General features: G+C 67.9%; 90 protein-coding genes, 5 tRNA genes and 1 other RNA gene (1 of these 96 only partly in view). 55 read left to right on the top strand and 41 right to left on the bottom strand.

Translation table 11 applies throughout. From position 1 onward, the window contains the following. Positions 1–235: 235 nt before the first annotated feature. The 4 genes from ABZV91_RS02930 (at position 236) to ABZV91_RS02915 (ending at position 7271) form a co-directional block, all read left to right on the top strand. Complete coding sequence (locus ABZV91_RS02930) at positions 236–1378, top strand: RNA-guided endonuclease TnpB family protein (protein WP_355234405.1); 1143 nt, start codon at positions 236–238, stop codon at positions 1376–1378. A 19-nt stretch (positions 1379–1397) separates the two neighbouring features. Beyond that, on the top strand, positions 1398–3479 hold the full coding sequence (locus ABZV91_RS02925; RefSeq protein ID WP_355234402.1) for a galactan 5-O-arabinofuranosyltransferase: 2082 nt from the start codon (positions 1398–1400) through the stop codon (positions 3477–3479). Between the two features lie 187 nt (positions 3480–3666). After that, on the top strand, positions 3667–6987 hold the full coding sequence (locus ABZV91_RS02920) for an arabinosyltransferase domain-containing protein (RefSeq protein ID WP_355234399.1): 3321 nt from the start codon (positions 3667–3669) through the stop codon (positions 6985–6987). Positions 6988–7109: 122 nt separating this feature from the next. Continuing rightward, positions 7110–7271, top strand: a complete 162-nt coding sequence (locus tag ABZV91_RS02915) for a hypothetical protein (protein ID WP_169333235.1) — start codon at positions 7110–7112, stop codon at positions 7269–7271. Positions 7272–7436: 165 nt separating this feature from the next. Here ABZV91_RS02915 and ABZV91_RS02910 read toward each other — a convergent pair whose 3' ends face one another. Then, the gene (locus ABZV91_RS02910; protein ID WP_355234396.1) at positions 7437–8216 is read right to left on the bottom strand and encodes a decaprenylphospho-beta-D-erythro-pentofuranosid-2-ulose 2-reductase; all 780 of its coding nucleotides are present in this window, start codon (positions 8214–8216) and stop codon (positions 7437–7439) included. Next, positions 8213–9694 carry an FAD-binding oxidoreductase gene (locus ABZV91_RS02905; protein ID WP_355234394.1) on the bottom strand — a complete coding sequence of 494 codons (1482 nt, stop codon included), beginning with the start codon at positions 9692–9694 and terminating at the stop codon, positions 8213–8215. The genes ABZV91_RS02910 and ABZV91_RS02905 overlap by 4 nt, the downstream gene beginning before the upstream one ends. Before the next feature lie 579 nt (positions 9695–10273). Between ABZV91_RS02905 and ABZV91_RS02900 the strand changes: the two genes are divergently transcribed. Continuing rightward, a complete protein-coding gene (locus ABZV91_RS02900; protein WP_355234459.1) occupies positions 10274–10702 on the top strand; it encodes a GtrA family protein in 429 nt (142 codons plus the stop codon). A 111-nt stretch (positions 10703–10813) separates the two neighbouring features. On the opposite strand, the gene ABZV91_RS02895 is transcribed toward ABZV91_RS02900, so the two are convergent. After that, on the bottom strand, positions 10814–11311 hold the full coding sequence (locus ABZV91_RS02895; RefSeq protein WP_355234456.1) for a hypothetical protein: 498 nt from the start codon (positions 11309–11311) through the stop codon (positions 10814–10816). Between the two features lie 285 nt (positions 11312–11596). Between ABZV91_RS02895 and ABZV91_RS02890 the strand changes: the two genes are divergently transcribed. Further along, positions 11597–12154, top strand: coding sequence for a DUF4282 domain-containing protein (locus ABZV91_RS02890; RefSeq protein WP_355234391.1), 558 nt, complete (start codon positions 11597–11599; stop codon positions 12152–12154). Between the two features lie 125 nt (positions 12155–12279). Here the strand turns inward: ABZV91_RS02890 and rfbC are convergent, their stop codons facing one another. Further along, positions 12280–12834, bottom strand: a complete 555-nt coding sequence (gene rfbC, locus ABZV91_RS02885) for a dTDP-4-dehydrorhamnose 3,5-epimerase (RefSeq protein ID WP_355234389.1) — start codon at positions 12832–12834, stop codon at positions 12280–12282. 8 nt (positions 12835–12842) lie between these two features. Then, the gene (gene rfbA / locus ABZV91_RS02880; protein WP_355234386.1) at positions 12843–13715 is read right to left on the bottom strand and encodes a glucose-1-phosphate thymidylyltransferase RfbA; all 873 of its coding nucleotides are present in this window, start codon (positions 13713–13715) and stop codon (positions 12843–12845) included. 553 nt (positions 13716–14268) lie between these two features. Here rfbA and ABZV91_RS02875 point away from each other — a divergent pair. Further along, on the top strand, positions 14269–15309 hold the full coding sequence (locus ABZV91_RS02875) for a carboxylate--amine ligase (protein ID WP_355234453.1): 1041 nt from the start codon (positions 14269–14271) through the stop codon (positions 15307–15309). A 69-nt stretch (positions 15310–15378) separates the two neighbouring features. Beyond that, positions 15379–17331 carry a hypothetical protein gene (locus ABZV91_RS02870; RefSeq protein ID WP_355234450.1) on the top strand — a complete coding sequence of 651 codons (1953 nt, stop codon included), beginning with the start codon at positions 15379–15381 and terminating at the stop codon, positions 17329–17331. A 4-nt stretch (positions 17332–17335) separates the two neighbouring features. Here ABZV91_RS02870 and ABZV91_RS02865 read toward each other — a convergent pair whose 3' ends face one another. Both ABZV91_RS02865 and ABZV91_RS02860 read right to left on the bottom strand, forming a co-directional pair. Further along, on the bottom strand, positions 17336–18157 hold the full coding sequence (locus tag ABZV91_RS02865) for an LLM class F420-dependent oxidoreductase (RefSeq protein WP_355234383.1): 822 nt from the start codon (positions 18155–18157) through the stop codon (positions 17336–17338). Between the two features lie 72 nt (positions 18158–18229). Then, positions 18230–18949: a hypothetical protein gene (locus ABZV91_RS02860; RefSeq protein WP_355234381.1), complete on the bottom strand. Its 720-nt coding sequence runs from the start codon at positions 18947–18949 to the stop codon at positions 18230–18232. Positions 18950–19253: 304 nt separating this feature from the next. Here ABZV91_RS02860 and rfbB point away from each other — a divergent pair, with 304 nt between their 5' ends. Then, positions 19254–20264 carry a dTDP-glucose 4,6-dehydratase gene (gene rfbB / locus ABZV91_RS02855; protein WP_355234378.1) on the top strand — a complete coding sequence of 337 codons (1011 nt, stop codon included), beginning with the start codon at positions 19254–19256 and terminating at the stop codon, positions 20262–20264. 58 nt (positions 20265–20322) lie between these two features. On the opposite strand, the gene ABZV91_RS02850 is transcribed toward rfbB, so the two are convergent. Then, positions 20323–21843 (bottom strand): DUF2142 domain-containing protein, encoded by a 1521-nt coding sequence (locus tag ABZV91_RS02850; RefSeq protein WP_355234376.1) that lies wholly within the window; start codon positions 21841–21843, stop codon positions 20323–20325. Beyond that, positions 21840–22829, bottom strand: coding sequence for a glycosyltransferase (locus ABZV91_RS02845; RefSeq protein WP_355234374.1), 990 nt, complete (start codon positions 22827–22829; stop codon positions 21840–21842). Before ABZV91_RS02845 ends, ABZV91_RS02850 begins: the two co-directional genes overlap by 4 nt. A gap of 322 nt (positions 22830–23151) precedes the next feature. Here ABZV91_RS02845 and ABZV91_RS02840 point away from each other — a divergent pair, with 322 nt between their 5' ends. Continuing rightward, the gene (locus ABZV91_RS02840) at positions 23152–23694 is read left to right on the top strand and encodes a GtrA family protein (RefSeq protein ID WP_355234371.1); all 543 of its coding nucleotides are present in this window, start codon (positions 23152–23154) and stop codon (positions 23692–23694) included. 147 nt (positions 23695–23841) lie between these two features. Then, on the top strand, positions 23842–25746 hold the full coding sequence (locus ABZV91_RS02835; protein ID WP_355234447.1) for a glycosyltransferase: 1905 nt from the start codon (positions 23842–23844) through the stop codon (positions 25744–25746). A gap of 50 nt (positions 25747–25796) precedes the next feature. On the opposite strand, the gene ABZV91_RS02830 is transcribed toward ABZV91_RS02835, so the two are convergent. Then, positions 25797–26648, bottom strand: coding sequence for an NAD(P)-dependent oxidoreductase (locus tag ABZV91_RS02830; RefSeq protein WP_355234368.1), 852 nt, complete (start codon positions 26646–26648; stop codon positions 25797–25799). Between the two features lie 460 nt (positions 26649–27108). Here ABZV91_RS02830 and ABZV91_RS02825 point away from each other — a divergent pair, with 460 nt between their 5' ends. Next, on the top strand, positions 27109–27651 hold the full coding sequence (locus tag ABZV91_RS02825; protein WP_355234366.1) for a nitroreductase/quinone reductase family protein: 543 nt from the start codon (positions 27109–27111) through the stop codon (positions 27649–27651). Then, entirely contained in the window at positions 27648–28055 is a 408-nt protein-coding gene (locus tag ABZV91_RS02820; RefSeq protein WP_355234363.1) for a MerR family transcriptional regulator, read from the top strand. The genes ABZV91_RS02825 and ABZV91_RS02820 overlap by 4 nt, the downstream gene beginning before the upstream one ends. 153 nt (positions 28056–28208) lie before the next feature. Here ABZV91_RS02820 and ABZV91_RS02815 read toward each other — a convergent pair whose 3' ends face one another. The 6 genes from ABZV91_RS02815 to ABZV91_RS02790 all read right to left on the bottom strand — a co-directional run bounded on the left by ABZV91_RS02815 (position 28209) and on the right by ABZV91_RS02790 (position 33457). Continuing rightward, the gene (locus ABZV91_RS02815) at positions 28209–28670 is read right to left on the bottom strand and encodes a hypothetical protein (RefSeq protein WP_355234360.1); all 462 of its coding nucleotides are present in this window, start codon (positions 28668–28670) and stop codon (positions 28209–28211) included. A gap of 93 nt (positions 28671–28763) precedes the next feature. Beyond that, on the bottom strand, positions 28764–29459 hold the full coding sequence (locus ABZV91_RS02810) for a hypothetical protein (protein ID WP_355234357.1): 696 nt from the start codon (positions 29457–29459) through the stop codon (positions 28764–28766). A 125-nt stretch (positions 29460–29584) separates the two neighbouring features. After that, positions 29585–30496, bottom strand: coding sequence for a glycosyltransferase family 2 protein (locus ABZV91_RS02805; RefSeq protein WP_355234444.1), 912 nt, complete (start codon positions 30494–30496; stop codon positions 29585–29587). 413 nt (positions 30497–30909) lie between these two features. Further along, positions 30910–31779 (bottom strand): ABC transporter ATP-binding protein, encoded by an 870-nt coding sequence (locus ABZV91_RS02800; RefSeq protein ID WP_355234355.1) that lies wholly within the window; start codon positions 31777–31779, stop codon positions 30910–30912. 13 nt (positions 31780–31792) lie between these two features. Then, entirely contained in the window at positions 31793–32647 is an 855-nt protein-coding gene (locus ABZV91_RS02795) for an ABC transporter permease (protein WP_355234442.1), read from the bottom strand. Positions 32648–32866: 219 nt separating this feature from the next. Continuing rightward, on the bottom strand, positions 32867–33457 hold the full coding sequence (locus ABZV91_RS02790) for a bacterial proteasome activator family protein (protein ID WP_355234353.1): 591 nt from the start codon (positions 33455–33457) through the stop codon (positions 32867–32869). Between the two features lie 254 nt (positions 33458–33711). On the opposite strand from ABZV91_RS02790, the gene ABZV91_RS02785 reads away from it, so the two are divergent. Further along, positions 33712–34914 carry a cysteine desulfurase-like protein gene (locus ABZV91_RS02785; protein WP_355234350.1) on the top strand — a complete coding sequence of 401 codons (1203 nt, stop codon included), beginning with the start codon at positions 33712–33714 and terminating at the stop codon, positions 34912–34914. 54 nt (positions 34915–34968) lie between these two features. On the opposite strand, the gene ABZV91_RS02780 is transcribed toward ABZV91_RS02785, so the two are convergent. Continuing rightward, positions 34969–35988: an NAD(P)H-quinone oxidoreductase gene (locus ABZV91_RS02780; RefSeq protein WP_355234348.1), complete on the bottom strand. Its 1020-nt coding sequence runs from the start codon at positions 35986–35988 to the stop codon at positions 34969–34971. Between the two features lie 69 nt (positions 35989–36057). Between ABZV91_RS02780 and ABZV91_RS02775 the strand changes: the two genes are divergently transcribed. The 6 genes from ABZV91_RS02775 (at position 36058) to ABZV91_RS02750 (ending at position 39729) form a co-directional block, all read left to right on the top strand. Further along, positions 36058–37233, top strand: coding sequence for an alpha-hydroxy-acid oxidizing protein (locus ABZV91_RS02775; RefSeq protein ID WP_355234345.1), 1176 nt, complete (start codon positions 36058–36060; stop codon positions 37231–37233). Positions 37234–37310: 77 nt separating this feature from the next. Next, a tRNA-Ser gene (locus ABZV91_RS02770) sits at positions 37311–37398 on the top strand. A 178-nt stretch (positions 37399–37576) separates the two neighbouring features. Next, positions 37577–37903, top strand: a complete 327-nt coding sequence (locus ABZV91_RS02765; protein ID WP_355234342.1) for a type VII secretion target — start codon at positions 37577–37579, stop codon at positions 37901–37903. Between the two features lie 50 nt (positions 37904–37953). Beyond that, a complete protein-coding gene (locus tag ABZV91_RS02760; protein ID WP_355234339.1) occupies positions 37954–38628 on the top strand; it encodes a hypothetical protein in 675 nt (224 codons plus the stop codon). A 1-nt stretch (position 38629) separates the two neighbouring features. Beyond that, the gene (locus ABZV91_RS02755; protein WP_355234336.1) at positions 38630–39136 is read left to right on the top strand and encodes a hypothetical protein; all 507 of its coding nucleotides are present in this window, start codon (positions 38630–38632) and stop codon (positions 39134–39136) included. 293 nt (positions 39137–39429) lie between these two features. Continuing rightward, positions 39430–39729 (top strand): hypothetical protein, encoded by a 300-nt coding sequence (locus ABZV91_RS02750; RefSeq protein ID WP_355234333.1) that lies wholly within the window; start codon positions 39430–39432, stop codon positions 39727–39729. Positions 39730–39921: 192 nt separating this feature from the next. Here the strand turns inward: ABZV91_RS02750 and ABZV91_RS02745 are convergent, their stop codons facing one another. Beyond that, positions 39922–40560, bottom strand: a complete 639-nt coding sequence (locus tag ABZV91_RS02745) for a zeta toxin family protein (protein ID WP_355234330.1) — start codon at positions 40558–40560, stop codon at positions 39922–39924. A 192-nt stretch (positions 40561–40752) separates the two neighbouring features. Here ABZV91_RS02745 and ABZV91_RS02740 point away from each other — a divergent pair, with 192 nt between their 5' ends. After that, positions 40753–41367, top strand: coding sequence for a putative glycolipid-binding domain-containing protein (locus ABZV91_RS02740; protein WP_355234328.1), 615 nt, complete (start codon positions 40753–40755; stop codon positions 41365–41367). A 33-nt stretch (positions 41368–41400) separates the two neighbouring features. Here ABZV91_RS02740 and ABZV91_RS02735 read toward each other — a convergent pair whose 3' ends face one another. Continuing rightward, positions 41401–42372 (bottom strand): prephenate dehydrogenase, encoded by a 972-nt coding sequence (locus ABZV91_RS02735; protein ID WP_355234326.1) that lies wholly within the window; start codon positions 42370–42372, stop codon positions 41401–41403. A 58-nt stretch (positions 42373–42430) separates the two neighbouring features. On the opposite strand from ABZV91_RS02735, the gene ABZV91_RS02730 reads away from it, so the two are divergent. From ABZV91_RS02730 to ABZV91_RS02720, 3 genes are all read left to right on the top strand, one after another. After that, a complete protein-coding gene (locus ABZV91_RS02730) occupies positions 42431–42970 on the top strand; it encodes a tRNA adenosine deaminase-associated protein (protein WP_355234323.1) in 540 nt (179 codons plus the stop codon). A gap of 28 nt (positions 42971–42998) precedes the next feature. Beyond that, complete coding sequence (locus ABZV91_RS02725; protein WP_355234439.1) at positions 42999–43433, top strand: nucleoside deaminase; 435 nt, start codon at positions 42999–43001, stop codon at positions 43431–43433. A gap of 138 nt (positions 43434–43571) precedes the next feature. Further along, positions 43572–43659: transfer RNA gene (locus ABZV91_RS02720), tRNA-Ser, on the top strand. Positions 43660–43699: 40 nt separating this feature from the next. On the opposite strand, the gene ABZV91_RS02715 is transcribed toward ABZV91_RS02720, so the two are convergent. After that, the gene (locus ABZV91_RS02715) at positions 43700–44851 is read right to left on the bottom strand and encodes a site-specific integrase (protein ID WP_355234320.1); all 1152 of its coding nucleotides are present in this window, start codon (positions 44849–44851) and stop codon (positions 43700–43702) included. Continuing rightward, the gene (locus ABZV91_RS02710; RefSeq protein WP_355234317.1) at positions 44838–45497 is read right to left on the bottom strand and encodes a helix-turn-helix transcriptional regulator; all 660 of its coding nucleotides are present in this window, start codon (positions 45495–45497) and stop codon (positions 44838–44840) included. The genes ABZV91_RS02715 and ABZV91_RS02710 overlap by 14 nt, the downstream gene beginning before the upstream one ends. A gap of 66 nt (positions 45498–45563) precedes the next feature. On the opposite strand from ABZV91_RS02710, the gene ABZV91_RS02705 reads away from it, so the two are divergent. The 9 genes from ABZV91_RS02705 to ABZV91_RS02665 all read left to right on the top strand — a co-directional run bounded on the left by ABZV91_RS02705 (position 45564) and on the right by ABZV91_RS02665 (position 50873). After that, positions 45564–45815, top strand: coding sequence for a helix-turn-helix domain-containing protein (locus ABZV91_RS02705; RefSeq protein WP_355234314.1), 252 nt, complete (start codon positions 45564–45566; stop codon positions 45813–45815). 83 nt (positions 45816–45898) lie between these two features. Next, the gene (locus ABZV91_RS02700; RefSeq protein WP_355234311.1) at positions 45899–46327 is read left to right on the top strand and encodes a hypothetical protein; all 429 of its coding nucleotides are present in this window, start codon (positions 45899–45901) and stop codon (positions 46325–46327) included. A 374-nt stretch (positions 46328–46701) separates the two neighbouring features. Next, positions 46702–48243 (top strand): AAA family ATPase, encoded by a 1542-nt coding sequence (locus ABZV91_RS02695; RefSeq protein ID WP_355234308.1) that lies wholly within the window; start codon positions 46702–46704, stop codon positions 48241–48243. Further along, positions 48230–48571: a hypothetical protein gene (locus ABZV91_RS02690; protein WP_355234305.1), complete on the top strand. Its 342-nt coding sequence runs from the start codon at positions 48230–48232 to the stop codon at positions 48569–48571. Before ABZV91_RS02695 ends, ABZV91_RS02690 begins: the two co-directional genes overlap by 14 nt. Positions 48572–48575: 4 nt before the next feature. Next, on the top strand, positions 48576–48770 hold the full coding sequence (locus ABZV91_RS02685) for a hypothetical protein (protein ID WP_355234302.1): 195 nt from the start codon (positions 48576–48578) through the stop codon (positions 48768–48770). Continuing rightward, positions 48767–49537: a hypothetical protein gene (locus tag ABZV91_RS02680; RefSeq protein WP_355234299.1), complete on the top strand. Its 771-nt coding sequence runs from the start codon at positions 48767–48769 to the stop codon at positions 49535–49537. Before ABZV91_RS02685 ends, ABZV91_RS02680 begins: the two co-directional genes overlap by 4 nt. Positions 49538–49560: 23 nt before the next feature. Next, positions 49561–50226 carry a hypothetical protein gene (locus tag ABZV91_RS02675; protein WP_355234296.1) on the top strand — a complete coding sequence of 222 codons (666 nt, stop codon included), beginning with the start codon at positions 49561–49563 and terminating at the stop codon, positions 50224–50226. Between the two features lie 84 nt (positions 50227–50310). Beyond that, positions 50311–50667, top strand: coding sequence for a terminase (locus ABZV91_RS02670; RefSeq protein WP_355234293.1), 357 nt, complete (start codon positions 50311–50313; stop codon positions 50665–50667). Between the two features lie 35 nt (positions 50668–50702). Beyond that, positions 50703–50873, top strand: coding sequence for a hypothetical protein (locus tag ABZV91_RS02665; protein WP_355234290.1), 171 nt, complete (start codon positions 50703–50705; stop codon positions 50871–50873). A gap of 237 nt (positions 50874–51110) precedes the next feature. On the opposite strand, the gene ABZV91_RS02660 is transcribed toward ABZV91_RS02665, so the two are convergent. After that, positions 51111–52271: a helix-turn-helix transcriptional regulator gene (locus ABZV91_RS02660; RefSeq protein WP_355234287.1), complete on the bottom strand. Its 1161-nt coding sequence runs from the start codon at positions 52269–52271 to the stop codon at positions 51111–51113. Between the two features lie 163 nt (positions 52272–52434). On the opposite strand from ABZV91_RS02660, the gene ABZV91_RS02655 reads away from it, so the two are divergent. Then, entirely contained in the window at positions 52435–52761 is a 327-nt protein-coding gene (locus tag ABZV91_RS02655) for a hypothetical protein (protein WP_355234284.1), read from the top strand. Between the two features lie 550 nt (positions 52762–53311). Here ABZV91_RS02655 and ABZV91_RS02650 read toward each other — a convergent pair. Continuing rightward, entirely contained in the window at positions 53312–54118 is an 807-nt protein-coding gene (locus tag ABZV91_RS02650; protein ID WP_355234281.1) for a ferredoxin reductase, read from the bottom strand. A gap of 174 nt (positions 54119–54292) precedes the next feature. On the opposite strand from ABZV91_RS02650, the gene ABZV91_RS02645 reads away from it, so the two are divergent. The 3 genes from ABZV91_RS02645 to ABZV91_RS02635 all read left to right on the top strand — a co-directional run bounded on the left by ABZV91_RS02645 (position 54293) and on the right by ABZV91_RS02635 (position 56490). After that, the gene (locus ABZV91_RS02645; RefSeq protein ID WP_355234278.1) at positions 54293–54904 is read left to right on the top strand and encodes a TetR family transcriptional regulator; all 612 of its coding nucleotides are present in this window, start codon (positions 54293–54295) and stop codon (positions 54902–54904) included. Between the two features lie 63 nt (positions 54905–54967). Then, positions 54968–55489 carry a bleomycin resistance protein gene (locus ABZV91_RS02640; RefSeq protein ID WP_355234275.1) on the top strand — a complete coding sequence of 174 codons (522 nt, stop codon included), beginning with the start codon at positions 54968–54970 and terminating at the stop codon, positions 55487–55489. 128 nt (positions 55490–55617) lie between these two features. Then, entirely contained in the window at positions 55618–56490 is an 873-nt protein-coding gene (locus tag ABZV91_RS02635; protein WP_355234272.1) for a hypothetical protein, read from the top strand. 54 nt (positions 56491–56544) lie between these two features. On the opposite strand, the gene ABZV91_RS02630 is transcribed toward ABZV91_RS02635, so the two are convergent. After that, positions 56545–57810, bottom strand: a complete 1266-nt coding sequence (locus tag ABZV91_RS02630) for an APC family permease (protein WP_355234269.1) — start codon at positions 57808–57810, stop codon at positions 56545–56547. Between the two features lie 100 nt (positions 57811–57910). Continuing rightward, a complete protein-coding gene (locus ABZV91_RS02625) occupies positions 57911–58213 on the bottom strand; it encodes a hypothetical protein (RefSeq protein ID WP_355234266.1) in 303 nt (100 codons plus the stop codon). 169 nt (positions 58214–58382) lie between these two features. On the opposite strand from ABZV91_RS02625, the gene ABZV91_RS02620 reads away from it, so the two are divergent. Continuing rightward, positions 58383–58562 (top strand): hypothetical protein, encoded by a 180-nt coding sequence (locus ABZV91_RS02620; RefSeq protein WP_355234263.1) that lies wholly within the window; start codon positions 58383–58385, stop codon positions 58560–58562. 201 nt (positions 58563–58763) lie between these two features. On the opposite strand, the gene ABZV91_RS02615 is transcribed toward ABZV91_RS02620, so the two are convergent. The 3 genes from ABZV91_RS02615 to ABZV91_RS02605 all read right to left on the bottom strand — a co-directional run bounded on the left by ABZV91_RS02615 (position 58764) and on the right by ABZV91_RS02605 (position 59792). Further along, positions 58764–58836 (bottom strand) — tRNA-Arg (locus tag ABZV91_RS02615). A gap of 36 nt (positions 58837–58872) precedes the next feature. After that, positions 58873–58962, bottom strand: a tRNA-Ser gene (locus ABZV91_RS02610). Between the two features lie 92 nt (positions 58963–59054). Then, on the bottom strand, positions 59055–59792 hold the full coding sequence (locus ABZV91_RS02605; protein WP_355234260.1) for a dienelactone hydrolase family protein: 738 nt from the start codon (positions 59790–59792) through the stop codon (positions 59055–59057). A gap of 94 nt (positions 59793–59886) precedes the next feature. Between ABZV91_RS02605 and hisC the strand changes: the two genes are divergently transcribed. Further along, positions 59887–60966: a histidinol-phosphate transaminase gene (gene hisC / locus ABZV91_RS02600; protein WP_355234257.1), complete on the top strand. Its 1080-nt coding sequence runs from the start codon at positions 59887–59889 to the stop codon at positions 60964–60966. 8 nt (positions 60967–60974) lie between these two features. Here hisC and ABZV91_RS02595 read toward each other — a convergent pair whose 3' ends face one another. Then, positions 60975–62039 carry an alpha/beta hydrolase family protein gene (locus ABZV91_RS02595; protein ID WP_355234254.1) on the bottom strand — a complete coding sequence of 355 codons (1065 nt, stop codon included), beginning with the start codon at positions 62037–62039 and terminating at the stop codon, positions 60975–60977. Positions 62040–62344: 305 nt separating this feature from the next. Between ABZV91_RS02595 and dcm the strand changes: the two genes are divergently transcribed. The 3 genes from dcm to ABZV91_RS02580 are packed head-to-tail and all read left to right on the top strand — an operon-like array spanning position 62345 to position 64681. After that, positions 62345–63478 (top strand): DNA (cytosine-5-)-methyltransferase, encoded by a 1134-nt coding sequence (gene dcm / locus ABZV91_RS02590; RefSeq protein ID WP_355234436.1) that lies wholly within the window; start codon positions 62345–62347, stop codon positions 63476–63478. Beyond that, a complete protein-coding gene (locus ABZV91_RS02585; protein ID WP_355234251.1) occupies positions 63475–63933 on the top strand; it encodes a very short patch repair endonuclease in 459 nt (152 codons plus the stop codon). The genes dcm and ABZV91_RS02585 overlap by 4 nt, the downstream gene beginning before the upstream one ends. Before the next feature lie 28 nt (positions 63934–63961). After that, a complete protein-coding gene (locus tag ABZV91_RS02580; RefSeq protein WP_355234248.1) occupies positions 63962–64681 on the top strand; it encodes a maleylpyruvate isomerase family mycothiol-dependent enzyme in 720 nt (239 codons plus the stop codon). A 241-nt stretch (positions 64682–64922) separates the two neighbouring features. Here ABZV91_RS02580 and ABZV91_RS02575 read toward each other — a convergent pair whose 3' ends face one another. Next, positions 64923–67310, bottom strand: a complete 2388-nt coding sequence (locus ABZV91_RS02575; RefSeq protein ID WP_355234245.1) for an MMPL family transporter — start codon at positions 67308–67310, stop codon at positions 64923–64925. A gap of 256 nt (positions 67311–67566) precedes the next feature. Between ABZV91_RS02575 and ABZV91_RS02570 the strand changes: the two genes are divergently transcribed. The 5 genes from ABZV91_RS02570 to tgt all read left to right on the top strand — a co-directional run bounded on the left by ABZV91_RS02570 (position 67567) and on the right by tgt (position 73789). Beyond that, a complete protein-coding gene (locus tag ABZV91_RS02570; protein ID WP_355234242.1) occupies positions 67567–68157 on the top strand; it encodes a helix-turn-helix domain-containing protein in 591 nt (196 codons plus the stop codon). A gap of 47 nt (positions 68158–68204) precedes the next feature. Then, positions 68205–68738 carry an Rrf2 family transcriptional regulator gene (locus tag ABZV91_RS02565; RefSeq protein WP_355234239.1) on the top strand — a complete coding sequence of 178 codons (534 nt, stop codon included), beginning with the start codon at positions 68205–68207 and terminating at the stop codon, positions 68736–68738. Beyond that, on the top strand, positions 68732–70465 hold the full coding sequence (locus ABZV91_RS02560) for an ABC transporter ATP-binding protein (RefSeq protein ID WP_355234236.1): 1734 nt from the start codon (positions 68732–68734) through the stop codon (positions 70463–70465). Before ABZV91_RS02565 ends, ABZV91_RS02560 begins: the two co-directional genes overlap by 7 nt. Positions 70466–70473: 8 nt before the next feature. After that, positions 70474–72372 (top strand): ABC transporter ATP-binding protein, encoded by a 1899-nt coding sequence (locus tag ABZV91_RS02555; protein WP_355234233.1) that lies wholly within the window; start codon positions 70474–70476, stop codon positions 72370–72372. A 163-nt stretch (positions 72373–72535) separates the two neighbouring features. Then, entirely contained in the window at positions 72536–73789 is a 1254-nt protein-coding gene (tgt, locus tag ABZV91_RS02550; protein ID WP_355234230.1) for a tRNA guanosine(34) transglycosylase Tgt, read from the top strand. Between the two features lie 665 nt (positions 73790–74454). Here the strand turns inward: tgt and ABZV91_RS02545 are convergent. Beyond that, positions 74455–75228 (bottom strand): queuosine precursor transporter, encoded by a 774-nt coding sequence (locus ABZV91_RS02545; protein WP_355234227.1) that lies wholly within the window; start codon positions 75226–75228, stop codon positions 74455–74457. Positions 75229–75265: 37 nt separating this feature from the next. On the opposite strand from ABZV91_RS02545, the gene ABZV91_RS02540 reads away from it, so the two are divergent. Further along, complete coding sequence (locus tag ABZV91_RS02540) at positions 75266–75790, top strand: DUF4190 domain-containing protein (protein ID WP_355234224.1); 525 nt, start codon at positions 75266–75268, stop codon at positions 75788–75790. 12 nt (positions 75791–75802) lie between these two features. On the opposite strand, the gene ABZV91_RS02535 is transcribed toward ABZV91_RS02540, so the two are convergent. From ABZV91_RS02535 to ABZV91_RS02525, 3 genes are read right to left on the bottom strand one after another with little or no spacing between them, the layout of a single operon-like run. Continuing rightward, a complete protein-coding gene (locus tag ABZV91_RS02535) occupies positions 75803–76534 on the bottom strand; it encodes an RDD family protein (protein WP_355234221.1) in 732 nt (243 codons plus the stop codon). 46 nt (positions 76535–76580) lie between these two features. Continuing rightward, a complete protein-coding gene (gluQRS, locus tag ABZV91_RS02530) occupies positions 76581–77510 on the bottom strand; it encodes a tRNA glutamyl-Q(34) synthetase GluQRS (RefSeq protein WP_355234433.1) in 930 nt (309 codons plus the stop codon). A gap of 5 nt (positions 77511–77515) precedes the next feature. Then, positions 77516–78067: a DUF309 domain-containing protein gene (locus tag ABZV91_RS02525; protein ID WP_355234218.1), complete on the bottom strand. Its 552-nt coding sequence runs from the start codon at positions 78065–78067 to the stop codon at positions 77516–77518. Between the two features lie 395 nt (positions 78068–78462). Here ABZV91_RS02525 and ABZV91_RS02520 point away from each other — a divergent pair, with 395 nt between their 5' ends. Then, positions 78463–78720 (top strand): DUF397 domain-containing protein, encoded by a 258-nt coding sequence (locus ABZV91_RS02520; protein WP_355234215.1) that lies wholly within the window; start codon positions 78463–78465, stop codon positions 78718–78720. Between the two features lie 112 nt (positions 78721–78832). Further along, positions 78833–80176 (top strand): wax ester/triacylglycerol synthase domain-containing protein, encoded by a 1344-nt coding sequence (locus tag ABZV91_RS02515; RefSeq protein WP_355234212.1) that lies wholly within the window; start codon positions 78833–78835, stop codon positions 80174–80176. 24 nt (positions 80177–80200) lie between these two features. Here the strand turns inward: ABZV91_RS02515 and ABZV91_RS02510 are convergent, their stop codons facing one another. Continuing rightward, positions 80201–80938: a hypothetical protein gene (locus tag ABZV91_RS02510; protein ID WP_355234209.1), complete on the bottom strand. Its 738-nt coding sequence runs from the start codon at positions 80936–80938 to the stop codon at positions 80201–80203. Positions 80939–81082: 144 nt separating this feature from the next. Between ABZV91_RS02510 and ABZV91_RS02505 the strand changes: the two genes are divergently transcribed. Further along, positions 81083–81171, top strand: a tRNA-Ser gene (locus ABZV91_RS02505). A 42-nt stretch (positions 81172–81213) separates the two neighbouring features. Here the strand turns inward: ABZV91_RS02505 and ABZV91_RS02500 are convergent. Then, entirely contained in the window at positions 81214–82308 is a 1095-nt protein-coding gene (locus ABZV91_RS02500) for a hypothetical protein (protein WP_355234206.1), read from the bottom strand. Between the two features lie 144 nt (positions 82309–82452). Here ABZV91_RS02500 and ffs point away from each other — a divergent pair. Beyond that, positions 82453–82547: signal recognition particle sRNA small type (ffs, locus tag ABZV91_RS02495), an RNA gene on the top strand. 415 nt (positions 82548–82962) lie between these two features. After that, complete coding sequence (locus tag ABZV91_RS02490) at positions 82963–84249, top strand: aminotransferase class I/II-fold pyridoxal phosphate-dependent enzyme (protein WP_355234203.1); 1287 nt, start codon at positions 82963–82965, stop codon at positions 84247–84249. Positions 84250–84267: 18 nt separating this feature from the next. On the opposite strand, the gene ABZV91_RS02485 is transcribed toward ABZV91_RS02490, so the two are convergent. After that, complete coding sequence (locus ABZV91_RS02485) at positions 84268–85074, bottom strand: methyltransferase domain-containing protein (protein WP_355234430.1); 807 nt, start codon at positions 85072–85074, stop codon at positions 84268–84270. A gap of 124 nt (positions 85075–85198) precedes the next feature. Here ABZV91_RS02485 and ABZV91_RS02480 point away from each other — a divergent pair, with 124 nt between their 5' ends. Continuing rightward, positions 85199–85771: an HhH-GPD-type base excision DNA repair protein gene (locus tag ABZV91_RS02480; protein WP_355234200.1), complete on the top strand. Its 573-nt coding sequence runs from the start codon at positions 85199–85201 to the stop codon at positions 85769–85771. A 27-nt stretch (positions 85772–85798) separates the two neighbouring features. On the opposite strand, the gene ABZV91_RS02475 is transcribed toward ABZV91_RS02480, so the two are convergent. The 3 genes from ABZV91_RS02475 to ABZV91_RS02465 form a co-directional block, all read right to left on the bottom strand. Then, the gene (locus ABZV91_RS02475; RefSeq protein ID WP_355234197.1) at positions 85799–86503 is read right to left on the bottom strand and encodes an ESX secretion-associated protein EspG; all 705 of its coding nucleotides are present in this window, start codon (positions 86501–86503) and stop codon (positions 85799–85801) included. Continuing rightward, positions 86503–88290, bottom strand: coding sequence for a hypothetical protein (locus tag ABZV91_RS02470; protein WP_355234194.1), 1788 nt, complete (start codon positions 88288–88290; stop codon positions 86503–86505). Before ABZV91_RS02470 ends, ABZV91_RS02475 begins: the two co-directional genes overlap by 1 nt. A 98-nt stretch (positions 88291–88388) precedes the next feature. Further along, a complete protein-coding gene (locus tag ABZV91_RS02465; protein WP_355234191.1) occupies positions 88389–88655 on the bottom strand; it encodes a hypothetical protein in 267 nt (88 codons plus the stop codon). A gap of 764 nt (positions 88656–89419) precedes the next feature. On the opposite strand from ABZV91_RS02465, the gene ABZV91_RS02460 reads away from it, so the two are divergent. Beyond that, complete coding sequence (locus ABZV91_RS02460) at positions 89420–90697, top strand: ROK family protein (RefSeq protein ID WP_355234188.1); 1278 nt, start codon at positions 89420–89422, stop codon at positions 90695–90697. Between the two features lie 52 nt (positions 90698–90749). Here the strand turns inward: ABZV91_RS02460 and ABZV91_RS02455 are convergent, their stop codons facing one another. After that, on the bottom strand, positions 90750–91914 hold the 3' portion of the coding sequence (locus ABZV91_RS02455) for a DUF2207 domain-containing protein (protein WP_355234186.1). It continues 443 nt past the right edge of the window; only the last 1165 of its 1608 coding nucleotides appear in the window; the start codon falls outside the window, past its right edge — the gene reads right to left on this strand; its stop codon occupies positions 90750–90752.

The raw sequence follows: 91914 nt of genomic DNA, 5'->3' as shown, positions 1-91914 counted from the left end.
TGCCGCGATCTGGCACAACCACACGATCGGCGCACCGGTCACCCGGTCACTGATCGCCTACGACCATTGACCAGGGTTTGGACTTACTCGTCTAGGCTGACCGACGCCCAGTAGGTGGATCGGGAGCCGGAGGTAAGTACGCCGATGACCGGGAAACGTAGCGTCCAAGCCCGGTCCCTCAGTGCCGGGTCAGCGCGTCAAGTTGATGGCAAACTAATGCACTACCATGTCATCCATGGGAGGGCGGGTGATCAAGCGGGCATACAAGTACCGCTTCTATCCGACTCCCGAGCAAGCCGACCAGCTCGCACGCACCTTCGGTTGTGTCCGCTACGTCTACAATCGGGCGTTGGCGGAACGTTCCCGGGCGTGGACGCAGGAGCAGCGCCGCATTTCGTATGCCGAGTCGGACAAGATGCTCACCGGCTGGAAACGCGACCCCGAAACCGAATGGCTCACCGAGCCGTCGAAGGGTCCGTTGCAGGCGGCGCTGCGGAATCTACAAGCCGCCTACGACAAGTTCTGGCGCAAACGCAGCGGGTATCCGCGATTCAAGAAGAAAGGCCGGTCGACAGATTCGGCTACCTACTTCTCGAACTGTTTCACCTACCGCAATGGTGCGATCACGCTTGCCAAACAGGTCGAACCGCTGGATATCCGCTGGTCTCGGCCGTTGTCGGAGGGCGCGCGACCGTCGCAGGTGACGGTGTCGAGGGATCGCGCGGGCCGTTATCACATCTCGATCCTGGTCGAGGACATGATCGCCGAACACACGCCGACCGATGCGACGCTGGGCGTGGATGCGGGAATAACGTCGCTGTACACGCTCTCGACCGGGGAGAAGGTCTCCAATCCCCGGCACGAGCGCAAAGACCGCGCCCGGCTGGCGAAAGCGCAGCGGGTGCTGTCGCGGAAACAGAAGGGTTCGGCGAACCGGGCCAAGGCCCGGTGGAAACTCGCCCGGGTTCATGCGCGGATTGGCGATCGTCGCCGCGATCATCTGCACAAGCTCTCGACTCGATTGGTGCGCGAAAACCAAGTGATCGCCATCGAGGATCTGAGTGTGCGGAACATGGTTCGCAATCGTTGTCTGGCGCGGGCGATCTCGGATGCGTCGTGGTCGCAGTTCCGGTCGATGCTGGAGTACAAGGCGGACTGGTATGGGCGCACCGTGGTTGCGGTCGACCGGTTCTACCCGTCGTCCAAAACGTGTTCGGTGTGCGGGCGGATCAACGATTCCATGCCGTTGCACGTCCGCGAGTGGCAGTGCCCGTGCGGGGCTTTTCACGATCGCGACGTGAACGCCGCGAAGAACATATGTGCCGCCGGGCTGGCGGTGCTCGCCTGCGGAGATGGTGTGAGACCGTCCCGCAGTTGATGCGGGAAGGCGACTGTCGATGAAACAGGAACACTCTGTCGCGAGGCAGGGAATCCCCGTCCTTCGGGGCGGGGAGGAAGTCAAGACGAGTCGCGGCGCGCGGTTGGTGCGTCAGGTCGGGGCCGGAGTCGGCGAAGCGGTGCTCGCGACGGTGGTCGCGGTGGTGGTGGTCGCCGTCGGGCTGGTCGCGTTCTCCCTGGTGCAGTGGCCCGCGTTCAATTCCTCCAATGTCGTGCGGGCACTGACCACTGTCGGTCAGGTGGGAGCCGCGGCGCTGATCGCGGGTTCCATCGCCCTGCTGCGACTGCGGCGTTCGCGGTGGCTCGCGAAACTGCTGTCCTGGACGGGCATCTCGGCGTTCGTCACGGTCACTCTCGGGATGCCGCTGGCGGCCACCAAGCTGTACCTGTTCGGGATCTCGGTGGACCAGGAATTCCGGACCGAATACCTGACCCGGCTCACCGACAGCGCCGCGTTGCGCGATATGACCTACGCCGATCTGCCGCCGTTCTATCCGGCCGGGTGGTTCTGGATCGGCGGCCGGGTGGCGAATGTGCTGGGTATGGATGGCTGGGAGGTGTTCAAGCCGTACGCGATCGGTTCGATCGCGGTGGCCGCGGTCGTGTCGCTGGTGCTGTGGACCCAGCTGATCCGCGCGGATTGGGCGGTGGGGGTCACCAGCGCGGTGACGGCGGTGGCCGTCACCTATGCCGCGCCGGAGGCCTACGGCGCGGTGATCGCGATTCTGCTACCGCCGGTGCTGGTGATGGCCTGGGGCGCCCTGTACCGGCCCGCCGAGCTCACCGGCGCCGGGGCGAAGACCGGGGACGGAGGCGAGCCGGAAAGCGGCGGTCGCACCGCGGGCGGCTGGGGCGCGGTCCTGGGTACCGGGTTGTTCCTGGGGCTCGCCGCCGCCTGCTACACGCTGTATTTCGCATTCGCCGTGTTCACTGTCGTACTCATGGCGGTTGTCGCCGCGGGGCTCGGGGTGCGGGCGCGTTACGTCGCGCGGACACCGCGCCGGATCGCGGCGCATACCGGGGAGTCGCATGCACCGGTCGGTAGCGCCGGGCGGGCGATCGGCGCCCCGCTGCTGCGGCTGATCGTGATGGGCCTGATCGCCGCGCTGATCGCGCTACCGGTGTTCCTGCCGTTCCTGGCCCGGATGCTGGATCGGCCGAAACTACAGTCCGGTGGCGCGTTCCACTACCTGCCCGAGGCCGGGTCCGAACTGCCGTTTCCCATGGCGCATTTCTCGCTGCTCGGGGCGCTGTGCCTGATCGGAACCATCTGGCTGGTGATGCGCGCGAGTTCCTCCCGGCGCGCCCAGTCGCTGGGCCTCGGCGTGGTCGCGGTGTACCTGTGGTCGTTGTTGTCGATGCTGGCCACCGCGGCCGGGTCGACACTGCTGTCGTTCCGGCTGGAACCGGTGCTGCTGGTCCTGCTGGCGGCCGCTGGCGGCTTCGGGTTCGTCGAGGGCGCACGGGCGATGTACCAGGCGCTCAACGAACCGGCGCGGTTCCGCTGGGTGGCCATCGTGCTGGCCACGGTGGGCGCGCTCGCCTACGCCCAGGACATCCCCCATGTCCTGGCCCCGGAGATCACCACCGCCTACACCGATACCGACGGGGACGGCCGGCGGGCCGACCAGCGCGACCCCTCCGCGGTCCGGCACTACCACAACATCGACGACGCCCTGCGGGCCCAGACCGGCCGCGAACCCTCGGACACGGTGGTGCTCACCGGCGACACCACCTTCCTCGCCTACTATCCGTACTTCGGTTTCCAGGGCATGACCTCACATTACGCCAATCCACTGGCCGATTACGCGGATAGATCCGCGGCGATCGAGCAGTGGAGTGAAAAGGACACACCGGACGAACTTCTCGCCGCGCTGGCCGCGGCACCGTGGCGGGCGCCCGACGCGTTCCTGTTCCGCCGCAGTGGCGACGAGTACACCCTGCGGCTGGCCGCCGACGTGTACCCGAACGATCCCAATGTCCGTCGCTACACCGTCGCGTTCCCCGCGGCATTGTTCGACGACCCGCGGTTCACCGTGACCGATATCGGCCCGTTCACCCTGGTCGTCGTCGAGCGCTGAGCACAGTCGCCGCTCGGCCGCCACCGCGGCGGCCGGGCGCGCCGACGCTCCCGCGAGACGGTGACCCGTTGCTTAGGCCGCTCGGACACGCCACCGCCCGCGCCGGCCGCGCGGTCTGCGGGTGAGGTCCGCCCCGCGGCGCCTATTAGAGTCGAGCCCCGTGCGACCGGACCGATCTCCTCGAGCGTTGAACCGTATCCGTCTGCTGGCCCTGGTATCCGGGCTACTCGGATTCGTGCTGGCCGTCGCGGCGCCGCTGCTGCCGGTGCGCCAGGACAGTACCGCCCTGGACTGGCCGCAGGCCGGTGCGGCCAGTGTCGAGGCGCCGCTGGTGAGTTATCAGCCGTTGCGGCTGGACCTCAGCGTGCCGTGCCCGGTGCTGAACACCGCCGAGGGCACGGTGGTGGAGACGGTGCCCGACGGTTCGGGCCAGTCGTCGGCGCGCGGGCTGCGGGTCACGGTGACCGGCGACACAGTGTCGGTGGTGCTGCGCGATGTGCCGCTGCTGTCCGCCGAGCGCGCCGAACTGGGCGGCTGCCAGGCCCTCACCGCCACCTCGTCGGCCACTGTGACCACCGCGGAACTGACCGGAACCACCCGGGCCGACGGCACACCGTTCCGCGCGGAGGTCGGCCGGGACATCCGCCCGCAAGTGGTCGGAGTATTCACCGACCTGTCGCAGGGGCAGCTCGACGGACTCCGGTTGCACGCCGATATCGACTCGCGTTTCACCTCGTCCCCGACTCCGCTCAAGCTGGCCGCGATCGTCGGCGCGGCGGTGTTCACGGTGCTCGCCCTGATCGCGCTGCATCTGCTCGACACCACCGACGGCCGCCGCGCCCGCCGTTTCCTGCCCGCGCACTGGTGGCGCTTCCGGCTCGCCGACGGCGCGGTGCTCGGCGTCCTCGTCGCCTGGCACATCATCGGTGCCAACACCTCCGACGACGGTTACATCCTGAACATGGCCCGGGCCTCGGACCGAGCCGGCTATCTGGCGAACTACTACCGCTGGTTCGGGGTGCCGGAAGCGCCGTTCGGCTGGTCCTATGAGGTACTCGCCTGGATGACGCGGATCTCGGAGTCGAGTCCGTGGATGCGGCTGCCCACCCTGCTGGCCGGGATCGTGTGCTGGCTGGTGATCAGCCGGGAGGTGCTGCCCCGGCTGGGCGCGCGGGTCCGGGGCAACCAGATCGCCCTGTGGACGGCGGGCCTGGTCTTCCTGGCGTTCTGGCTGCCCTACGACAACGGTCTGCGTCCGGAACCGCTGATCGCGGCCGGTGCGCTGCTCACCTGGTGTTCGATCGAACGGGGGATCGCCACCGCGCGGCTGCTGCCCGCCGCGATCGCGGTACTGATCGCGGCCTTCTCACTGGCCGCCGGGCCCACCGGGCTCATCTGCATCGCCGCGCTGATCGCCGGTTCCCGGCCGGTACTCCAGATCATCATCGCGCGCGCCCGAGGCGGCGCTTCCCGGGCGCGGTCGCTGTGGCGCTACGCGAGCCTGATCCTGCCGGGCCTGGCCGCCGGAACCCTGGTGCTGGTGGTGATCTTCGCCGATCAGACCCTGGCCACGGTGATGGAGGCCACCCGCGTCCGTACCGCGGTCGGACCGAATGTGGCCTGGTTCGACGAGCGCACCCGCTGGGATTCGCTGCTCATGCTCTCCCCGGACGGTTCGCTGGCGCGGCGGTTCGGAGTCCTGCTCATGCTGCTCTGCCTGCTGGTGTGCGTTCTGCAGGTGCTGCGCAAGGGCCGGATCCCCGGGACCTCGCGCGGCCCATCGGTGCGGATCCTGGGCATCGTGTTCGCCTCGCTGCTGCTGATGATGTTCACGCCTACCAAATGGACCCATCACTTCGGCGTCTACGCGGGTCTGGCGGGTTCGCTGGCCGCGCTGGCCGCGGTCGCGGTGGGCACCAACGGTATCCGGGCCCCGCGCAATCGCGCGCTGTTCGCCGCCGCCGTGCTGTTCCTGCTGGCGATCACGTTCACCGGCTCCAACGGCTGGTGGTACGTGTCCAGTTACGGTGTCCCGTGGTGGGACAAGGCGCCGCTGGTCGCCGGTAAAGGCTTGTCCACCCTGTTCCTCGGACTCAGCGTGCTCGCCCTGCTCACCGCGTTGTGGTTGCACTACCGGATGCCGTACCTCCGTGGTGCGGGGCCCGTCTCGGTTCTGGAGCGACGGAGCGAGGGAGCGCAGCGACCGAGCGGAGGAGTGAAGAACCGAGACCGAGGGGGCCCCGCACCCGCGGCGCCGAAGGCGGCGCAGTATTACACCGCGCCGCTCACCGTGGCGGCGGCGTTGCTGGTGCTCTTCGAGATCGCGTCGCTGACCAAGGCCGCCGTCGGCCAATACCCGGCCTACTCCGTCGCGAAGTCGAATATCCGTGCGCTGGCCGGTGATCCGTGCGGGCTCGCCGACGATGTGCTGGTGGAGACGAATACCGCCGATTCGCTGCTGCTGCCCTACCAGGGCGACCCGGCCGACGGCCTGATCTCCACCGACCCCGAGGCGCGGACCGTCGGATTCACCCCGGACGGGGTGGCCGAGGATCTGACCGCCGACGCCGAGGAAACCACCTCCGGCGGTGCGAACTCCGTCGAATCCGATACCGAGAACAAGACCACCGACACCACCGGCGCCGGGACCGGTGGCGGTAAGTCCGTGCAGGCCGGTATCAACGGTTCCACGGTGACGCTGCCGTTCGGTCTCGATCCGGCCCGGACCCCGGTGCTGGGCAGCTACACGACCGGTGACCAGCGGCAGGCGAAGCTCACCACCGGCTGGTACCGCCTGGATCTCACCGACGAGATGCGTGCCGATCCCGCCTACCGGGTGCTCGCCCTCACCGCGGCGGGCCGGATCAGATCGGTGGACGCCGACGGAGTGCTCACCTACGGCCAGGACCTCACGGTGGAGTACGGCACCCGCGCCGCCGACGGCACCATGACCGTGCTCGGTGCGGTGACACCGCTGGATATCGGCCCCAATCCGTCCTGGCGCAATCTGCGGGTACCCCTGGATCAGTTGCCCCGCGAGGTGAACGCGGTCCGGCTGGTGGCCGTCGACAACGACATCACGGCCCGGCAGTGGCTGGCCGTCACGCCGCCGCGGCTGCCGCGCCTGGCCACGCTGGATTCCGTTGTGGGGCATACCGACCCGGTCCTGCTGGACTGGCACGTCGGGCTGGCCTTCGGCTGCCAGCGGCCGTTCGACCACAGCCACGGCATCGCGGAGGTACCGCGCTGGCGGATCCTGCCCGACCGCGTCGGTTCCGATGCCTCCAACGCGTGGCAGGACCATATCGGCGGCGGCCCGCTGGGCTGGACCGAGCTACTGCTGGAAGCCGATTCGGTGGCGACCTATCTGTCCGACGACTGGGCCCGGGACTGGGGTTCACTGGAACGATTCGCGCCGTACCGGCCCGACGCCGTACCCGCCGAAACGACCGTCACCGAGGAGGTCCGAGGCGGTATGAGCACCGACGATCCGATCAAGGTGAGTTGAACGAGGTTGCGCTACATCGAGACTCGTCTATCAAGTGGCATGGCTCACATATCGGTTTATTTCCATGTGAGGGAATTGCCGAACGGATGACGAACGTCGGCACGGCCCGTAGGCTTGTTCGCATGACTTCGGCCTTCGACGATATGGAACTGCGCGATCTCGTCGGCTTGCTCACCGATGAGGAGCAAAAGGAACTACGACCGTCGGTACTGCGCGTCCTCGGGCGCCTGCCGTCCCAGGAGGTGCTGCGCCGCGAGCTGGGCCAGCGTATGACCCGCGTGTGACAGCGGTGGCGGCCACCGCACTCGGGTGGCCCGCCGGAAGTACCGAATACGACGAGGGCCGTCGCACACCGGATCGAATCCGGCAGCGACGGCCCTCGAACAATTGTGCCGATACGAGTCGGCTCACCGTCCTGCCCGCTGATACGGCAGGACGGCTCGGGCGGACTAGACGGGGAGCCTGCGGAAGATCGGCCGCGGGATATGGCGCAGGATCATCATCACGTACCGGAACGCGCCCGGCGCCCAGATGAGCTCCTTGCCCTTCTCCGAGGCCTCCACCGCCAGCGCGGCGACCTCTTCCTTGTCGACCGTGAACGGCGCTTCCTTGGCGCCGGTGGCCTTCCAGTGCTCGATCGTGGTGGTGGTGCGCACCTGACCCGGCCGGACCACCAGGACCCGGGGGCCGTGCGGGCGCAGCGCCTCGCCGAGGCCCAGATAGAAACCGTCCAGCCCGGCCTTGGTCGAACCGTAGACGAAGTTGGAGCGGCGCACCCGCTCGCCGGCCGCCGAGGACATGGCGATGATCCGGCCGAAGCCCTGCGCCTTCATCTTGTCGCCGGTCAGCACGCCGACCGAGACCGCGGCGGTGTAGTTGATCTGCGCGATCTGCACCGCTTTGCGCTGGTCCTGCCACAATTCCTCGGCATTGCCGAGCAGTCCGAACGCGACGATGGCGACATCGACGTCCCCGTCCGCGAAGGCCTGGTCGACGACCTTCGGGTGGCTGTCGGTGTCGAGGGCGTCGAAATCGATCACATCGACCTGGCTCGCGCCTGCGGCCTTGGTCTGCGCCACCGCGGTATCCCGTAGCGGATCGCCCGGCAGGGCGGCCAGGATCACCCGGGCCGGCCCCTTCTTCAGGTACTCCGCGACGATCGCGAGGCCGATTTCCGAGGTCCCGCCGAACAGCAGAATGGACTGCGGATTGCCTACCGCGTTGATCACTGAAGCTCCAGCCTTCTCGCCATATCGGACATGAAAACGCCTGTCGGGTCGACGCTGCGGCGGATCTTGATCCACTCGTCGATCCGGGGATACATCTGATGGAAGTTCTCGGCGGTCGTGCGCGAGTCCTTACCGGTGTAGAGCCGGCCACCGAATTCCAGTACCCGCCGGTCCAGTTCGGTGACGAAGTCGTTGAGACCGGGCGCGATCGGGAAGTCCAGGCACACGTTCCAGCCCGGCATGGGGAAGCTCAGCGGCGCCTGGTTGCCCTCGCCGAAATACTTGAACACATTCAGGAACGAGTAGTGCCCGCTCGCCTGGATATCGATGAGGATCTGCTTGAACTCCTCGACCGCCTCCGGCGGTACCACGAACTGGTACTGCAGGAAGCCCCGCGACCCGTAGGCCCGGTTCCATTCGCCGAGCATGTCGAGGGGGTGGTAGAAGGCCGTCAGGTTCTGCGGCTTCTGCCGGTAGGTGGCGCCCTTGCGGTACCAGATCTCGGTGGCGAGGGTGAACGTCTTGTTGTTGAGCAGACCGTTGGGGAACACATCGGGGAACGTCAGGAACGTCTTCCCGGTGAAGCCCAGCGGGTTCTTGCGCAGTTTCTTCGGCAGCTGATCCAGCTTGGCCAGCGAACCCCGCGAGATCACCGCCCGGCCCAGCTTGGGCATCGGGCTGAGCGCGTCGAACCAGGCCGAGCTGTACTCGTAGTTGTCCTCGGAACCGTCGCTGTGGAATGCGATGGTCTCGTCGAGACCGGAGGTCACATCGCCGTCGGCGATGAAGTACGCGGTCTCGGTCGGTGTCATCTCGATGGTCGCACGCAGGATGATGCCGGTGAGACCGCAGCCGCCGATGGTGGCCCAGAACAGTTTGGCGTTCTTCTTCGGGCCGATGGTCTGCACCTCACCGTCGGCGGTGAGCAGCTGGATGGACCGCACATGGTTGCCGAAGCTGCCCGCGCTGTGATGGTTCTTACCGTGGATATCGGAGCCGATGGCGCCGCCGACGGTGACCTGCCGGGTGCCCGGCAGGACCGGGACCCACAGGCCGAACGGGAGCGCGGCCTTCATCAGCTGGTCGAGCGTGACACCGCCGTCGACATCCACCAGCCGGGTGTCCTGATCGATGCGGTGGATCTTGTTCAGGGCGGTCATATCGATGACCAGCCCGCCCGCGTTCTGCGCGTTGTCGCCGTAGGAGCGGCCGAGCCCGCGGGCGATCACACCACGCCGCAGATGCTCTGGTTTGCCGTCGTTCTCCTCGGCGACCAGGGCGACCGCGCGGGCGATGAGTTCGGGGTCGCTCGTCGAGAGCACTTCGGCGGTGGTCGCCGCCGTACGGGCCCACCCGGTGAGCGTCCGGGTTCGCGTGGGTAGCGTGAACCCCGTACCGGCGTTATCTGGATCGCCGGTCGGCGGGGTCTCGGTACCGGACGCCTGAGTCGAGGTCGGAGCTTTCGTGGACATCGGCATAGAGGCTACAGGCTGTATCCATTTGCGGCGCCTTCGGCGCCGCGGGGTCGGGGCCCTGTGACCCCGGTTCTTCACTCCTCCGTTCGGTCGCTGCGCTCCCTCACTCCGTCGCTCCAGAACCGGGGGCGGGCCCCGACCAGGAAGGGGACCATCCGGAGTAGAGGAGAGGTGTGCGGGGACTCGCGCTGGGTCGGCCTGGGTGAGGTTCACGGCTCTGTAAGTGCTCGATGGCCACAGTTCTATGGATGGCCGACCGCTTGTGGTCGGCCGGCTGCGTGGGCTCCGGTGCCGGGTGCGCCTCGATCACGGATGTGGGCTCTCCGCAGAAGATGGAAGGTGTGCGGGGACTCGCGCCTGGGTCGGCCTGGGTGGGTTCGCGGCTCTGTAAGTGCTCAACGGCCACAGTTCTATGGATGGCCGACCGCACACCGCACACCGCACCCGCGGGCCCGCAGGTGCCTCCGGACAAGTACATTTCCGTCGGTGGGCCCTGAAAGCAATGCAGTGAGCCGGAGCCCCCGGGTGACGCCCGGCGGCACCGGAGATGTTTCCGTCCCGGCCGAGGAGCCGGCCGTCACCGTGCGGGAACCGGACGATGCCGTACCCGAGAGCGCGCAGATCGGCCTGGTGACCCAGCTGGTGCGGTTCGCCGTCACCGGGGCGCTGTCGGCCGTGGTCGACTTCGGGCTCTACGTGCTGCTGCTCGAGGTGGTGGGTCTGCCGGTGAACCCGGCCAAGGCGATCGGTTTCATCGCCGGCACCACGACCGCGTATCTGATCAACCGCCGGTGGACCTTCAACGCGGCCCCGAGCCGGGCCCGTTTCATCGCGGTGGTGGTCCTGTACGCCCTCACCTTCTGTGTCCAGGTGGGTATCAACTGGGTCTTCTACCACGCCTTCGACGAGGGTCTGTGGTGGCGCGTCCCGCTGGCCTATGTGATCGCGCAGGGCACGGCCACGGTCATCAATTTCGTGGTGCAGCGACTGATCATCTTCCGGATCCGCTGATTCGACCGAGCACACCAGTGATCCCCGGAAGTCGGTGACTTCCGGGGATCACTGCTTTCGTTTCCTGTTGTCGTCGGGTCCGGTCGATGCCGCTGTGTCGCGGCCGGCGCCTCAGGCGCAGGCGACGCTGGCCAGCCGCTGCGGCCGACGGGCGCGTACGGAACGCACCGCGGCGCCGATCGCGACCACCGGCGGGATCCAGCGAGCCTCTTCCGGGCTCACGCCCCAGCTGGCCGAACCGGCCGAGAGGTGGGTGGGCGGCAGCGGGATGCCGTCACCGTCGGTGTGCACGACCGCACCGGCGGCCCGCAGCGCTTCGACGGCACGTCCGGCCTTGCGCATCCCGGTGACCAGATGGATCTCGCGGCGCTCGGCGCCCGGGATCTCGATCACCGGACCGGTCAGGTTGTTCGAGCGCAGATAGCGGCGGACCGACGCGGCCAACTCCCCGGTGACCTCGATGGCGGAAAGGTCTGCGTCGGTGATCAGGCACAGGCCGTTGGTCGTTTCGGCGACCGTCCAGCCACGCTGGGCGTAATCCCGCGCGGCAGCGGACTTGGCGGCCGCCGAGACGGAAGTCGGAAACGTCGTACGCACTGTCATCTCCATTCCCCGGTATAGATAAGCTCCGGCTTTCATGGGTCGTATCGGTGCCGGGTGCCCGGGGCGTTACGCCGTTCCAGGGATTTTTTTCGACTGTCGGCTTCCTCTCATTTGTGGCAGCAGTCGACATCCACTGGTACAGGACGATCGTCGGGATCCTGGTTGGCTTCGCGTACGCAATCCGGGAAGGATTCCGTTATGGCCAGCGAGGCAGCGGACGAATCCCCGAGAACCGGTCCGGCGGCGGCCGGAGCACCTGAGCCGGCGGTTCCTCCCGCAGCCGGCGCGGGAGTGAGACCGCCGGAGGAGGACGATACTGCGGATTCGCCTGGTCGGCGAATCCGGCGGAAGCTCAGTTGGCGCGCCGACGCCGCGCAACGGTTCGCCGACGCGGCCGCCGCCGAGGCGGACGACACCCACCGCGGAGGCGGTGATCGGGCGGGAACGGCCCGGCGCTGGGGCGCCGACGCGGCCCGCGGACTCCTGGATGTGCAGTTCCGCCGGCCCGCCACCAGAACGCTGTTGCCGCTGGTCTACCTGCTCGGACTGGCTTTCGCGGTGGCCGTTCCGGTGGTACTCACCGTGCTGGCCTGGCGGATCTCGGCGTTGCTCGGGGTCCTGGCGGCCCTGCTGGCACTGCCGTTCGCGCTGACGATCGCCGCCGCGGTGCGGCTCTTCCTGGAGTTCCTGGTGAACGCCTCCCGGCTGGCGACCCGGGTCGAGCACATCAGCGACCTCGCCGACGATCTTTTCCAGGTGCTCTCCGAGGTGGCCGAGCCGGTCAATCAGCTCTCCGAGGATGTGCGGGCGGTGCAGTTCTGGCGTTTCCGCCGTGGGTCGCGAAAATAACGCCGCTACTCGCGTGATAGCGCCGAATTAATGCAGTAGGGCAAATCACTGCTGCCGAATGGCCGAATAACTCGCCGTCTTCCGAAATGGATCGACCGGGACGCCCGGTCGCGCGTTCGGGTATTTCAGCGGTCGCGCAGCCGGGGTGCCGCAGCGTCCTTCGGGGAGCGTAGATAGGTGAGCCGCCGACCGTCGCGCCCGGTCTCCGGCCAGTCGATGGCCAGGTCCGGATCGAACGCGTCCAGATCGTGGTCGTGCTCGGGGCTGTACTCGAGTGAGCACAGATAGGTGAGGACCGAATCGTCCTGCAGGGACAGCACAGCGTGCCCGAGCCCCTCGGACAGGAATACCGACCGGCGGTCGAGATCGTCGAGCACCACACTGTCCCAGCGGCCGAAGCTCGGGGAGCCGGGCCGCAGATCGACGACGACGTCGAGGAACGCGCCGCGTCCGCAGGTCACGTATTTGGCCTGACCCGGTGGATCGTCGGTGTAATGGATGCCACGCAGGACGCCGGCGGCCGAGATCGAGGTGTTGACCTGGAGCAGATCGAGGGACCGGCCGGTGGCCTTCTCGAACTCCGAGGCCCGGAAGGTCTCGGCGAAGGCGCCCCGGTCGTCGCCGTGGATTCTCGGTGTGAAAACCCAGGCGCCGGGGACCGACATCTCACTGATCCGCATCTACCCACTCACCAACTTCGTCCGTGCCCGAGTAGATCGAGCAGGTACTTACCGTAACCGGAGCGGGTGAGCGGGTCGGCGAGCAGGCACAGCTGCTCGTCGTCGATGAAGCCCATCCGCCACGCGACCTCTTCGGGCACTCCGATCTTGAGGCCCTGCCGCTCCTCGATGGTGCGGACGTAGTTGGCCGCGTCCAACAGCGAGTCGAAGGTGCCGGTGTCCAGCCAGGCGGTACCGCGGGCCAGTACATCGACGCTGAGCCTGCCCGCTTCCAGATAGGCCCGGTTGATATCGCTGATCTCGTATTCGCCGCGGCCGGAGGGACGCAGTCCGCGCGCGATCTCCACCACGTCGTTGTCGTAGAAATACAGCCCCGGCACCGCGTAGTTGGACCGCGGCAGCTCGGGTTTCTCCTCGATGGAGATCGCCTTGCCGTCGGCGAACTCGACCACGCCGTAGGCGGTCGGGTCGGATACCCGGTAGGCGAAGATGGCGCCGCCGTCGATCTCGGCGAACCGGCTGAGGCTGGTGCCGAGGCCGGGGCCGTGGAAGATGTTGTCGCCCAGCACCAGTGCGGCCGGCTCGCCGCCGATATGGTCGGCGCCCAGCACGAACGCCCGGGCCAGACCGTCGGGCACCGGCTGCACGACGTAGTCGATCGCGATGCCGAACTGGGTGCCGTCACCCAGTAGGCGCCTGAAGGATTCGGCGTCCTCGGGTGTGGTGATCACCAGGATGTCCCGGATCCCGGCCAGCATGAGAGTCGACAGCGGGTAGTAGACCATCGGTTTGTCGTAGACCGGGACCAGCTGTTTGCTCACCCCGCGCGTGATCGGATGCAAACGCGACCCGGTGCCGCCCGCCAGAATGATTCCGCGCATGGTCGGTGAGTGTGCCAGCCCGCGGGTCCGCGGCTGCGTGCGGCGGTACTTCCCCGCGTCGTCGAGCAGTACGGTGCGGTGCCGGATCCCGGGGTGGGCGCGGGGATCCCGCGCGCGGAAGGACCTGTCCGGTACGCCGAGGCGTCGTTTGACGGCCGGCCTTACTGGGTATCCACCGACAATGAGGGCGATACAGGGATCCGAGCCGGATCCGTCTCGATATTTTTGTTGAGAATTCGGTCGAGTATCAGCCCGAGTTCTGTGCCGGTGCGGTTCGCGTGCACGGCTGTGATATTGCGCCCTCGAGATCTGATAGGTGCGAAATGGGATTGAGAGGGGAGAGGCATTGTCGGTTTCGGCTGTGAACTCTGGAAATCGAAACCCGGACAAGGGGTATGTAGCGCTGCTGGGGTGGAGTCTCGGTGCGGTCGAGGCCATCGACCGATTCGATCGAAGGTACGTGGTGGTTGCCCCGGAATGGGCGGAACAATACTGTGCCGAGCACGAGATACCATATATTCTCTGGAATTTCGAGAGGTTGAACGACCGCTCGGTGGAGATCGCCGAGACATTGCGGGATATGGGTGTGGACGTCGCCATACCGATTTTCGAGGAAACTGTCGAGTGGGCGGGGGCGATCAATTCTGTCCTGATGGACAACCCGCGTCTTTTCGGCCAGGCCATGCTGCTGCGTGACAAGGCCCTCATGAAGCGGCGCGCACAGCTCGGCGGTATCAGGGTGGGCATTTTCGAGGAGGCGCACGAGCGCGACGACGTGTTCCGTTTCCTGAAACGGGTCAATCAGACACTGATGAAACTCGACGGCGATCCGAACGATCCCATTCACATCAAGGCGTTCGACAAGGCCGGATGTCTCGGGCACCGGGTGATCCGGACGCCGGACGAGATCGAGACCATCCCGGACGACGAGTTCCCGGTGCTCATGGAATCGCATCTCGATGGGTGGGAATTCGCGGTGGAGGCGTGGATCCACGACGGGAAGATCCGGTTCCTGAACATTTCGGAATATGTGACACTAGGATATTCTGTTTTTGTTCCGGCGACGCCGGAACTGGAGCGGTATCGGCCGGAGATAACCCGCCAGGTGGAACGACTGATAAAAACTTTCGATATCGAATTCGGTTTCGTTCATCCCGAATACTTCGTCACGAGCGACGGTGAGATGTACTTCGGCGAGGTCGCCTATCGTCCGCCCGGATTCAAAGTTTTCGAGCTGCTGGAGCGGGCGTACGGATTCAATGCCTATCATGCGCTGGTACTCGCATTCGACCCCAAGACGACGGAAGAGGAGATAACGGCGTTCTTTCCGGAGGAGGTGGTCGACGCCAAGGGGCACGCGGGCACCTTCGGTGTCTATCCGCGCCGCCGGGTGGTCAGCAGATTGTCGGTGCCGGAGGAGACCGAAGATCACGAATATTTCGATTCCCACGAGCTCACCGCGCCATTGATGGAAAAAGTGATGAAACGTACGGCTTTCGGGAACCATTGGGGCCTTCTGTACTTCTTCGGAGAGGACCCGTACACTCTCCGGGACCTGTTGAAAAAGCAGGAAGAGCTCGATTTCTATATCTGATCCGTTGTCGGCAACGGGTTTGTCGGAAGGGTTCGGCGATTGAGTCCACCTAGCAGTGATGGGGTGTCCATGGAAAGGCATCTGGCCAAATTGGACGACGCCATCGGGGCACTTGCGGATGCCGGTGACTTCGGCAAGCAGGTCAAGTTGTCGCGAGTATTCGGCGCGCTCCGCCGGGTATTGCTGCTGCCCGGCGGCTGCATCGCGGTGCGATCGCGTGCGGAGCGGTTGGAGACCGCCGGACTCTTCCTCGGTACCGACTGGGCGCGACCGCAGATCCTCATCCCGTCGCTGAGCGGCGGCTCGCTGCGCAGTACCAACCCCGACACCGTCGTCCTGGAGACGGTGAGTGATCTGCGGCTTCTGGAGGTGGCCAAGGGCGCCTATGCGCACCCGCTGATCTCCGCGGAGCAGGCCCACCACCATCTGTCACAGGTGCTCGCCGCGAACCTTTCCCTCCTGTTCACGCCCCCGTCCGAGATCGAGCGGACGCAGCAGGGGCGGATGGCACAGGTATCGCGGGAGTTGTTGCGCCACCTGGTGGAGGAGGTGGGATACGAGAAGGTGCTCGAGAATCTGGTCGACGAGATCTGGCGGATCCTGCGGCAGCGCCCGATCCAGGTCGACTCGGTCAAACGCATGATCACCCAGATCGCGGTCGCGCGCAGTAGTCCGGATATAGACCTGGGCGCGGGCGCGCTGGGGGCGGACCGATTGATCAGCAGCCTGTACGGAACCACCGAAGCCTGCCGGGAGGACCCCGGCGTCGAGGTGTACCGGACCCGGCTGGAGACGATGGACGACAGCGCGCTGCAATACGAGGCGGCGGGTTTCGCCCGCTCGATGCACGATACGGGCCTGGTCTCGCCGTACCACGCCGTACTGCTGCGCTTCCTGCTCGGCAAGGGCGAATACCTGTTGGGGGAGGCGCTGGGGCTGTCGAGTACCGGCCGCGAATGTCTGCTCTGTTACCACGAATTGGTGCGGCAGCTGATCGAGGAGGCCGTGCACGTCGAGACGGCGCAGTGTATCTACGGGCTGGCGCTGATGCTGGAACGCGGCATTCTGTACCAGCCCCCGGTCGCGCCCGCCCTGTGGCGGCAGCTGACCCTGCAGCTGTCGGCGTATTCGCAACAGCGGCTGACCCAGGTCTTCGGTCCGGCTCCCGCGCCCCGGGCCCGGCTGCTGTCGGGCATGTTGTCGGTGCTGGGGCTGCCGCTCGGTATCGGTCAGGGCGACAATCCGACCTGCCAGTCCGCGCGGGCGCTGTCCATGTGGGCCTACAACGACCCGGACTATCTGCTGCAGACCCTGGCCTGGGCCGCGCGCGACGACGAGGTCGTGATGCATTTCGAGGGTGAGACGATCTCTTCGCGCGACAGTGTCGCCGGGGTCGCCACCGCCCTACCGATGGACCTGGATCCGGTATCGCTACTGGTCGTGCCCCATCTGGATCGGATCTACGCGGAAATGGGACGGCGCTGCGTGGACCGGGAGGGCGATCCGCACCGCTGGGTCAACCCGGAATTCCACGGATGGTGGTCCGGGCGCGGTTTCCGGATCAATGTGGACGTGGCGACGGGCAATCTGACCGATCTGGACGAGTTCCTGCGGCATTTCTACGCGAGCTACCACCCGTTCCACAACGGTAATCAGCCGCTGATCCACCCGCAGCCGGCCGGTGTCGCGGTGACCGACAGCGCCGCCCGGTTCGTGGGATGGCACGCGATCACGGTGCTGCGGGTGGCGCTGGACCCCCAGGAACGGATGCGCGTCTATTTCTACAACCCGAACAACGACAGCGGGCAGGACTGGGGAGACGGCGTGGTGGTCGGCACCGCCGGGCACGGCGAACGGTTCGGGGAAGCATCGCTGCCGTTCGAACAGTTCGCCTCGCGCCTCTACATCTTCCATTTCGATCCGCTGGAGGCCGGTGAGCCGGCCTCGGTGGACCGGGAGGAGTTGGACCGGGTGGTGGGCTATATCCACCGCAGCTGGGGCGCCGACCGGTTGCCCGCCTGACCGCTCAGCCCCGGTAGCGCTCCACCAGTCTCGCCAGTTCGTCCAGATCGCGCAGGGAATCCGCTTCCGGCTGCGTGTCCAGCTTCAGGGTCACCCGTTCCACTCCGGCTTCGGCGTAGGCGTCCAGTACGGCCGCGTCCGCGGGGGCCGGCGTGACGGTGACCGGCAGTCCGCTCGCGCGGAACTCCGCCAGCTGGGCCGGGACGTCGGCGGGATCGGCGACACCGTTGGGGATCCAGCCCACACCGTGCCGGATCGCGCGCCGCGCCGCGGCCTCGCCACCGCCGATGAAGATGGGCGGATGGGGCTGCCGGTGCGGTTTGGGCCACGCGTAGATCGGGTCGAAATCGACGAATTCACCGTGGTATTCGGCGAGGTCCTGGGTCCAGATCGCGACGATCGCCGCGAGTTGTTCGTCCAGCAGGGCGCCGCGGGTGCGCGGGTCGGTGCCGTGGTCGGCCATCTCCTCGCGGTTCCAGCCGACGCCCACGCCGAACACCGCTCGACCTCCGGAGATGTGATCGAGGGTGGCGACCTCCTTCGCGGTGTGGATGACGTCGCGCTGGATCAGCAGCGTGACCCCGGTCCCCAGGACGAGCCGGTCGGTGACCGCGGCGATCGCGCCGAGCGCGACGAACGGGTCCAACGTACGGAAATAGACGCGGGGGAGTTCGCCACCGCCGGGGTACGGGGACTGCCGATTCGCCGGGATATGTGAATGCTCGGCGAGGAAGAGTGATTCGAAACCGCGTTCCTCGAGCGCCGGACCGAGTGCGGTCCCGCTGATTCCCTCGTCGGTCAGGAAGGTGTTGACGCCGATTCTCATGACAGGCCGAACGTCGTGCCCACCCGCGAATATTTCGTGGGTGGGCACGACGCCCGGGGATCTCCCGGTGGTCTACCGGGCCGGGCCCGAGCCGTTGGGCGGGAACGGTTCGTTGATGGTGGTGACGTACTGGATGACCGCGCCGATGATCACCGGGGCGGTGATGAAGAGCTGGCCGGCCACCGTGCCCAGGGCGCCGATCGCGATGATGCCGCCGAGGCAGCCGACCACGGCGGCCGGCACGAACGGACCGAAGAGCCCCACGATGGTCGCCGCGGCCACGGTCGCGCCGGCGATGCCGCCGAGCACACAGCCGACTGCGGCGCCGCCCAGACCGCCGACCGCGGTACCGACCGCCGCGCCGGTGGCGATGGTGTCCTTGAGCCGTGTGAAGGCGGCGACCTCACGGTCGTAGGGGGTCTTCCAGGGCGCTGATTCCTGATGGGGCAGCGCGGCCGGTCGGTACACCGCCCGGTCCGGGTTCAGTTGCGGAGTGAGCGTCGCGGTGTGGCCGGAGACCTCGGCGGCGATGGGGAACTCGAAATCATCGAGCCGGAATTTCAGCGGGGTGCCGGCCACCACCGTGCCATCGGAGGCTTTGATCTTGAAAGTACCGTCCTCGACCACCATGGACCCCGAGTCGGTGGTGATGACGGACCGGCCGTCCACGACCTCCGCGGTGAAGCCGACCGGCTCCGTCCGGTCGGTGGGCGCGGCGTGGGCACTGCCGGATGCGATACCGAGCGCGGCGATGAGCAGCGCCGACATCGTGGTCAAACTCCTGACGAGCATGTGTGTATTCACCTCATATGGGAGTGCGGGCACAGATTCGTGTCGATCGAACGGAAGCGGCTGCCCGGTGGGGCCCGGCCGAATCCAGACAAAAAGGTTATCGGCCGGGCAGCGCCCTCCTGTCGAGGGGGTCGCGGGAAATGCTCGTCCGCTCGGCCTTTCGTAAAATCTCGTGTTCCGGATCGGGCCTGCGTCGCCGGTCGCCGCACCTCCGGCACGGAAACCGGATCCGGGCGCGCCGCCCTGCCCTCGATCGGACCACCGGGCGCTGCCCGGCCCGGTGACCAGGACGTAGAGTGAACGGGTGCGCCTACTCGTGACCGGTGGAGCCGGGTTCATCGGAGCCAACTTCGTCCAGCACACGGTCGCCGAACGGCCGGATACGACGGTGACCGTGCTGGACGCGCTCACCTACGCGGGCAACCGCGCCTCGCTCGACCCGGTGGCCGATCGAATCGACTTCGTACACGGTGATATCGCCGATCTGGACCTGGTCGACGAGCTGGTGAGCGGGGTGGACGCGGTGGTCCACTTCGCCGCCGAATCACACAACGACAACTCGCTGGCCGAACCCTGGCCGTTCGTGCAGACCAATATCGTCGGCACCTATTCACTGCTCCAGGCGGTGCGCCGCCACGATGTGCGGTACCACCACGTCTCCACCGACGAGGTGTACGGCGATCTGGGTCCCGAGGACCCCCCGTTCTCCGAGCGGACCGCCTACAACCCGTCGAGCCCGTACTCGGCGACCAAGGCCGCCAGCGATATGTTGGTGCGCGCCTGGGTGCGTTCCTTCGGCCTGCGCGCCACGCTGTCGAACTGCTCCAACAACTACGGGCCCTACCAGCACGTGGAGAAGTTCATCCCGCGCCAGATCACCAATCTGATCGACGGGGTGCGCCCCCGGCTCTACGGCGCCGGACATCAGATCCGCGACTGGATCCACGTGGAAGACCACAATCGCGCGGTATGGGACATCCTCGACCGGGGCCGGATCGGCCGCACCTACCTGATCGGGGCCGACGGTGAACTGGACAACCGGACCGTGGTGGAGCTGCTCCTCGCCGAATTCGGCCGCGACCCCGGCGATTTCGACCATGTCACCGACCGTGCCGGACACGATCAGCGCTACGCGATAGACGCGACCCCACTCCGGACCGAACTCGGCTGGCGGCCGCGCTACGCGGACTTCCGGGCGGGGCTTTCGGCCACTGTCGCCTGGTATCGGGACAACGAATCCTGGTGGCGTCCGGTCAAAGCCGCTACCGAGCGGGCGTACGCCGACGCGGGCGAGCGAACGATCGGCGTGCCGTGACAACGCCCGGCCCGGCGGTGGCGCGGACCGGGCGTACTCCGGTGGAATCCGGTACTCGTCAAGCCCAGACGTAGATGTGGTACTTCGCCACCGAGGCGATCAGGGCGATCGTTGTCGCGACGACGACGGTCACCGCGGCGTAGCGGCCGGGGGCGCGGTCGCCGGGTCCACGCAGCCGGAAAGGCATCCAGCGCAGCAGTACCGCGAACGACACGATCGCCAGCGGGACGAAATAGCGACCCTGGACACCGTCGATGATGTAGTAGCCGACAGGGGTGAAGGACATGTACAGGGTCACGTAGATCATCGCGACACTGGCCGCCATGGTCAGCGCGACCACCAGCGTGCGCCGGAAATCCGGGTGGTCGAAGCGTTCCGCCATCCCCACGCTCACCGCGAAGGCCAGCAGGCAGGCCACGATCGCGGTGGCCGGCACGTTGATATAGGCGAAACCGAGTTCTCCGAAGAATTCGGGGAACCACTCCTGGTCACGCCGCAGAATGCTCTCCCAGAAGGTCCGCAGGAAGCCGAACGGGTCGGTGATGATGCCCATCAACTGCTCGCCGGTGTCCACCGTGTACCACTGGTGCGGGGGCCGCATCAGGCTGGTGCCCTCGCCGGTGGGCGCGGCGATCTTCATCCACACCGCGAACCCGATCGCGCCGATCGCCGCGCACGCCCAGGTGAGCCACCGGCGCCAACCGGTCAAGCCCATCCGCTCGGCCGGGAGCAGCACCACCAGCATGGCCAGCAGCACATAGGTGGGTTTGCACAGCGGCAAGAGGATCGCGGTGCCCAGCACCGCGGCGGTCTCCACCCGGCCCAGCCGGTCCCCCAGGAACAGGCCCTTCACCAGCAGCGCCGACATCAGGACGGCCAGGGCGTTGGTGAGGGTGTCGGCGGTGACCGTCCCGGCCTGGAACACCGCGATGGGCAGTACGGCCACGGTGAAAGCCAGCCACTGGATGCGGTGCCCCCGCAATGCCCACAGAGCGAAGCCGACCACGAGCAGGTAGGCGGCCAGCCCGGACAACCGGGTGAGGCGCAGCATGGTTCCGGCATCGGCGTCGATCAATTCGGCCAATCCGATACCGATCGCATTGGGTACGTAGGGAACCGCGGAGTAGGCGGCGGTATTGGTGAACCAGATGATCTTGCGCTCGTCGGTGACCGGAGCGTCGCCCAGCCGCTGGTAGGCGGCGGGATCGGCCACATCGGGATACGGTTCGCCCGGGTTGTGGGTGTAGTCGTCGATGGCGTAACCCATCAGCGCTTCGATCGCCGCGGGTACCTCACCGCCGTAGGCGACGCCGCGGTCGTCGTCGATCCGGGTGGGGTTCAGGCCGCCGTGGGCCACCTGGTAGGCGCGCCCGAACTGGGTGATCTCGTCGTGACCCCAGAACGGCGGGCTCATCACCGCGAACACCAGCCCGAATATCCCGGCCAGCAGGGTGAACGCGATAGTCGCGGGGCCCAGCCGGCGCAGCAGGATCTCCCCGGTGCGCCGGGCCCCGGACAGTGCGGAACGACCCGCGGCCTGCTCGCTTCCGGCAGGGCGGGTCTCGGTCTCGGCGGTCAACGGATGTCCCCGGCCACCTGGCCGCTTTCACCGGGTGTGAGCGCGCGGCCCGCGCCGGGGGCCTCGTAGCGGAGATAGATCAGCCGTGCCGCCTCGTGCCGGGAACGGCGGATACCGTCCAGGATCAGTCCGGCGGTCCAGGCCAGGAAACCGACCAGGAGCAGGGTGCAGGCCAGGAACAGGGTCGGGAAGCGGGGCACGGTGTGGGTGTCGTAGTACTCGATGATGATCGGGACCGTCAGCACCACCGAGATGAGCCAGCTGACGGTGCCGAGCAGGCCGTAGAACGCGACCGGGCGCTCGTGCCTGGCCAGTCCGACGATGAGGGCGAGAATCTTGAAACCGTCGTGGTAGGTGCGCAGCTTGCTCTCGCTGCCGGCCGGCCGGTCCCGGAACCCCACCGGTACCGCGGTCTGCGGTACCCGCAGGTGCAGTGAGTGCACGGTGAGCTCGGTCTCGATCTCGAATTCGCGGGAGACCGCGGGGAAGCTCTTCACGAAGCGCCGGGAGAAGACCCGGAAGCCGCTGAGCATATCCTCGACGTTCTCGCCGAAAACCTTGCCCACCACACCGTTGAGGACTCTGTTCCCGGTTTCGTGGCCCGCCCGGTAGGCCGATCCGCTCTCGTCCTGCTTCCGGACGCCGAGGACATGGTCGTACGGGCCCGACAGCAGCGTTTCGATCATCGCCGGCGCCGCGGACGCCTCGTAGGTGTCGTCGCCGTCGATCATGAGATAGATATCGGCCTCGATATCGGCGAAAGCGCGGCGCACCACATTGCCCTTGCCCTTGGCCCGCTCCGCGCGCACGATCGCGCCGGCGGCCCGGGCCTTCTCGGCGGTGGCATCGGTGCTCAGATTGTCGTACACGTAGACGACAATTCCGGGCACCGCGGCCTTGAGGTCGGCGACGACCTTGGCGACCGACGCCTCTTCGTTGTGACACGGGACAACGGCGGCAATGCGCAGTTCGTCGGTGGATTCCACCTGGTCAAATCCTCGAAATCGATGGATATGGGAACACGGGGAGAGTACCGGGTCTGTGACATCGGGCATGATCGAGGGCCCTGCGTGGTTACGCTGCGCTACCGCCTCCGGGCCTGACCCGCTCATGCTGCTTTCATCGGGCATGAGCGGGGGCCCTGCGTGGTTACGCTGCGCTACCGCCTCCGGGCCTGACCCGCTCATGCTGGTTTCATCGGGCATGAGCGGGGGCCCTGCGTGGTTACGCTGCGCTACCGCCTCCGGGCCCGACCCGCTCATGCCGTGCCCCAGAGGATGGCTCAGGTCACTGCGGTAACGTCGGCGCGTGTCATCTGGTGAGTCAACGGCCGCTGTCGCCCCCGACGCGCCGGCCCCCCGTTCGCTCGCCGAGCGCCTGCGGACCGGGCTGCGGCAGAGTGCGGCGTTCCTGGTCGTCGGCGTGGTCGGCTTCCTGGTCGATGCGGGGACCTACAACCTGCTGGTGTTCGATCTGGGCGCCGGGGATGGCGAGGGCCTCCTGCACGACGTCCCGTTGCCCGCGAAGATCATCGCTATCGCGGTGGCCACGGTGGTCACCTACTTCGGCAACAAGTGGTGGACCTTCTCGCACAAGCAGTCCGGCAGCCCGATCCGGGAGTACCTGTCGTACGCGGTGATCAATGTGGTCGCGATCGGCCTGCAATTGGGTTGCCTGGGTTTCTCCAGGTACATCCTGGATCTGTCCACGCCGCTGGCGGACAATATCTCTGGAACATTGATCGGTCAGATCGTCGCCGTGGTGTTCCGGTATTGGGCTTATGACAAGTTCGTGTTTACCGGGGAACCCGATCGGGAAACGACCAACCGGGCGACCGGCGTGGCTGATTGATATCCTCGGGCCCGCCGCGAACCGTATTCAGGGACATGTTTGTCCAGTCGGCACAGCATGAGTTGGTCAGGCCCGGAGGCGGTAGTGGAGCGTAACCACGCAGGGCCCTCGCTCATGCGCGAAAATATTGAGGATTTCGAGGACTTCATGGACCAGTCGGCTATGCAGGCCGTTACCGAGACGAACGATCACGCTGCGGTCGCGCCGGAGTCGCTGCGCGCCGAACACCACCGGGCTCCGCGCAGACTGGTGCTCGCCCGGGGCATCTTCACCGGGCCCTCGGCGAAGATCAGCGACGAGCTGTACGCGGTGGTCAAGGGCCGTGCCACCCGCGACCGGATGAGTCTGCGCCTGGACAAGGGCTCGACCGCGCACACCAACACCTACTTCGGCCGTTTCGCCGCCAGCTACTGGCAGCGCTGGACCGTGGTCACCGAAGTGCAGGCCACCATGATCCTGCAGGTCGGCAAGCACGCCAGAGTGCGGATCGTGGCCTCCGATATCGCCGGGCACCGCCGGATCGTCGGCACCGCCGAGGTCACCGCCAGCGGCCCGCTGACCCTGACCGCGCCGCTGGACCAGTTCGTCGACGGCGGGGCCCTGTGGCTGGAGTTCGAGGCGGTCGGCGCCGACCTGGAGATCTCCGAGCTCACCTGGACTGCGACCGCCCCCGAGACCGTACGCCCGGTCGCCATCGCCATCTGCACTTTCAACCGGGCCCAGGACTGCGCCGAGACCATCGCCGCGCTGGCCTCCGACCAGACCGTCCTGGGCTCACTCGACGCGGTGTACGTGGTGGACCAGGGCACCGATCTGGTCGAGAACCGGCCGCTGTACCAGGCCACACGGTCGATGTTCGGGGACAAGCTGCGCTACATCCGCCAGCCCAACCTGGGCGGAGCGGGCGGCTTCACCCGCGGCCTGTACGAGGTGTCCGCGGCCAACGAACACGCCGACGTCATCCTCATGGACGACGATATCCTCTGCGAACCCGAGACCGTGCTGCGGTTGCAGGCCTTCGCCAACCTCACCGTGGAACCGACGCTGGTCGGCGCGCAGATGCTGTTCCTGCTCAACCCCGACTACCTGAACGTCGGCGCCGAGGACGTGCACCTGCACCGGCTCATGCACGGCCAGAAGGTGCCCAAGGCGCTGCGCAACACCAGCATGCTCAAGAAGAACCAGGAACGCCGGGTCGACGCCGGATACAACGCCTGGTGGACCTGTCTCATCCCGGCCGAGGTGGTGAAGAAGATCGGGTTGCCGCTGCCGATCTTCTTCCAGTGGGACGATGTCGAGTACGGGGTCCGCGCCCGCGAACACGGGTTCGTCACGGTCACGCTGCCCAACGCGGCGGTCTGGCACGCGGACTTCTACTGGAAGGATTTCGACGACTGGGCGCGGTACTTCAGCACCCGTAACTCGCTGATCGTCAGCGCGATGCACGCGGACCTGGACCCGGGCACGGTCACCCGGCAGCTCTTCCGGAACATCTCCGAGTACCTGGTCGCGATGCAGTACGGGCTGGCGCACACCACCCTGCAGGGCATCGAGGACTTCCTGGCGGGGCCGTCGATCCTGCGGGACGGCGGTGTCGAGCCGCTGAAACGGGCCCGGACCAGTCGTGCCGACTACACGGAGACCGTGAAACACCCCGCGGCGACGCCGCCGGTGGACTCCTCCGAGATCCGCGTGCGCCGCGCCGGCGGGGAACCCAGCCGGCTGCTGGCGGTGCTGATCAAACGCGCGATCCAGCAGTGGACCGGCAAGGTCCAGTACGGGCTGGTCGGGGTCACCCGCGAGGACGCGCACTGGTGGCATGTCTCGCTGTTCGACCACGTCGTGGTCACCGATGCCTCACAGTCCGGGGTCCGGGTCCGCAAGCGCGACAAGGCGACCGCGCGCGCCCTACTGCTGCGTACGGTGCGGGTACTGCGCCGGCTGTACAAGGAATTGCCGGACCTGCAACAGCGCTACCGCGCCGCGCACGCCGAACTCACCAGCCGGGAGAACTGGGAGCGGCTGTACGGGATCGACTCCGACCGGAACTGACCGGACTCATCCGAACGGGCCACGCCGCGCTGCGGCGTGGCCCGTGGTCGTCAGAGGAACAGGTCGGTGGTCAGGGGTTCGTCGCCCGGGGTCACCCGGTACCTGTCCAGATCGGTGATGCCGTGGGCGGCGAGCACCTCGTCGTCGAGGAAGAAATTGCCGGTCGTCTCGGTGGCCGGTGCGGTGAATACCAGGTAGGCGGCATCGGCGTAGATATCCGGGGTCCGCGAGGTACGGACCATTTCCTCGCCACCGAGCAGATTGCGCACGGCCGCGGTCGCGATCGTGGTACGCGGCCAGAGCGAATTGACGGCGACACCGTCGGATTTCAGTTCCTCGGCCAGCCCCAGCGTGGTCAGCGACATCCCGTACTTGGCGATGGTGTAGCCCAATGAGGACCCGGCCCATCTGGGGTCCAGGTTCAGCGGCGGCGACAGCGTGAGGATATGCGGATTGCGGCCGGCGGCGGCGGACTCGCGCAGCGCGGGTATGCACAGCTTGGACAGCAGGAAAGTGCCGCGGCAGTTGATGTCCTGCATGAGGTCGTACTTCTTCATCGCCAGCGAATCCGTGGGGGACAGATCGATGGCGGAGGCATTGTTGACCACGATATCGATACCGCCGAAGCGTTCGGTGGTGAGCCGGACCGCCTCGGCGACCGATTCGTCGATCCGCACATCGCCGACGAACGGCAGTACGGTCGCCCCCGCCGCCTCGAGTTCCGCGGCCGCGGTGTGGATCGTGCCCGGCAATTTGGGGTGGGGCTGATCGGTTTTGGCGATCAGCGTGATGTTCGCGCCGTCGGCGGCCGCCCGTTTGGCGATCTCCAGCCCGATACCGCGGCTGCCACCGGACATTATCATCGTCCGGCCGCTCAGCGGCTTGTCTCCGGTTGCTGTCATTGCCTGCCCTCCTGTTGGTCGCGGGCGCCGACCGCCGTGCGGTCGGCGCTGCGCTTCGAGCGTAGGCAACAGGTCCGGGCTTGCCCAGGGACCGCGCGATCCGGTCCGCGGGTGTCGGACGGACGGTCGGCGAGTAGTCGGGCCTGGCGTTCGGCAGGCCCACCGGTGCCCTGACCGGTGGACATGGGGTGTGACCCGAATACGCCAGAAAGGGGCAATGGCGTCCTGTAGTCGCTGGTCACAGGCATCGGTCGCGGTGGTCGGCTTGGGCGTGTCGGCGGTTACGCCTCGGCCACGACGATGTAGAACGTGACAGCGGCGAGGAAGGGGCCGCTGGTGAATGGGAACGCGCAGGTCAGCTTTTTGCCCGGTGGCCAACTGGCATCCGTAGTCACAGCGGTGTGTGGTTGCGCAGTGAGCTTGACCTTGACGCTTATGTCAAGGGCATAGCTTGCTTACCATGGTTGCCGATATCAACACCTGGAACGACCGGATCATCACCGAGTTCCGAGCGAACGCCGGCTATGTGGCATGGAGTAGCGACGACGATCTCGCCGCCGGGCGCCCCGTCCCGCCCCGGCTTCCCTCCTTCGGCGAGGGCCAGGGTGTGCCGATCATCTTGGTGCACCACTTCGGGACCGAGACCGGGCGTGAGCGAATCAGCCCGTTGATGTACCAGGCGGTTGGCGATGGCTTCGCTGTCTTCGCCACCTACGGTGGCAGTCCGCGCCACCCGGCGTGGTACCGCAACGTGATGGCGAATCCGCGGATCACGGCCGAGGTAGGCACGGAAAGAATCTCGGTCTCGGCCCGGCTCGCGCACAGCACGGAACGTGAGCGGATCTGGGCGACGCAGGTCGCGCTCATGCCGGCGTTCGCCGAGTTCGAAGCGAGGGCCGGTAGGCGTATCCCGGTCATCGTGCTGGAGCGCACTGATGTCGGCAACCCGGCCCGCACCGCGGCGAGGCCGAGCTCGGCGGGCCGCAGCAGACTGGACTCATGATTGCCGACGACAACGAGCAAGGCGGGATCCGGATCGGCGAACTCGCCCAGCGCACGGGGGTCAGTGCGCGCTCACTGCGGTACTACGAACAGCGTGGCCTGCTGACCTCCAACCGTGACCGGAATGGCTACCGCCGCTACAGTAGCGACGCGGTCCCCCTCGTGGCCAACCTGCGCCGGTTGTTCGGCGCCGGTCTGTCCGTGGCCGACATTCAACATTTCGGTTCCTGCCTCACGAGTCCGGATCTGGGCTCGTCCCCCTGCGGGGCCGCCCTCCACGTGTACGAGCAGCGACTCCGCGCCCTCGATGACAGGATCGCCGTTCTCACCCACCTGCGTAGCAATCTTGCTGCGCAAGTCGAGCACCTGCGCACCCGGATTCACCCGGACGACCATCAATCCTGATCGGGTAAGAGCAAACGGCAGTGATGAGGTGTCTATCTGGGGTAGACCCCAACACCACACTCTCGACGAGGGACGAACAACGTCAGATCGGGGTCCGAATTCGGAGCTTCTTGACACCTACTCCTGCGCACACCGGATAACCGCGCGAATTGATCAGGCAGCCACGGCGTTCAGTCGGTCCCGGGAGATCCGAGATGCCTTGCGGTCGGCGGCCGGAGCGCTCTCACCGACTGTTTCGGCGGCGGCCGGCAGCGCCTGGTGAACGTCCGCGGGTGCGGTGACGTGCAGGCTGTAGCCTTGGCCACGTCGAACTTCCCGGCCTTGCCGCAGGGCCTGACTCTCGAGGTCACCGAGGTCGGCGATGTGGCCGATCAGGTGGCGAGCAACCTTGCCGGGCATCTCGACCCGGACCGGGGGCGCTTTCTCGTCGCCGGTGCGGCCGGGTTGTTCGGGCCGACCGGGCAATAGGTCGGCCAGCGCGGTGCGGATCGCGACCCGGCTCACCCGGTGTCGTCGGGCCAGCGCGGCGATGCTCGCACCGTCGCGGTATTCCTGGCGGACCTGGTCTTCGATGAGGTGGCCGGGTCGGTGAACATCCGTACTATCTGTCGTCAAACCCTGTCGTCAATCGGGAACGGATCGCATTGGATCAGTGAACTGCCCGCGCGCGGCCGGGCGTAGCCGACCCCGCCGCGCGCGGACCGCTGCTCACATCGTGGCGATCACCAGGATGTTCAGCAGGAAGATCAGGGCGACGAACGCCCAGATCACGTACATGACCACCATGCCGGGGGTCTTCTGCGGTACCGGGCCGATCGCCCCGTTGAGGAAAATGAGCGCCGGTGTGCGGTAGTAGTACCGGACCGCCTGTCCCGGCTGCACGGGTACCGCGACATCGGCGGGGCCCATGTCGAACAGCCAGGGCGTGGTGACCCGGACGTGGTACTGGCCCGGGCCGACCGGAATGTGATTGGCGCCCCACCGGGTATTAGGCACGCGCTGCCCGTTCACCGTGATCTTGGGCTTGGTGATCGCGAGCAGGAACGCCATCGGGGTGTAGGAGCAGTCCACCGTGATACCCGGCGGGTCGTTGGGCGCCGCCTGGGGCGGCTGGCCGTAGGGCCCGGGCTGCCCGCCCGGACCGAACTGGGCCGGGGGCTGCCCGGTCGGCTGCGCGTACGGTCCGCTGGCGTACGGCTGCGGCTGCGCGGGCGGCTGACCGTAGCCCTGCGGCGGCTGCCCGGGCGGCGGGGCGCCCCATGGCTGCGGACCGCCCTGTGGCCCCCCTTGATACTGTGGCTGCCCACCCTGGTTCGGTGCCGGCGGCGCGAACTGCTGTTGCGGCGGCGGGAACTGGCCGGGTGCGGGCTGGCCCTGTGGCGGCTGACCGCCGGGGTAACTCATCGATCTCCTCCCGAATCATGCAGATTGCCAGCCGAACTTACCTGGCGGGGATGAATGTCTCGCATCGGCCGTCAACCCTGGTTGTCCGGTGGCTGAACGATCGGGAGCAGACGGGTGCTCGCGGGCTAGTCCGGTTTCTGGAACTGCTCGTTGCGGCCGAGGCTGCGCAGATGGAACCACTCACGCAATCCGGCCGGGTCGCGACGGGTCACCAGGAAGAACCACGAGAACCGAATCCATTCCTGGGGCAGTAGCTTTCGCATACCCGGCTGGGACATGAGGTAGCCCCGGTTGCGATAGGTGAAATACCGCTTCACCGGATCGTCCGGGTACTGGGTGTGCATCCGGCCACCGAGGATCGGCTTGAACTCGGCCGCGCCGTTGGGGTGCAGATACGCGGTTTGCAGGCAGGTCCCGAAGGGTAATCCGGAGCGGACCAGCCGGCGGTGCACCTCGACCTCGTCGCCGCGTACGAACAGTCGCAGATCCGGTACGCCGATCACATCCACCGCCTGCGCGGAGATCAGGGCGCCGTTGAAGAGCGACGCGATACCGGGCAGGAAGTCCTCGCGGCCCAGTTCGGACCGCAACCGCCGCCACACCACGCCGCGGCGCAGCGGGAACGCCAGCCGATCCGGTTCGTCGATATCGCAGACGACCGGCGAGACCTCCACCAGTTCGTGGCGTCGCGCGCAGTCGAACAAGGTGGCCAGGACCTCGGGGCCCTCGGGCCGCCCGTCGTCGTCGGCCAGCCAGACCCAGTCGGCACCCAGGCTCAACGCGTGCAGCATGCCCAGTGCGAAACCGCCCGCCCCGCCCAGGTTGTGCGCCGAACCCAGATAGGTCGTCTCGATGGGCTGATCCGCCACCAGCTCGGCCACTTCGGCCTCGTTGCCGTTGTCGATCACGATCAGGTGGTCGACGGCCCGCGATTGCGTGGCGACGGCCTTCAGTGATTCCGCGAGCAGCTCGCGACGCTTGTGGGTGACCACGACGGCGACGATCTTGGCGTCCGGTCCGTACTCGACTTCCGGCAGCACCGCGGCGGCGGCGTCGAGCTCCGGAGCCGGACGCCGGGCGCCGGCGGCGCCGCGCCCACCGGCGAGCGGCGGGGCCTCCGCGTCGTCGGCCTCCTCCTGCGCTTCCGATGCCGGTTCGCCGGTTTGCTCGGCTACCCGCGTGGACTCCGCCTCGTGGCGATCGTCTTTCACCTCCGGAGCCGACTCGCTGCCGCTGTGTCCGCCGGGCACGGGGGAGGGCGCTACCGGGTCACGCTCTGCTTCCGCCGGGGAGGAACCGGGCTCGCTCGCGCTGTCGTCGGGCACTGTCGAGGGCTCGGCGTGGTCACGCGCCGCTTCCGCCCCGGAGCCGGACTCACTCGTGCTGTCGTCGGGCACTGTCGAGGGCTCTACAGGGTCACGCGTCGCTTCCGCCTCCGGGCGGGACTCGCTCATGCTGTGTTGTTCTCCAGTTCTCTTTCACCGTCCGCCGACCGCGGTGCTGGTTCGTCGGCCTGATCGGACTTCTCGGCCTCGATCTCCCGCAGGACCGCCGCCACATGATTACCCGCGTCCGGACCCTCGTAGGCCCGGACGACTTCTTCGATTCCGCCCTGCAACCGCACCTGGCCGTGGTCTATCCACATGGCGGTATCGCAGAGCTGGGCGAGGAACTCGTTGGAATGACTGGCGAACACCAGGATCCCCGAGCGTGCGACCAGTTCCTGCAACCGGATCCGCGCCTTCTTCATGAACTCCGCGTCGACCGCGCCGATCCCCTCGTCGAGCAGCAGGATCTCCGGGTCGATGGAGGTCACCACCCCCATCGCCAGCCGTACCCGCATACCGGTCGAATAGGTGCGCAGTGGCATGGACAGGTACTCGCCGAGTTCGGTGAAATCGGCGATCTCGTCGATCTTGGCCAGCATCTGCTTGCGCGTCTGCCCCAGGAACAGGCCGCGGATGATGATGTTCTCGTAGCCGGAGATCTCCGGGTCCATGCCGACACCCAGATCGAACACCGGCGCGACCCGTCCGCGGATCCGGGCGCTACCGCGTGAGGGCTCGTAGATCCCGGAAAGCAGCCGCAGCAGCGTGGACTTGCCCGCGCCGTTGTGGCCCACCAGCCCCACCCGGTCGCCCTCCTTCAGCGACAGGTTGATATCGCGCAGTGCCTCGACCACCACGACATCGGACTGGTTGCGGCCGATCGAACCGCCCGCCTTCCCGAGGAACGCCTTCTTCAGCGACCGGGATTTCGCGTCGAAGATCGGGAACTCCACCCACGCGTTGCGGGTTTCGATACTCACGTGATCACTCATGATCGCCTGACTCCTAAACCCAGTAGGGCACGCGCGAACGGTACCGGCGCATTGCCAGAGCAGCGGCGATCCAGCCCACCACGGTGATGGTGCCGACGATCGCCCAGTGGTACAGCTTCTGATCGTCGCCGAGCAGCGGCGCGCGCACGATCTCCAGATAGTGGTAGGTGGGCACGACTTCCGCCAGCCGGGCCCGTTCGGCGACCTGACCGCCCTGTTCGTGCAGGCTCTTGGTGTTCCACATCACCGGGGTCAGCACGAACAGCATCAGCGTCATACTGCCCAGGATCGGCGCGATATCGCGGTAACGGGTGCTGAAGATACCGAACAGCACCGAGACCCACATGGCGTTGAGGAACAGCAGCACCAGGGCGGGTATCGCGAACACCACGGTCCAGTGCAGATCGCGCCAGACACCGAACAGGGCCAGCACCACGAAATAGATCAGCAGGTTGTGGGCGAAGAACAGGATCTGCCGCCACACCAACCGGTAGACGTGCACGCTCAGCGCCGACGGCAGCTGTTTGATCAACCCCTCGTTGGCGACGAACACCTCCGCGCCCTCGAGGATCGAGGCGTTGATGACGTTCCACACGATCAGGCCGACCGCGACGTAGGGCAGGTATTCGGTCAGCGGCTGACCGAGCAGCGCGGCGTACAGGATGCCGATGGCGGTGGCCTGCACGCCGGTGGCGATGGTGATCCAGAACGGACCGAGCACCGACCGCCGGTAGCGCTGTTTGATGTCCTGCCAGCCCAGCGAGAGCCATAGTTCGCGCTGCCCGAACCCGTCGCGGATATCGCGCCAGGCCCGGGACCAGGACTGCGAATCCGATTCGATGGGATCCGCGGCGGTCACCTCGGTGATATCGGAGACGGCGGTATCGGCGCCGGCGACCGGGGTCTGCTCGGAACTCACGGGCTTCTCATCTGCGGCGGGGTCGTGGTCGGGGCGCACCGGGCTCTCGTCGGTGCTCTCCGGATCATCAGGGTTTACCAGGTCGGAGCGAGCGGAAGCTGCAGGCACGGTGCACGACACTACCTCGGTCGGCGAGTCCCGGTACCGGCCACCTATACACCACCGCGTTCAGAGGTATTGTCCGGTGCCTCCGATGGACTGGCCCGGCTGCGCGCCGCGGCCCTCCCCGGCGTGGATCCCCGGAGGCAGGGCGCCCTGGCGCATCTGCTCGAGCTGTGCCCGCGCGGCCATCTGCTGGGCGAACAGCGCCGTCTGGATACCGTGGAACAGGCCTTCCAGCCAGCCCACCAGCTGCGCTTGGGCGATACGCAGTTCCGCGTCGGAGGGGACGGCGTCCTGGCTGAAGGGCAGGGCCAGCCGTTCCAGTTCCTCACGCAGCTCCGGCGCCAGACCCTGCTCCAACTCGCGGATGGAGGATTTGTGGATCTCGGCCAGCCGGGTCCGGCTGGCGTCGTCGAGCGGAGCCGCTCGCACCTCCTCGAGCAACTGTTTGATCATGGTGCCGATCCGCATGACCTTGGCCGGCTGCTCGACCATATCGGCCAGCGATTCGGAGGTGTCGCGTTCGGGACCCTCCTGCTCGGGCGTCTCCTCGCCGGGGTAGGACGCGCTCGCCGCAGCGCCCGCGGGCAGCACCAGCGGACGGCCCTCGGGGCCGATCACGACAACGGGATCCGATGCGTCATCCGATTGCGTCATGGTCCCCATCATGTCGTGTTCGCGCCGAACGCGCTAAAGCCGGTGGTGGTGAGACGAGTTTTCGACCGTACGGATCCTGGGTGAGCCGGGTCCGGACCGGTGGCAACGCGTCACCGCACGGGCACCGGCCGATGACCGAGGAACAGGCCGGGCGGGCCGGGGCCCGGAGGCGGGCGCGGGGCCCGCACTCGTGCCGGGCGGAATCGGCTGGACCAGGGTTACCGAGATATGGGCCCTGCCTTAAAGTGACCTGCATGACTTACGACGTCGCGCGGGTCCGGGGACTGATCCCCTCCCTGGCCGACGGCTGGATCAACCTGGCTCCGCAGGCGGGCATGCTTGTTCCGGATTCTGTCTCGCGCGCGGTGTCCATCGGTTTCCGCTCGTCGTCGTTCTCCCACCTCGGCCGCCACGGTGCCGCCAAACGCAGCGCCGATATGTTGCACGACGCCCGGGTGGCCGTCGCGGATCTGGTCGGCGCGGACCCGAGCGGGGTCGTGCTGGGGCCGGACCGCGCCGTCCTGCTGGCCTGGCTCGCCGAATCGCTGAGTTCCCGGCTGGGTCTGGGCACCGGGATCGTGCTGTCCCGGCTGGACGACGAGGCGAACGTGGCGCCGTGGCTGCGGATCGCCAACCGCTACGGCGCCCATGTGCGCTGGGCCGAGGTGGAGATCGAGACCTGCGAGATGCCGGCCTGGCAGTTCGAGGAGCTCATCGGGCCCACCGCCCGGCTGGTGGCACTCACCGCCGCCTCACCGATCGTGGGCTCGGCACCCTCGGTGCGGGTCGCGGCCGAACGAGTACATGCGGTCGGCGGCCTGCTGGTCGCCGACGCGGTCGGCGCCGCACCGTACGCGCTGATCGATATCGAGGACCTGAACGCCGACGTGGTGGCGTTGAGCGCGCCGAGCTGGGGTGGTCCCCAGGTCGGCGCGCTCGTCTTCCGGGACCCGGCGTTCCTGGACCGGATCCCGTCCATGGCGTTGAACCCCTACGCCAAAGGTCCTGAACGGCTCGAGGTCGGCGGGCACCAGTACGCGCTGCTGGCCGGGCTCACCACCTCGATCGACTATCTGGCGGGGCTCGACGAACGGGCCCGCGGCACCCGCCGGGAACGGCTGGAACTGTCGATCACCTCGTTGCAGGATTATCACGACCAACTGTTCGACCATCTGATGGGCACCCTGGAGAAGATCGGCGGGCTCACCGTGATCGGCCGGGCCTCCACCCGGATCCCGACGGTCAGCTTCACCATCGACGGTATGCAGGCCGAGAAGATCGCCGCCGAGCTGGCCGACAAGCGCATCAATGTGCTGGCGGGCTCACACGGCGGCAGCCGGTTACTGGACGCACTGGGTGTGAACGACGAAGGCGGCGCGGTGACCATAGGTCTCGCGCCGTACACGACTCGCCGGGAGATCGATCAGTTCGGCCGGGCCCTGGCCGCGCTCGGCTGAGGCCGCCCGCGTCCGGTCCCGTCGACGGGCGCCGCGCCGGGCGGTGGCGCCGGCCTACCGGCCCGATGCGCTCGGGTCGTCGCCGATCCGCAGGATCACCTTGCCGAACGTGTCGTGTTCGTCGAGCAGTTCGTGTGCCCTGGCCGCCTCGGACACCGGGACCTCGGCGTGGATCACCGGGACGACCGCGCCCGTCTCCAGTAGCGGCCAGACATGGGCCCGTACCTCGGCGATGATGTCGGCCTTGCTACCGCGGCCGGTGGCCGGGCGGTCGCGCAATTTGATCGCGCGCACCGTCCCGCGTTTGGCCATGAGGTCGGCCAGGTTCAGTTCGGCGTTCACCCCGCCCTGCATACCGATCACCAGCACCTGGCCGTCCAGGGCCAGCGCCGCTACATTGCGTCCCAGGTAGGCGGCGCCCATGTTGTCGAGGATGATGTCCGCGCCCGGCCCGCCCAGGCCCTGCTCGGCCCGGACCAGATCGACGAAATCGTGTTCCCGGTAGTTGATCAGCACGCTCGCGCCGAGTTCCGCGCACCGCGCCAGTTTCGCCGCCGAGCCGGCCGTCACCGCCACCCGGGCGCCCAGCTGCGTCGCCACCTGGATGGCGTGGGTGCCGATACCGCTGCCACCGCCGTGGATCAGCAGCAGTTGCCCGGAGTGCAGGCCGGCGGTCAGCACCAGATTGGACCAGACCGTCGCCGCGACCTCGGGCAGCCCCGCGGCCGCCGCCAGATCCACGCCGTCCGGTACCGGGAGCACCTGGCCGGCCGGGACCGCCACCTTCTCGGCGTATCCGCCGCCGGACAGCAGCGCGCATACCCGGTCGCCGACCGACCAGTCCCGGACGCCCTCGCCGAGCGCAGAGATCACTCCCGAGCATTCGAGTCCGGGCACTGCGGTGGTGCCCGGCGGGGGCGCGTACAGGCCGCGCCGCTGCAGCAGATCGGCCCGGTTCACCCCGGCCGCCGCCACGTCGATCAGTATCTCGCCGTGCCCGGGTACCGGGTCCGGGGCGTCGGACCACTCCATCACCTCGGGGCCGCCGAATCCGTTCAAGTTGATCGCACGCACGGGACCCATACTGCATCAGAATGCCGAGAGGGTGTCCGCGCCGGGCCGGACGGGGCTAGCGTGAGCCCCGTGAGCAGCTTCATCGACTTCCAGAACGAGATCTATCTCCAGGGAATGGGCGGGACGGTCCCCGAACTGCCGATGACCGCGGACGGTTTCGCGGACCGGGCCCGGGAGTTGCTCGACGCGCGCGCCTACGCCTATGTGGCCGGAAGTGCCTCCACCGAACGTACGGCCGTGGCCAACACCTCCGCGTTCGACCGGTACCGGATCGTGCCGCGCATGCTCTGCGGCACCAGTGGGCCGGGTGCGCGCGACACCGCGGTCGAAGTGCTCGGCACCAGACTGGCCGCCCCGGTGCTGACCTCACCGGTCGGTGTGCTGGAACTGCTGCACGAGAAAGGCGAGGTGGTGGTGGCGCAGGCCGCGAAGGAACTCGGGGTCGGCACCGTGCTGTCGACCGCCTCCTCCGCGACCATCGAGGAGGTGGGCGCGGTCGCCGGCGACTGGTGGTATCAGCTGTACTGGCCCGCCGACGACGAGCTGGCCCGCTCGTTCGTGGAGCGCGCGCAGCGGGCCGGGGCGAAGGCGATCGTGGTCACCGTGGACACCCCATCGCTGGGCTGGCGGCCGCGGGATCTCGAATTGGGGCACCTGCCCTTCCTGCTGGGCAAGGGCATCGCCAACTATCTCTCCGACCCGGTCTTCCGGGCGAAGCTGGCCGCGCCGCCGGAGGAGAGCGAGGACGCGCTGCGGATGGCGATCCTCACCTGGGTCGGCCTGTTCGGCAACCACACGCTACGTCCCGCCGACCTGGCCAAGCTGCGGGAATGGACGGATCTGCCGATCGCGGTCAAGGGCGTGCTCCATCCCGACGATGCCCGGCGGCTGGTCGACGCCGGCGCGGACGCGGTGTGGGTGAGCAACCACGGCGGCCGGCAGATCGATAACTCGATCGCCGCGCTGGACGCGCTCGGCGCGGTGGTCGGCGCGGTCGGTGACCGGGCCGATGTGCTGTTCGACTCCGGTGTCCGTTCCGGCTCGGACGTGCTGGTCGCACTCGCTCTCGGCGCCAAAGCGGTGGGCTACGGCCGGCCCTGGGCCTACGGCCTCGGTATCGCCGGCGGCGCGGGGGTGCGCCACGCGCTGCGCCTGCTGCTCGCCGATTTCGATTCCGCCATGGGGCTTTCCGGCTGCGCCGACCTGTCCGGCATCACCCGTGACCTGCTCGCCGTGCCCCGGTGAGTGTGCGGTCGGCCAACCCGGTGACCGGTGGTCGGCTTTGGGTCGCTCCCGGTCACATCGGTTACCATCGAGGCCCTGGAGACGTGGCAGAGCGGCCGAATGCACTCGCCTTGAAAGCGAGAGTCGTGAGAGCGACCGGGGGTTCAAATCCCTCCGTCTCCGCCAGCTCGGCAGATTGATCGGTGTCCGGCTTCGGTCCGCCGTCGCAAAGAATCTGCTTCGCAGGGGCAATCCGGTAGGTCGAGGTGAAGCCGCGGACGAGCGGTTGCCCCGCCGGTCCGGCTGTGCGATGGTTTGCCGATGCAGAGCGCGGTGTGGGAGCGCCGCGGGAGGGAGGGGGCGAATGCCGGAAGAACTCGATGTCGATCCGGACGAAGTCGACAAATTCTCAGCGAGCCTGCGGAAGCTGGCGGACGAGAATGCGAGCGCCACGGCCTACATCGACAAATGGCTGGTGGTCGACAACACGGTATGGGGCGACGGTGGACTGATCCGGCTCGGACTGAGTGCCATCAGCGAGGCCCATGCGAAGTTGAAGCCGAATTACGAAACGCTGGGCCGGCTGTCCGCAGCCGCCGCGACCGAACTGGCCGCGGTGGCGCAGATGTACCGGACCACGGACCGCGCGAATGCCGCGGCATTGGACCGCACGTACGAGGCCGGTAAGTGATGGCGGGCGCGCCTGTCGAAAAATTGGCCGAGCCCGCGCTCGAAGATCCCATGAACGACAAGTTCGAGTTCCTCGTGACCTCCAACGAGATCTCACCGACGTACTGGGCGTGTACCTGGCTCAAAAACGTTGTCGGCGTGGACCCGGTGGAATGGTTCTCGCAGAAGATCGCCGGAGATTGGGAGGCGCTGCAGCAAGCGGGTGTGGCCGTCGCGAATCTCGCGGCCTACAACACCGGCTTCGCCGCCGAGATCGAGAACGCGGCGAAGGCCGTCGACCCGACCTGGGACGGCAACGCGGCCGCCGACGCGCAAACGTACTTCGCGGAATTGGCGACCGCGGTCGCGGTCCAGGTCGATGCCCTGAACTCCGTCGCCGACGAGATCGAGAATTACGCGAACGCCGCGTATTACGGCGCGAAGACGATCGGCGATTCGGTACAGACGCTGCTGGATATCGGCGCGATCGCGATCATCGAATGGGCTGCGGTCAAGGTTTCCGCGGCCACCGGCGTCGGGGTCGTCGCCACCGCTGCGCTGGTGGCGGCCGCTACCTTGACCACGCTGCGGGCAATCGCGGAATTCAACATGATGGTCTCGAAGCTGTCCGCCCTCTATATCGGTTTGGAAGGGACAGCCGGGCTCATCTACGCGGGCCTGGGTGCGATCCGATCCGGAGACCTACCCACACTGCCGGAGAACTCCTACGACCATCCGGGGGCATGAAGTGAGTTCACCGGAGCCGGTACACGACCTCGCGCGCGGCGACCTCGGGGTCTCGCGCCAGCTCTCGAAGGCGCTGCAGGTCATCATGGCAGGCACAACCGACCCGCGGCTGAAAGATCAGATCCGGGCCATTCTCGACGGCAGGGCCAGCGCTCGGGAATTGATGCACAGCGACGCTTTCGACGCGGTTCTCGATCAGACCATGCCCGCGGCGATGCAGCAGTTCGCGGAGATGCCCGAGGAAGAACGGCAGCGGCACGCGGAACAGGGACAAAGACAGCTCGACCAGCTCCGCGAGCGGCCGTCGACATGGTCGGCCCCGGCGCAGTCGGCCGAGCCGTCGCCGCCGCAACAGTCACTGGTAGCGCCGCAACCATCCGTCTCTCCGGCGGGGAGCACATCGCCGGGCCGTCGCAAGTCCCATCGCGACCAGGTGGTCACCCCTGACGAACCCGATGAAGACGACCTCTACTTCCGTGATCGCTGGAAGAACGGCTGGCTGCAGTGACGGGGCGGCAGAAGGTGCTGTTCGAGACCCGAGTGGATCCGGACCGTGCCCCGCTTCTCACGACAGCGCCGCTGAACCTGAAACTTACCGAGTTCATGCCCGATGTGTGCAGCGAACACGGCCTACCTGCGGTGGAGAATCGTTCTTTCACAGTGAATTCCATGGGGCAGCCGGGGTCGGAGATGCCCACCATGCGGGTTTTCCTCGGATCGATCAGGCCGCCCTGGAAGCCTCGGGAGAACTACGGAGTACAGGCCTGCCTCCGGTTCGAGTGTCCGGCCTGCGAATACTGCATGCACGAGGTCCGTCGGTTTCGGCGGATCGCGCTGCTGATGCTGCTGATCGTCGTGGTGACGATCGGGGCGTTGGTGGCGGCGGTTCTCTTCCGAGCCGAGCAGCTCTACGTGCCGCTGGGCTTCGCCGCCGTGCCCGGGTGCTTCCCCATCGCTATGGCTGTCGGCCTGGTCTCCTGGATGCGGTCCGACTACTTCGCGGATGTCTGGCTGACCGATTCGACCGAGCAGTTGATCGTGTCGGCGCACCCGGAGTTCGTCACGGCCGTGGACCGGCTTCGGGCGGAGGTACGCGACTGAGAACCGGTGGCGGGGCCGACGTTCGTGGGGGAGCGCGGCTCCCGCTCGGACGACGCGCAAGCGCTGGATGCGAGCACCGATCGAGGGCTCCCGATCGTGGCGGAGTGGCCGGAACAGTCGCTGCCGAAGCGATAGCGACCGGGGATTCGAATCCTCGATCCCCGGGCCGGTATCCGATGCCGGTGTCCGGGCTCAGATCCGCACCGTCTCCTCCAATATGTTCATCTCGTTCCACAGCCGGTGCCAGTCCGCGGCCTGTCCGGGGTGATCGGCGTATGCCTGTGTGAGCGCCTCCCGGAAGTTCCGGCTTCGCGCGGTGTAGGCGTATTCCTCGTCCGGCGTGCGTGGGCGGGTCCGCTCCTCCGCCAGGACCGGTCCGCCCTCCGGCGGAGCGGACCATTCGCCCCTCGCCGGCCGGTGGTTCTCGTACAGCAGGACGGAGCGGGAACGGACCCGGAGCTCGTCGACGGCCACCGGTGGGTGGGGTGATTCGAGCAGGCGCAGCAGCTCGGCCGAGCCGTCGAAACAGATGTCCTGCGCGCGGATGGGCACATACCGTCCGCTGCCGTCACGCAGTCGCTCGTCGAGGAAGCGGCCGAGCACCGATGCCCCGCTCTGCACGCGCGAGACCGCCACGGCTTCGACAGCCGAGTGATAGGTGTTCATCTGGAATCGGTCGATGACCCCCGCTGCCCGGCTCGGGTTGCCCGCGCCCTCCTCGAGGACTGCGTTGCGGCGGCCCGCGATCACATGATCGATGGCCATATCCAGCCATCGTTCCGCAGTCGGATAGAGGTGGTCACCGGCCGTGAAATCGGGTGGGCAGCCCACAGCGTTACTCGGCCGCGGCCCGGGACCTGCCGGAGTGGCCACGTACCGCGGCGGGGAGCGCAGGCGGGTTCGCGTCCTGGGGCCCGGTTCGGTCCGTGTCGGCCGATGAAGTGGGTCGGAGCCGCCGTCGCCGCGAGGCCGAACACGGCCCGTCTGAGCGCTGAAGGCGCGGGTCTTGCGTACGGTGGACACGTGACGCAATCGAGCGACGTAACCCCCGGACCGGCGGCGACGCCGGCCGCCGGGCGGTGGCCCGCAGTCCTCACCTGGCGTGCGCACGACGGCTCGCGAATGGAATCGGTCCGCGTAACGCTCAACGGCAACCGGATCCGCGCCAGCGGCCGGATCATCGGCGGCGGCTGCGGCGAGCACACCGCGTTCAGCGCCTCCTACGACCTGGTCACCGACGAGAACGGGGCGACCAAGCGGTTGTCGATGAGCAGCACCACCGCCGCCGGGGAACGGCACGCGTCCCTGGCCCGCGACGAGGAGAACTACTGGCTCGTCGACGCCACCGGCACCCATATCCGGTCCATGTTCGGCGGTGCCCTGGACGCGGACGTGGTGCTGAGCCCGTTCTTCAACACCCTGCCCATCCGCCGGTTCGGCCTGCACCATGCCATGGAGGATGTGCAGGTCCCGGTGGTCTATGTCCGGTTGCCGGAGCTGACGGTGCAGGAGGCCGATCTCGTCTACAGCAGCGCCGGGGACGGGATCAGTGTTCTTTCGCCGGTGTCCAGCGCGACCCTCACCGTCGATCCCGACGGTTTCGTGCTGGACTACCCGGGCCTGGCCGAGCGGGTCTGAGCCCGGCCGTACCCGCGTCGCACCCGCGTGTGGTCAGACCTCGGCGGCCGGCTGGATCGCGAGGCGGGTGATGACCCCGCCTGCCCGGCCCGCTTCCTGTAGCTTCTCCAGCCACCCCGCCGCGCCGGGGGAGATCTCGGTGATCTCCCAGCGTTCGGCCGTTTCGTAGCGCTGCCGGGCGGCATGACCGGCCGTGGTGAGGTCGGCGAGGGAGGTCCGCGCGCTCAGGGACTCCCTGGCCTCACCCAGCGCGGTCAGCGTCTCGTCCAGCACTGCCAGCAGCGCCTCGGAGTTGGGTTCGCAGATCGCCCGAACCAGATCGGGGGCGGTGCCCGCGACCCGCGTGCCGTCCCGGAACGACCCCGCCGCCAGACCGAGCGCGAGGTCTCCGCCGCGGGCCCCGGCCACTGCCAGGGCCTCGGCGAGCACATGCGGTAGATGGGAGATCCGGGCCACGGCGCGGTCGTGTTCGGAGGCGGTCACCGGGACGGCCACCGCGCCGCAGTCCAGAGCCAGCCGCGTGACGCGCGTCCAGGCGCCGGCGTCGGTGCCCGGGTCCACCCCGACCGCCCACGCCGCCCCGCGGAAAAGTTCCGGATCGGTTGCCTGCCATCCCGATTCGGTGGTGCCCGCCATCGGGTGCCCGCCGACGTAGCGGGCTTCGAGCCCGTAGCGGCGCACCGCGGCCGCGACAGGGGCCTTCACACTCACCACATCGGTCAGCGCGCACTCCGGCGCGTGTTCGGCGATCGCGTCGAGCAACGCGGGTATCGCCGGCATCGGCACCGCGACCACGATGAGCGCATCGGCCGCGGCGGCCCGGCGCAATACCGCCGCGAGGTCGTCGCCGACATCGAAACCCGAGGCCCGGGCCGCCGCCACGCCCGGCGCCGAGCGGTTGTATCCCCAGCAGGTCCGGCCGGCCGCGGCCGCCGCACGCAGCAGCGACCCGCCGATCAAACCGGTTCCGAGAACACAGAGCGCCGTATGGTCGTCAGCAGTCACCGGAACAGATTCGCATACGACTTCATCTAACGGCCTCGGGCCGACTACCGTTGCGCCCATGGCAGCACAGCGCTCGGGGACGAACAAGGCGACGTCGGACGATTACGACGACGTGGAAGGGTTCGCGGTGGCTGTTGTCCGGGAAGACGGTACCTGGCGGTGCACTCCGTTGACCTCGGCCGCGCTCACCACCCTGTCGGCCGCGGAGAACGAGCTGAAAGCCCTGCGCTCCTCCGGCGCGGTCTTCGGACTCCTCGATGTCGACGACGAGTTCTTCATCGTGGTCCGGCCCGCGCCCAGCGGTACCCGGCTGCTGGTGTCGGACGCGACCGCGGCGATCGACTACGACATCGCCGCCGATGTCCTCGAGGAACTCCACATCGACATCCCCGATATCGATCCCGACGAACTCGACGATGTCGAACCCTGGGAAGAGGGAGACCTGGGCATCCTGGCCGATCTGGGCCTGCCCGAACCGGTGTTCAGTGTGATCCTCGCCGAGACCGATCTCTATCCCGACGAGCAACTCGCGATGATCGCCCAGCGGCTGGGGTTCGCGTCGGAGTTCTCCGCGGTGCTCGACAAACTGCCCCGCTGAGGTGAGCGTCCCGCTCGCCGATATCGAGATGGTGCGTACGGCTCTCGCCGTCGCCGCCACCGCCGACCCGCGGGATGTACCCGTGGGCGCGGTGGTCTTCGACAGCCGGGGCCGGGAGCTGGCCCGCGCCACCAATGCCCGCGAGGCCTCCGGCGACCCGACCGCGCATGCCGAAGTGCTGGCCCTGCGCCGCGCGGCCGCGGTCCACGGCGACGGCTGGCGGCTCACCGGCACCACCCTCGCGGTGACCCTGGAGCCGTGCACCATGTGCGCCGGCGCGCTGGTGGCGGCCCGGGTGGATCGGTTGCTGTTCGGGGCCTGGGAGCCGAAGACGGGAGCGGTCGGTTCGCTGTGGGATGTGGTCCGCGACCGGCGGCTCAACCATCGTCCCCAGGTGCGCGGCGGGATCCTGGAAATCGAATGCGCGGCGATACTGGACGATTTCTTCCGGTCCCAGCGCTGAGCGCCTCCCGTCGAGCTCGTCCGGCGTCTCGCCCGAGCAGGCTCCGGAGGCCGAGTGCCGCGCGGGATGCCGTTCCGGAGATTCGCAGGTCGGGCCCCCGATTTAGGGATATCGGGCTGTTCCGGTATCGTTGCGGGCGGTGGCGTGTCCGAGCGGCCTAAGGAGCACGCCTCGAAAGCGTGTGAGGGGTAACCCCCCTCCGAGGGTTCAAATCCCTCCGCCACCGCTTCAGCCCTTCGCCTGTTTTCGCAGGTGGAGGGCTTTTTTCATGCCGACCCGGCGGCTGCACCGACCGTTTTGGGCACAGTTTGGGCACACTTGGAATTCAGGGCCTCCGCCACCGCGTCCAAATCCGAATCGAACAAGTCGGCATACACCCTCAGCGTGACGGATGGATCACCGTGTCCGAGCATCCGTGCCAGGGCAAGGACGTTCACCCCGGCGCTGATCGCCAGCGACGCGCACGAGTGCCGTAGATCGTGCGGGGTGATCTTCTGCACCCCGGCCCGCTTCACTGCGCCTGCGAACCATCCGCCGCTGGACTTTGGGCGCGGTAGGTAGTCGGTGCCGTTGCCGAACACCAGCGCGTCACGGCCGCGGCCCTCGCACTGCACGGCCAGTTCGTCTAGGACGAATTGGGGTACCGGGACAGACCGGTCCTTGCGGCTCTTGGTGAGCCCTTCCGCATGGTCGACGCCCAGCTGTACGGCGTTGTCGTGGACGCTGAGCCGTCGCCGTAGGAACTGGATATCCCGGACCCGCAGCGCGACCGCCTCACCCCATCTGATGCCTGTGTAGCTCAACGTGAGGACGAGTGCCCGGTGCTGCCCGGACTCCGCGGCCAGTCTCGCCACATCTTCGGCGCTCAGGTAGACGTGCCGCTTGTTGGTCTTGCGCGGCAGGTTCTCCACTCCACGGGCCGGATTCGACCTCAGCCGCTTCGCCTTCACCGCGGTATCCAGAATCCCGGCGAGTACCCCGTACGCGCGGATCACGGTGGTTGCACCGCTGCCCTGCCTGGTGATTTTCTCCGGGTCGGCCGGATCGAGTACCGGGCGCCCCATATCGGCTATCCAGGTCTCCACCGCGTCCAGCTCGATGTCGGCGACGGCCACGTCTCCCCACCGCGGCTGGACGTGAATCCGCCACGCTGATTCGAGGGTGCGATAGTTCGACTTGGCTACGTCGATTTCTTTGCGCTGCAACCACTTTGGCGCCAGTTCGGCCACCGTGATACGGCCAAGGCTCGGCTGTACGTAGTCGCCGGTCAGCTTGGAGACCTCCACGGTGCTCATGAACCGTTCGGCGTCCAGCTTCCGCCGGAAACCGCGCTTCTTTGTCTGCTTCCCGCTCGGCATCCGGTAGCGGACGAGGTACCGCCGGCCGGATTTCGTCTCGTACGGCTCAATCGTTGCCATTGGAAATGGCCTGTCTGATCTCGTCTTTGAGGACGCGCGCTATTCGTCCGCGCTTCTGTGCATTCGCCCCGTCTCCCGCGAGTGCATCGCGCTGCTCCGAGAACGACTTACCCCACAGGCGCAAGGACGCATCGAAAAGCTCTTCGACGGTGATCCCGAGGTCACGGGCAACACGACTCTCTGCTTGGGTCGCATGGCTCGCCTTACGGATCGCGCCGATTGATGCTGCCCCGGACCTGCGCGCCATATCGGTAACCGACCCCATGGCCTCAACCATTGAGGCCATTACATCAGGCATGTCGCCGGACCGCAGATCGACAGGGTGGCCGCTGGCAAACTCCCTTACCGCATCTGCGGTAATGACGAGATCCCCGCCGATACGGATGTGATCATCTCCGGCGAGTAGGTCTTCAGCTATGGATACGGGCCGGCCGAGTAGTTCCGTGAACGATTGCGCCAGCAGGATGAGGGTCGGCAGCGTTGGGCTCACCTTGCCTCGTTCAAGTTCGGATATTCGGCCCGGCGACCATTTCAGGCCGACCATGCGCGCAGCGGCTGCTACGTCGTCCGTCCTCAGATCTCCTCGTAGCTCCCTTGCGTTCCGTCCGACGATCTCGGCGATGGTCGGTGCGCGGCTCTCGTCCATGGGCTCTGAGAGTAGACGAAAAAACGTATCTTGACATCACGGATGGCTACATGCTCTGATCTCAATATGTACGAAATTCCAAACCTCATGAGAAGTGGCGCGCTGGACAGCGCATCCTTGCCGCCCGAGCTGACGATCATTCCCGCCGGCGTCGCCGCGAAAATCCTCGGCATGTCCGCCGAAGGGCTCGCCCAGATGCGGTACCGCGGCACTGGCCCGGATTACGTGAAACGAGGCCGCCGGGTTTTCTACCGCCCCGCCGATATCGCGGCGTACCTCGAGGCGAACACCGTCAAGGCCAACCAGGGCGCCGTCTGATGTCCCCTGAATGCCCCCAGGACCCGGCCGAGTTGCTGCTCGACCGGGCCAACGAAACCCGCTCACACCAAGAGGGAGTCTCTGTGCCCGACCATACCAAGCCCGTCCCGTTCCGTCCCGGTGACCGGGTACGCAGCCGCATCTCCGGTCTCACGGGTGAGCTGCTGCCCGCCGCCGGTGACGGGTTCGCCCGGTTCCGCGCCGAGGGAAGCGGCCTGACTGTCGTCTGCCGCCCCGAAGACCTGGAAGCCATCGACCATCGCGCCGACCTCGCCGAGCTCGCCGAGCGGGAATCGACCGAGGTCTACTGCCGCATGTTCGCCACCGCCCGCGCAGCCGGGATGACGGATGCGCAGCTGGCGGCCCGTTCCGGAGTGCCGGAACACATCATCTCCGCGGTCGGTGACGGTGACGAGGAATTGACCGTCACTCAATTGGTGCTGCTGGCGCTGGCGCTGGGCGTCCGTCCCAGCGAGTGGTTCCATTCCGACGATGCGGAGGTGACCCGGTGACCCGGAATAGCCCCGCGGTGCAGGCCGCGCTTGACGAGTGGCGGAAGGGATACCGGCCCGACTCGTGGGCCGAACGGATCCTTCGGTCCCGGTTCCGGTCCGAGCTCGAAATCAGCTTGGCGCAGTTGGTCCGTGTCGTCGAGGCCGGGGGCGATGAGCTGACGGTCCTGCAGGACGTCCAGAGCTTCGCTGAGTACGTCGGTCGGCTCGATGCCGATCTACGCCGGTCGCTGGCCGGTGACCGTCACCCGGGAACGGAAGACGCTCGAGCTGCCCCGATCCGCCGCGCTTCGTAATTCCCCACGCATGGAAACGGCCCGCCCCCGAGGTGGTGGGGCGGGCCGCCTGAACCCAGTACAGAAAGGAGGTGCCGAATGACCGACGAGTTCACGGTATCGGCGCCCGGCGAAGACGAGGACCGCAATCGGACCACGGCCGCGCGGAAGCTGCCGGAGCCGACCGCTCACTGTGCCGGGCATCAGCACCACGTTCGCGAGTGCCCAGAGTGCTACGTCGCGGCCGAGGTTCAGCAGATACGGATGCGGAAGGCACGCGAGCGCGAACAGGCGCGCGTGGGGTTCCGGTCGGTCCGGCTCTCCACGTTCGCCGATGAGTCCGACGACGTTCCGGTGTGGGCATGGAATCACGGTGGCAAGGGCCGGATCGCGGTCGGAACGCTCGCTCTGTTCGCTGGCCGGCCCGGGGCGGGAAAGTCGACGGGTGGGCGGTACATGGCCGCTCAAGTGAGTAACGGCACCCTCGAAGGGCATTGGTTCGGCCGACCGGTGAACGTCGCCTATATCGCGGCTGAGGAGTCAGCGCGGTACGTGGTCAAACCCGGCCTACGCGCCGCGGGTGCGGATCTTCGCCGGGTATTCATGCCGCGGGTAGAACTCGACGGCGAAGAGGTCCGGTTCCTGTCGTCGCATGACATGGCCGACTTGACCCGCGAGTTGAACGACCATGACGTGAGACTGGTTGTCGTCGACCCGCTGATGTCGACCATCGGCTCACGCACCGATATCAACCGCAACAACGAGGTCCGTTCCCTGATCGAGCCGTGGGCCAAGCTCGCCGAGGACATCGACGGTGTGGTCCTCGGTATCGCGCATCTCAACAAGTCCGGGAACGGTGATGTCGTCGCCGGCATCAACGGGTCATCGGCGTTCGGTGAGGTCGCCCGAGCGGTATTCGGGTTCGCCAAGGACCCGGAATCCGAAACCGGTGACCGGATCATGTCACAGGAGAAGAACTCCATCGGCGAAGAGGATCTGGCGCTGACGTACCGGATCGAGTCGACCACCGTGACGACAGACTCGGGTCGTACCGCGGAGGTGGGTCGGTTCGTCATCGTCGGTGACTCCGACAAGACGGTCGGTGACGTTCTCCGGTTCCAGCCGAAGGCCACCACCGAAGGCGCCGGGAACACCGAGATTGATTCCTGGTTGATCGAACTGCTCAAGAATGGGCCGGTTCTCGCGAAGGATGTCTACACAGCGGCCGATGGTGTCGGGCATTCCACCGACAAGGCCAAGCGTGCGAAGTCGCGGATCAACAAGGCCCGCGGCGAGGAGTTTATCGAGGCGTACCAGCCGGAGATTCCCGGCCCATGGATGTGGCGTCGCAAGGATGTTCCCGAGACCCCCCAGGGAGCAAGCGAGCGTCCAGAGAGCCCCGACACCGAGAAGGCTGCTCCCTGGCTCCCTGGCGCTCCCTGGGAGGTCAGCGGGGGTGCGGAGGATGGGGAAAATTCCCCAGGGAGCCAGGGAGCAAGGGAGCAAGGGTCTACGCGCGAGACCAACGTGACTCCGCTCGATGCCGCCCGCGCGTCCGATCGGCAGCACCAGAAACCCCGGCGCCGGATCACCCGCGGGGGCCGTCCCAGAGACCGGAGGCGCACCGATGACGCTTCGTGAGGATGAACTCAAGGCGTGCCGATACGCCGTGTCCGAGATGCTGCGCGCCCGGCGCCGGATGGGTGCCCCGGTCCCGGAATGGCTCAGGCGCATCGACACCCGCCTCGACGCCGAACTGGTCGAATGTGCGTCCCGCACCGGACACGACACCGGCACGGCCGACCGAAACTCGGAAGTGATCGGAGTGACGGAAGCCGCCCGGCTACTCGGGTGCACCGCCCGCCACGTCCGCCGCCTGGCCGCCGACCTCGACGGGCAACGCGCCGGACGGGCATGGGTGTTCGACCGCCGCACCGTCACCGAATACGCCCGAGGAAGAACGGAGTAACCCAATGGCAGATCTGTCCATCCTGCGCGACGCCGCCGGCGCCTACTGCGCATCCATGACCACCACCGAGTGGGAAGCGTTCGCCGCCAGCGTCCGCGAGCCCGGAGAGGCCGGCACCACCAAGCCCGACAGCCTGGAAGGTAAGCAGGCCCGCGCCACCGACGCCTTCCGCCGCGCGAAGAGGGGAACCAAGCCGTGAGCGAGTTCCGCAACAACCAGCCGCAGTACACCGCGCACAAGACATGGGACGCACTCACCCGACGCGGCATCACCATGCCCGCACAGGTGACCGAAGCCATGGACCTGCTCACCTACGTCGAATCGGTGAAGCCCCGCAACGACGTCGACCATGCGCCCATCGCTGAGGCCTACCTCAACCGTGAGCCTGCCGAGCAGATCGCACAGAAAGCGGCCGTCATGTACGCCGCGGGACTCCAGTTCTCCGCCTGGTCCAACGCACGCGACCGTGCCGCGCGGGGCGTGCTCGAGGCACTGCGCTTCAACCATGACGAACTGGTGGCCGGCATGGCCGAGCTCGCCGCACCGCTCATCGAGGCAATCGAACACGTTGCCCGACTCGATACGCACAGCGTCGACGCCCTGGTCGTGGCCGGCCGCAACGATGATGCCCGCATCCTGGCCGAGTTGCAGACCACCGTGGCCGAGTTGAAAGCGCTGTACGAGTTGCGCCGCGTCACCACACCACCCGGATTCCGGTACGCCTCTGGCGCTATCGACTGCGGGGAATGGCAGGACCCACGCAAGGTCACCCACGCCAGCGGCGCCAACCCGCACAGCTACTACGTGCACGGCGTGCAGCTGGGCGGACGGCTGTGGTTCCCCACCGTCGGCGAGGCTGAGAGCACGGCCCGCAATATCCGCGCGGCTGTCGAGCACGACCGCCAGACCGAGGAAGCCGCGGGATTCACCGAGCGCGTCCGCCGGTTCGGTGCCGCACACGCATAGGCACCGCGGACGGAGGAGAGCTGATGGTTGAGCGTGACTGGTATCCCGACCTCCCCGAAAAGGTGGTCGGGTTCCGCCTCGATGGCATCCGACCGAACGGCACCATCGGGTTCTACGGGGCGCCGGAGAGTACGTGCCCCCGCATCGGTGACCGTCCAGTGGATGGGTGGAAATGGACACCGGCAGCATTCTGCGTCCAGCCCGAGCACTCGACGGTCCCTCCCCACGTCTCGCCGTACCGCCGATGCAAATGCGGGTGGTTCGTCACCACCGACATGCAGGAGCTGTCCGAGTACACCACCGCTGGGTACGGGCTGGATGTCAGCTGCACGACAGTCGACTACATCCAACGCCGGCCGGTCGTAGTTGAGGTCACGGCACACGGGCCGAAGATGGCCGCGGGCCGTGACGATCCGCTGTCCACCTTCCGTGCCACATGGGTATCACTCAATGGCCGATGCTGGATCCGCGATGACATCCCACAGGAGACCGTGAAGCGGACTCAAGGCCTGTTCCCGTTCCTCAAGATCGAACGGTTCCACCACCTGTCCGAGGTGCCCGCGATGGTCGAGCGCACGCAGACGGCATATCAGCCATCGCAAAAGCGTGAGTGGTTTCCGATCGTGGACGAGTGGGACAACGGCGACATCTCTGACCTGGATCTGTTCGGGTACGAGCCTGGGGGGTGAGGCCCGGCAGGCCCGGCTCGCCTCCCTCGGCGTAGGCGAGCCCTCCCCCCGCGATTTCAAACCAATCGACCCTTGGAGGCTGATTTGGCAGACATACCTGCTGCTCCGCGTGGCCTTCGGGCCCCGGGAAAGCGGCTGTGGAAGTGGTACAACGAGCAGTTCGAACTATCGGAAGGCGAGATAGGTCTGCTGCGTGAGGTGTGCCGGACCGCCGATGCGATCGACCAGTTACAGCTGGTGCTGGACCGTGACGGGGTGCTGGGCGAGTCCTCCCAAGGTGTCCGGGTCCATCCCGCTCTGCCGGAGTTGAGGCAACAGCGGATCACATTCGCTCGGCTGCTGGCCGCGCTGAAGTTGAACGAGCCGGAAGACGACGCCGAAGGTCTGCCGGCGGGCCGTGCGCCGCGGGGTGTGTATGGGATTCGGGGTGCGGTGTCATGAGGCGCCGACCGCCACCGGATGATGTGGTGCCCCCGATGTTGCGCAAGCCTTCGGCGTGGCCGTCGCGGCCGGAGTGGATGCAGGCACGGCAGGACTGGATAGATGCCGGGAACAACTGGCCCGGGGGCGAGGTCGCGGAGTTCGCCGAGGTGCTGGAGGTACTGCGCGCCGCCCCGGATGAGCCGTGGGACGGCACCGGGTATTGACCCGGCCATGCACCCCCAAGCCGCCCGGCCGGGCGCCCCATGGGCGTAGGCGCTCTGGCTGGTTACGGGTCTGGGGATTTCGGGGTCGGTCTGGTCGACACCCTTTTGCGAGGTCCCGTCAGGACCTGGCAACCGCGTCGATATTCAACATGGTTGAGGATGTGCGGCGGCCGCACACCCTTTTCGGTGGATCCACCAAAAACCGCCCTGCCGTCCGCCCGGCGGACATCAGGAATGTCACAGTGACGTTCCGAGCCAGGACGCGAACCCGACCAGGCCCTCACTCTGTCTCCGCTGTGCTGCTGCGATTCCGTGAACCGTCTCCCTGACCGACGGGTGTAGTCGGGTCTGCTGCGGTGCGGCAAGCCGAGCTTTGTTCAACGCGCTGAGTGCCTTATCCGGCTTCCCGGACATCAGCCACGCACGGGCGTTGTCCTGCCAGTGGTGCGCTACCCGGGTCCGTGGCGCGTCGTCCGGGTATGTGAGCTTCGCGCCCTCGATCGCGGCGCGGTTCGGATCTCCGGCTTCCAACTCGACCTCATGAGCGTGGATCTCGGCATTCAGCGGCCCGAAGCTCACCAGGTAATCGTCCGTCTCACCGGTCCGGGCGGCCATCTCCCGCGCTGCCTCGATGTGGTCGGACGCCCCGGAGTAATTCAGCTTCCTTGCCTCGTTCACCGCGCCGGCGAGATGGGAGTATCCGCCCAGGATCAACCCGCGGCGTGACTCGTCGGCCGACGATATCGCCGACTCGATGAGCTGGCCGGCCACTTCGGATTCCCCGTAGTGCGTGAGCACCCGGGCACGGGCAAGGATGGAGAACGCCCCCCAGTTCGTATCATCCCCCATCGGCGCGTAGGTATCGGCCAGGTCCAGCGCGGGCAGCGTGAGCAGCAGGTGACCGGTGCGCCGGGCCGACCACTCCGCGAGCACGTAGGCCGCAGTCAGCAGGGTGTAGGCGTGTGCCTTGTGGTCCCCGGACATCTCGCGGGTTGCGCCGTGTAGACGTCGGATGATCCCCGGCAATACCTCGATGGTCTGGCGGGTGCGGTCGCGGCGGTAGAGCTGCTGTGCGGCGAACAGATCGGCCTCGAGCTGCGCCAGCGTCCCCGGTTCCTCGGCACGGGCGTAGCGTCCTTCGGTCAGCAGAATCGAGAGCTCGTTCACGGCATCGGAGAGCGGGCGGCCGTCGTCGTACGGCGCGCCGGTCAGCTGCTCCGGGGTGACCCGTAGAACCCGCGCAACCGCGGAGATGAAGCCGGGGGAGGCAGGCTCCCGTCCTTGCTCCACTGCCTTAACCATGCTCAGGCTGTACGCCGCCCGCGCTGCCAATGCTCGTTGGCTGAGGCCGGCCAATTTGCGTTCGGATGCGACCCGCTGGCCTACGTTCTCGCCCATGTCCCGAGGGTAGATCGATACTGCGCCGCTGTCCCCTCGCTGTCCCTCTGGCCCCTTGCCGGAAGCGAATCTTTCTGGCAGCGCTCGCCGCCGGGCTGATACCCCGACCACCTCGGCGGCGGGTGCCTTCAATCTGCAGGGGTCGGGGCGCAAGGGGTATGCGATGGTCGGGGAACTGCCAAAGGCGGTCGGGTTCATCAATAAACGGGTGGACGGCTACGGCGCCGATCTCCACCGAGTCGCCGAGAGCGGCGGCTACAGGCTCGTCTGGACTGTCCAGGTCGATGTCGGCACGCTTCCGGCCTCGCTCATCCTGGCGTCGACAGTGATGGAGCACAATGCGCAGGCGGTCATCGTGCCCAACTTCGCCCATATCGACTCGATGAGACATGTCATCACCGATATGTGCGCCCTGGTCACGCCGATGTACCACTATCCGCGCGGGTACCGGTGGCCACTGCATGACCCCGAGGGTGGCCATCTCCGATGACGGGCCACGGTCTCGCCCTGGTCCTGCTCTCCCTCGGGCTGGCCTGGTTCGCCGTGGTGATGTTCCGGGCGTAGGGAATTCACCTGGTCGCCCAGCTTGCCGAGGTCGACAACCTGGGCGTAAATCAGGAATCTGATATATCGACTGGCCGGGGTACTCACCACCGAGTACCCCGGCAGATCATTTTGTCGGCGCCAGCAAAATGACCTGCTGGAGTTCTTCGGCGTTCGCCGCAATAGTGACCCGTGGGCACATTTTGGGCACAACTGGGCACGATCCGGGGTGATTTACAGTGACTTACACTGATGTGTTTTCGCTGGTAGGGGAGATATCGATACCCTGATCAGGACGCCGGAAAGGGTTCAAATCCCTCCGCCACCGCTTCAGCCCCTTACCTGCGACAGGTGAGGGGCTTTTTCTCGTCGTGGCCGTCCGTCGACCGCTGTGTTTCGCGGACCGGATAGGCCGTTGTTCCGGCTGTGGGTAGTGGACGGTGCCCGGGCGCTACGGCGCGGTCATCCGCGGAACGAGGCGCCCCCGGGTGGATCGGTCACCGGCACGGCCGGGACGGTATCGCTGCCGGGGCCGGATCGGCGCGGGTGGCCGGGCAGCGCTCCAGATGCAGTGTGCAGGTGGGGTTCACCCGGGGCAGGGCGCGCGCGGCGGCTTCCTGCATGGGAGTGGGGCCGCAGACATAAACGGCCGCATGCGGGTTCGCGCGGGCGAGGATCTCCTCCATATCCGGGGCTCCGAATTCGTCGTCCGGCCGGATGACCGCGCCGGGGAGCCGGTCGAGAAAAGGCATCGACTCCCGGCTGCGGCCGATGTAGACGAGACTGCCGCGTCGGCCGGCCGCCCGGGCCATGGGGAGGATGGGGGTGATTCCCATACCGCCGGCGACGAAGAAGTACTCCGGCGCGTCGATGAACGGGAAGGTGTGCCGAGGTCCGTGGACCCGCAGCGCGTCACCGCTGCGGAGGCTTTCGTGGATCTCGATCGAGCCGCCGTTGCCGTGTGGCATGAGCCGGACGGCGATGCGGTAGGCGGATCGGTCACCGGGGTCGCCGCACAGTGAGTACTGGCGACGGCGTCCGGACGGGAGAGACAGTTCCAGGTGGGCGCCCGGTAACCAGGCGGGTAACGGATCGCCGTCGGCATCCACCAGTACCACGGTCACCACGTCCACGGTCTTGCGCCGGATCGCGGCGACCACGAGCCTGCGGTTGAACCCACTGTGGCAGAGCACCTTCGAGTGCGGCAGCAGTGAGGCGGGCCGGTGGGCGACGAATATCGAGCGGCAGACGTCCACGGCCGTGCCGATCATCTGGAAACCGCGAGCCGGTACCTGGGTGCCCATCAGTTGCCTCCCGATAGTCGGGATGTACGACGCACCAGAGTGAAACAAGCGGCTGCTTGGCTGGTCTGCACCATTCGGCGAATGTACATGGCAACATAATTAATAGCAATGTTGCAATATTGCGAGTGCCCGATAGGTGTTTGCGCTCACGCGGTACTTGCTAGCGTTAACTGCATGTCCGCCGCGTATACATCGTCACCCGGACTGCAGGACGGTATCGAGGCTCGCATTCTGGACGCGGCGTTGATCAGATTCAGCGAGTTCGGCGTCAAGAAGACGACTATTGAAGACATCGCCCGGCAGGCCGGTGTCGACCGCGTCACCATATACCGCCGCATCGGCTCCCGCGACGACGTGGTGCAGGCGGTCGTGAGCCGGGAGGTAGCCGGAGTCCTCATCGAGGTCGACGCCATCTCCACCCGGCACACCACTCTGGCCGACCTGATCGCCGACATATTCGTGACAGTCGTCACACGATGGCGGGATCATCCGCTGGTCAAGCGGATGCTGACCGTCGAACCGGAACGCATTCTGGAGAAACTGACCGTGGAGGGCGGTCCGGTCTTCGCCATGTCGGTGGCGGCCGCCCATACCGCCCTGTGCCGGGCCGCGGACGCGGGACTGTTCACCGAACCCGCCGATCTGCTGACCCGGGCGGAAGTGGCGTGCCGACTGGTGCACTCGTTCATCCTCTGCCCGTCGGGCCTGGTGCCCTTGGAATCCGACGAGCAACTGGACGAATTCGCCCGCACCTACGTGGTTCCCATCGTGGCTTCCGAGCGGTGAGGAATCACCCGGCCGGCGGCACAGCGGACGGTAACTGACCGCAACGGGTGTCATGCTCGCGCCATGACCACTCCACCTCTGATCATCCCCGTGTCCGAACTCGGCAACGGTTACGGGAGCCTCAATGCCTTCGCCGCGGTCAAGGGCCCCGGTGGCGCCCGGGCCTTCATCGAGTTCCTCGGTGCGGTGTTCGACGCGGCGGAGACCCCGGAGGCACACGCGGTCGATACCGACGGCCTGCTGATCCACGCCGAGGTACGGATCGGCGACTCCTGCCTGATGGTGGTGGACTCCAAACCGGACTGGGTGTTCACCCCCGCACTGCTCCAGGTCAATGTGGCCGACTGCGACGAGATACTGCGGCGGGCCGCTGCGCGGGGAGCGCGGATCATCACCGAGACCACGCCGTTCTACGGGGCTTCCTCCCTCGCCCGCTTCGTCGATCCGTGGCGCAATGTGTGGTGGTTGTTCGGGCCCGCGATCGAGAACGCGCCGGAACCGACCTGGGATCCGGACGCGGCGACGGAAGAGTCCGAGGTCCATGCGACCATCTGCCTGGCCATGCGCGATTGTCCGCGCCGGTGAGCTCGGCACCGTAGTTCGCGAGCGGCGGTGCGGGATGCTCGGTCGGCGCCGATAGCGGCAGCGTCACGGTTACGGCGCGGATCGGGCAAAACGCCGGGCAGCGCGTGCCGCCCTGGAGAATCGAAGGTATGACCGGTCTCGTCCTGACGCCCGAACGCCGCACCGAATTGGCCGCGTTGCTCGACGACGAGGCCCGGTTACGGACCGCTTACCCGAAGGTCGCCGAGTATCTGGCCACCGCGCCGCTGCTGGACGGGACCGGCGATCCCCACGCCGACGCGGCCTTCGACCTGCGGTTCGTGCACTACATGACCGGAGGCGAATCCGAGTCGGGCAATCCGTACTGGGATATCGTCGGCCCGGCCGCCGAGCCTGCCGGCGACCGGCGGGTCGTCGACGGCGGCAACCCGCGGGGCAGTGTGCGACTGGGGTTCGCCCAGACGATCCTGCAGGCCGTCTACGCATACGCGATACCGTCGCCGGAGACACTGGACTGGATAGTTGCCTTCGGCGCGGGACGCCCCGTGGTCGAGTTGGGGGCGGGCCGCGGCTACTGGGCCAAACTGCTCGCCGACCGGGGCGTCACGATGACCGCGTTGGACTCCGCGCCCCCGGACACCACCGAGAACGTGTCCTTTCCCGGAAGCGCCGGGAATCCGGCGGTGTGGTTCCCGGTCGGCGCGGCCGAGGGGTTCGCGGCCGGGTTGACCGAGGAATCGGTCCTGTTCCTGTGCTGGCCTCCGGGCTGGGGCGATCGGATGGCGTCGACCGCCCTCGAACTCTTCGAGTCCCGGGGCGGCCGGCGCCTGATCTACGTGGGCGAGCCGCGAGGTGGCAAAACCGGCGACGACGCCTTCTTCGGTCGCCTCGCGGCCGGGTGGTCGCTGGAATCCGTGGACGAGCGGCACGTCTGCTGGTGGAACCTGGGCGATATCGCACAGGGGTGGGTTCGGAACGGGAGTACCCCGCACGGCCATTCGACCTTCTTCCGCGGCGGCTGATTCGGGTCGACCCCGTAGGGCTGGGCAGGTGGATATGGCCCTGCGGTTCGTCGGTTACCGTGCCCCGGCACGTATCACGTAGACCGCCACCCCCACAGCGGTAGCCGCCACGCCGGAAGCCACTGCCGTCCAGGGCAGGGTGAAGGCCAGTACCAGGCATCCGGCCAGGCCGAGGACCGGGATCAGGCGCGGTGGCCGGTTCTCGGCCGGGGTCAGGGTCCGGGCCGAGGCGTTGGCGACGGCGTAGTACAGGAGCACGCCGAAGGAAGAGAACCCGATGACCGAACGCACATCGGCGGTCGCGGCGACCACCGCGACGACCACCCCGACGCCTATCTCGGCGCGGTGCGGCACCCCGAACCGGGGGTGCACCGCCGAGAGCGCTCCGGGCAGATACCGGTCGCGCGCCATGGCCAGCACGGTGCGCGAGACCCCCAGGGTCAAGGCGAGCAGTGAGCCGAGCGCCGCCGCGGCGGCGCCGGCGCGGACCGCGGGTTCCAGCCAGGTCACGCCGGTGGCGCGCACGGCCTGGGTGAGGGGCGCGGTCGTCTCTGCCAGCTGCCCGGGGCCCAGCACGCCCAGCGCGGCCACCGCGACTACTGCGTAGACGGCCAGCGTGATGGCCAGCGCGAGTGGAATCGCCCGCGGAATCGTGCGAGAAGGCTCGCGTATCTCCTCGGCCAGGGTGGCGATACGCGCGTAGCCGGCGAACGCGAAGAACAGCAGCCCGGCGGACTGCAGGATCCCGCCGACGGTCACCTCGTCGCCGAACGCGAGCCGCGCCGTATCGGCGTGCCCGGTGGTGAACGCCGCTACCACCACAGCGGCCAGCACGCCGAGCACGACGGCGACCACGACCCGGGTCAGCAACACCGATTTCTCCACGCCGCGGTAGTTGATCGCGGTCAACGCCACCACGGCGGCGACCGCGACGGCATGGGCACGGTCCGGCCACACATAGGCGCCTACGGTCAGCGCCATCGCGGCGCACGAGGCGGTTTTGCCGACCACGAAACTCCAGCCCGCCGCGAAACCCCAGAACTCCCCGAGCCGCTCCCGGCCGTACACATAGGCGCCGCCGGAAACCGGGTACCGTGCCGCCAGCCGCGCCGACGAGGTGGCGTTGCAGTAGGCGATCACCGCCGCGAGCACCAGCCCCGCCGTCAGTCCGGCTCCGGCTGCCCGCGCGGCGGGTCCGAGCGTGGCGAAGATCCCCGCGCCGATCATCGAGCCCAGGCCGATCACCACCGCATCGGACAGCCCGAGCCGCCCGCGCAGCCCCTCCGGCGGGTGATCCGGACCAGACGGACGCTCGGACACGGTTCTCCTAGCAGAACGCCGAGCAGCGCTCGGACAACCGACGGGCCGATAGGCGAACCAAGGACCCGCCTGCGCTGCCCGGGCGGGCCGCCCGGTGCGCTCAGTCGATCCCGGCGCGATACCGAGTGACCGCTTCCGCTATCCGCCCGCCGTCACCGGCGTCTTCCTGCTCGACGGCCCGGAGCACGTCCGCGATCTTGGCCATGCGCCGCTCCACCCGGTCGCGATAGTTCTCGATATCGGGCTCGTGGTAGCCGGCGACAGCGGACAGGACTTCGTCGAGTTCGGTCGCCACATCGGCCGCCCCCAGTTCCATCAGGCGGTCGCGTACAGCGGTCAGGTCGTCACTCCGGCCGAGCAGTTCCTCGGGTCCCGATTCGGACAGGTTGTTGTCGCCGCTCATGTCTGCATCCTCCCGGCCCGGGTTGTCGTGGAATCGGTCCTCGCCGCCGGTATAACCAATTCCCGGATCGTTATCCCACGGGCCCGTGCTGTGCGGCGAAGGGACGACACGGCCGCGGCACCGCCGTCGCTACCGATGATCGCACACACGTTCGATTATGCTACGAGGTGTGATCGAAATCGGCGACAAGGTGCGTATCGGGGAGTCGGGTGGTTCCGTGTTCGTCGTGCGTGCGATCGATCCGGACGAGGGTCGCGCCGTACTCGAATCGACCGACGAGCACGCGGCCGGCCGGTACCCGTTCTCGATGCCTCTCGGTGCGCTGACTCGCCTCGACGCCGAGGACTGAGCGCGCCGGAGCGGGCCGAGCGATACCGGCCCTGGACCACCGCCGGTCTCGGACCCGGGTACGGATGTCCGAGCAGTGCTCGATCGGCACGCCAGTGGAAAGGAACGGCTCGTTCGTATGGGGAAGAGCGGATTCCGGTGCTCGCACTCGAAACGCCGATCGGCCTCCGATCCGCTTTCGCGGGTCGGAGGCCGATCTCTGTGCGCCCGAAGGGATTCGAACCCCTAACCTTCTGATCCGTAGTCAGATGCTCTATCCGTTGAGCTACGGGCGCGTACGCGTATTCAGTTGTCGCCCGGTTTCCCGGGCGTGGCGGAGGCGAGAGGATTTGAACCTCCGGTCCCCGTGAAGGGACAACTCATTAGCAGTGAGTCCCATTCGGCCGCTCTGGCACGCCTCCTGGAGCCTTCTCTTCGAGGGCACCGGTCCTTTCGAACCGCCGAGCAGAAAGGCTACCCGAGCTTGTATGAAAACTGCAAAACGGCTGGTCGATCAGCGTAGATGGCTGTCGAACCAATCGAATATGCGGGTTCGGGAGTCGATCAGGTCGTCGCCGTCCTCGTCGCCGCCGGGATGGTCGGCGCGATGGAGCAGACCGGGGTAGGTGACCACGAGGCTGGCGACCGCGGCGGTGGCGGTGGCGTCGCGGAGAGCGTCCACATCGTCCGCGGAGGTGTCCGCCTCGGTGCCGAACAGACCCAGCCACGGGGCCTGTAGGCGCGGTGCCGCCATCACCAGTGCTTCGGCCTGATCGGTGATGGGGGTAGTGATGCCGGTGGCGCCCACGCTCACCGCGGCGCCGACGGGACGGTTGGTGGCGACGAGGAAAGTGGCGGTGCCGGCGGTGTCGAACCCGAGCACGCCGATGCAGTCCGGGAAGACGCCCCGGTGGGTGAGCCAGTCGAAACAGGCGTCGAAATCCTCGAAGAGCTCGTCGCCGTACACCCCGGACGACGGCGCGGTGGCGCGGTGGAAGAGGTTCGGGGCGACGACCAGCCACCCCTCGCCCGCGAGGGCCCGCATGAACTCCAGCAACGATCCGGTGAACTCCCGGGCTTCGTGCAACAGAACTATTCCGCCGCGGGCGAAACCTTCCGGTTCGATGACTGTGATGGGCACATGTTCGGCGGGTTTCGGGCTGGTGGCAGCCCCTGTCGGCTCTTGCTCGTGTCCGTTCGCTTCCGGTTCGCCGCGCCGCAGCAGCGCGATATCGTCATAAGTGCCCGACATGTTCCCAGCGTAGGGCGATATCCGGGGACCGGGGAGAATTAGTGGTTGAGCAGCCCGAACGTGGCTCGATCGAGACCGGAACTAAGCTCGTTACGTGACCGCGCACATCCGGCCGGACCTCGATTCCATTCCGGCATACGTTCCCGGCCGCAGCCATCCCGGCGCGGTCAAGCTGGCGAGCAACGAGACCACCATCGGTCCGCTACCCGCCGCGAGCAAAGCCATCGCCGAGGCGGTGGAACTGGCCAACCGCTACCCGGACAATCAGTCCGGCGAACTGCGAGCGGCGCTGGCGGAGTTCCTCGGCGTCGAGCCGGCGAATATCGCGGTCGGTTGCGGAAGCGTGGCGCTGTGCCAGGAATTGGTGCAGATCACCTGCGCGGACCCGACCGACGAGGTGCTCTACGCGTGGCGTTCGTTCGAGGCGTACCCGATCATCACCCAGGTCGGCAACGCGACCGCGGTGACCGTGCCGCTGCGTGACCACGTCCACGATCTGGACGCGCTGGCCGATGCCGTCACCGAGCGGACCCGGCTGGTGTTCGTCTGCAACCCGAACAACCCGACCGGTACCGCCGTCGGCAAGGCGGAGCTGGCACGGTTCCTGGACCGGGTGCCCGGCAATGTCCTGGTCGCGTTGGACGAGGCGTACTACGAGTACCTGCGAGGCACGCCCGGTGATCACCCCGACGGGGTCGAGCTGGCCCGGAACCGGCCGAATGTGGTTGTGCTGCGGACCTTCTCGAAGGCCTACGGGCTGGCGGGTGTGCGGGTCGGGTACGCGGTGGGCGCGCCGGAGGTCATCGCGGCGCTGCTGAAGGTACACATCCCGTTCAGCGTGAGCCGGGTCGCGCAGGCCGCGGCCATCGCCTCCCTGGAGGCCCGGCCCGAACTGCTGGACCGTACCGAGGCGGTGATCGCCGAGCGTGAGCGGATGCGCACCGCGCTGCTGGCGGCGGGCTACCGGGTGCCGGTGAGCGAATCGAACTTCCTGTGGATCACGCTGGACGCCGCGACCGCCGAATTCGCGGAGGCCAGCGCGGCGGCGGGGGTGCTCATCCGCCCGTTCGCCGGTGAGGGGGTCCGGGTGACGGCGGGCGATCCGCACGAGAACGATCTGTTCCTGGGTTTCGCGACCGATCCGAAGACCGCGGCCCGCTTCGCCGGCGCCTGACCGGCGGTTCAGTCGAGTCCGATTCCGCCGGCGATGGTGGGCCACGAGGTGACCAGTTCGTCGGCCCAGTAGGGCCACGAATGGGTGCCGGTCGGGCGGAAGTTGGCCGTGTAGGTGATGCCGAGGGTGTCGAGGCGCTGGGCCAGGCGGCGGGTGCAGAAATCGGTGGCGGCCTCGAGCGGCCCGCCCATCACCACGCTGGTCGGGGTTTCCGGGTTGGCGAGGGTGTCGTGGATACCGGGCCGGCCGCTGCCCACCGAGATGTAGAGCGCTTTGCCGCGCAGCGCGGCGGCGTGCAGGGTCACATCGTGGGCGAGCCAGGCCGGGTCGTCGGGGGCGCCGAACATGTTCTCCGGATCGCCCTTGTAGGTGGAGATGACGACGCGGGCCTGGGCCTGGCCGAGGTCGGTACCGGTGGAGAAGCAGCCGCTGTGCGCGCCGACGGCCGAGTACAGCTCGGGTTTGCGGATGGCGAGCATCATCGCGGCCTCGGCGCCCATCGAGGTGCCGATCACGGCATTGCGGCCGTTCCCCAAGAACCGGGCGTCCAGCAGCGGGGGCAGTTCCTCGGTGAGGAAGGTCTCCCATTTGTTGACGCCGAGCACCGGGTCGGGCTGCTGCCAATCGGTGTAGAAGCTGGCGGGCCCGCCCACGGTGAACACCACATTGACCGGCTTGTCGGCGAAGAACCGGGCGGCGTTGCCGCGGTCGAGCCAATTGTTGCTGTCGGGCTGGGTGCTGCGGCCGTCGAGCATGTAGACGGTGGGACGCGGGGTGCTCCGGTCGGTGGGTAGCAGCACCAGCACCTGCACCGTCCGGTGCATGGCCGGTGAATCGACGAACACCCGCATCAGCCGGTCGGTCACCGGTTCGACACCGATGATCGCGGCGTGCGGCGCCGGGACCGGTTCGGTTCTCTCCACCGGGCCGGGGTCCTCGGCGGAACCGGTATCGGGGCGCGCGGGCGCGGCGTGCAGCGGTCCCGGGACGGCCGCCGCGGCGCCGGGGAGGATCGCACCGGAGAGGGCGAAAGCGCCCGACACCACGGTGGCCAGACCGACACGCAACTTCATGGCGCCCATCCTGCCAGACCTCCGAGCCCGGACCGGGAACCTGAAACCATCAGTGATAAACGCCTTGACCAGGGGTTTATATGGCGTTGTCGCTGAGTAACTCTCGATCAGCACATGATCGACTCGCGGGGCGGGCGCATAGGCGACGGTGGTATATCTCACGGTTGCCCTCCGCACCCGGAGAGCGGCCCGGACGGCGAACGTCCACTCGGGCACCGCGACCCGGTAAGCCGGAAGAATTCGCGGAGTAACCTCCCTTCGGGAGTCGGACCGGATGGAGAGAGGACTTCGTGACGGGCGCGCGGATGGTGGGGCTTTTCGCCGGGATCGGAGGACTCGAACTCGGGCTGTCGGCGCACGGATGGCAGACGGCTCTGCTCTGTGAAATAGACCCGGGCGCACGGGCGGTGCTGGCGAACCGATTCCCCGACGCCGAACTGCATACGGATATCACGCGGCTGCGCGCACTGCCGCCGGATACCGAACTGGTCGCCGCGGGCTTCCCGTGCCAGGACCTGTCACAGGCGGGCCGCACGGCCGGCATCACCGGAACCCGATCGAGTCTGGTGGACCATGTGTTCCGGCTGGTCCGGCGCAAACGCGGGCCGCGCTGGCTGCTCATCGAGAATGTGCCGTTCATGCTGCAGCTCGGTCGCGGGGCGGCCATGCGCCATATCACCGCGGCGCTGGACGAACTCGGCTACACCTGGGCCTACCGGGTGGTGGACGCGCGTGCTTTCGGGCTGCCGCAGCGGCGCAACCGGGTGATCATGCTGGCCTCGCGCACCGAGGATCCACGTACGGTGCTGTTCGCCGACGATGCCGGACCACGACTGCTGGGCTCCCCGGAACACGACCCGTGCGGTTTCTACTGGACCGAGGGTGTGCGCGGCCTGGGATGGGTGGTCAATGCCGTACCGACCCTGAAGGGCGGATCGGGTCTCGGCATCGCCAGCCCGCCCGCGGTACGGCTGCCGTCCGGGGAGATCGTCACGCCGGGGATCACCGACGGAGAGCGGTTGCAGGGTTTCGCGCCCGGCTGGACCGAACCGGCACTGGACACGCCCGGGTTCCGGCCGGGGCAACGCTGGAAACTGGTGGGCAACGCGGTGAGTGTGCGGATGGCGGCGTGGGTCGGCTCCCGGTTGCGTACCCCGGCCGAGCCGATACCGGGGCATATCCCGCTGCCGCCGGGCAGTCCGTGGCCGGGCGCGGCGTGGGGGCGCGCCGGATCGGCGTTCGAGGTGCCGATCTCACCGTGGCCCGTGCACGACCCCTACGAGGACCTGCGATTCTTCCTCGCGGACACCCAGCTGCTGTCGGCCCGGGCCACCGCGGGCTTCCTACGCCGCACCGGGATGGGGTCGCTGCGTTTTCCGGCCGGGTTCCTCGACGATGTGCAGGCCCATCTGGATCGGATGGGAGGCTGGGCGGCATGACCGGCGACCGTTCCGGCCCGTGGCGCCCGCCGACAGACGCGGCGACCAGCGCGCGGATGTCGCGGCAGCGGCGTGCGCACACCGCACCCGAGCTCGCGTTGCGCCGGGAACTGCACCGGCGCGGCCTGCGCTATTTCGTGGACCGCGCGCCGATCCGGGGCCAGCGCCGCCGCGCGGACGTGGTGTTCCCGCGCCGGCGGATCGCGGTCTATGTGGACGGCTGCTTCTGGCATCGCTGCCCCGACCACGCCACCGACCCGAAGAACAATGCCGCCTGGTGGGCGGAGAAACTGGCGGGCAATGTCGCGCGCGACCGGGCCACCGACGCGGCATTGCGGGAGGCGGGCTGGCAGGTCGTCCGGATCTGGGAGCACGAGGATCCGCTGCGAGCCGCCGACCGCGTGCAGGCGGCGCTGGGCGGCGATCCGCCGGAACCGGAAAACGCTGGGCCGTAGGGGTATCGCGGAAGTAGTGTCGGAAGCCGTGCCCAGCGATTTCATCGAACTGCTCACCGCGCGGACGCAGGCGGTCACCGACGCCACCCGTGCGCTGCTCGCCACCGTCGACACTCTGGACGACGCGGCGGTCGCCGCTCCCTCCGCGCTGCCGGGCTGGACCCGGGGCCACGTCCTGACCCATCTTTCCCGCAATGCCGACAGCCTGGTCAACCTGCTGCTCTGGGCGCACACCGGAGTGGAGACCCCGCAGTACGCCAGTGTGGCGCTGCGGGACTCCGATATCGAGGCCGGTGCGCCGCGCCCGCTCGCCGAACAACGCGCCGACCTGGTGGAGTCGGCGGATCGGCTGTCCGGGATGGCCGGAGTGCTCTCCGCCGAGCAATGGCGGGTGGAGGTCCGGACCAGGCAGGGCATCCCGATCGAGGCGACCCGGATTCCGTGGATGCGGTTGCAGGAGGTGCTGATCCACCACCTCGATCTGGACGCCGGTTACACGCACGCGAACTGGCCGCCCGATTTCGTGGCCGAACTGCTGGCCGAGGCCGCCGTCGATCTGGGCGGGCGTGCGGGGGTGCGGTCGTTCACGCTCGACGCGACCGATACGGGTTTCACGGCGATCGTCGGGGCGGGGGAACCCGAACAGGTCGTATCGGGCCCGGCGTCGGCGCTGCTGGCCTGGTTGCTGGGACGCGGCGCGGACAGCGCGCTGCCGCGGCCGCTGCCGGAACTGCCCGCCTGGCGCTGAGTGGGGTTTACCGGCGTTGCCCGTTCGGCGCTGAGTGGGTTTACCGGCGCTGCCCGCCCGTTGCTCCGCAGACGCTGCGTCGGCTGACGGTGTCCGCCCGCCTGGCGCTGCCTGCCCGGCGTCGGCCGCCCGGGCTCTGCATCCGGCGCTGCGCGTTATTGCTTACCGGAGCGCGACCCGGAAGCAACGAAACGGCCGGCGTCCGCAGCGGACGCCGGCCGTTCGACGAGAGACCGGTGGATCAGACTCCGGCGGGTTCGGTTTCGGCCGCGGGGGTCTTGGCGCGCTGCTGGAGCTCGCGCAACTTCGTCCCCTCGACGTCGATATCCGGCAGGATCCGGTCCAGCCAGGCCGGCATCCACCAGGCCCATTTGCCCAGCAGCGCCAGCAGTGACGGGATCAGCACCATCCGTACCAGGAAGGCGTCGAAGAACACACCCGCCGCCAGGGCGAAGCCCATGGACTTGGAGGTGATGTCCGGCGAGAGCATGAAGCCGCCGAATACCGAGATCATGATGATCGCGGCCGCGGTGACCACGCGGGCGCCGTGGTGGTAGCCGCTGACCATCGCCTCCTTCGGATTCTTGCCGTGCACGTACTCCTCGCGCATGCGGGTCACCAGGAAGACCTGGTAGTCCATCGCCAGCCCGAACACCAGGCCGATCAGCACGATGGGCAGGAAGCTGATGATCGGATGGGTGTCCTTGACGATGCCGAAGGCACCCTCCTGGAAGATCAGCACCGTGACGCCGAAAGTGGCGGCCATCGACAGCAGGAAGCCCAGCGCGGCCGTGAGCGGTACCAGGATGGACCGGAACACCAGCAGCAACAGGACGAACGCGGCCGCGGCGACGATCGCCAGGTACGGGATGATGCTGGCCAGCAGGACATGGTTGACGTCGGCGTAGATGGCGGTCTGGCCGGTGACGCCGTATTCCATGCCGTACTGCGCCTTCAACGCGGCTTCGGCGTCGCGGGCGTGTTCGACCAGGTCCTGGGTCTCGGCGCTGTTCGGACCGGAGTCGGGCACCACCTGGAACAGCGCGGCCTGCCCGTCCTGGCTGGGCTGCGCGACGCTCAGGTAGTCCACGCCGTCGTAGCTCGCCAGTTCGTCCCGCAATGCCGTCAGCGCGGTGTCGCGCTGATCCCGCGGGGTCTCGGACAGATCGACCGCGACCACCAGCGCGCCGTTCTTGCCTTCACCGAAGCCCTCGGTCTGCAATTCGTAGGCCTTACGCACCGAGGAGTCCTCGGGCATGCTGTCGCCACCGGGCAGACCCAGGTTGAGCTGGGTGGCCGGGGCGGCGAGCGCACCCAGCACGATCGCGCTCGCCACCAGCGTCAGCACCGGCACCCGGGCGATGAGCCGGGCGAAACGCATCCCGTTGGTGACCGAATCGTCGTCCTCGGGGTCGTGCCGGGCGACCAGCGGCAGTTTCGGTTTGAACAGGAACCGCCCGAGCGCGCCGAGTAGCGCGGGCATCAGGGTGATGGCGGCCAGGACCGCGAACCCCGCGGCGATGGCCCCGCCGATACCCATCATGGTGAGGAAGCCGATCCCCACCACCGACAGCCCGAGCAGCGCGATCACCACGGTGAGCCCGGCGAACACCACGGCCGAACCGGCGGTACCGACCGCGACACCCGCGGCTTCCTCGGGCGAGTCCTGGACCACCAGCTCGTGTTTGTACCGGGAGACGATGAACAGCGCGTAGTCGATGGACAGCGCCAGGCCGATCATGGAGGCCAGAATCGGGGTGAATGTCGGGACCTCGGTCAGCGAGGTGCCGGTGAGGATGAGCGCGCCCGCGCAGGCGACACCGACGATGCCGGTGACGATCGGGACGAACGCCGCAACGATGGCACCGAAGGCGATGATCATGACGATCAGCGCGACCCCGATACCGATCATCTCTGCCTGGCCGGATTCGGCCTGGGTCTGGGCGATGGCGCCGGTGAGCTCCACGGTGAGGCCGGCGTTGCGGCCCTCCTGGGCGATGGCCTCGGCGGCCTGCCGGTTCTCCTCGGTGATATCGGAGAAGGTCGGCATCGTGAATTTCACGTCGAGGACGGCGACGGTTTCCGGATTGCTCTCGTTGAGCACGTTCAGCGGAGCGCCGCCGCACAGGCCCTTGAACTCCGGTGAGCTCCGGCCGTCCAGGCAGTTCGGCTCCGGCAACGGCGGAGCCTCGCCGGGCGCGAGTTCGGCCGCGGCCTGCGCCTGTTCCTTGGCTGCCTCCGGGCTGGCGGGCATCATGGAGGTGGCGAGAACGGGGTTGACGGCCTGCTCGGTGTGGTCGACGATGTCGAGCTCGTTCAGCCGCTGGACCAGCGCGTCGAGCGCGGCCATATTCGGCTCGTCGGTGAGCTTGCCATTCTGGGCCGCGATCACATAGGTGCCGTTGATGGCGTCGATGCTGAACATCTTCGCCATCTGCGGCATATGTTCCTCGAGGATGCCGGTGGCCTTCTCCGACGGTAGTCCCGGCATCTCGAAGCTGTCCTGGAAGGGTTTGGACAGCGTGGCCGCCGCCCCACCGAGGAGTACCAGGATCAGCGCCCAGACGGGCAGCACTATCCATTTCCGGCGGAAAGCGAACTTTCCCCATCTGTACAGGAATACGGACACGAGGGATTTCTCCTAGCGAGGCCGGGACGGTGTGGTCATTGCGCGTGACGAACTGACGGCCGACGTCGCTATCGCGGACCGGGGCTGCGCGGGCCGGACGCTTTCGCGTGCCCGGAGCCGGTGGATCCGCCTACACGGTGGACGCCAGATGTATCTACCGTACGGTAGGTAGGCTACCGGTAGGTTAAGTGGAGGAACAAGCTCGACTTCCGGTGCCGACCGGACCTGCCACCGGGAGAACGAGAAGGGGCCGAGCATGGCGAATCGCAGAACTGGCGACCACGTTACCGCAGGTCGAGATACCAAGCGGGCCATCCTGGACGCCGCCGTGCGGCTGTTCGTGGCCAAGGGCTACGAAGAGACGAGCCTGCGCGAAGTCGCGGATGCGGTCGGAATCACAAAGCCGTCGCTCTACTATCACTATGCCTCGAAACTGGAACTGCTCGTGGCGATCGTCGATCCGCTCCTCGACGATCTGCGCGCACTCGCCGAGGAAGTAGAGCGGATGCCCCCCGACGCCGCTGCCCGCCGGACCGCGCTGCAGTCCTATATCCGGACCATGATCCGGCACCGCGACGCGGGCGAGATGATGCTGCGCAATGCCGTTCCGATCGTCAACGCGCTGGCCGACCAGTATCCGGTGATCGTGGACGCCAACAAAGCGCTACGGAATTGGCTCGCCGGGCCCGCACCCACCGCGGTCCGGCTGCTGCGGGCGAGCGCCGCCATGGAAATCCTGGCCGTTGCGCTGATTTCGAACGAGATCGCGCACGACGCGGGAGATGATGTGGTGGAGGCGACGCTGCTGGACGCGGCGCTCGCTGTTCTGCAACTCGGCGCCGACTAGGTTTGTCGCGTCATCGTGCCCCGGCACAGCGAAAGGTCAGGTCAGTCGTGCACATCACCGCCAAGGTGGATCATGCCGTGCGGACGCTGCTCGAGATCACGGCATCCGATCAGGCTGTCGCGGTGAAGGCGGAGTCCATCGCGGCGGCGCAGCGCATACCACCCAAAGTGCTCGAGAGCGTCTTGGCCGAGCTGCGCCGGGCCGGGTTGGTGACCAGCCGGCGCGGCCCCGACGGCGGTTACCGGCTGGCCCGTCCGGCCGCCGATATCTCCATCGCCGATGTCATCCGCGCCCTCGAGGGCCCGCTCGCCTCCGTGCGCGGCCTGCGGCCCGAAGAAGTGCAGTACGCGGGCGTCGCCGAACCACTGCGACAGGTGTGGATCGCGCTGCGGGTGAATCTGCGCGCGGTGCTGGAGAACGTGAGCCTGGCCGATATCGCCGCGAACGGACTGCCGGACTTCATCGGGACGCTCACCGCCGACCCGGGCGCCTGGGTCCGGCGAGAACCGCACCGCACCGAACCGCCGGAAATCACAGGGCGTCCCACCGGGGCAGACGGTAGCGTGCGGTCATCATGTTGATCCGACTGCTCCGTGGTTTCCTGGGCCCGTACCGGAAACAGTTGACCGGGATCGTGGCCCTACAGCTCATCTCGGTGATCGCGATGCTGTACCTGCCGAGCTTGAACGCCGACCTCATCGACGAAGGGGTCACCAAGGGCGATATCGGCTACATCTGGACGGCCGGGCTGCGGATGCTGCTGGTCTCCGGGGTACAGATCATCGCCTCCGCGTCCTCGGTGTTCCTGGCCGCGCAGGCGGCGATGAGCGCGGGCCGCGATCTGCGCGGCGCCCTGCTGCACCGGGTGGGCTCCTTCTCGGCCCGGGAGGTCGGCATGTACGGCGCCCCCTCGCTGATCACCCGCAACACCAACGATGTCCAGCAGGTCCAGCTGCTCATCGTCATGGCCGCCACCGTGGCGGTGATGGCGCCCATCATGTGTGTCGGCGGCATCGTCATGGCGCTGCGCGAAGACTTCGGCTTGTCCTGGCTGCTGCTGATCGCGGTGCCGGCCCTGGCGCTGAGCATGGGGTTCATCATCGCCCGCATGGTGCCGGCGTTCCGGCAGATGCAGGCCCGGCTCGACCAGGTCAACCGGGTGCTGCGCGAGCAGATCACCGGTATCCGAGTGGTCCGCGCATTCGTCCGGGAGCCGCTCGAGACGTGGCGGTTCGGGGTGGCCAATACCGACCTCACCGATATCTCGCTGCGGGTGGGCCGGTTGATGGCGCTCATGTTCCCGACGGTCATGCTGATCAGCAATGTGACCTCGGTGGCGGTGATCTGGTTCGGTGGAAAGGCCATCGACGCGGGTGAGATGCAGATCGGCTCGCTGACCGCGCTGCTCTCCTACATCATGCAGATCCTGATGGCCGTCATGATGGCGTCGTTCCTGGCCATGATGGCCCCGCGCGCGGCCGTCTCGGCCGACCGGATCTCCGAGGTTCTCGATACCCCCGCGTCGGTGCGCTCGCCGGACCTGCCGAAGCCATTCCGGGGCGATCCCGCCGAGGTGCGGGTGCGCGATGCCGCGTTCAGCTTCCCCGGTGCCGAGAAGCCGGTGCTGTGCCGGATCGATTTCGCGGTGCGGCCCGGGGAGACCACGGCCATCGTCGGTTCCACCGGGTCCGGTAAGACGACCCTGCTCAATCTGATCCCCCGCCTCATGGATGTCACCGAGGGCTCGGTGGAGGTCGGCGGCACCGATGTGCGCGACCTCGACCTGGCCGAACTGCGGTCGCGGATCGGGCTGGTGCCGCAGAAGGCGTACCTGTTCTCGGGGACGGTGGCGAGCAATCTGCGCTACGGCGATCCGGATGCCACCGACGAGGAACTGTGGCGCTGCCTGGAGATCGCCCAGGCCGCCGACTTCGTCCGGGCCATGCCCAAGAGCCTGGAGACACCGATCGCGCAGGGCGGGACCACGGTCTCGGGCGGGCAGCGGCAGCGGCTCGCCATCGCCCGGGCACTGGTGCGCCGGCCCCGGGTGTATCTGTTCGACGATTCGTTCTCCGCGCTCGATGTGGCCACCGACGCGCGGCTGCGCGCGGCGCTGCGCCCGGAGACCGAGGACGCCGCGGTGATCATCGTGGCCCAGCGGATCGCCACCATTCGCGACGCCGACCGGATCGTCGTACTCGAGGACGGTGAGATGGCGGGAGTCGGGACGCACGAGGAACTGTTGCGCGATTGCGCGGAGTACCGCGAAATCGTCGAATCCCAGCTGAGTGTGGAGGAAGCACGATGAGGCCGGGAATGCCGGCGGGAGCACCGGACGCCAAACCGAAATCCTTCAAACCCTCGCTGAAACGGCTGGTACGGCGACTCGCGCCGGAGCGTGTGCGCGTGGGTGTGATCATCGGGCTGGGCATCGTCTCGGTGGTGCTGAACATCGCCGGGCCGTACCTGCTCGGCAAGGCGACCAACCTGATCTTCGACGGCGTCGTCGGCCGGCAGCTGCCCGCGGGGGTGAGCAAAGAGCAGGCCATCGCGGGACTGCGGGCCCAGGGGCAGGACACCATGGCCGACATGCTGTCGGGGATGGACGTCGTCCCCGGTGTCGGCATCGACTTCGACGCGGTCGGGCGGGTACTGACGCTCGTGCTCGCGCTCTACCTCGGCGCCGCCATATTCGGCTGGTTGCAAGCCTTCCTGCTCAACGACGCGATCAACCGCGTCATCAAACGGCTGCGCTCCGATGTCGAGGACAAGATCCACCGGCTGCCGCTGAGCTACTTCGACTCCGCGCCCCGCGGCGATGTGCTCAGCCGGGTCACCAACGATGTGGACAATGTCTCGCAGAGCCTGCAGCAGACCATGAGCCAGCTGCTCATCTCGCTGCTCACGGTGATCGGCATTCTCGGCATGATGTTCTGGATCTCGTGGCTGCTGGCCCTGGTCGCCCTGCTGACGGTGCCCGCGGTGGTCGTGGTGACCGCCCAGATCGCCAAACGCTCCAAACCGCATTTCGTGGACCAGTGGAAGTACACCGGACTGGTGAACGCCCAGGTGGAAGAGGCCTACACCGGGCACGAGGTGGTCACCGCGTTCGGCCGCGGCAAGCAGGTCGGCGCCGAGTTCGACGAGCGCAACGACCACCTCTTCAAGTCCAGTTTCCGGGCGCAGTTCATCTCCGGCCTGATCATGCCCTCGTCGATGTTCCTCGGGAACATCAATTACGTGCTGGTCGCGCTGATCGGCGGGCTGCGAGTCGCCTCGGGTCAGCTGTCCCTGGGCGAGGTGCAGGCGTTCATCCAGTACTCGCGCCAGTTCAGCCAGCCGCTCACCCAGATCGGCGCCATGGCCAACCTGCTGCAATCGGGGGTGGCCTCGGCGGAGCGGATCTTCGAGATCCTCGACGCCCCCGAACAGAGCCCGGATCCGGTCGAGAAGGTCACCCGGCCGCCCGAGCGCGGCCGAGTGGAATTCGACGACGTCTCCTTCCGCTACGAGCCGGAGACGCCGATCATCGAGGACCTCTCGCTGGTCGCCGAACCGGGACATGTGGTCGCGATCGTCGGACCCACCGGTGCGGGTAAGACCACACTGGTCAACCTGCTGCTGCGGTTCTACGAGCTCGACTCGGGGGTGATCACCATCGACGGCGTCGATATCACCGCGCTGAGCCGGGAGCAGTTGCGTTCGCGGATCGGGATGGTGCTGCAGGACACCTGGCTGTTCAAGGGGACCATCCGGGAGAACATCGCCTACGGCGATCCCACCGCGAACGACGACGAAATCCTCGCCGCCGCCCGCGCGGCCTACGTGGACCGGTTCGTGCACGCCCTGCCGGACGGGTACGACACCGTGATCGACGAGGAGGGCACCGGGGTCAGCGCGGGTGAGAAACAGCTCATCACCATCGCGCGGGCCTTCCTGTCCAAACCGGCCATCCTGGTGCTGGACGAGGCCACGAGTTCGGTCGATACGCGCACCGAACTGCTGGTGCAGCAGGCCACCGCGGAATTGCGGCGCGACCGGACCAGCTTCGTCATCGCGCACCGCCTGTCCACCATCCGCGACGCCGACCTGATCGTGGTGATGGAGGCGGGCCGGATCGTGGAGACCGGGGCGCACGACGATCTGCTGGCGCGGCAAGGAGCGTACTACCGGCTCTACAGCGCCCAGTTCGCGGCGGCCGCGGTCGAGGCCTGACCCGGCCCGAGTGGGCCGGAGCGGAAGGAACCGACGCAGCTCGACCGTGCGGAGCGCTCGCTCGCGCTGGTCGACCCTGGTGTGAGGGTGCCAGGCCCGAAGCAGGTAGCGCAGCCGACCGTGCAGGCCCCTCGCTCGTGCCCGCTCGGTACTGCCTGAGAGGATGTGCGCCGTGTCGGATGGCGTCGGATTCTCGTTCAGTGTCGGTACCCGCCTCGAGGGGCGGCACGGCCGCACCGGGGTGCTGCGGACCCCGCACGGAACCGTCGCGACCCCCGCCTTCGTCCCGGTCGGTACCAAGGCGACCGTGAAGGCGGTGCTGCCGGAGGCGATGAAGGAACTCGGGGCGCAGGCCCTGCTGGCCAACGCCTACCACCTGTACCTGCAGCCCGGCCCGGATATCGTCGACGAGGCCGGCGGCCTGGCGGCCTTCATGAACTGGCCGGGTCCCACCTTCACCGACAGCGGCGGCTTCCAGGTGATGTCGCTGGGGGTGGGATTCAAGAAGGTCCTGGCCATGGAGACCGTCGATGTACGCAGCGACGACGTCATCGCCAAGGGCAAGGAACGCCTGGCGACCGTGGACGACGACGGGGTGACCTTCCGGTCGCATCTGAACGGGTCGAAGCACCGCTTCACCCCCGAAGTATCGATGGGGATCCAGCATCGACTGGGCGCGGACATCATGTTCGCCTTCGACGAGCTCACCACCTTGATGAACACCCGCGGGTACCAGGAGAAATCGGTGCGGCGCACGCACGACTGGGCACAACGATGCATCGATGAGCACGAGCGGCTCACCACCGAGCGGGCACACCGGCCCTATCAGGCGCTTTTCGCGGTCGTGCAGGGTGCGCAGTACGAGGACCTGCGACGTAAGGCGTCCCGGGAACTGGCCGAGATCCGCGGCGCCGGGGGAACCGAATTCGACGGATACGGGATCGGCGGGGCACTGGAGAAGCACAATCTCGGCACCATCGTCGGCTGGTGCTGCGACGAGCTACCCGAGGACAAGCCCCGCCATATGCTCGGGATCAGCGAACCGGAGGATATGTTCGCCGCGATCGAGGCCGGCGCGGACACCTTCGACTGCGTGAACCCGTCCCGGGTGGGCCGCAACGGCGGGATCTACGTGGAGGCCGGCCGGTTCAATATCGACACCCTCCGCTTCAAACGGGATTTCACCCCCATCGACGAGACCTGCGACTGCTACACCTGCGCGAACTACACCCGCGCCTATATCCACCACCTGTTCAAGGCCAAGGAGATGCTGGCCTCCACCTTGTGCACGATCCACAACGAACGTTTCACCATCCGCCTCGTGGACCGTATCCGGGCCAGTATCGACGGAGGCTATTTCGACGAGTACCGCGCCGAAGCACTCGGCCGCTGGCAGGGACGCATCACCGCGCCGTGATTTCGGCGGCCTCCAACTGCGGATGCTGATCATCCGGAGAAGACGGGAGATGAGTGCTCACGTACACCTTGCTCCGCCGGGGGAGGTGCACGACCATTCTCAGTGCTCGAGGTCGCCGATCTCTGGACGGCCGACTGCACGCGTTCAGTCGCTGCGCTCCTTCGCTCCGTCGGTCCAGAATCGGGGGCGGGCCCCGACCACTGAGGTGGACCAACCCGAAGTAGGCGGAAGGTGAATGTTGTCGTGCGCTTGGACCGGCGTGGGAAGGTTCACGACTCTGTCAGTGCTCGATGGTCGCCGCTGTCTGGACGGTCGGCCGCACGCGTTCAGTCGCTGCGCTCCTTCGCTCCGTCGGTCCAGAATCGGGGGCGGGCCCCGACCACTGAGGTGGACCATCCGGAGTAGAGCGGAAGGTGGATGTTGTCGTGCGCTTCGACCGGCCTGGGGAGGCTCAGGTCACTGTCGGTGCTCAATGGTCGGCGTTCTCTGAACTGGCGACTGCACACGCTCCTTCGCTCCGTCCTTCAGGATCGGGGCGGGCTCCGACCGTGAACGCTGACGCTCCGGAGTAGGCGAAGTGGGTGCGGGCGTGCCGGGCGGTGGTAGCCGAGTGTGGACCGGAGTGTGTTGTGCCCGGTGCGATGACCGGGCACAACAGGTCCGGGTCAGGAGCGCAGCGGGGCGGCGTCGCTCGGGGCGTAGGTCGGTTCGTGTTTCTTCAGCAGTGCGATCACCTGGTAGGTCACCGGTAGTACCAGCACCTCGCACAGCGTTTTCCACAGGAACCCGATGATCACGTAGTTGACGAACTGACCCCAGCTGTCGATACCGATGGCCGTTGCGGCGATCGAGCAGAAGATCAGCGTATCGGCGAGTTCGCCGACCACCGTCGAGCCGATCAGCCGCGCCCACAGATATTTCTCCCGGGTCCGTTCCTTGATCAGTACCAGTGTCGCGGAGTTGAGCAGCTGACCGACCACATAACCGGCCAGGCCGGCGGCGACCAGTTGCGGTGTGGTGCCGATGACGCTGCGGAAAGCGTCCTGGTTCTCGTAGAACACCGCGGCGGGCAGGTGGATCGCCACGGCGAAGCAGATAACAGTCAGCAGCAGTGCGGCGAAACCATAGAAGACAGCGTGCCGGGTGGCACGGAATCCGTAGACCTCGCTGAGCACGTCACCGAGGATGTAGGCGAGGGGGAACAGGAAGAACGCGGCGTCGGTGGTGATCGGCAGGACCTCCAGCGGTCCGAGGGTCAGCGAACTGCCGGAGAAGAACTGCACCCCCTTGGTCGCGCAGATATTGGAGATGATGAGCGTTGCGGTGAACAGTACGACGATCGGTGTGTAGTACCCCCGCGCCACCTGTGCGTGGGCCGCATGCGCGGGCGCGGGGTGTCCAGACTTGCCGGGTAAGGGGGTTTCGTTCGAATCTTCCACCCGACTATCCAATCAAACTCTCGAATAGGCTGTAGTCATGACGAACCCCGGTGGATCCGACGAGTGGTGGAAGCAATACGGGGGGTCGGGCGTCTCGTCGGACCCCGCTGCCGGGCAGCATCCGTCCGAACCTTCCAGTTATCCGTCGGCACCGCAGTACCCTTCCACTCCGGCCGCGTCCCCCACACCGCCGCCCGGACAGCCGTCGTACGCGACCCCGCCGCCCGCGGCCCCCTACCCCGGGTCGCCGTCCTACTCGCCCTACGGTGCGGCGGGAGCCGGTTATCCGGCGTCCTACCAGCCCTACGGCTACCCGGCCAACCGCGGTACCAACGGCCTGGCGATCGCCTCACTGGTCACCTCGCTGGCCGGGTTCGCGACCTGCGGCGCCACCTCGATCGTGGGGATCATCCTGGGTGTGATCTCGCTGAATCAGATTCGCGCCAGCGGCCAGGAGGGGCGCGGAATGGCGCTCGCCGGTATCTGGATCGGGGTCGGTCTGATCGCCCTGGGGCTCATCTGGTTCGTGGTGATGATCGTGGCGAGCGCCGCGGGCGCTTGACCCGCCGGGTACTCAGGCCGCGACGACCTGGGTACCGCCCGCGAGTTTGTCGTTCCAGCCCTGCCGGTTCGGGTCCTTGTCGAGGGTGGCGGCCGTGTAGAGCATGAGCGCGGCCCCGGCCACCCAGCCCACACAGGGCACGATCAGTACCGCCAGGAAGATATTGCGCTTCAGCGAGAGCAGCGGCGGCACCGTGGGCGCCCCGTCGGGCGCCACGACCTTGAGGCCCAGGATCTTCTTGCCCAGCGTGGCGCCGGTCTTCCACTCCATGAGCACGTAGTACACGAGAGTGACCGCGAAGATGATCGCGTAGCTGACCGCCGGTCCGGTGAGACCGGTCAGGTTCGGCATGAGGACGAAGTTCAGCAGCAGGGCCAGCGGTAGCGCGATGATGAGGTTGTCGATCAGGCGGGCCGCGAACCGCGGCCACAGGTTGCCGGGGACGCCGAACGCGGGCTGGTAGTGCCCGTACTGCTGTCCCCCGTATTGCGCTTCCGGGAACACCGTCTGCTGGTAGCGGGGAGCGGGCGGGGCCGGAGGGGCGGGCGGGGTCTGCTGACCGTAGGGCTGTGGCTGTCCGGTCGGCGGGGCGTACTGCGGCGGCTGGGGAGCGTACGGGTCCGGCTGGGGCGCGTACCGGCCCGGCTGGGGCGCGTACTGCCCGGGCTGTGGGTACTGCGGGGACTGCCCGTATGGCTGCCCGGCCTGGGGGTGGTTGCTGGGGTCGTACCCGCCACTGGTCATCTCGCCTGCCTGAACTCGAAATCCGAAGATCTGGTCGCAGGCCAGGTTACGGACAGCGGCCCGCGACCACCAAGCTGTCGGGGTCGAGCACCCAGGGGTCGTGGGGCAGCCGGCCCGGGTCGAATCCGGGGAGCAGTTCGGCCGCGCTGTGGCCCGTCAGGCCGAGCGAGCGGGCCAGCATTCCCACCACCCGGTCGGCTGTTTCCCCGAGTGCCAGCCGATCGGCCAGGGTGACCGCACCGTCGCGTTTGGCCAGTCGCTTGCCGTCGGTATTGAGTACCAGCGGCACATGCGCGTACTCCGGTACCGGTAGTCCGAGCAGCGTCGCGAGATAGGCCTGCCGAGGTGTGGACGGGAGCAGATCGTCACCGCGCACCACCTGATCCACGCCGTGCTCGGCATCGTCGACCACGACGGTCAGATTGTAGGCGGGTATCCCGTCACCGCGGCGCAGCACCAGATCGTCCACCGGGCCTCGGTATCGGCCGTGCAGGCGATCGGTGATCTCGAATTCCCTAGGTGCCGAACGCAGCCGCAACGCGGCGGGGCGGCCGGCCGCACGACGCCGCGCGCGCTCGGCAGGGGAGAGGTCACGGCAGGTGCCGGGGTAGGCGCCGAGCGGGCCGTGCGGCGCGGCGGTGGCCTGCTGGATTTCCCGTCGGGTGCAGAAGCATTCGTAGGTCAGTCCGGCGGAGGTGAGGTGGTCCACGGCCGCGGCGTAGTGGTCGAGACGGTCGGACTGGTGGGTCACCGGACCATCCCAATCGATACCGATGGCCCGCAGGTCGGCGAGCTGGCGTTCCTCGGCACCGGGCCGTACCCGGTCCAGATCGTCGACACGCAGCACGAACCCGCGGCCACTGCCGCGGGCGAAGAGCCAGGCCAGGAGGGCGGTGCGCAGGTTGCCCAGATGCAGATCCCCCGAAGGGCTGGGCGCGTACCGCCCCGCCGGTGCGGTGGAGGCGGTGGGCGGCATCGGGATCATGGCAGTCCTCGGCGTAGCCGGGGCATCAGCCCGCTCCGGTCGCTGTCCGGTGCCGTCGGGCGCTCGTGTCCTGTGGTGACGCCGTTGCTGTCCGGCGTGGCCGCCAGCTCGATCAGCAGGGCTTCGGCGTGGGCGATGAGACCCGGTCCGTCGAGGTCGTAGGGGAGTTCACCGGTCGGGTATCCGGCGGCGGCGGGGTCGAAGGCGCGGAGCCGTCCGACAGCGCGTTCGAGCAGCGTACGTGCGCCTTTCGGATTCCCGCGCTGGATATGGGTGAGGCCGACCGCGTACTGCGCGAGACCCTGCCACAGCATCCGTTCGGCGTCGGGGCCGTTTTTCCAGACCGACTCCAATACTTCGTGCGCGTTGAAGGCAAGCCCCTGATCCAGCAGTCGCTGGGCGTAGTCGAGGGCCGCTGCGGGCGCGAGGTCCAGGTCGTCGGGTATGCGCGGGACGCCGGGACTTCCCGGCGGCAGGGGACGCCCCAGCCGGTCCCGGGGCCTGGAGTTGGTGGCTCGCCCCTGTTCGTCTCGATCGCGTTCGGGCATGCCGCCATCATCCCGCCGTGGCCTGACCGCCGAAGTGGTAGGGGTATTGACAAATGGCAATCGGGTGATCACATAACAATCACTTCGGGCTATTAATGGGCCCGCTCCGGTTTTTTTGAAGCAAAGTCATCCTTATAAGTCCGCAATTACGCAGCAATACGGCATCTTAGCGGTGTTGCCAAACGCATTGGCGCAGTTCGCAAGAGAGCGGCAAATCCGGTGTGAACCTGCTAGTGTTCGAAGCGCGGGCCGCCCTTACATGGGGTTTTGGTCACCGCGTCAGATGTGTTCGCGGAAGTGCGAGTCCGATCCTGGCATACCGGATATTTACTCGCTATCTGCGCGTGCATCCGTGTATTCGGCGGTATCCGTCGGATACCAGCTAGTCAGGAACTGTGCAGGAATCGAATATCATTATCGACGCAGCGAAGGAGTGCAGTGCCGTGAAGGTGGATATGACGGGTGCTGTGTGGCGGAAGAGTACATACAGCGGCCCGGACGGGAACTGCGTGGAGGTGGCATTTCTGGTAGACGGCAACGTGGCGGTCCGTGATACGAAGGATCACGGCAGCGGGCCGATGCTGGCCTTCGCGCCGGGCGAGTGGGCCGAATTCGTGTCCGGCGTATCGGCAGCGGACTTCCGCGGCGCCTGACGGTTTTCCCGATATCAGGCAAGACGGCCCCGGACCCGTCGTCGGGTCCGGGGCCTTTGCGTGCGCGGACCGCGGATGCGTACCGCTGGACGACTTCCATTAGGGTCGGCCGGTGATCCCGCTGGCGCCCCCGGACGCGACCATGTACTGGCTCTCCCGGCGTACTCGCAACGACCAGTTCCTCCTCTACTGTTTCGCCGAATCGACCTGGGAGAACGCGCGTTTGCGCGAGGCGGTCGGTCGGCGATGTGCCGCGATCCCCGAGCTCGCGGTCCGGTTGCGCCCGGACCCCACCGGTCTGTCCTACCCGGTGTGGATTCCCGCCGAACCCGATCCGGCCCAGTTCGTGACGCACCGGCTCGACCGGCCGGACTGGTCCGAGCTGCTCGCGGCCCTGGGGCGGCTACTGGGCACCGGAGTAGATGCCGGGGAACACCCCTGGCGGCTGCACGTCTTTCGTGGTATCCGGGACAGCCCGGCGCCCGACCCGGTGGTGACCGTGGTGGTGTTGCAGGTATCGCACGCACTGGTCGACGGCCGAGGCGCGTCGCGAATCGCCCGTGCGCTGTTCACCGGCAGTCCCGGTCCCGGCACCACGCCGGGACCGCGTCCCCTTCCGCGCTCCGGGATCGCCGGGCGCGCGGGGCGCGCGGGCCTGGCCCTGCCGCTGGATATCGCCCGGACCCTCCGGCGCGGGCTCGCCGCCGGCCGGGCCCGGACCCGACTCGCGGAGCTCACCGCGGCCGGGCGCGTGCCCCCGGCCGCGCCGGGATATCCGCCGGGCGTACTCAATGTGCCGGGCGAGGGCAGCGGCCATACGGTGCGGATGCTGGTCTGCCGGACCGCGGACTTCCGGATGCCGGGCCACAGTGTCACCGTCGTGGGGCTGACGGTCATATCGCTCGCGCTCCAGCGGTATCTGCGTGAGCGCGGTGCGGCGGCCACTGCCCTGGGCGCTCAGGTGCCGATGGCGACACCGCCCCGCCCCGGGGTCCGCAACAACTACCGGAGCCTCGGCGTGGACCTGGCGATCGGCGAGGAGGACCCGCTGCGGCGTGCCGCGGCGATCGCCGCGGACCTGGCCGCCCGGCGAGAACGGGCCGTCCACCCGCTGCTCGACGCGCAGGACGCGGTGACCGCGGCCCTACCGGCGCTGCTGCTGCGGCGCGATGTGCGGAACTATCCGATCGATGCGGTACCGGAACGGATCACCGGTCACACCGTCGTCTCCAGCGTCGACCGCGGCGCGGCCGATCTGCGTTTCGGCGGGGCCCCGGTCCGCTTCACGGCGGGGTTTCCCGCGGTCGGCGCAGTGATGCATCTCACGCACGGTATCCACGGGCTGGGGGACACGGTCACCCTGTCGTTGCACGCCGATCCGGCGGTCGTCCCGGACCTCGACACCTACGCCGCACTCCTGCGTGGGGCCGTACGAGACGTGGCCGGCGCCGGATGAGCGGGTGCCCCGCACGCCGATCGCTCAGTTGGGTTCTATATCCAGCTCTTCGCGGGTGGCGGCGATGAGTTCGCGCTCGGCCGCCCGGACCTCACCGAGCAACTGGTTCTTGTGGTCACGGGCGGCGCGGATCTCCTCGGCCGGTGCGTCCTGCAGTTTCTTGCGCTGGAGGGTGAGCGCGGCCAGCAACGCGTCGGAGAGGGTATCGGCCAGTCGGCGCCACTGTTTGTAGTGGTGGTCCGAGCCGACCAGGCGCAGTACATTCGCGCGCTCCGAGCCGTCCTCCAGATCGTGGATCAGATCGCCGATGAGCTCGTCGGTCCACTCCTCGTCCCGCCGCAGCGCCTGGCAGAGCCGGCCGGACATACTCAACGTATCGGCGATCGCGGCGACCACGGTGCCGCGGCGCCAGTTCTCACCGGCCTGCCCGAGCGCCACCGCGTGCGCGGACTCGACCTGGTGATGAGCGGCGTCGAGCTGCAGCCGAGTCGTGTCGACCTGGCGTTTGGCGCTGTCGTTCTGTTGCTGGGCGGCCGCGGCCAGGGTGCGCTGGGCGCGCTCGTCGGCGGCGGCGATCGCATCCCGGTTCGTCCGGTTGTTGACCATTACCGCGATCACCGCCACGCCGCCGAGGACGAGCGAACCGAGCAGCGGCAGCCACGACTGCCACCAAGCCGGGGAACTCTGAACGACTTCGATCACCTGGGGATCCACGGCGCCCATCATGGCACCGTCGGCGCGAGTGGGCGCGACGGCCGTCACAATTGGGTGATCAGCGCGGCGAACTACTGGATATCTTGCCGGATAACAGGATTCATGCTACGGAAGCGATGTGTAAGTGGTCGCTCGGACCGGGTGTGAGCGGGCGTTTTCACGATGCGACGGGTGGCGGGTATGCTGCTCGGCGGAGGATTCGCCTAGTGGCCTATGGCGCTCGCCTGGAACGCGGGTTGGGTTAACAGCCCTCGCGGGTTCGAATCCCGCATCCTCCGCCACCGAATCCGCCGGTAGCATTCCCGCTACCGGCGGATTCGTGTTCATCCGCGCAGTTGGTCGAGCACTTTGCGGACCTGGTCCGTGCAGATCCGGTCGACCGTCGACCGGTCCACCGCACCGTCGTAGGTGATGTACATGTTGACCTTGACCGAGACATTGCTGTCCTTGGCCGCGACCGTGTAGTCCAGGGTCTGGAACGACGAGTAGTCGTTGATCTGGGCCGAGTAGTAGGCGTCCTCGCCCAGCCCGGTCACCGCGCCGGAGGAGTAATCCGTGCCGGTGGTGGCGGTATCGGATTTCTTCCAGTCGTCGTAGCCGTACGAGCCGTACTCACTGTCGAACGTGACGTCGAGGGCGAGCCGGGCACTGTTGGAGTCGGTGCCCTCATTGCTGACCTGGCAGTTCAGCGAGCCGCCGCCGTAACTGGCCGGGGCGTCCTCCTGGTGGGTGGTCTCGTCGCGATCGGTGGCCCACTGATCCAGCACGGAGGCGTCGACGAGGTCACAGGCGTTGGTGACGTTCTCCATGCCGTAGTCGCCGTCCGTCCCCTCGGAGCCCGAGTCGGAGTTCACCAGGGCGATCCCCCCGATCCCGCAGACCAGCAGGATCACGAACAGCACCACACCGACCACGATCAGTGCGGTGTTGTTCTTCGACCGCGAACGGGTGGCCGCCGCGGCTCCGTACCCGGTGGGGCTTCCGAACGCGGACGGGCCGGACTGCCACCCGGGGCCGGGGGCCGGATACTGCGGCTGTCCACCGGCATATTGCTGACCGCTCGGATACTGCTGCTGCCCGCCCGGAGGCTGCTGTCCGCCGGAGTATTGCTGCTGCTGGCCACTCGAGTAGGGCTGCTGGCCACTCGGGTAAGGCTGCTGGCCGCTCGAGTAGGACTGTTGCCCGCTCGAGTAAGGCTGTTGCCCGCTCGAGTAAGGCTGTTGCCCGCTGGAGTACGGCGGGGCCGCCGCGTGCGGGTTCTGATCGCTGGGGAACTGCGCGGTGGCGTTCGGATTCACCATCGTCGGATCCGCGCCCGGTGCGTTGCCCGGCCCCGGTTCACCGGCCCCGCCGCCCGGTGTCTCCCACCACTTCGTCTGCTCCGCGCGTTCGTGCTCCGGCGGATTCTCCTTGGTCATCCTCGCCATCCCCTCGTGTGGTGAGGGAATATCCCCCGCCGACTCAGAAGAATGGTAGCGAGCACGGGGCCTGCTCGTACCCGGCCCGGCGGGAGCGGTATCGGGCCCCTGCGGCGCGCAGTTCGGGTAGCCGCTACACTGGCCGACGGATCCCGCGCGGCGCGCATCCTGTGAACTCCCCCAGGGCCGGAAGGCAGCAAGGGTCAACGGGCTCTGCCGGGTGCGCGGGGTCCCCTTATTCGGGGGTCGTGCGATATGCGGTCGGCCGTCCATGGATCGGACGGCATCGAGCACCTGCAGTGATATGAGCCCACTCGGGTTTCGAGGCGTATTTCCTCTCTCGGCGGGTCCGCTCGGTGGTGCTGCGGAGCGAGTGGGAGCGCGGTCGACCGATCGTGGACCGGCCGGTATCCAGCGCTCGCGACAAAACGGGACTCCGAGTCGTCGAGGCGAACCTCCGGCTCATCTTCTGTTCTCGGGTGGTTCGCCTCTGTGGTCGGGAATCATGAGCCCTGCCGCGGAGCGGGCCGGTGCGCGCAGAATCCGAACACCTCCCGGTGGCAGCGGCGGCCCGGGTAACGTGGCCCGGGGCGGCCGGAACCAGCGGCCGTCTGTAAGAGAGCACCCACCAGGTAGTTGGAAAGGCTGTCCACGATGCCCCGGCAAACGCAGATCGGTTTGATGAGTCCTGAGGAACTCACCGCCGAGCACGAACTCCAGTCCGCGAACTACGCGACGCTGCAGGCTGCTCAGCTGACCCTCGATCTGACCCGGGGTAAGCCCTCGCCGGAACAACTCGCCCTGTCCTCGGCACTGCTGTCGCTGCCCGGCGACGGTGATTTCCGCGACGGCACCGGTACCGACTGCCGCAACTACGGTGGACTGCACGGGCTTCCGGAGCTACGGGCCATCTTCGGCGAGCTGCTCGGTATCGGCGTCGACAATCTGATCGCCGGCAACAACGCCAGTCTGGAGTTGATGCACGACACCATCGTCTTCGCGACCCTGTTCGGGCTGCCCGACTCGCCGCGGCGGTGGGCCGATGAGCCCACCGTGAAATTCCTGTGTCCCAGCCCCGGTTACGACCGGCATTTCGCGATCACCGAATCGCTGGGCTTCGAGATGATTCCCGTGCCGATGCGGCACAACGGACCCGACACCCGGGTCATCGCCGAACTACTGGCCGACGACCCGCAGATCAAGGGCCTGTGGGCGGTGCCGAACTATTCGAACCCGACCGGTGTCGTCTTCTCCGAAGAGGTGGCGCGCGAACTGGTTTCGATGCCCGCCGCGGCGCCGGACTTCCGGTTGTTCTGGGACAACGCCTACGCGGTGCACCCGCTGACCGATACGGCGGCGCCGGTGCTCGACGTGTTGTCGCTGGCCGCGGCGGCCGGAAATCCGCACCGGCCGTTGGTTTTCGCCTCGACCTCCAAGATCACCTTCGCCGGCGCCGGGGTCAGCTTCTTCGGCGCCTCGACCGAGAACCTGAACTGGTATCTGAGCCATGCCGGGAAGAAGAGCATCGGCCCGGACAAGATCAACCAGCTGCGTCACCTGCGCTTCTTCACCGATGCCGCCGGGGTGCGGGCGCATATGCAGAAGCATCGCGCGATCCTGGCACCCAAGTTCGCCCTCGTCCTGCGAATCCTCGAGGAGCGGCTGGGCGCCTCGAAGGTCGCGTCCTGGACCGAGCCGAAGGGCGGCTACTTCATCAGCCTCGATGTGCTCGAGGGCACCGCGGCCCGGGTGATCGAGCTGGCGAAGAACGCGGGAATCGCCCTGACCGCTGCCGGTTCGGCCTTCCCGTACAAGAAGGACGCCGAGGACAAGAACATCCGGATCGCCCCCAGTTTCCCGGCGCTGCCGGAGCTCGAGCAGGCCATGGACGGCCTGGCGACCTGCGTGCTGCTGGCAGCGACCGAGAAACTGCTGAAGTAGGAGCCGGAAGGCGCGGGGTCAGGCGGGTTTGCGGACGTGTACGGCGAACATGGTCACCGAGAGGTGGATATCACCGGCCGCCGCACCCCGGGCCAGATCGGCGAGTAGTTTCTCGCGTTCGGCCTCGGTGATCACCCGCCGGGCGACCGCCATGGCGGAGACCCGGCTGACCAGCGCCCCGGCTCCGACCGAACGGTCCTGGATCAGGGCCTGCGACCCGGTGCTCACCACCTCCAGCCCGGCCGCGGTCAGCAGACCCGCCAGCCTGCGGCCCGAGTAGGGGTTGGTCGTCGCGGAGACGAGAGTGTCCACGACCTCGCGAACCACGCGATGCTCACCGGGGTGCACGATCGCCGACCCCCAGTCGGCATCCATCACCACGGCCCGGCCCCCCGGACGCAGTACGCGGGCGATCTCACGCGCGGCCCGGGCGGGTGCGGTCAGATGCTGGAACACACGTTCGCACAGGACGGCGTCGAAGGTGCCGGACCCGAACGGGATGCCGTAGGCGTCCCCGGAGTGGAAGGTGGCCGACGAGCGTGCCTCGGCGGCGCGCGCGACGGCCGCGGCCAGCAGGTTCGGATCGGGCTCCACACCCGCCGCCGAACCGGTGGGCCCCACCGCGTCGGCGAAGGTGATGACCTCCGATCCGGTGCCGGAGCCGATATCGACCGCGTGCTCACCCGGCTGCAGCGCCAGGGCCTCGTGTGCCCAGTCGCGTAGCCGGGTGAGGCCCGGAAGGGTGGCCTGTAGATCGCGGATATCGACCAGCTGGTCCTGGCCCGCGGCATCGAAACGGTCGGGGCGTAACCCGAAACTGTTCATGGGTCCGTGTCCATCCAGTGTGGTGGGTGGCTTTGTCGCCGTGTCTGGCATGGGGGCGAGCCTAGCGGAGAACGGCGCGGTGTCCGTGGGATCATCGCTGGTAGTCCAGAGTGAGGAGCAGGGCATGGCCAAGTTGTGTCTGGCGCAGGAACCGGAGGCCGACGAGCTGCTCTCGGAGAGTTCGCTGGCGCTGCTGATCGGGATGCTCCTGGACCAGCAGTACCCGTTGGAGCACGCTTTCCGGGGTCCCAAGAAGCTGGCCGACCGGATGGGCGGACTGGATATCCACGCGATCGCCACCGCGGATCAGGCGGAGTTCGAAGAGCTGGCCGCGACGCCGCCCGCGATCCACCGCTACGGCCGCTCCATGGCCCGGCGGATCCAGGACCTCGCGCGTTACGTGATCGAACACTACGACGGGGATGTGGCCGCGATCTGGACCGCCGGCGACCCCGACGGCAAAGAAGTACTGAAGCGGTTGAAGGCGCTGCCCGGGTACGGCGACCAGAAGGCCCGGATATTCCTGGCGCTGCTCGGTAAGCAGCTGGGGGTGCGCCCGGCCGGGTGGGAGGCGGCCGCCGGGGATTATTCCGAGCCGGATTCGCGGCGCTCGGCGGCCGATATCGTCGATGGGGAAACCCTGCTGGAGGTGCGCGCCTTCAAGAAGCAGATGAAGGCGGCGGCCGCGCGGAAGTAACCCGCTGGCTTTCCGGAGGGCGCGCGGTCAGCCTATCCGCGCCAGGCGGGTGAGTTCGGCGGCCAGATCGGATTCGCCGACCGGGGTGAGCGCCAGGTGGCTGCCCGCGGCCAGCAGATAGCGGCCGTCACCGGTGAAATCCAGCCAGGTGCGGTGGACCGGTGGCGGTGACATCGGATCCTCCGGGGCCACAGCGACCGTGAGGAACCCCCGCGCGTCGATGGGCCGGTGCAGGATCTCGCGCAGCCGTTCGGCCCGGCCCGGCTGTGGCCGGCCCGGGTCCGGGCACAGGACGGCCTCCCGTGGTTCGCGCATTGCGGGAAGGGTTCCGGGGCCGGCCGGGCCGAGGGCGGTGGCGAGATGCTTACCGATATTCCGGGCGTGACAGGCCGTGACGCTCACCTGCCCGGAATACGCGCGGATCACCGCACCCCAGTTCCCGAAGGCGACGGCGAGCGCGAGGATGGGGTCGGGGCGGCGCCGGTCGCCGTCGAATTCGTCGCCGAAAACGGTGACCCTCGTGACATCGGTGCGGGCGAGAAAGCGAAGCGTACCGGTGAGATCGGCATCGCCGTTGGGCGGAAACCGGGAGTCCAGCGCCAGCGCGGCCCACGCGCTCTCGGTGGTGACGGTGGCGCGGGGAGCCAGGTCGATCGGGTGGGGCCGCCGGTCGAGCCCGGTCTCGGTCTGCCAGATATGACCGAACTCGTCCGGCGTGAACACCCAGTTCATCAGCGGTTCCCGTCACCCGGTCGGGTTCTGTCCGGTTCCTCGGTCCCGGTGTACTCACCGAAGACCGGCGGGACGGTGGGCGGTACAGCGGTCAGCTCTTCGTTCGGCGCGTGTAGATAGTCCGGGCTGCTGCGCTCGCGATCAGGTGCGCGCCACGGTACCGGGCCCGGGGCCGCCGGAAGTGGGAATCCGCCCGGTCGCACCGTACGGGTCCAGGGGTGCTCGGATCGCTCGGTCACCGCCGGGTCGGCCCCGGCACCTGTGGGACCCGATGATTCCCGTGCCGCTTCGGTGATCGGCCGGGAGGAGACCGAACGGGCTATCGGTTCGAACTGGCCGGGTCGCTGGGCGGCGCCGGCACCGGAATCGGTGGGGAAGGACTGGCGGGTGTGTGGTGCCGATGAGTCGACCGGCCCCGGCCGGTGGCCGCCGACCGGTGCGGCGGTATCGGTGCGGCCGGCCGTTTCCGCGGGACTCCACCCGGTGGGCGCGGGCGGTCGGGGCGGTATCGCTGCGGGCGCGGGGCTCGGCTCGCTTCGGTCCGGGCCGCCGATCGGCTGTGGTGCCGGGATCGGTGCCCGGGGCGGACCGGTGATCCCGCCGAGGTCCGCGGCGGGCGCAGTGGTTCGCACGGCCGGGGTGGTGGCGGTCGTCGCCGTCCCCGCCGAACCGGCGATGCCGCTTTCCGTCGGGGAGGACGGACCGCTCGCCGTCCGGGCGGCCGGCATTGCTGTGCTGGAGGGCGGTGTGGCTGTGCCGGCCGGCGGTGTAGCTGTGCTGGACGGCGGTGTAGCTGTGCTGGAGGGCGACGTGGCTGTGCCGGACGGCGGTGTGGCGGTATCGGAGGAAGGCACTCCGGTATCGGCAGGTGATGTCGGCGCGTCCGGAGCGTACGCCGCTGTATCGGGAGCCGGCGCCGGTGCACCGGGAGAAGACCCCGGCCTCGCGTGGCCGCCGGTGGGCTGTGGTGCTGCCACCGCCGGTGAATCATCGCTTGCGCCGCCGCGTACGGCGACGGGCGCTCCGGAACCCGGGCCCGGGCCACCCGGATCGGACCCTCTGGCCGGCCCGTTCGGTGCCGCGCCCGCCCCCGCCGCCGGTGGTGGTGGGGCGGCCGGGTCGGACGGCGTTCCGCCGGGCCGGGATTGCGGCGGAGTCGCGGGTGTGTCGGACCGTGCCGGTGCCCGCGCGAGGGGAGGTTTGTCGTCCGGAGCCCCGGCCGCCGGCGGGGCGAAACGGGGAACGGCGTCGCCGCTGGCCGGAATGGTCGGGTTGTAGCCGAAGGCCATGGCGTCCTGTGCCTGGGCCGTCAGGGCCGCCGCGGTGGTGTTGTAGGCTGTGCGCCGCCGCGCGCCGGTGGCCGCCTCGGCAGCCGGGTCCGGATCCGGCAGGTAGGGCGCCGGGGGTGGCGGAATCGCCGTGCGCACGGCTTCGGCGGCGGCGGAATCGGCCGACAACAACAGTTCGACGACGCGGCAGACGGCGACGGCGTGGTCCCCGGCCCGGACGAATGCGGCAGCGGCCTGTGCGGCTGCTACCGCCGCGAGCCCCGACCAGTCACCGGAGAGCCGGGTGAGGTCGCGGGCGAATTCGTCGAAGGCCGTCTCCACCGCGGTCGCGGTGTGTCCCCAGGTATCGGCGAGACGGCTCAGGTCGGCCGGCGCCAGGTGTTCGTGTGCCAGGTCCCAGATCTGCTGATGGGTGTACGCGCCGAATACTTCCCGGTCGGGTACGTAGGCCGGGTCCGTGCCCACCCCCGCGGTACCCGGCTGCCCCTGTTGCGCCACTGTCGGCCCCCTTGGTCGCGCGATCCGGGCGCACGCGCACCGGACCGCATGGTTTCAATTTGTCTGCACCCCTGCGTAATTGGACATACTGCCGCATGTCACGGCGTATTCGCCACCGTGCGGGCGAGGGCCGCGCTGTTGGCGGCGTCGGCCTCGAGGAAAAGCGCGGCGGCCGCCAGATACGCGGCTTTGTGGCACAGCACTGCCTGTTCGAAGGCGCTGAGGACGTCCAGGTACTCCTGACCCTTCGCCGCGAAACCTCGCGTCAGCGCCCGGCCCGACGGCAACTCCGGAAACCCCCGCACGTCGGTGAGGGCGGCCGCGCCGCCCGCGCCTGCCGTAATCGCTCCGCGAGCCGGTCGCATGATTCGGCCAGACCGCGTGCGGCCGCCTCGGACATATGGAACTCGCCGGTCCGCGCCGCTTCGTACAGGCGGACGGCTGCCGATCGGCCCAGATCTGGTACGGGCATCGTCTTCCCCCTTCGGACTCCCCACCGTGCGCTCGGAGCATAGCAGCGGAAAATGGCGTGTACCAGGGTTTTCGTGGTGCGCCGGGCGCGTCTCGAGGGGGCGCGCCGTATCGACTCGCCCGGGTGCGCCGTTGTCCGCCGATATTCCCCGCCCACGTGCGGAAAATATTCTCCGGAAGTCTGCGGGGAATATTTCCCGGGCGTCGGCGGGGAATTACGGGGATTGCCGGCCGTGACCTTATTTCCCGGTTGATAACGGAGAATTCCATCGGGCTGCGTTTCGAATTCTCCCGGGTGACGCCGCGTCCGATACCACACCGCGGTGCGGCCGAGAATGACTGTGCACGAGGGGAAGTCGAGCGGGGCCGCGCCGAAAATATCGGGACGAGCAGGGCGAACACCCGGGCTCGCGAGACGAAGATCGCCGAAACCTTGGTGTTGTGCCCGGGGAGATGTTAATTTATTTGTTATGTCTACCAGCAGCGCCGACTCGCGGAAGGTCACCTATGTGACCGCCGCTCTGGGTCTGCGTCTGCCCCTCACCCGCGAGTTGTGTTGCCGCCGTTGCCGCGGTTGAGCGATTTGGATCTCCCAGCCGCCTCGTTGCAGTTGTAGGCATATCCCGTTTCGCGGGAGATATTCATCGAGGAAATTCATATGGCTGTCCGCACCGCCGAACGCACCGTGCCGCAGGCTTCCACTGTTCGTACCCGAGTTCCTCGTCCGGTCGTCGCCCCTGACCTGCGGTTATCGGACAATCCCGCCGCGGCCGTGCTCCGGGCCGCCACCACCGGCCCGGTGTTCCGGGACAAGACCGCACGGGCCACCGGGCTGAGCATCGCCACCGTCAATCGTCAGGTGTCCTCGCTGCTCACCGCCGGTCTGCTGCGTGAGCGGGCCGATCTGACCGCCTCCGGCGCGGTCGGGCGGCCCCGGGTGCCGTTCGAGGTCGACCACGACACCTTCGGAACCCTCGGTGTGCATATCGGCGCGGCGTCCACCCGGGTCGTGGTCTCGGATCTGCGCGGCCGGATCCTCGGCGGCCTCACCATCGCCACCCCGCAGACCGGCCAGGAGTTCGCGGTCAAGACGGTCGCGCACAGCGCGAAATCCTTTCTGCAGCGCTGGTACCGGCGCACCCCCTTATGGGTCGGCGTCGCGATCGGTGGCCGGGTGGATCCCGGCACCGGTATCGTCGACCATCCGAAACTGGGCTGGCAGGCCGCGCCGGTGGGTGCGGTGTTCAGTGAGGTGCTCGGTCTCCCGGTCACGATCGCCCCGCACGTCGAGGCCATGGCCGCTTCGGAACTCCTGTTACCGGGGGTGGGTCAGGACGCGGCGGAGGATGCCGGCCGGGCCCCGCACGGCAGCAGCCTCTACTTCTATGTCCGGGAGACCGCCGGTATCTCGGTGACCCTGGACGGCCGGGTGCACACGCCGAGCAACGGCCCGGGTTCGATCGCGCATCTGCCCACCGGCTCCGATGTCGAATGCTCGTGCGGCCGGCGCGGCTGCTTGGAGGCGACCGTCGGTGACCGTGGACTCCACGCGCGCGCCGTCGGACGGGGAATCATCCCCGCGCACAACGGCAAAGCCAGTTCGACAATCGCCGACCTCTACCGGGCGGCGGCGCGCGGTTCCGAACCGGCCCGCGAACTGCTGGCGGAACGGGCCACCGTGCTCGGCCGGACAGTAGCGCTGGTCCGGGACATGCTCAACCCCGATCGGGTGGTCCTCGGCGGGCAGGCGTTCACGACCTATCGTCCCGGGCTCGCGCATGTGGCGCGTGCCTTCAACGAATCCACGATGCTGCCGCCCACGGATATCCGGGTCACCGGGTACGCCTCGAAGGTGCAGGAGTTCGCGGCCGTCGTCACCTCGCTGAGCGCGCTGTACGCCGATCCGCTCGCCGCGCTGCGCCGCGTCACGGCATAGGGTCGGTGCCCCGATGGGCCCCGTGCGGTGACCGCCGCACGGGGCCCATCTGTTACTTCGCCGGGAACAGCGATTCGATCGCGGTGATGAAATACGGGAAGTGCACGGCGAACCGGTGCAGGTCCCGGTCGCCTTCGAAACCGCCGAACCAGTACAGCCCGGGATCGTGGTCGGCGGAGGGGTCGATATCGCGGAAGATGCGGACCCAGTTGTCGGCTCGGCTCCAGACCACCATGTAGGGCAGACCGCGGGAGAACACGAGTTCGCGGTCGCCGGGCGGGATCTGCCGGCTGGTGACCTGTTCCAGACCCCGCTGCAAGCCGCGGACCTGCGCGGTCAGCGTCCGGCCGAAGGCGGTGCGTACCGGGAGGAAGCGCTGGGCCGCGAGCAGCGCGCCACCGGCCAGTGCGATCGCCACACCCACCAGGGCGTGTCCGGCCAGCAGGGCGGCGAGGACGGTGACCGCGGCACCGAGGACGATCAGGCCGCCGCCCAGCCACAGCGGAATCCGGCGGCGCACGGGGTCGATGAAGGCGCCGCGGTCGACTGCGTCGGCGACCATGGCCCGGCGCAGCGGTTCGGTGGGCAGTCGGCCGGGCGCGGCGAGTTCGGCCATGGTGACCGCGTCGGTGCCGGGCGGCAGCAGCGCGTCGTAGACCGTACGCTCATAGCCGCGTAGCTGGTCGTCGGCCGGATTGACCCGGGCCAGCCGCCACTGGGTCTCGCCGATGCGCGCGATCCACAGATAGTTGCGGACCGCGAGATCCACCACCGTGGCGGCGATATCGGTCGGATCGGAATGACCGTCGAGCAGCACTCCGGCCTCACCCGGCAGGATGCCCGCCGGGGAGCTGAAATGGGTCCGCCCGCCACTGCGCACCAGCGGTTCCATCGGCTCGGCGGGCACGGATTGCCGCCGCACCCAGAAGATGTAGGCGGCCAGCGCCACGAGGGCGGCCACCAGCAGGCCGAACGCCACCAGTACGGGCCCGGTCACCGCGAAGGGTGAATCGCCGGGGCCGGTGATATCGGCGTTCGGCGGTACGGTCCCCGGCGGAATCTGCAGGGTCAGGTCGACCGATTCGCCCTTGCGCAGATTCGTCTGGTCCAGGTACATGACGCCGTCCGGCTCGATCCGCACCTGGGCGCAGGGCCGGGTGTTGCCGATCGGGCCCAGCAGGCACTCCACGATGCCCATCTCGAAACTGGGGCTGATG

Origin of the sequence: Nocardia sp. NPDC004568 (assembly GCF_040609955.1) — a bacterium.
Taxonomy (GTDB): Bacteria; Actinomycetota; Actinomycetes; order Mycobacteriales; family Mycobacteriaceae; genus Nocardia.
Note: the sequence above shows the minus strand (reverse complement) of the source record. Positions and strands in the feature narration are given on the sequence as shown.

What these genes read in the sequence shown, in the direction of transcription:
- ABZV91_RS02930 (WP_355234405.1), top strand. Translation starts at nt 236, where the DNA reads ATGGGAGGGCGGGTGATCAAGCGGGCATACAAGTACCGCTTCTATCCG.
- ABZV91_RS02925 (WP_355234402.1), top strand. Translation starts at nt 1,398, where the DNA reads ATGAAACAGGAACACTCTGTCGCGAGGCAGGGAATCCCCGTCCTTCGG.
- ABZV91_RS02915 (WP_169333235.1), top strand. Translation starts at nt 7,110, where the DNA reads ATGACTTCGGCCTTCGACGATATGGAACTGCGCGATCTCGTCGGCTTG.
- ABZV91_RS02905 (WP_355234394.1), bottom strand. Translation starts at nt 9,694, where the DNA reads ATGCCGATGTCCACGAAAGCTCCGACCTCGACTCAGGCGTCCGGTACC.
- ABZV91_RS02895 (WP_355234456.1), bottom strand. Translation starts at nt 11,311, where the DNA reads ATGGAGATGACAGTGCGTACGACGTTTCCGACTTCCGTCTCGGCGGCC.
- rfbC (WP_355234389.1), bottom strand. Translation starts at nt 12,834, where the DNA reads ATGCGGATCAGTGAGATGTCGGTCCCCGGCGCCTGGGTTTTCACACCG.
- rfbA (WP_355234386.1), bottom strand. Translation starts at nt 13,715, where the DNA reads ATGCGCGGAATCATTCTGGCGGGCGGCACCGGGTCGCGTTTGCATCCG.
- ABZV91_RS02870 (WP_355234450.1), top strand. Translation starts at nt 15,379, where the DNA reads ATGGAAAGGCATCTGGCCAAATTGGACGACGCCATCGGGGCACTTGCG.
- ABZV91_RS02865 (WP_355234383.1), bottom strand. Translation starts at nt 18,157, where the DNA reads ATGAGAATCGGCGTCAACACCTTCCTGACCGACGAGGGAATCAGCGGG.
- ABZV91_RS02860 (WP_355234381.1), bottom strand. Translation starts at nt 18,949, where the DNA reads ATGCTCGTCAGGAGTTTGACCACGATGTCGGCGCTGCTCATCGCCGCG.
- ABZV91_RS02835 (WP_355234447.1), top strand. Translation starts at nt 23,842, where the DNA reads ATGGACCAGTCGGCTATGCAGGCCGTTACCGAGACGAACGATCACGCT.
- ABZV91_RS02830 (WP_355234368.1), bottom strand. Translation starts at nt 26,648, where the DNA reads ATGACAGCAACCGGAGACAAGCCGCTGAGCGGCCGGACGATGATAATG.
- ABZV91_RS02825 (WP_355234366.1), top strand. Translation starts at nt 27,109, where the DNA reads ATGGTTGCCGATATCAACACCTGGAACGACCGGATCATCACCGAGTTC.
- ABZV91_RS02820 (WP_355234363.1), top strand. Translation starts at nt 27,648, where the DNA reads ATGATTGCCGACGACAACGAGCAAGGCGGGATCCGGATCGGCGAACTC.
- ABZV91_RS02810 (WP_355234357.1), bottom strand. Translation starts at nt 29,459, where the DNA reads ATGAGTTACCCCGGCGGTCAGCCGCCACAGGGCCAGCCCGCACCCGGC.
- ABZV91_RS02800 (WP_355234355.1), bottom strand. Translation starts at nt 31,779, where the DNA reads ATGAGTGATCACGTGAGTATCGAAACCCGCAACGCGTGGGTGGAGTTC.
- ABZV91_RS02790 (WP_355234353.1), bottom strand. Translation starts at nt 33,457, where the DNA reads ATGACGCAATCGGATGACGCATCGGATCCCGTTGTCGTGATCGGCCCC.
- ABZV91_RS02785 (WP_355234350.1), top strand. Translation starts at nt 33,712, where the DNA reads ATGACTTACGACGTCGCGCGGGTCCGGGGACTGATCCCCTCCCTGGCC.
- ABZV91_RS02765 (WP_355234342.1), top strand. Translation starts at nt 37,577, where the DNA reads ATGCCGGAAGAACTCGATGTCGATCCGGACGAAGTCGACAAATTCTCA.
- ABZV91_RS02760 (WP_355234339.1), top strand. Translation starts at nt 37,954, where the DNA reads ATGAACGACAAGTTCGAGTTCCTCGTGACCTCCAACGAGATCTCACCG.
- ABZV91_RS02750 (WP_355234333.1), top strand. Translation starts at nt 39,430, where the DNA reads ATGCACGAGGTCCGTCGGTTTCGGCGGATCGCGCTGCTGATGCTGCTG.
- ABZV91_RS02730 (WP_355234323.1), top strand. Translation starts at nt 42,431, where the DNA reads ATGGCAGCACAGCGCTCGGGGACGAACAAGGCGACGTCGGACGATTAC.
- ABZV91_RS02725 (WP_355234439.1), top strand. Translation starts at nt 42,999, where the DNA reads ATGGTGCGTACGGCTCTCGCCGTCGCCGCCACCGCCGACCCGCGGGAT.
- ABZV91_RS02715 (WP_355234320.1), bottom strand. Translation starts at nt 44,851, where the DNA reads ATGGCAACGATTGAGCCGTACGAGACGAAATCCGGCCGGCGGTACCTC.
- ABZV91_RS02710 (WP_355234317.1), bottom strand. Translation starts at nt 45,497, where the DNA reads ATGGACGAGAGCCGCGCACCGACCATCGCCGAGATCGTCGGACGGAAC.
- ABZV91_RS02705 (WP_355234314.1), top strand. Translation starts at nt 45,564, where the DNA reads ATGTACGAAATTCCAAACCTCATGAGAAGTGGCGCGCTGGACAGCGCA.
- ABZV91_RS02695 (WP_355234308.1), top strand. Translation starts at nt 46,702, where the DNA reads ATGACCGACGAGTTCACGGTATCGGCGCCCGGCGAAGACGAGGACCGC.
- ABZV91_RS02690 (WP_355234305.1), top strand. Translation starts at nt 48,230, where the DNA reads ATGACGCTTCGTGAGGATGAACTCAAGGCGTGCCGATACGCCGTGTCC.
- ABZV91_RS02685 (WP_355234302.1), top strand. Translation starts at nt 48,576, where the DNA reads ATGGCAGATCTGTCCATCCTGCGCGACGCCGCCGGCGCCTACTGCGCA.
- ABZV91_RS02675 (WP_355234296.1), top strand. Translation starts at nt 49,561, where the DNA reads ATGGTTGAGCGTGACTGGTATCCCGACCTCCCCGAAAAGGTGGTCGGG.
- ABZV91_RS02665 (WP_355234290.1), top strand. Translation starts at nt 50,703, where the DNA reads ATGTTGCGCAAGCCTTCGGCGTGGCCGTCGCGGCCGGAGTGGATGCAG.
- ABZV91_RS02660 (WP_355234287.1), bottom strand. Translation starts at nt 52,271, where the DNA reads ATGGGCGAGAACGTAGGCCAGCGGGTCGCATCCGAACGCAAATTGGCC.
- ABZV91_RS02655 (WP_355234284.1), top strand. Translation starts at nt 52,435, where the DNA reads ATGGTCGGGGAACTGCCAAAGGCGGTCGGGTTCATCAATAAACGGGTG.
- ABZV91_RS02650 (WP_355234281.1), bottom strand. Translation starts at nt 54,118, where the DNA reads ATGGGCACCCAGGTACCGGCTCGCGGTTTCCAGATGATCGGCACGGCC.
- ABZV91_RS02645 (WP_355234278.1), top strand. Translation starts at nt 54,293, where the DNA reads ATGTCCGCCGCGTATACATCGTCACCCGGACTGCAGGACGGTATCGAG.
- ABZV91_RS02640 (WP_355234275.1), top strand. Translation starts at nt 54,968, where the DNA reads ATGACCACTCCACCTCTGATCATCCCCGTGTCCGAACTCGGCAACGGT.
- ABZV91_RS02635 (WP_355234272.1), top strand. Translation starts at nt 55,618, where the DNA reads ATGACCGGTCTCGTCCTGACGCCCGAACGCCGCACCGAATTGGCCGCG.
- ABZV91_RS02625 (WP_355234266.1), bottom strand. Translation starts at nt 58,213, where the DNA reads ATGAGCGGCGACAACAACCTGTCCGAATCGGGACCCGAGGAACTGCTC.
- ABZV91_RS02605 (WP_355234260.1), bottom strand. Translation starts at nt 59,792, where the DNA reads ATGTCGGGCACTTATGACGATATCGCGCTGCTGCGGCGCGGCGAACCG.
- ABZV91_RS02595 (WP_355234254.1), bottom strand. Translation starts at nt 62,039, where the DNA reads ATGAAGTTGCGTGTCGGTCTGGCCACCGTGGTGTCGGGCGCTTTCGCC.
- dcm (WP_355234436.1), top strand. Translation starts at nt 62,345, where the DNA reads ATGGTGGGGCTTTTCGCCGGGATCGGAGGACTCGAACTCGGGCTGTCG.
- ABZV91_RS02585 (WP_355234251.1), top strand. Translation starts at nt 63,475, where the DNA reads ATGACCGGCGACCGTTCCGGCCCGTGGCGCCCGCCGACAGACGCGGCG.
- ABZV91_RS02570 (WP_355234242.1), top strand. Translation starts at nt 67,567, where the DNA reads ATGGCGAATCGCAGAACTGGCGACCACGTTACCGCAGGTCGAGATACC.
- ABZV91_RS02560 (WP_355234236.1), top strand. Translation starts at nt 68,732, where the DNA reads ATGTTGATCCGACTGCTCCGTGGTTTCCTGGGCCCGTACCGGAAACAG.
- ABZV91_RS02555 (WP_355234233.1), top strand. Translation starts at nt 70,474, where the DNA reads ATGCCGGCGGGAGCACCGGACGCCAAACCGAAATCCTTCAAACCCTCG.
- tgt (WP_355234230.1), top strand. Translation starts at nt 72,536, where the DNA reads ATGTGCGCCGTGTCGGATGGCGTCGGATTCTCGTTCAGTGTCGGTACC.
- ABZV91_RS02540 (WP_355234224.1), top strand. Translation starts at nt 75,266, where the DNA reads ATGACGAACCCCGGTGGATCCGACGAGTGGTGGAAGCAATACGGGGGG.
- ABZV91_RS02535 (WP_355234221.1), bottom strand. Translation starts at nt 76,534, where the DNA reads ATGACCAGTGGCGGGTACGACCCCAGCAACCACCCCCAGGCCGGGCAG.
- gluQRS (WP_355234433.1), bottom strand. Translation starts at nt 77,510, where the DNA reads ATGCCGCCCACCGCCTCCACCGCACCGGCGGGGCGGTACGCGCCCAGC.
- ABZV91_RS02525 (WP_355234218.1), bottom strand. Translation starts at nt 78,067, where the DNA reads ATGCCCGAACGCGATCGAGACGAACAGGGGCGAGCCACCAACTCCAGG.
- ABZV91_RS02500 (WP_355234206.1), bottom strand. Translation starts at nt 82,308, where the DNA reads ATGACCAAGGAGAATCCGCCGGAGCACGAACGCGCGGAGCAGACGAAG.
- ABZV91_RS02490 (WP_355234203.1), top strand. Translation starts at nt 82,963, where the DNA reads ATGCCCCGGCAAACGCAGATCGGTTTGATGAGTCCTGAGGAACTCACC.
- ABZV91_RS02485 (WP_355234430.1), bottom strand. Translation starts at nt 85,074, where the DNA reads ATGAACAGTTTCGGGTTACGCCCCGACCGTTTCGATGCCGCGGGCCAG.
- ABZV91_RS02480 (WP_355234200.1), top strand. Translation starts at nt 85,199, where the DNA reads ATGGCCAAGTTGTGTCTGGCGCAGGAACCGGAGGCCGACGAGCTGCTC.
- ABZV91_RS02475 (WP_355234197.1), bottom strand. Translation starts at nt 86,503, where the DNA reads ATGAACTGGGTGTTCACGCCGGACGAGTTCGGTCATATCTGGCAGACC.
- ABZV91_RS02465 (WP_355234191.1), bottom strand. Translation starts at nt 88,655, where the DNA reads ATGCGACCGGCTCGCGGAGCGATTACGGCAGGCGCGGGCGGCGCGGCC.
- ABZV91_RS02460 (WP_355234188.1), top strand. Translation starts at nt 89,420, where the DNA reads ATGGCTGTCCGCACCGCCGAACGCACCGTGCCGCAGGCTTCCACTGTT.